The sequence below is a fragment of the Uliginosibacterium sp. TH139 genome (assembly GCF_002855595.1).
Lineage (GTDB): Bacteria > Pseudomonadota > Gammaproteobacteria > Burkholderiales > Rhodocyclaceae > Uliginosibacterium > Uliginosibacterium aquaticum.
In genome coordinates this window covers 567,813-680,118 of sequence record NZ_PKRR01000001.1, presented here as the reverse complement: position 1 = coordinate 680,118, position 112,306 = coordinate 567,813, and the positions used below count along the sequence as shown (strand labels likewise).

Annotated in this window: 108 protein-coding genes, 1 tRNA gene and 2 riboswitches (1 of these 111 running past the window's edge); of the genes, 49 read left to right on the top strand and 60 right to left on the bottom strand. The window is 63.1% G+C overall.

The genetic code is table 11. From position 1 onward, the window contains the following. Positions 1-11: 11 nt before the first annotated feature. From tpx to C0V76_RS03120, 8 genes are all read right to left on the bottom strand, one after another. Positions 12-509: a thiol peroxidase gene (gene tpx, locus C0V76_RS03155; protein WP_101940880.1), complete on the bottom strand. Its 498-nt coding sequence runs from the start codon at positions 507-509 to the stop codon at positions 12-14. Between the two features lie 197 nt (positions 510-706). Next, on the bottom strand, positions 707-2,017 hold the full coding sequence (locus C0V76_RS03150; RefSeq protein ID WP_101941039.1) for a DUF3426 domain-containing protein: 1,311 nt from the start codon (positions 2,015-2,017) through the stop codon (positions 707-709). Then, a complete protein-coding gene (gene prmA / locus C0V76_RS03145; protein WP_101940879.1) occupies positions 2,011-2,904 on the bottom strand; it encodes a 50S ribosomal protein L11 methyltransferase in 894 nt (297 codons plus the stop codon). Before prmA ends, C0V76_RS03150 begins: the two co-directional genes overlap by 7 nt. A 3-nt stretch (positions 2,905-2,907) precedes the next feature. Beyond that, entirely contained in the window at positions 2,908-4,254 is a 1,347-nt protein-coding gene (gene accC / locus C0V76_RS03140; RefSeq protein WP_101940878.1) for an acetyl-CoA carboxylase biotin carboxylase subunit, read from the bottom strand. A 116-nt stretch (positions 4,255-4,370) separates the two neighbouring features. After that, positions 4,371-4,820: an acetyl-CoA carboxylase biotin carboxyl carrier protein gene (gene accB / locus C0V76_RS03135; RefSeq protein ID WP_101940877.1), complete on the bottom strand. Its 450-nt coding sequence runs from the start codon at positions 4,818-4,820 to the stop codon at positions 4,371-4,373. 58 nt (positions 4,821-4,878) lie between these two features. Next, a complete protein-coding gene (gene aroQ / locus C0V76_RS03130; protein ID WP_101940876.1) occupies positions 4,879-5,391 on the bottom strand; it encodes a type II 3-dehydroquinate dehydratase in 513 nt (170 codons plus the stop codon). A gap of 41 nt (positions 5,392-5,432) precedes the next feature. After that, on the bottom strand, positions 5,433-5,987 hold the full coding sequence (locus C0V76_RS03125) for a TlpA disulfide reductase family protein (protein WP_216821634.1): 555 nt from the start codon (positions 5,985-5,987) through the stop codon (positions 5,433-5,435). Beyond that, on the bottom strand, positions 5,984-6,592 hold the full coding sequence (locus tag C0V76_RS03120) for a hypothetical protein (RefSeq protein ID WP_101941037.1): 609 nt from the start codon (positions 6,590-6,592) through the stop codon (positions 5,984-5,986). The genes C0V76_RS03125 and C0V76_RS03120 overlap by 4 nt, the downstream gene beginning before the upstream one ends. 58 nt (positions 6,593-6,650) lie before the next feature. Between C0V76_RS03120 and mpl the strand changes: the two genes are divergently transcribed. Continuing rightward, entirely contained in the window at positions 6,651-8,003 is a 1,353-nt protein-coding gene (mpl, locus tag C0V76_RS03115) for a UDP-N-acetylmuramate:L-alanyl-gamma-D-glutamyl-meso-diaminopimelate ligase (RefSeq protein WP_101940875.1), read from the top strand. Between the two features lies 1 nt (position 8,004). Beyond that, positions 8,005-8,601, top strand: coding sequence for an SCO family protein (locus tag C0V76_RS03110; protein ID WP_101940874.1), 597 nt, complete (start codon positions 8,005-8,007; stop codon positions 8,599-8,601). Positions 8,602-8,651: 50 nt separating this feature from the next. Here C0V76_RS03110 and dctP read toward each other — a convergent pair whose 3' ends face one another. The 3 genes from dctP to C0V76_RS03095 form a co-directional block, all read right to left on the bottom strand. After that, positions 8,652-9,638, bottom strand: a complete 987-nt coding sequence (gene dctP, locus C0V76_RS03105; protein WP_254048177.1) for a TRAP transporter substrate-binding protein DctP — start codon at positions 9,636-9,638, stop codon at positions 8,652-8,654. A 144-nt stretch (positions 9,639-9,782) separates the two neighbouring features. Continuing rightward, a complete protein-coding gene (locus tag C0V76_RS03100; protein WP_101940872.1) occupies positions 9,783-10,118 on the bottom strand; it encodes an AzlD domain-containing protein in 336 nt (111 codons plus the stop codon). Continuing rightward, positions 10,111-10,836, bottom strand: a complete 726-nt coding sequence (locus C0V76_RS03095; protein ID WP_101940871.1) for an AzlC family ABC transporter permease — start codon at positions 10,834-10,836, stop codon at positions 10,111-10,113. Before C0V76_RS03095 ends, C0V76_RS03100 begins: the two co-directional genes overlap by 8 nt. Before the next feature lie 81 nt (positions 10,837-10,917). Here C0V76_RS03095 and C0V76_RS03090 point away from each other — a divergent pair. Both C0V76_RS03090 and fumC read left to right on the top strand, forming a co-directional pair. Then, positions 10,918-10,993 (top strand) — tRNA-Ala (locus tag C0V76_RS03090). A 411-nt stretch (positions 10,994-11,404) separates the two neighbouring features. Then, a complete protein-coding gene (fumC, locus tag C0V76_RS03085) occupies positions 11,405-12,790 on the top strand; it encodes a class II fumarate hydratase (RefSeq protein WP_101940870.1) in 1,386 nt (461 codons plus the stop codon). 33 nt (positions 12,791-12,823) lie between these two features. Here the strand turns inward: fumC and C0V76_RS03080 are convergent, their stop codons facing one another. Continuing rightward, on the bottom strand, positions 12,824-13,819 hold the full coding sequence (locus C0V76_RS03080; protein ID WP_101940869.1) for an alginate lyase family protein: 996 nt from the start codon (positions 13,817-13,819) through the stop codon (positions 12,824-12,826). A 398-nt stretch (positions 13,820-14,217) separates the two neighbouring features. Between C0V76_RS03080 and C0V76_RS03075 the strand changes: the two genes are divergently transcribed. The 3 genes from C0V76_RS03075 to C0V76_RS03065 all read left to right on the top strand — a co-directional run bounded on the left by C0V76_RS03075 (position 14,218) and on the right by C0V76_RS03065 (position 21,335). Further along, on the top strand, positions 14,218-18,900 hold the full coding sequence (locus C0V76_RS03075; RefSeq protein ID WP_101940868.1) for a glutamate synthase-related protein: 4,683 nt from the start codon (positions 14,218-14,220) through the stop codon (positions 18,898-18,900). Between the two features lie 19 nt (positions 18,901-18,919). Continuing rightward, entirely contained in the window at positions 18,920-20,401 is a 1,482-nt protein-coding gene (locus C0V76_RS03070; RefSeq protein WP_101940867.1) for a glutamate synthase subunit beta, read from the top strand. A 64-nt stretch (positions 20,402-20,465) separates the two neighbouring features. Beyond that, the gene (locus C0V76_RS03065; protein ID WP_158239126.1) at positions 20,466-21,335 is read left to right on the top strand and encodes a spermidine synthase; all 870 of its coding nucleotides are present in this window, start codon (positions 20,466-20,468) and stop codon (positions 21,333-21,335) included. Positions 21,336-21,434: 99 nt separating this feature from the next. Here C0V76_RS03065 and C0V76_RS03060 read toward each other — a convergent pair whose 3' ends face one another. Together C0V76_RS03060 and ruvA are read right to left on the bottom strand one after the other, a co-directional pair. Then, positions 21,435-21,800: a DUF3592 domain-containing protein gene (locus C0V76_RS03060; RefSeq protein WP_158239125.1), complete on the bottom strand. Its 366-nt coding sequence runs from the start codon at positions 21,798-21,800 to the stop codon at positions 21,435-21,437. An 8-nt stretch (positions 21,801-21,808) separates the two neighbouring features. Beyond that, on the bottom strand, positions 21,809-22,396 hold the full coding sequence (ruvA, locus tag C0V76_RS03055; RefSeq protein WP_101940864.1) for a Holliday junction branch migration protein RuvA: 588 nt from the start codon (positions 22,394-22,396) through the stop codon (positions 21,809-21,811). Between the two features lie 135 nt (positions 22,397-22,531). Here ruvA and C0V76_RS03050 point away from each other — a divergent pair, with 135 nt between their 5' ends. The 4 genes from C0V76_RS03050 to C0V76_RS03040 are packed head-to-tail and all read left to right on the top strand — an operon-like array spanning position 22,532 to position 27,073. Further along, positions 22,532-23,992 carry a DUF4178 domain-containing protein gene (locus tag C0V76_RS03050; protein ID WP_158239124.1) on the top strand — a complete coding sequence of 487 codons (1,461 nt, stop codon included), beginning with the start codon at positions 22,532-22,534 and terminating at the stop codon, positions 23,990-23,992. Then, the gene (locus C0V76_RS20005) at positions 23,992-24,162 is read left to right on the top strand and encodes a hypothetical protein (protein WP_173893964.1); all 171 of its coding nucleotides are present in this window, start codon (positions 23,992-23,994) and stop codon (positions 24,160-24,162) included. Before C0V76_RS03050 ends, C0V76_RS20005 begins: the two co-directional genes overlap by 1 nt. 52 nt (positions 24,163-24,214) lie before the next feature. Continuing rightward, the gene (locus C0V76_RS03045) at positions 24,215-24,676 is read left to right on the top strand and encodes a DUF4124 domain-containing protein (protein ID WP_101940862.1); all 462 of its coding nucleotides are present in this window, start codon (positions 24,215-24,217) and stop codon (positions 24,674-24,676) included. Positions 24,677-24,730: 54 nt separating this feature from the next. Continuing rightward, on the top strand, positions 24,731-27,073 hold the full coding sequence (locus C0V76_RS03040) for a mechanosensitive ion channel domain-containing protein (protein WP_101940861.1): 2,343 nt from the start codon (positions 24,731-24,733) through the stop codon (positions 27,071-27,073). 5 nt (positions 27,074-27,078) lie between these two features. Here C0V76_RS03040 and C0V76_RS03035 read toward each other — a convergent pair whose 3' ends face one another. Continuing rightward, the gene (locus tag C0V76_RS03035) at positions 27,079-27,711 is read right to left on the bottom strand and encodes an outer membrane beta-barrel protein (RefSeq protein ID WP_101940860.1); all 633 of its coding nucleotides are present in this window, start codon (positions 27,709-27,711) and stop codon (positions 27,079-27,081) included. A gap of 154 nt (positions 27,712-27,865) precedes the next feature. On the opposite strand from C0V76_RS03035, the gene arfB reads away from it, so the two are divergent. Further along, positions 27,866-28,273 carry an alternative ribosome rescue aminoacyl-tRNA hydrolase ArfB gene (gene arfB, locus C0V76_RS03030; protein WP_101940859.1) on the top strand — a complete coding sequence of 136 codons (408 nt, stop codon included), beginning with the start codon at positions 27,866-27,868 and terminating at the stop codon, positions 28,271-28,273. Positions 28,274-28,304: 31 nt separating this feature from the next. Here the strand turns inward: arfB and C0V76_RS03025 are convergent, their stop codons facing one another. Beyond that, positions 28,305-29,645: a U32 family peptidase gene (locus tag C0V76_RS03025; protein ID WP_101940858.1), complete on the bottom strand. Its 1,341-nt coding sequence runs from the start codon at positions 29,643-29,645 to the stop codon at positions 28,305-28,307. A gap of 191 nt (positions 29,646-29,836) precedes the next feature. Here C0V76_RS03025 and C0V76_RS03020 point away from each other — a divergent pair, with 191 nt between their 5' ends. The 3 genes from C0V76_RS03020 (at position 29,837) to C0V76_RS03010 (ending at position 34,711) form a co-directional block, all read left to right on the top strand. Beyond that, the gene (locus tag C0V76_RS03020; protein WP_158239123.1) at positions 29,837-31,840 is read left to right on the top strand and encodes a bacteriohemerythrin; all 2,004 of its coding nucleotides are present in this window, start codon (positions 29,837-29,839) and stop codon (positions 31,838-31,840) included. 206 nt (positions 31,841-32,046) lie between these two features. Then, positions 32,047-33,732 carry a sensor histidine kinase gene (locus tag C0V76_RS03015; RefSeq protein WP_101940856.1) on the top strand — a complete coding sequence of 562 codons (1,686 nt, stop codon included), beginning with the start codon at positions 32,047-32,049 and terminating at the stop codon, positions 33,730-33,732. A gap of 49 nt (positions 33,733-33,781) precedes the next feature. Beyond that, on the top strand, positions 33,782-34,711 hold the full coding sequence (locus C0V76_RS03010) for an ABC transporter substrate-binding protein (RefSeq protein ID WP_143707332.1): 930 nt from the start codon (positions 33,782-33,784) through the stop codon (positions 34,709-34,711). Positions 34,712-34,805: 94 nt separating this feature from the next. On the opposite strand, the gene dksA is transcribed toward C0V76_RS03010, so the two are convergent. Next, entirely contained in the window at positions 34,806-35,228 is a 423-nt protein-coding gene (gene dksA, locus C0V76_RS03005; protein ID WP_216821633.1) for an RNA polymerase-binding protein DksA, read from the bottom strand. Positions 35,229-35,441: 213 nt separating this feature from the next. On the opposite strand from dksA, the gene C0V76_RS03000 reads away from it, so the two are divergent. Both C0V76_RS03000 and cowN read left to right on the top strand, forming a co-directional pair. Continuing rightward, complete coding sequence (locus tag C0V76_RS03000; RefSeq protein WP_101940854.1) at positions 35,442-36,122, top strand: Crp/Fnr family transcriptional regulator; 681 nt, start codon at positions 35,442-35,444, stop codon at positions 36,120-36,122. Between the two features lie 65 nt (positions 36,123-36,187). After that, positions 36,188-36,514, top strand: a complete 327-nt coding sequence (gene cowN, locus C0V76_RS02995) for a N(2)-fixation sustaining protein CowN (RefSeq protein WP_101940853.1) — start codon at positions 36,188-36,190, stop codon at positions 36,512-36,514. A 167-nt stretch (positions 36,515-36,681) separates the two neighbouring features. On the opposite strand, the gene C0V76_RS02990 is transcribed toward cowN, so the two are convergent. From C0V76_RS02990 to C0V76_RS02975, 4 genes are all read right to left on the bottom strand, one after another. Beyond that, complete coding sequence (locus C0V76_RS02990; protein ID WP_101940852.1) at positions 36,682-38,031, bottom strand: KAP family NTPase; 1,350 nt, start codon at positions 38,029-38,031, stop codon at positions 36,682-36,684. A gap of 139 nt (positions 38,032-38,170) precedes the next feature. Further along, positions 38,171-39,178 carry an SPFH domain-containing protein gene (locus C0V76_RS02985; RefSeq protein ID WP_101940851.1) on the bottom strand — a complete coding sequence of 336 codons (1,008 nt, stop codon included), beginning with the start codon at positions 39,176-39,178 and terminating at the stop codon, positions 38,171-38,173. Between the two features lie 31 nt (positions 39,179-39,209). Beyond that, positions 39,210-39,704 carry a GNAT family N-acetyltransferase gene (locus C0V76_RS02980; RefSeq protein WP_101940850.1) on the bottom strand — a complete coding sequence of 165 codons (495 nt, stop codon included), beginning with the start codon at positions 39,702-39,704 and terminating at the stop codon, positions 39,210-39,212. 52 nt (positions 39,705-39,756) lie between these two features. Next, positions 39,757-40,149 carry a DUF350 domain-containing protein gene (locus C0V76_RS02975; RefSeq protein WP_216821632.1) on the bottom strand — a complete coding sequence of 131 codons (393 nt, stop codon included), beginning with the start codon at positions 40,147-40,149 and terminating at the stop codon, positions 39,757-39,759. A gap of 82 nt (positions 40,150-40,231) precedes the next feature. Between C0V76_RS02975 and C0V76_RS02970 the strand changes: the two genes are divergently transcribed. The 4 genes from C0V76_RS02970 to C0V76_RS02955 all read left to right on the top strand — a co-directional run bounded on the left by C0V76_RS02970 (position 40,232) and on the right by C0V76_RS02955 (position 45,054). Next, positions 40,232-41,743 (top strand): polyamine aminopropyltransferase, encoded by a 1,512-nt coding sequence (locus C0V76_RS02970; protein ID WP_101940848.1) that lies wholly within the window; start codon positions 40,232-40,234, stop codon positions 41,741-41,743. Between the two features lie 17 nt (positions 41,744-41,760). Continuing rightward, on the top strand, positions 41,761-43,344 hold the full coding sequence (locus tag C0V76_RS02965) for an FAD-dependent oxidoreductase (RefSeq protein WP_101940847.1): 1,584 nt from the start codon (positions 41,761-41,763) through the stop codon (positions 43,342-43,344). Between the two features lie 63 nt (positions 43,345-43,407). Then, positions 43,408-43,713, top strand: a complete 306-nt coding sequence (locus C0V76_RS02960; protein WP_101940846.1) for a high-potential iron-sulfur protein — start codon at positions 43,408-43,410, stop codon at positions 43,711-43,713. A 159-nt stretch (positions 43,714-43,872) separates the two neighbouring features. Then, complete coding sequence (locus tag C0V76_RS02955; RefSeq protein ID WP_101940845.1) at positions 43,873-45,054, top strand: NnrS family protein; 1,182 nt, start codon at positions 43,873-43,875, stop codon at positions 45,052-45,054. 82 nt (positions 45,055-45,136) lie between these two features. Here the strand turns inward: C0V76_RS02955 and C0V76_RS02950 are convergent, their stop codons facing one another. From C0V76_RS02950 to C0V76_RS02940, 3 genes are all read right to left on the bottom strand, one after another. Further along, positions 45,137-45,856 carry a response regulator transcription factor gene (locus C0V76_RS02950; protein WP_101940844.1) on the bottom strand — a complete coding sequence of 240 codons (720 nt, stop codon included), beginning with the start codon at positions 45,854-45,856 and terminating at the stop codon, positions 45,137-45,139. 75 nt (positions 45,857-45,931) lie between these two features. Further along, positions 45,932-48,148: a CHASE2 domain-containing protein gene (locus C0V76_RS02945; protein ID WP_158239122.1), complete on the bottom strand. Its 2,217-nt coding sequence runs from the start codon at positions 48,146-48,148 to the stop codon at positions 45,932-45,934. Between the two features lie 10 nt (positions 48,149-48,158). Then, entirely contained in the window at positions 48,159-49,754 is a 1,596-nt protein-coding gene (locus C0V76_RS02940; RefSeq protein ID WP_101940842.1) for a FecR domain-containing protein, read from the bottom strand. Positions 49,755-49,868: 114 nt separating this feature from the next. Here C0V76_RS02940 and mscL point away from each other — a divergent pair, with 114 nt between their 5' ends. Further along, positions 49,869-50,297, top strand: coding sequence for a large conductance mechanosensitive channel protein MscL (gene mscL, locus C0V76_RS02935; protein ID WP_101940841.1), 429 nt, complete (start codon positions 49,869-49,871; stop codon positions 50,295-50,297). Positions 50,298-50,354: 57 nt separating this feature from the next. Here the strand turns inward: mscL and C0V76_RS02930 are convergent, their stop codons facing one another. After that, positions 50,355-50,690, bottom strand: a complete 336-nt coding sequence (locus C0V76_RS02930) for a rhodanese-like domain-containing protein (protein ID WP_101940840.1) — start codon at positions 50,688-50,690, stop codon at positions 50,355-50,357. Between the two features lie 86 nt (positions 50,691-50,776). On the opposite strand from C0V76_RS02930, the gene C0V76_RS02925 reads away from it, so the two are divergent. From C0V76_RS02925 to C0V76_RS02910, 4 genes are all read left to right on the top strand, one after another. Beyond that, entirely contained in the window at positions 50,777-51,172 is a 396-nt protein-coding gene (locus C0V76_RS02925; RefSeq protein ID WP_101940839.1) for a DUF134 domain-containing protein, read from the top strand. Next, a complete protein-coding gene (locus tag C0V76_RS20065) occupies positions 51,169-51,669 on the top strand; it encodes a hypothetical protein (protein ID WP_216821631.1) in 501 nt (166 codons plus the stop codon). The genes C0V76_RS02925 and C0V76_RS20065 overlap by 4 nt, the downstream gene beginning before the upstream one ends. Positions 51,670-51,763: 94 nt before the next feature. Then, entirely contained in the window at positions 51,764-52,309 is a 546-nt protein-coding gene (locus C0V76_RS02915) for a DUF2799 domain-containing protein (RefSeq protein ID WP_158239121.1), read from the top strand. A 15-nt stretch (positions 52,310-52,324) separates the two neighbouring features. Continuing rightward, positions 52,325-52,537: a KTSC domain-containing protein gene (locus C0V76_RS02910; protein ID WP_101940837.1), complete on the top strand. Its 213-nt coding sequence runs from the start codon at positions 52,325-52,327 to the stop codon at positions 52,535-52,537. A 9-nt stretch (positions 52,538-52,546) separates the two neighbouring features. Here the strand turns inward: C0V76_RS02910 and C0V76_RS02905 are convergent, their stop codons facing one another. Then, a complete protein-coding gene (locus C0V76_RS02905; protein ID WP_216821630.1) occupies positions 52,547-52,918 on the bottom strand; it encodes a GFA family protein in 372 nt (123 codons plus the stop codon). 342 nt (positions 52,919-53,260) lie between these two features. Between C0V76_RS02905 and C0V76_RS02900 the strand changes: the two genes are divergently transcribed. Continuing rightward, a complete protein-coding gene (locus C0V76_RS02900) occupies positions 53,261-53,548 on the top strand; it encodes a hypothetical protein (RefSeq protein ID WP_101940835.1) in 288 nt (95 codons plus the stop codon). Between the two features lie 64 nt (positions 53,549-53,612). Here C0V76_RS02900 and pgk read toward each other — a convergent pair whose 3' ends face one another. Beyond that, positions 53,613-54,845 carry a phosphoglycerate kinase gene (gene pgk, locus C0V76_RS02895; protein WP_101940834.1) on the bottom strand — a complete coding sequence of 411 codons (1,233 nt, stop codon included), beginning with the start codon at positions 54,843-54,845 and terminating at the stop codon, positions 53,613-53,615. Positions 54,846-55,028: 183 nt separating this feature from the next. After that, a riboswitch (cyclic di-GMP riboswitch) is annotated at positions 55,029-55,111 on the top strand. 215 nt (positions 55,112-55,326) lie between these two features. Here pgk and C0V76_RS02890 point away from each other — a divergent pair. Continuing rightward, entirely contained in the window at positions 55,327-57,486 is a 2,160-nt protein-coding gene (locus C0V76_RS02890) for a S8 family serine peptidase (RefSeq protein WP_158239120.1), read from the top strand. 65 nt (positions 57,487-57,551) lie between these two features. Here C0V76_RS02890 and C0V76_RS02885 read toward each other — a convergent pair whose 3' ends face one another. From C0V76_RS02885 to C0V76_RS02865, 5 genes are all read right to left on the bottom strand, one after another. Further along, positions 57,552-58,826, bottom strand: coding sequence for a dihydroorotase (locus C0V76_RS02885; RefSeq protein ID WP_101940832.1), 1,275 nt, complete (start codon positions 58,824-58,826; stop codon positions 57,552-57,554). A gap of 4 nt (positions 58,827-58,830) precedes the next feature. After that, a complete protein-coding gene (locus C0V76_RS02880) occupies positions 58,831-59,793 on the bottom strand; it encodes an aspartate carbamoyltransferase catalytic subunit (RefSeq protein ID WP_101940831.1) in 963 nt (320 codons plus the stop codon). Then, entirely contained in the window at positions 59,786-60,286 is a 501-nt protein-coding gene (gene pyrR, locus C0V76_RS02875; RefSeq protein ID WP_101940830.1) for a bifunctional pyr operon transcriptional regulator/uracil phosphoribosyltransferase PyrR, read from the bottom strand. Before pyrR ends, C0V76_RS02880 begins: the two co-directional genes overlap by 8 nt. Further along, positions 60,273-60,704 (bottom strand): Holliday junction resolvase RuvX, encoded by a 432-nt coding sequence (gene ruvX, locus C0V76_RS02870; protein WP_101940829.1) that lies wholly within the window; start codon positions 60,702-60,704, stop codon positions 60,273-60,275. The genes pyrR and ruvX overlap by 14 nt, the downstream gene beginning before the upstream one ends. A gap of 79 nt (positions 60,705-60,783) precedes the next feature. Beyond that, positions 60,784-61,347 (bottom strand): YqgE/AlgH family protein, encoded by a 564-nt coding sequence (locus C0V76_RS02865; protein ID WP_101940828.1) that lies wholly within the window; start codon positions 61,345-61,347, stop codon positions 60,784-60,786. A gap of 54 nt (positions 61,348-61,401) precedes the next feature. On the opposite strand from C0V76_RS02865, the gene C0V76_RS02860 reads away from it, so the two are divergent. From C0V76_RS02860 to C0V76_RS02825, 8 genes are all read left to right on the top strand, one after another. After that, a complete protein-coding gene (locus C0V76_RS02860) occupies positions 61,402-62,850 on the top strand; it encodes a deoxyribodipyrimidine photo-lyase (RefSeq protein WP_101940827.1) in 1,449 nt (482 codons plus the stop codon). Positions 62,851-63,021: 171 nt separating this feature from the next. Beyond that, the gene (locus C0V76_RS02855; RefSeq protein ID WP_101940826.1) at positions 63,022-64,491 is read left to right on the top strand and encodes a pectate lyase; all 1,470 of its coding nucleotides are present in this window, start codon (positions 63,022-63,024) and stop codon (positions 64,489-64,491) included. A gap of 145 nt (positions 64,492-64,636) precedes the next feature. Next, on the top strand, positions 64,637-66,772 hold the full coding sequence (locus C0V76_RS02850; protein ID WP_158239119.1) for an AsmA family protein: 2,136 nt from the start codon (positions 64,637-64,639) through the stop codon (positions 66,770-66,772). Further along, positions 66,769-68,001, top strand: a complete 1,233-nt coding sequence (locus C0V76_RS02845) for a multifunctional CCA addition/repair protein (RefSeq protein ID WP_101940824.1) — start codon at positions 66,769-66,771, stop codon at positions 67,999-68,001. Before C0V76_RS02850 ends, C0V76_RS02845 begins: the two co-directional genes overlap by 4 nt. A 67-nt stretch (positions 68,002-68,068) precedes the next feature. Continuing rightward, positions 68,069-70,018, top strand: coding sequence for a transglycosylase domain-containing protein (locus C0V76_RS02840; RefSeq protein ID WP_158239118.1), 1,950 nt, complete (start codon positions 68,069-68,071; stop codon positions 70,016-70,018). Next, the gene (locus tag C0V76_RS02835; protein ID WP_101940822.1) at positions 70,015-70,806 is read left to right on the top strand and encodes an alpha/beta hydrolase; all 792 of its coding nucleotides are present in this window, start codon (positions 70,015-70,017) and stop codon (positions 70,804-70,806) included. The genes C0V76_RS02840 and C0V76_RS02835 overlap by 4 nt, the downstream gene beginning before the upstream one ends. Before the next feature lie 88 nt (positions 70,807-70,894). Next, positions 70,895-71,794 (top strand): aldose 1-epimerase, encoded by a 900-nt coding sequence (locus C0V76_RS02830; RefSeq protein WP_101940821.1) that lies wholly within the window; start codon positions 70,895-70,897, stop codon positions 71,792-71,794. Further along, complete coding sequence (locus C0V76_RS02825) at positions 71,791-72,024, top strand: RNA-binding S4 domain-containing protein (RefSeq protein ID WP_101940820.1); 234 nt, start codon at positions 71,791-71,793, stop codon at positions 72,022-72,024. The genes C0V76_RS02830 and C0V76_RS02825 overlap by 4 nt, the downstream gene beginning before the upstream one ends. Here C0V76_RS02825 and C0V76_RS02820 read toward each other — a convergent pair. Beyond that, entirely contained in the window at positions 72,011-73,588 is a 1,578-nt protein-coding gene (locus C0V76_RS02820) for a hypothetical protein (RefSeq protein ID WP_101940819.1), read from the bottom strand. The two genes, C0V76_RS02825 and C0V76_RS02820, sit on opposite strands and share 14 nt — an antisense overlap. A 169-nt stretch (positions 73,589-73,757) precedes the next feature. Here C0V76_RS02820 and C0V76_RS02815 point away from each other — a divergent pair, with 169 nt between their 5' ends. Then, the gene (locus C0V76_RS02815; protein WP_143707331.1) at positions 73,758-73,988 is read left to right on the top strand and encodes a hypothetical protein; all 231 of its coding nucleotides are present in this window, start codon (positions 73,758-73,760) and stop codon (positions 73,986-73,988) included. An 83-nt stretch (positions 73,989-74,071) separates the two neighbouring features. Here the strand turns inward: C0V76_RS02815 and C0V76_RS02810 are convergent, their stop codons facing one another. From C0V76_RS02810 to C0V76_RS02780, 7 genes are all read right to left on the bottom strand, one after another. Beyond that, positions 74,072-75,526, bottom strand: coding sequence for an MFS transporter (locus tag C0V76_RS02810; protein WP_101940817.1), 1,455 nt, complete (start codon positions 75,524-75,526; stop codon positions 74,072-74,074). A 188-nt stretch (positions 75,527-75,714) separates the two neighbouring features. After that, positions 75,715-77,001: a sulfate adenylyltransferase subunit 1 gene (locus tag C0V76_RS02805; protein WP_101940816.1), complete on the bottom strand. Its 1,287-nt coding sequence runs from the start codon at positions 76,999-77,001 to the stop codon at positions 75,715-75,717. A gap of 1 nt (position 77,002) precedes the next feature. Next, on the bottom strand, positions 77,003-77,938 hold the full coding sequence (gene cysD, locus C0V76_RS02800) for a sulfate adenylyltransferase subunit CysD (RefSeq protein WP_101940815.1): 936 nt from the start codon (positions 77,936-77,938) through the stop codon (positions 77,003-77,005). Between the two features lie 36 nt (positions 77,939-77,974). Beyond that, entirely contained in the window at positions 77,975-78,742 is a 768-nt protein-coding gene (locus tag C0V76_RS02795; RefSeq protein WP_101940814.1) for a phosphoadenylyl-sulfate reductase, read from the bottom strand. A gap of 1 nt (position 78,743) precedes the next feature. Continuing rightward, the gene (locus C0V76_RS02790) at positions 78,744-79,358 is read right to left on the bottom strand and encodes a DUF934 domain-containing protein (RefSeq protein ID WP_101940813.1); all 615 of its coding nucleotides are present in this window, start codon (positions 79,356-79,358) and stop codon (positions 78,744-78,746) included. A gap of 3 nt (positions 79,359-79,361) precedes the next feature. Next, entirely contained in the window at positions 79,362-81,044 is a 1,683-nt protein-coding gene (locus tag C0V76_RS02785) for a nitrite/sulfite reductase (RefSeq protein WP_101940812.1), read from the bottom strand. An 18-nt stretch (positions 81,045-81,062) separates the two neighbouring features. Beyond that, positions 81,063-81,845 (bottom strand): sulfite exporter TauE/SafE family protein, encoded by a 783-nt coding sequence (locus C0V76_RS02780; RefSeq protein WP_101940811.1) that lies wholly within the window; start codon positions 81,843-81,845, stop codon positions 81,063-81,065. Positions 81,846-82,001: 156 nt separating this feature from the next. Here C0V76_RS02780 and C0V76_RS02775 point away from each other — a divergent pair, with 156 nt between their 5' ends. Further along, positions 82,002-82,946: a CysB family HTH-type transcriptional regulator gene (locus C0V76_RS02775; protein ID WP_101940810.1), complete on the top strand. Its 945-nt coding sequence runs from the start codon at positions 82,002-82,004 to the stop codon at positions 82,944-82,946. Here C0V76_RS02775 and C0V76_RS02770 read toward each other — a convergent pair. Genes C0V76_RS02770 through C0V76_RS02750 form a run of 5 tightly spaced genes read right to left on the bottom strand, consistent with a single transcriptional unit; the run spans position 82,912 to position 85,620 of the window. Beyond that, positions 82,912-83,448, bottom strand: coding sequence for a Gx transporter family protein (locus C0V76_RS02770; protein ID WP_101940809.1), 537 nt, complete (start codon positions 83,446-83,448; stop codon positions 82,912-82,914). The genes C0V76_RS02775 and C0V76_RS02770 overlap by 35 nt on opposite strands. A 1-nt stretch (position 83,449) precedes the next feature. Next, a complete protein-coding gene (locus C0V76_RS02765) occupies positions 83,450-83,833 on the bottom strand; it encodes a NusG domain II-containing protein (RefSeq protein WP_101940808.1) in 384 nt (127 codons plus the stop codon). Between the two features lie 3 nt (positions 83,834-83,836). Then, positions 83,837-84,694, bottom strand: coding sequence for an RNase adapter RapZ (gene rapZ / locus C0V76_RS02760; protein ID WP_101940807.1), 858 nt, complete (start codon positions 84,692-84,694; stop codon positions 83,837-83,839). Between the two features lie 42 nt (positions 84,695-84,736). Further along, positions 84,737-84,940 (bottom strand): DUF1289 domain-containing protein, encoded by a 204-nt coding sequence (locus C0V76_RS02755; protein ID WP_101940806.1) that lies wholly within the window; start codon positions 84,938-84,940, stop codon positions 84,737-84,739. A gap of 2 nt (positions 84,941-84,942) precedes the next feature. Next, on the bottom strand, positions 84,943-85,620 hold the full coding sequence (locus C0V76_RS02750) for an SDR family oxidoreductase (protein ID WP_101940805.1): 678 nt from the start codon (positions 85,618-85,620) through the stop codon (positions 84,943-84,945). A 149-nt stretch (positions 85,621-85,769) separates the two neighbouring features. Here C0V76_RS02750 and C0V76_RS02745 point away from each other — a divergent pair, with 149 nt between their 5' ends. Together C0V76_RS02745 and C0V76_RS02740 are read left to right on the top strand one after the other, a co-directional pair. Continuing rightward, the gene (locus C0V76_RS02745) at positions 85,770-86,792 is read left to right on the top strand and encodes an MBL fold metallo-hydrolase (protein WP_101940804.1); all 1,023 of its coding nucleotides are present in this window, start codon (positions 85,770-85,772) and stop codon (positions 86,790-86,792) included. A 30-nt stretch (positions 86,793-86,822) separates the two neighbouring features. Continuing rightward, positions 86,823-88,643 carry an alpha/beta hydrolase gene (locus tag C0V76_RS02740; RefSeq protein WP_101940803.1) on the top strand — a complete coding sequence of 607 codons (1,821 nt, stop codon included), beginning with the start codon at positions 86,823-86,825 and terminating at the stop codon, positions 88,641-88,643. Positions 88,644-88,716: 73 nt separating this feature from the next. Here C0V76_RS02740 and C0V76_RS02735 read toward each other — a convergent pair whose 3' ends face one another. Further along, complete coding sequence (locus C0V76_RS02735) at positions 88,717-89,652, bottom strand: ZIP family metal transporter (RefSeq protein WP_216821628.1); 936 nt, start codon at positions 89,650-89,652, stop codon at positions 88,717-88,719. Between the two features lie 212 nt (positions 89,653-89,864). Between C0V76_RS02735 and C0V76_RS02730 the strand changes: the two genes are divergently transcribed. The 3 genes from C0V76_RS02730 (at position 89,865) to C0V76_RS02720 (ending at position 93,629) form a co-directional block, all read left to right on the top strand. After that, positions 89,865-91,730 (top strand): GDSL-type esterase/lipase family protein, encoded by a 1,866-nt coding sequence (locus tag C0V76_RS02730; protein ID WP_101940801.1) that lies wholly within the window; start codon positions 89,865-89,867, stop codon positions 91,728-91,730. Positions 91,731-91,905: 175 nt separating this feature from the next. Continuing rightward, the gene (locus tag C0V76_RS02725; protein ID WP_101940800.1) at positions 91,906-92,163 is read left to right on the top strand and encodes a TIGR02647 family protein; all 258 of its coding nucleotides are present in this window, start codon (positions 91,906-91,908) and stop codon (positions 92,161-92,163) included. 152 nt (positions 92,164-92,315) lie between these two features. Then, positions 92,316-93,629 (top strand): hypothetical protein, encoded by a 1,314-nt coding sequence (locus tag C0V76_RS02720; RefSeq protein ID WP_254048176.1) that lies wholly within the window; start codon positions 92,316-92,318, stop codon positions 93,627-93,629. A 61-nt stretch (positions 93,630-93,690) separates the two neighbouring features. Here the strand turns inward: C0V76_RS02720 and C0V76_RS02715 are convergent, their stop codons facing one another. Further along, entirely contained in the window at positions 93,691-94,812 is a 1,122-nt protein-coding gene (locus C0V76_RS02715) for a phosphoserine transaminase (protein ID WP_101940798.1), read from the bottom strand. Positions 94,813-94,992: 180 nt separating this feature from the next. Between C0V76_RS02715 and C0V76_RS02710 the strand changes: the two genes are divergently transcribed. Further along, on the top strand, positions 94,993-95,364 hold the full coding sequence (locus C0V76_RS02710) for a DUF2195 family protein (protein WP_101940797.1): 372 nt from the start codon (positions 94,993-94,995) through the stop codon (positions 95,362-95,364). Between the two features lie 59 nt (positions 95,365-95,423). On the opposite strand, the gene C0V76_RS02705 is transcribed toward C0V76_RS02710, so the two are convergent. Further along, a complete protein-coding gene (locus C0V76_RS02705) occupies positions 95,424-96,497 on the bottom strand; it encodes a pectate lyase (RefSeq protein WP_216821627.1) in 1,074 nt (357 codons plus the stop codon). A 262-nt stretch (positions 96,498-96,759) separates the two neighbouring features. Further along, positions 96,760-96,933, top strand: a riboswitch (yybP-ykoY riboswitch). Positions 96,934-96,946: 13 nt separating this feature from the next. Between C0V76_RS02705 and C0V76_RS02700 the strand changes: the two genes are divergently transcribed. Then, the gene (locus tag C0V76_RS02700) at positions 96,947-97,519 is read left to right on the top strand and encodes a TMEM165/GDT1 family protein (RefSeq protein WP_101940796.1); all 573 of its coding nucleotides are present in this window, start codon (positions 96,947-96,949) and stop codon (positions 97,517-97,519) included. Here the strand turns inward: C0V76_RS02700 and C0V76_RS02695 are convergent, their stop codons facing one another. The 9 genes from C0V76_RS02695 to C0V76_RS02660 form a co-directional block, all read right to left on the bottom strand. After that, positions 97,520-98,377: a methylated-DNA--[protein]-cysteine S-methyltransferase gene (locus C0V76_RS02695; RefSeq protein WP_101941034.1), complete on the bottom strand. Its 858-nt coding sequence runs from the start codon at positions 98,375-98,377 to the stop codon at positions 97,520-97,522. Between the two features lie 46 nt (positions 98,378-98,423). Next, positions 98,424-98,930 (bottom strand): hypothetical protein, encoded by a 507-nt coding sequence (locus tag C0V76_RS02690; protein ID WP_101940795.1) that lies wholly within the window; start codon positions 98,928-98,930, stop codon positions 98,424-98,426. Between the two features lie 7 nt (positions 98,931-98,937). After that, positions 98,938-99,777 carry a VOC family protein gene (locus C0V76_RS02685; RefSeq protein WP_101940794.1) on the bottom strand — a complete coding sequence of 280 codons (840 nt, stop codon included), beginning with the start codon at positions 99,775-99,777 and terminating at the stop codon, positions 98,938-98,940. A 92-nt stretch (positions 99,778-99,869) separates the two neighbouring features. Further along, entirely contained in the window at positions 99,870-101,423 is a 1,554-nt protein-coding gene (locus tag C0V76_RS02680; protein ID WP_101940793.1) for an MFS transporter, read from the bottom strand. Position 101,424: 1 nt separating this feature from the next. Then, positions 101,425-101,868 (bottom strand): MarR family winged helix-turn-helix transcriptional regulator, encoded by a 444-nt coding sequence (locus C0V76_RS02675; protein WP_101940792.1) that lies wholly within the window; start codon positions 101,866-101,868, stop codon positions 101,425-101,427. 431 nt (positions 101,869-102,299) lie between these two features. Beyond that, entirely contained in the window at positions 102,300-102,599 is a 300-nt protein-coding gene (locus C0V76_RS20420) for a TraB/GumN family protein (RefSeq protein WP_371459959.1), read from the bottom strand. Further along, positions 102,583-103,083 carry a hypothetical protein gene (locus tag C0V76_RS02665; protein WP_158239117.1) on the bottom strand — a complete coding sequence of 167 codons (501 nt, stop codon included), beginning with the start codon at positions 103,081-103,083 and terminating at the stop codon, positions 102,583-102,585. Before C0V76_RS02665 ends, C0V76_RS20420 begins: the two co-directional genes overlap by 17 nt. 532 nt (positions 103,084-103,615) lie before the next feature. After that, the gene (locus tag C0V76_RS19470) at positions 103,616-104,116 is read right to left on the bottom strand and encodes a hypothetical protein (protein ID WP_143707330.1); all 501 of its coding nucleotides are present in this window, start codon (positions 104,114-104,116) and stop codon (positions 103,616-103,618) included. A 612-nt stretch (positions 104,117-104,728) separates the two neighbouring features. After that, on the bottom strand, positions 104,729-105,298 hold the full coding sequence (locus C0V76_RS02660) for an AAA family ATPase (protein WP_216821626.1): 570 nt from the start codon (positions 105,296-105,298) through the stop codon (positions 104,729-104,731). 402 nt (positions 105,299-105,700) lie between these two features. Between C0V76_RS02660 and C0V76_RS02655 the strand changes: the two genes are divergently transcribed. Together C0V76_RS02655 and C0V76_RS02650 are read left to right on the top strand one after the other, a co-directional pair. After that, positions 105,701-106,642, top strand: coding sequence for an integron integrase (locus C0V76_RS02655; RefSeq protein ID WP_101940789.1), 942 nt, complete (start codon positions 105,701-105,703; stop codon positions 106,640-106,642). 605 nt (positions 106,643-107,247) lie between these two features. Further along, a complete protein-coding gene (locus tag C0V76_RS02650; RefSeq protein WP_173893963.1) occupies positions 107,248-107,523 on the top strand; it encodes a zf-TFIIB domain-containing protein in 276 nt (91 codons plus the stop codon). A gap of 91 nt (positions 107,524-107,614) precedes the next feature. Here C0V76_RS02650 and pyrF read toward each other — a convergent pair whose 3' ends face one another. Next, complete coding sequence (pyrF, locus tag C0V76_RS02645) at positions 107,615-108,430, bottom strand: orotidine-5'-phosphate decarboxylase (protein WP_101941033.1); 816 nt, start codon at positions 108,428-108,430, stop codon at positions 107,615-107,617. Between the two features lie 147 nt (positions 108,431-108,577). Between pyrF and C0V76_RS02640 the strand changes: the two genes are divergently transcribed. Continuing rightward, positions 108,578-109,849 carry an O-acetylhomoserine aminocarboxypropyltransferase/cysteine synthase family protein gene (locus tag C0V76_RS02640; protein ID WP_101940787.1) on the top strand — a complete coding sequence of 424 codons (1,272 nt, stop codon included), beginning with the start codon at positions 108,578-108,580 and terminating at the stop codon, positions 109,847-109,849. A gap of 46 nt (positions 109,850-109,895) precedes the next feature. Here C0V76_RS02640 and C0V76_RS02635 read toward each other — a convergent pair whose 3' ends face one another. Together C0V76_RS02635 and C0V76_RS02630 are read right to left on the bottom strand one after the other, a co-directional pair. After that, on the bottom strand, positions 109,896-111,032 hold the full coding sequence (locus C0V76_RS02635; RefSeq protein ID WP_101940786.1) for a PQQ-dependent sugar dehydrogenase: 1,137 nt from the start codon (positions 111,030-111,032) through the stop codon (positions 109,896-109,898). A gap of 141 nt (positions 111,033-111,173) precedes the next feature. Continuing rightward, positions 111,174-112,034 (bottom strand): DMT family transporter, encoded by an 861-nt coding sequence (locus tag C0V76_RS02630; RefSeq protein ID WP_101940785.1) that lies wholly within the window; start codon positions 112,032-112,034, stop codon positions 111,174-111,176. A gap of 158 nt (positions 112,035-112,192) precedes the next feature. Between C0V76_RS02630 and ilvA the strand changes: the two genes are divergently transcribed. Next, positions 112,193-112,306, top strand: the beginning of a protein-coding gene (ilvA, locus tag C0V76_RS02625; protein WP_101940784.1) for a threonine ammonia-lyase, biosynthetic. The gene runs 1,413 nt beyond the window's last position; 114 of the gene's 1,527 nt are visible here — the first part of the coding sequence; it begins with the start codon at positions 112,193-112,195; the stop codon falls past the right edge of the window.

The following is a 112,306-nucleotide window of genomic DNA, read 5'->3' as shown; positions in this document are numbered from 1 at the left end:
GCAGGGAAAGCTCAGAGCACCGCCAGTGCGGCTTCGTAATCCGGTTCCTGCTTGATTTCCGGCACCAGCTCGGCGTGCAGGACCTTGTTGTCGGCATCCAGCACCACCACAGCGCGGGCGGTGAGGCCGGCGAGCGGGCCGCTGGTGATATCCACGCCGTAAGCGCCCTTGAAGGCGGCATCGCGGAAGGTGGACAGGGTCTTCACGTTGGCAAGGCCTTCAACTTCGCAGAAGCGCTTGGCCGCGAATGGCAGGTCAGCAGAAATCACCAACACCACGGTGTTGGCCAGGCTGGAGGCCTTCTCGTTGAACTTGCGGGTGGAAGCCGCGCAGACACCGGTATCAAGGCTCGGCACGATGTTCAGCACCTTGCGCTGACCGACAAAGCTGGCCAGACCGTATTCAGCCAGATCCGCACCGACCAACTTGAATTCAGCGGCGCCATCGCCCTTCTTGGGGAAAGAACCAGCCACTTCGATCGGGTTGCCACCCAGGGTCACAGTCGTCATCTTGTTTGCTCTCGTCAAATGGGGAATCGCGCGGGTACGCGAAGCCTGAATCCTGAAGGATGATCAGGCACTTGCCAACCCCGCGCAGAACAGGGGAAAGCGTTCTGCAGGAACATGGCGTTTCTGCAGCCGGCACGGAGAAGGATCTTCAGGACAGATACTGCCAACCCGCGCAGGCGTCGCAGGGGCACGCCACGTTACGGATAGAAGACGTAGAGACGATATCCCGAAGCCGGTAACTGCCCCAGATTCAGGGTCAGGTTGGCGGTGACTTCGCTGTGCGACTCGAAGGCCGGCAGGCTGGCATAGGCCGGTGGCAGCCATTCGGCAGGCGCCAGCACACGGCGCGCGATGGCGATGTCGAAGCGATCCGTGATGGTGAGCTCGAGGTGTGGCCAAGCCTGGTTGAAGCCCGCCTTGTTGAGCACCGTAGCATTCAGGCGGAAGCTGGTTTCCTGGGTGCTGTCCGGCGTGAAACTGCTGGATTCGATGACGATCAGATCGTCGCCATCAGCCTTGATCACTTGCGGATAAGGCACGCTGCAGCCGGCCAGCGCGCAGGCCTTTTCGAGCAGCGGACGACTTTCCGGCACCCAACGCGTGAGTTCGCTGCGAAACAGCCAGGCGAACTGCAGGCTGCCCAGCAACAGCAGCAGGGCCAGCCCGCCGGCCCACACCCAATGGCGCTGGCCACGACGACGGTCTTCGACCTGGGCCGGCGGTGTCTTGAGCTGGCGCTGGCGTTCATCAAAAAGGGAAGCCGGGCCATGATCCGGTTCGCCATCCGGGATACCCGGGATGTCGATCGGCTCTTCAAGCATGACTGTCTGGCCAAAGACCATGTCGGCGGACGCATCGTAACGCCCGACCCCGAGTTCCTTGGCAATCTGCGAGACATAGGGCTCGCTGCGCACCTCAGCCACGGGCTCCGGTGGCGCCGCAGCGACATCAGCCTCGTCCAGACCGTCGATATCGAAGTCCAGCCCGCCCGCCATTTCGGCGCGGACCTCGGCCGGCGAAGGGCCGTCGAGCTGGATGTTCATGGTGAAATCGTCACCTACCGCGGGCGCCTCGATAGGCTCGGTCACCTGAGCTACAGGCGCGGCACTGACTGACGGGGTCCGGGGATGCGCCGTTTCAGCCGGAATGGTGATCGAATTGCTGCGCGTAGCCTCAGGCACCAGCGGCTTGGCACGGGAAACCGCGGTTTGCGCAACGGCCGGTGACGCGATGGTCGCAGTTGGCGCCGGGGCCACAGGCCGGGCAGCAGGCGCAGGCGTGACCGGGGCGGCCTGCACGACGACTGGCGCAGCTGGCGGCGTACCCGCAGGGGCGCCGGCGGGTGCTGACGGCGCCGGATCGTTTTCGTCGTCGAGTTCTTCCAGATGGGCCAGCGCCGAGAAAGGCTGCTGGCAGTGGCCACAACGCACCCGCCCGCCACGCACCGAGAGCTGTTCCGGACGAATCCGGAACTGGGTGCTGCAGTGCGGGCAGCGCGTTGTCAGCATGCGCGCTGGCCTTCCAGGCGAATCCAGCCTTCATGCTCGGCGCCCACCGTCAGCGCAATGTACGGAGCATAGGCGTCAATGACCTGCTGCGCCTGGGTGGCGAGCACGCCGGAGAGAGCCAGACGGCCACCGGTCTTCACGCGAGCGGCGATGCCGGGAGCCAGAACACAGAGCGGATTGGTGAGAATGTTGGCCACCACAAGATCGAATTCGCCAGCGATATGCTTGGCACTATTTTGCCACGTTGCATTCGTAACGCCATTCCGTTCGGCGTTGGCATGACTGGCTTCAACGGCATGCGGATCGATGTCGCAACCGGTCACCGTGCCTGCACCGAGCTTGGCCGCAGCAATCCCGAGGATGCCGGAACCACAGCCATAATCGAGCACGGTTGCGCCGGGCGTCACCACATCGCACAGCCACTGCAGACACAAGCGGGTGGTCGGGTGCGAGCCGGTGCCGAAAGCCATGCCCGGATCCATCTCGATGTTGATGGCATTCGCGTCAGGCGACTGGTGCCAGGACGGCACGATCCACAGCCGGTCGGTGATATGGATCGGGTCGAACTGAGCCTGAGTGAGCTGCACCCAGTTCTGCTCGGCCACATCCTCGACCGTGAAGGGTGGCACATCTTCGAGACCGGCTTCGTCGGCCGCTGCAGCCAGTGCCGCCGGCAGATCGACACCGGCATCGAACAGCGCGATCACCACGCTGTGATCCCAGAGTTTCTCGTTAACGCTGCCGGGCTCACCGAACTGCGGTGTTTCGCGCTCGGTACCGGCATCGGCATCCTCGATCGAGACGGACAACGCGCCCGCCTCCATCAGGGCTTCGGACAATGCCTCGGCCTGCTCTGCTGCAGCCTTGAGGGAGACGGAGTGCCACATCGATCAGGTATTCCCGGCGAGTTTCTTTTCCAGGTAGTGGATGCTGGTGCCGCCTTGCACGAAATGGGTATCCATCAGCATTTCCTGGTGCAGCGGGATGTTGGTCTTGATGCCTTCGACCGCCATCTCCGACAGCGCAATGCGCAGGCGGCGAATTGCCTGCTCGCGGGTGTCACCGTAAGCGATGACCTTGCCGATCATCGAATCGTAATGCGGCGGCACGGTGTAGCCGGTGAACACGTGCGAATCGACGCGGATGCCGGGGCCACCCGGCGTGTGCCAGGTGAGGATCTTGCCCGGCGAGGGCGTGAACTTGAACGGGTCTTCCGCGTTGATGCGGCATTCGATGGCATGACCACGCAGGTGCACTTCCTTCTGCGTGTTGCGCAGCTTCTCGCCCGCGGCAACGCGGATCTGCTCCTGCACGATATCAATGCCAGTGATCAGCTCGGTGACCGGGTGTTCCACCTGCACGCGGGTGTTCATCTCGATGAAGAAGAACTCGCCCTTTTCATACAGGAACTCGAAAGTGCCAGCACCACGGTAGTTGATACGCTTGCAGGCGGCCACACAGGCCTCGCCCACCTTGGCGATCAGCTTGCGGTCGATGCCCGGAGCCGGCGCCTCTTCGATCACCTTCTGGTGACGGCGCTGCATGGAACAATCGCGCTCGCCCAGATAGATCGCGTTGCCATGCTGGTCGGCAAGCACCTGGATCTCGATATGGCGCGGGTTCTCGAGGAACTTCTCCATGTACACGGTCGGGTTGCCAAAGGCAGCACCGGCTTCCGAACGCGTCATGGCCACGGAAGAAATCAGCGCGCCTTCGGTATGCACCACGCGCATGCCGCGACCACCACCACCACCAGCAGCCTTGATGATCACCGGGTAACCGATGGCCCGGGCGATCTTGACGATTTCCTTGGGATCATCCGGCAGGGCACCACCCGAACCCGGCACGCAAGGCACGCCAGCTTCGATCATGGACTGCTTGGCAGAAACCTTGTCGCCCATCAGGCGGATGGTTTCCGGCCGCGGGCCGATGAATACGAAGCCAGAGGACTCGACGCGCTCGGCAAAGTCGGCATTCTCGGAGAGGAAACCGTAACCAGGGTGAATCGCCTCGGCATCAGTCACTTCAGCGGCGGCAATGATGCGCGGCACGTTGAGGTAGGACTGGGCGGAAGAGGCCGGGCCGATACACACCGACTCATCGGCCAGCTTCACATACTTGGCCTCGGCATCCGCCTCGGAGTGCACCGCCACGGTGCGGATGCCCATCTCGCGGCAGGCGCGCAGCACGCGCAGCGCAATCTCGCCGCGGTTTGCAATCAGGATCTTGTCGAACATGGTTTTTCTGAGGACTGAATACCGGGGACGGAGAACTGAGTGATGTTGGCGGTCAGCAACGCTAACCGGGATTCAACTCAGTCCCCAGACCTCAGATCCCTGCCCTCTTCCTCCTATTAGCCAATGATGAACAGCGGCTGACCGAATTCGACCGGCTGGCCGTTTTCAACCAGGATGGCCTTGATGACGCCGGCCGCATCGGCCTCGATTTCGTTCATCAGTTTCATGGCTTCAATCAGGCACACGGTCTCGCCCTGGGCCACGTTCTGGCCAACTTCGGCGAAAGGCTTGGCGCCCGGCGAGGAGGAGCGGTAGAAGGTGCCTACCATCGGCGACTTCACGACATGGCCTTCAGGCTGAGCAGCCGCGGCCGGGGCGGCAGCCACCGGAGCGGCAACCGGGGCAGCAGGCGCAGCGGCCGGCATCTGGGTCATGTAACTCATCGGAGCGCTGTTCGCCACATGCTTGGCGATGCGTACCTTTTCCTCGCCCTCGGTCACTTCCAGTTCGGCAATGCCGGACTCTTCCACGAGGTCGATGAGTTTCTTGAGTTTCCTGAGGTCCATGTCTCACTCCAATGGTAAAGATGGCGCAGCAGCAAGGCAGCGCCAGTTGAATCGGGATTCAGCGTGCCAGCAGCTTGTTCAACGCGTAGTCGAGGGCGTACTGGTAACCTTCTGCACCGAGGCCACAGATCACCCCCACAGCAATCGCCGAGAGGTAGGTGTGGTGGCGGAAGGGCTCACGAGCGTGGATGTTCGAAAGATGAACCTCCACGAAGGGAATCGAAACGGCAGCCAGCGCATCGCGCAAAGCCACGCTGGTATGGCCGAAGCCACCCGGGTTGATGATGATGAAGTCCACACCCTCGGTGTAGGCCGCCTGGATGCGATCGATCAGCTCGCCTTCGTGATTGCTCTGGAAGGATTCGAGCAGCGCACCGGAGGCGCGAGCGCGATCTTCCATGGCGCGATGGATGTCAGCCAGGGTAGTACTGCCGTAGACGGCCGGTTCCCGCACACCGAGCATGTTCAGGTTCGGGCCTTGCAGAACCAGAATGCGCGCGGCGTGGGACGAAACGTCAGCCTGTTGGGCCTCGGCAGACTTCTTCGTCTTCTTGGTCGAGCTGTTCTTCATGGCCGCGAGTTTGCCGCACTTCGCTGCACGTTGTCCATCTTTCACTTCAAGTTACGCCCATTCGCTTCCGCATGCGGGGCTACCAGGCGGGCCACTTCGCCTGCCCTGAAAGCCCCCAGTTTCACGGCTTGCAGGCGTCCGCCGGCATCCACCAGCAGCGAAAAAGGCAGGCCGCCAGCAGGGTTACCCAAAGCTGTCAGAATTTCACGTACGCCGCCGTTAGCCACCAGAACCGGATAGGAAACCTGCGTTTCGTGCAAAAAGGCCGCAGCGCTGGCCGGATTCTCCCAGGCCAGGCCCAGCACCTGCACACCGTGACGGGCTTTATCCTGCGCGAAGGCTTCCAGTTGTGGCATTTCCTCGCGGCAAGGCCCACACCAGCTGGCCCAGAAGTTGATCAGCAGCGGCTGTCCGCGCCAGCGGGCCAGCGGCTGGGGCTGTCCGGCCACATCCGGCCACTCACGCGCCAGGAGTTTCTGCAAAGCAGCATCAGCCTGCTCCGGCCCAGCCTGAGTCATCCGCTCACGCAGCAGCCCCCCCAGCAGCGCACTCAACAGAATCGCAGCGAACAGTCCCGCCACGCGCGCCAGCTTCATTTTTGCAGCCCGAGCAGAGCCTCGAATGCGTCCAGGCGTAATTTTTCCTGAATGGCACCGGCATGGTTGCGACGCGGCGTGCGCTCGGCGACGTGATTGTGCACATAGAGCTTGACCGGAACCTCATCGCACTCGAAGACCAGAATCGCCTCCGGCGCGTCGTGGCCAGTGCTGCGCACTTCCTGATGCTCATAGGGCACATCGCGGCCAAGCAGATAGATTTCCACGTCCTTGGCGCTATCGGCATAGACCTCGACCTCGACTTCGGAGAAGGCATCCACCATGCCGTCGATGACCGCCCCCGTCACATACGGGCGAAACGGTGTCAGCAGACGCAGCACCACCAGCGCCGCGGCGCGCATCTGCTGCAGGCGCTCGGCATCATCTTCATCACTGAAGATGGTGCGCCATTCGCGCAGCGCTCCTTCGATCTCGGCATTGCTCGGCAGATCCCGCTCCGGTACGCCCAGCTGGCGTGCAGCCTTGCGTTTGGCGAAGGCGTAATCCTCGATGCCTTCTTCAGCAATCAGGCGCGCGGCCTGGTGGGCGATGCTGCGGCGCAGATCGCCAACGACGGTATCCGGGGTATTCGAGCGGGCAGGCATGCGGGCGGCTCGCGAGAGGTAGAATCGAGGCCATTGTACACAGGCAGGCTCCAGCTCCATGCATATCCACATCCTCGGCATCTGCGGCACCTTCATGGGCGGCATCGCCCTGCTGGCCCGTGCCGCCGGCCATACCGTGACCGGCTGCGACGCCAACGTCTACCCGCCGATGAGCACCCAGCTCGCCGAGCAGGGCATCGCCCTCGTGGAAGGCTATTCGCCGGACCAGCTGGCCATGGCACCAGACCTCTTCGTGGTCGGCAATGCCGTCTCGCGCGGCAATCCGCTGCTTGAAGCCATCCTTGATCGCGGCCTGCCCTACACCTCCGGGCCACAATGGCTGGCGGACAACATTCTGCAGGGCAAGTGGGTGCTCGCTGTGGCCGGCACCCACGGCAAAACCACCACCGCTTCGCTGCTGGCCTGGATCCTCGAAGATGCGGGCCTCAACCCCGGCTTCCTGATCGGTGGCGTGGCCAGTAACTTCGGCATCTCGGCACGCCTGACCGACACGCCCTTCTTCGTGGTCGAGGCCGACGAGTACGACACCGCTTTCTGCGACAAGCGCAGCAAGTTCGTGCACTACCGCCCACGCACGGTGATCCTGAACAACCTCGAATTCGACCACGCCGACATCTTTGCGGACTTGGCCGCCATCGAGACCCAGTTCCATCACCTCGTGCGAACCATCCCGCAACACGGCCGCATCCTCGCCAACGGCAACGAAGATTCGCTGCGCCGGGTACTCGCACGCGGCTGCTGGAGTGAGCTGGAGTATTTCGGTGGCGACGGGATCTGGCAGGTACATGAAGATGACGGCCGCGACCAGGTCGCATTCAGCCTCAGCGGCCGCGAAGCCGCCCAGTGCATCCTGCCGCTGGCCGGCCAGCACAACCGTTTGAATGCGCTCGCCGCGATGGCCGCCGCCCGCCATGTGGGCGTCACACCTGCCACAGCAGCCGACGCGCTGTCGCGCTTTGCCGGCGTGAAGCGACGCCTGGAAGCGCGCGGCAATGCTCGCGGGGTCACCGTGTATGACGACTTCGCCCACCACCCTACGGCAATTGCCACCACGCTTGCCGGACTGCGCAAGCGTGTGGGCAAGCGGCGCATCCTGGCAGTGCTGGAGCCGCGCTCCAACACCATGAAGCTCGGCACCATGAAAGCCCAATTGCCGGTCAGCCTCACCGAGGCCGACAAGGTGTATTGCTTTGCCAAGAACCTCGGCTGGGATGCCGCCGAGGCCCTGACCCCGCTCGGCGACAAGGCACAGAGCTTCGATGAGCTCGCCGCGCTGGTCGCCGCAGTCGCTCAGGAAGCCAGGCACGGCGACCAGATCCTGGTGATGAGTAACGGCGGCTTCGGTGGCGTGCATGAGAAGCTGCTTGATGCACTCAAGGCAGGCGCCTGAAATGCAGCGTCGCACTCTGCTCCACAGCCTGCTGAGCCTGCCGGCCCTGCTAATACTGGGCGCCTGCGAACAGGGCCCGAGCTTCAATACCACCGACGTCACCGGCGCCAGCTACGGCCCGGCGCTGCGCCTGAAGGATCAGCATGGTCAGGCGCGCACCCTCGCCGATTTTCGCGGCAAGGTGGTGGCCATTTTCTTTGGCTACACCAACTGTCCGGACGTGTGCCCGACCAGCCTGATGATGCTCAAGGAAGCCCTGCAACTGATGAGCCCGGCCGAGGCCGAACGCGTTCAGGTGCTCTTCGTGAGCGTGGATCCGGCCCGCGACACACCCGAGCGCTTGGCGATGTACATGAACGCCTTCGACCCACGCTTCCTCGCGTTGACCGGCTCGGAGGCCGAGATCGCCGCCGTGGCCAAAGAGTTCAAGGTGTATTACGAGAAGAAGGGCGATATCGCCAGCGGCCGCTACACCATCGACCACAGCGCCGGCTGCTACCTCTTCGGGCCGGACGGCCGGGCCCGCCTCTTCGCCCGCCACGGTGAAACTGCAGCGCGCGTGGCTGCCGATCTCAAGCTGCTGCTGACGCAAACATGAAAAAGCCCGGCTCGTGGCCGGGCTGAAGCCCCGCGGACAGGCCGCAAGCCTTACTTGGTACGCAGGATACTCAGCACCGTCTCGAGTTCATCACGATCGGTGATGTACTTCGAGTACAGCTTCACTGCGAAACCCTCGATGCCGGACATCGACATACGGGATTTGTCGGTGATCACCGCCCCTTCCTTCTTCGCCTTGGCCAGCGATTGCAGCTCGCTGTCAGCCCACAGCGTCTTCATCTGGGCCGAGGAGCTCGCAGCGGCGCTCGACAAGGCCTGCTGCTGGGCAACACTCAGCCCCTGCCAGGTCTTGCGCGACACCACCAGCACCTCGGGCACCGCTGAGTGTTCGTCGAAACTGTAGTGCTTGGCCAGCTTGTAATGGCCGCTGGAGACATAGGACGGCACATTGTTCTCCGCCGCGTCGATCTCGCCCTTCTGGAAAGCCTCGCCCACCTTGTCATACGGCAGCACCACCGGCGTGCCGCCCAACTGCAGGATCAGATCCTTGTAGACCGGTGAATCCTGTACCCGCACGCGCAAGCCGTTGAAATCAGCAAGGCTGCGGATCGGTTGCTTGGTCGAATAGAAGGAGCGCGTGCCGCTGTCGTAATAGGTCAACACCACGGCGCCCACCTTCTCCGCCTCACTCTGGATGCGCTTGCCGAACTCACCCTCCAGCACGCGCCACATGTGCTCGCGGGAGCGGAACAGATAGGGCAGGCTGACCAGCTTCACCGCCGGCATGTCCTTCGCCAGCATCGCCAGATTGACGCGCGCGATGTCCAGCGTACCGGCTTTGACCTTGTCCCAGGCCTGCGCCTCATTGCCTGCCTGGCCACTGTGCTTGACCTGGACCTGCAACTCCCCCTTGGTCAGCTCGGCCAGCTTGTTGTGCAGCACTTCCTCCGACTGCACGATGACATGCCCCGGCGGATGGATTTCAGCCAGAACCAGATCCTTGGCCGCAACCTGCGCCATCCCCAGACCGGCCAGCAGGCCACATGTCCAGAGCCCTGCAATGCTTCTACGTACCACGTTGCCACTCCCTTGCCGCACACCCCGTCAGGCCCCTCCCGACGATCCCATGTGCACAAAGTGAGCAATCGTGAATTAGTTCACACTTTCGGGCATCAGTGCTTTCCCCTACAAGCCACAAAGAATATCGCCCCCGATCGACACTCAAAGCAAACCGGGCAAGTACGGCAAACACCAAACCAGCAGCAAACCGACAGCAATCGTCGCCAGCACACTGCGCGTCTTCCACGCCACCAGCGCCGCCGCCAGCGCCGCCCACAAGCGGGGATTGGCCGGATCGCTCAGCAACACGCCCTTGCTCACGAAAATCTCGGGCGCAATCAGGGCCGCCAGCACTGCCGGCGGCACGTAGCCCAGCATCAGACGAAAGCGCGGTCCGGGATGAAAACGCCGGCCCCCCAGCAGAAAGGCGGCGCGCGTGGCGAAGGTCAGCAACCCGCCCGCCAGCATGCACAGCCACAACAGCAGATTCTCACTCATGGGATTTGCCTCGCTGCAGTGCCTGCGCCAGCATCCCGGCGAGCATCCCGGCCAGCGCCGCCAGCAGGATCCACAACTTGTAGGGCACGCCCTGAGCCAGCAAGGCCACTGCGCCAGCCACCGCAGCCGCCACACACTCGCTACGCCGGCGCAGCGAAGGCACCAGCAAAGCAATAAAGGTCAGTGCAATCGAGAAGTCCAGCGCCCAGCCGGCCGGAATCGTCGCCCCCAGCAATACCCCTCCCAGGGTGGACAACTGCCAGCCTGCCCACAACGTGAAACCGGTGCCGAACAGAAACCAGTGGCGCACTGCGCTGCGCGGCCCGCTCGTCAAACGCCCTACCGCTGCCATATAGGCCTCGTCAGTCAGCAGATAGGCCAGCAGAAGCTTCCAGCGCAGTGGCAGCTCGGCCAGCAACTGGGCCACGCTGGCGCTGTAAAGCGCATGCCGCAGATTGACCACACCCACCGTGCCGACGATCACCGGGGCCGGCACACCCGCCCCCCACAACTGCGCAAACACCACCTGAGAAGAACCACCGAACACGATCGACGACATCAGCACCACAGCCCAGCCCGGCAAACCGGCCTGCAAGCCCAGCACCCCATACACCAGGCCGAAAGGGAGCACCCCCAGAAGCAGCGGCAACTCAGCCCGCGCCCCCGCCCAACACTCGCCGCGCCAGCTGGCGCCGACAAGATGATCCCAATTCCCCACACCAATCTCCCTGAATTCAAGCGTCGTGCACGCGCACCTTGGCAAGCACACCGGATCATCATTAGAATCCAAGCTGAACGTGGGGGGGTAGCTCAGTTGGGAGAGCGCGTCGTTCGCAATGACGAGGTCGTGAGTTCGATCCTCATCCTCTCCACCACAAACATCCGAAAAAACAAGGCACTGGCTCGCAAGAGTGAGTGCCTTGTTTGCTTTGCACCGGATCATTCCTGCCGGCACTCCGACGCCCTCGAGACTGAACTCCGCAGCCGCTTCAGCAGCTAAAAACAGCTTGCCGCCTTCCGGCCGGGCATCGCGACTGAGGCGGGCGACTTCAAGCTCGGCGCTCACACTGACGAATGGAACGGCAGGCCTGTCGCGATCAGCATGGGCAAGCCAGGCTACGGGGGCTTGCACGGCCAGAGCAGATCATTCACTGACGAGCGCTTCGCCGCCGTACCAGACTCGGCTTTGCAACAGCCCAGCGGGATGACAAGCGCCTGAACAGTACGAGCCAGCTGAACACCAGGGGGCTAGACTGAATCAGCACACCGCCACCGGAGTCTTCGCCATGAGCCCCCACCACCGCCTGGAGCACGATTCTTTCGGCGCCATCGCCGTTCCCGCCGAAGCCTTGTGGGCGGCCCAGACCCAGCGCTCGCTGGAGCATTTCCGCATTTCCACCGAGCGCCTGCCGCTGGCGTTGGTGCACGCGCTGCTGCGCGTCAAACGAGCGTGTGCCCAGGTCAACGGCGAGCTGGGCCTGCTCGACGCGGCGCTGGCTGAGGCGATCGCGCGCGCGGCGGATGAGCTGCTGGCCGGCGCCCATGCAGACGCTTTCCCGCTCTCGGTGTGGCAGACCGGCTCGGGCACCCAGAGCAACATGAACGTCAATGAGGTGCTGGCCAATCGCGCTTCTGAACTACTTGGCGCCGGACGGGGGGAGGCGCGCTGCGTGCATCCGAACGATCACGTCAATCTCGGCCAGTCCTCCAACGACATCTTTCCCACCGCGATGCATGTGGCCGCGGCCGTCGAACTGACCCAGCGGCTGCTACCGGCGCTGGTGACCCTGCGCACGACCCTGGCAGCGAAGGCTCTGGCGTTTGCCGACATTGTAAAGATCGGCCGCACTCATCTGCAAGACGCCACGCCACTCACCCTGGGGCAGGAAATGTCTGGTTGGGTAGCGCAACTGGAGCACGCCGAGCGTGCCATCCGGATGAGCCTGGAGGCCGTGTTCGAGCTGGCAGTGGGCGGCACAGCGGTCGGCACCGGCTTGAACACCCACCCGCGCTTCGGTGCCGAAGTGGCGGCACGCCTCGCCGCGGAGTCCGGCTTACCGTTCTGCTGCGCGGCCAACCGCTTCGCGGCGCTGGCGGCTCATGATGCGCTGGTCAGTGCGCATGGCGCACTCAAGACCCTCGCCGTGGCGCTGATGAAAATCGCCAACGATGTGCGCTGGCTGGCCTCCGGCCCGCGCTGTGGGCTGGGCGAGCTACGCCTGCCGGAGAACGAGCCCGGCAGTTCGATCATGCCGGGCAAGGTCAATCCCACCCAGTGCGAGGCGCTGACCATGGTCTGCTGTCAGGTGCTGGGCAATGACGTAGCTCTGAGTATCGGCGGAGCCTCGGGCAACTTCGAACTGAATGTGTTCAAGCCGCTGATCGCGCACAACTTCCTGCAGAGCGTGCGTCTGCTTGGTGACGCGATGGCGAGTTTCGACACGCATTGCGCGCAGGGCATCGAGCCGGACCGGGCACGCATTGCCGAGCTGCTCGGCCACTCGCTGATGCTGGTGACGGCCCTCAGTCCGCATATCGGCTACGACCGCGCCGCCGCAATCGCCAAACACGCTCATGCCAATGCGTTATCACTGCGGGATGCGGCGCAGGCCCTCGGCTACGTGAGCGCGGCGCAGTTCGATGCCTGGGTGCGGCCCGAGAAAATGCTCTGAGACGCTGTTCACGATCTTACTGCGAGGCCGTGATCAGGGCTGGTTCCGCGCGCTCTGGCGGGTGAGGGCCGGATTGCCCCCCATCTGCGCATTGAAGAAGGGGCCGCGAGCGGCCAGAGCCTGCAGCTTGTCGCGATTGCGCAGGGGCTGGTCGGCGAGCAGCACGCTCCAGCCCAGGTAGCCTTCGGCGGGCAGCTCCTGACGCTTGCCGGTCTGCTCGACGAACCAGGCCGGATCCAGCACGCCGTCGGTGACTTTTTCGGCCAGACGCAGCAGGCGGCCATCACCGCGCGCATACCAGTCCTCATGGCGGCTGTGCGCCAGTTCAGCCATGGCCGCAAGCGGCATCAAGGCGTAATTGTGATAGTGCAGGGCTCGGCCAGCACGAGCCATTTCCATTTCCAGCGTGCCATCGGCGGCGATGTGGGCCAGGGCTTCGTCGTAGATGCTTCGCGCCCGGCCCCACAGAATCGCATCGTCGGTCGCAGCCGCTGTAGCGGCAACAGCTAGGCCGGTCCAGTAAAGATGGTTGTTGCGCTTGTGGCGAGCATCGTCCCAGAAGGCAAGGCTGCGTTCGGCCTGGGCCTTGAGCCAGGGGTCGAGCAAGGCGTGATCGGCAGGCGTCAGCTGACTGCGGACTTTGAAGCTGGCTATGGCAAGGCCGGCGAGGGTCCATTTCTGGATGTAGTTGGCCTGGTTGCCCCGCTCGTTGATCAGTGCACCGAGCAGTGCCCCGCCTTGCGCCCAAGCGCTCAGCCAGTCAATCGTGCAGCGGGCCTGCGCAATATCACCGGTGGCGACGAAAGCATCGGCGCGCTCAAGCACGCGGCGATGAAAATCAGTGATCGGATCAATATTGCGCTTGTACTGGGCGTGCAGCGCCGGATCGATGATGGAGCCAGCGGCATCCGAGTAATAGGAATTGGCACGGATATCCCGCACAGCTGGGGGCGGAGGCGGGCAGGCGGCGCTCGCCCCGGCCGGGGTGATCAGGCTGGCAAGACACAGAAAGGCTAGCAGGCATTTCATGGCGGGTGACGAGTCCTGGTTTTTGCTGAAGAAGCACTGCTGCGGCTGCGCCGGGGCGGAATCGGGACAGATTCAGCGGGTCAGCATCTGCGCGTACATATTCTGCAGCCTGATTGCGCCAGACGTGCTGGATCCATCAGCAATTCATTTCCCACCCTCGCCATGATTGATCTGCCCGCAGCCTTGAAAGCTCCAGACAGCAGGCCCCGCAATGCATCAAACAACTATGTCCCCATTATCTAATGCACCGCAAGTGTGCAAGAATCAAATTACACTCTGACCCCGTTTTATAGTGCTTGAGGGGGGTGGGCGCTCGTCCTATAGTTCAAACCCTTACGGTTGCGGAAGCTACGCCTTTTGGTATAGCGAGCCGCAGATTTTCCGGTTTTATCTGGAGTATGAGCATGCAAGAGCGCCAGGGACTTTACGACCCAGCCAACGAACATGATGCCTGTGGTGTGGGTTTCGTTGCCCACATCAAGGGCAAGAAGACCCATGAGATCGTTCAGGGGGGGCTGCAGATCCTCAAGAACATCGATCACCGCGGTGCCGTGGGTGCGGACCCCTTGATGGGCGACGGCGCCGGCATCCTGATCCAGATTCCGGACCAGCTCTACCGTGAAGAGATGGCCGCTGCCGGCGTAAAGCTGCCACCGGCCGGCGAATACGGCGTGGGCATGGTCTTCCTGCCCAAGGAAGCCGCTTCTCGTCTGGCCTGTGAGCAGGAGCTGGAGCGTGCCGTACGTGCCGAAGGCCAGGTGCTGCTGGGCTGGCGTGATGTGCCGGTCGATAGCGAAATGCCGATGTCGCCGCGCGTGCGTGCCAAGGAACCGGTGATCCGCCAGATCTTCGTCGGTCGCGGCCCGGACGTAATGGTCACCGAAGCGCTGGAACGCAAGCTCTACGTGATCCGCAAGATGGCCAGCCACGCCATTCAGCAACTCAAGCTCAAGCACGGCGCCGAGTACTACGTACCGTCGATGTCCGCCCGCACCGTGATCTACAAGGGCCTGCTGCTGGCCGATCAGGTCGGCGTGTATTACAAGGATCTGGCCGATGCGCGCTGTATCTCCGCGCTGGCGCTGGTGCACCAGCGTTTCTCGACCAACACCTTCCCGGAATGGCCGCTGGCGCACCCCTACCGCATGATTGCCCACAACGGCGAAATCAACACCGTGAAGGGCAACTTCAACTGGCTGCGTGCCCGCGAAGGCGTGATGAAGTCCGCAGTGCTGGCCGACGACCTCAAGAAGCTCTACCCGATCGCCTACGCTGGCCAGTCCGACACCGCCACCTTCGATAACTGCATCGAACTGTTGACGATGTCCGGCTACCCGCTGGCACAGGCCGCGATGATGATGATCCCGGAAGCCTGGGAACAACACACCACGATGGACGAGAACCGTCGCGCCTTCTACGAATACCACGCAGCCATGATGGAGCCGTGGGACGGCCCCGCCGCGATTGCCTTCACCGATGGCCGCCAGATCGGCGCCACGCTCGACCGCAACGGCCTGCGCCCGGCTCGTTACATCGTCACTGATGACGACATCGTGATCATGGCCTCGGAAGCCGGCGTGCTGCCGGTGGCTGAATCGAAGATCGTCAAGAAATGGCGTCTGCAGCCGGGCAAGATGTTCCTGATCGACATGGAAGCCGGCCGCATCATCGATGACAAGGAACTCAAGGACGCGCTGGCCAATGCCAAGCCCTACCGCGAGTGGATCAGCCGCATCCAGGTGAAGCTCGACGAAGTCGACGGCCCGGAGCCGGTGATCGAGTCCAGCACCTCCCTGCTCGATCGTCAGCAAGCCTTCGGCTACACCCAGGAAGACCTCAAGTTCCTGATGGCACCGATGGCCGCCACCGGCGAAGAAGCGATCGGCTCGATGGGCAATGACTCGCCGCTGGCCGTCATGTCCAACAAGCACAAGACGCTCTACAACTACTTCCGTCAGCTCTTCGCGCAGGTGACCAACCCGCCGATCGATCCGATCCGCGAAGCCCTGGTGATGTCGACCGTGTCCTTCATCGGCCCGAAGCCGAACCTGCTGGACCTGAACAACATCAACCCGCCGATGCGCCTCGAAGTCTCCCAGCCGGTGCTGGACTTCAAGGACATGGCCAAGCTGCGTGACATCGGCGCCTACACCGACAACAAGTTCAAGTCCTGCGAACTGGATATCTGCTATCCGGTGGCCTGGGGCAAGGAAGGTGTCGAAGCCCGTCTCGCCTCGCTGTGCGCGCAAGCGGCAGAAGCCGTGCGCTCGGGCTACAACATCCTGATCGTGTCGGACCGCAAGCTTGATGCACAGAACGTGGCCATCCCTGCCCTGCTCGCCACCAGCGCGATCCACCAGCATCTGGTGAAGCAAGGCCTGCGCACCTCGACCGGTCTGGTCGTGGAGACCGGTTCGGCGCGCGAAGTGCACCACTTCGCCCTGCTCGCCGGCTACGGCGCCGAAGCCGTGCATCCGTATCTGGCCATGGAAACCCTGCGCGAAATGGCGCTCGGCATGGCCGACGTGGATGGCGACAAGGCCATCTACAACTTCATCAAGGCAGTCGGCAAGGGCCTGTGCAAGGTCATGTCCAAGATGGGCATCTCGACCTACATGTCCTACTGCGGCGCACAGATCTTCGAAGCCATCGGCCTCAACAAGGATCTGATCGACAAGTACTTCGCCGGCACCCCGTCGAACGTCGAAGGCATCGGCATCTTTGAAGTGGCGGAAGAAGCCATCAAGCTGCACGCTGACGCCTTCAGCGCGGCTCCGGTGCTGGCCGACCAGCTCGACGCAGGCGGCGAATATGCCTTCCGCATTCGCGGCGAAGAGCATATGTGGACCCCGGACGCGATTGCCAAGCTGCAGCACTCCACGCGCACCGGCAACTTCCAGAACTACAAGGAATACGCGCAGATCATCAACGATCAGAGCAAGCGTCACATGACGCTGCGCGGCCTCTTCGAGTTCAAGTTCGATCCGGCCAAGGCGATCCCGCTGGATGAAGTCGAGTCTGCCAAGGACATCGTCAAGCGCTTTGCCACCGGCGCCATGTCGCTCGGCTCGATCTCCACCGAAGCGCACTCCACGCTGGCGATTGCCATGAACCGCATCGGCGGCAAGAGCAATACCGGCGAAGGCGGTGAGGACGACAAGCGTTACCGCAACGAGATGAAGGGCATCTTCATCAAGAAGGGTGAAACGCTGGCCGGCATCGTGGGCAAGAACGTGATCGAGCGCGACATCGTGCTGCAGGAAGGCGACTCCCTGCGCTCGAAGATCAAGCAGGTGGCGTCGGGCCGTTTCGGTGTGACCACTGAATACCTGACCTCGGCTGATCAGATCCAGATCAAGATGGCCCAGGGCGCCAAGCCTGGTGAAGGCGGTCAGCTGCCCGGCGGCAAGGTCTCCGAATACATCGGCAAGCTGCGCTTCTCGGTACCGGGTGTGGGCCTGATCTCGCCGCCCCCGCACCACGACATCTACTCGATCGAGGATTTGGCCCAGCTGATCCACGATCTGAAGAACGTCAATCCGAAGGCAGACATCTCGGTCAAGCTGGTGTCCGAAGTGGGCGTCGGCACCGTGGCTGCAGGCGTTGCCAAGTGCAAGGCCGACCACGTGGTGATCGCCGGTCACGACGGTGGCACGGGCGCTTCGCCCCTGTCCTCGATCAAGTACGCCGGTTCGCCTTGGGAACTTGGTCTCGCCGAAACCCAGCAGACCCTGATGATCAACGGCCTGCGCGACCGTATCGTGGTTCAGGCTGACGGCCAGATGAAGACCGGTCGTGACGTCGTCATCGCCGCCCTGCTGGGCGCTGATGAAATGGGCTTCGCCACCGCACCGCTGGTGGTCGAAGGCTGCATCATGATGCGCAAGTGCCACCTCAACACCTGCCCGGTCGGCGTCGCGACGCAAGACCCGGTGCTGCGCCAGCGCTTCTCCGGCCAGCCCGAGCATGTGGTGAACTACTTCTTCTTCGTTGCTGAAGAAGTGCGCGAGCTGATGGCTCAGCTGGGCATCCGCAAGTTCGAAGACTTGATCGGCCGTGCCGATCTGCTCGACAAGAAGGCTGCGATTTCGCACTGGAAGGCTCAGGGTCTGGACTTCGCCAAGATCTTCCACGTGCCGCAGGTGGATTCGCCGCTGCGTGTGGTGGCCAGCCAGAACCACGGGCTGGAAAAGTCGCTCGACCACAAGCTGATCGAGAAGGCCCGCCCGGCACTGGACAAGGGCGAGCGCGTCTCCTTCATCCAGCCGATCATCAACGTCAACCGTTCGGTCGGCGCGATGCTCTCCGGCGAAGTGGCGCTCAAGTACGGCATCGAAGGTCTGCCGGATGACACCATCCATGTGCAGATGACCGGCACCGCCGGTCAGAGCTTCGGCGCCTTCCTGGCCCACGGCGTGACCCTGGATCTGGTCGGCGAAGGCAACGACTACGTCGGCAAGGGCCTCTGCGGCGGCCGCGTGATCGTGCGCTGCCCGAACGACTTCCGTGGCTTCGGCCCGGAGCACATCATCGTCGGCAACACCGTGCTGTTCGGTGCCATCGCCGGTGAGGCCTACTTCAACGGCGTCGGTGGCGAGCGTTTCGCGGTGCGCAACTCGGGCGCTGCAGCCGTCGTCGAAGGCACGGGTGACCACGGTTGCGAATACATGACCGGCGGCACCGTCGTCGTGCTGGGCGAAACCGGCCGCAACTTTGCCGCTGGCATGTCGGGTGGCGTGGCCTATGTGTATGACCCGGAAGCGCTGTTCGCCAAGCGGGCCAACACCGCGATGGTCGATCTGGAGGCCGTGCTGCCCGCAGCCGAGCAGACAGACAAGATCGATCGCGACGTGTGGCATGCCGTCAAGCGTGGCGGCGTGGGTGAAGCTGATGACGTGATCCTCAAGCGTCTGATCGAGAACCACTTCCGCTACACCGGCAGCCTGCGTGCCAAGGCACTGCTCGAGAACTGGGACGAATCCCGCAAGGCTTTCGTCAAGGTCATGCCGAAGGAATATCGTCGTGCGCTGAAGGAACTGGCCGTCGCTGCACGCGCCAAGACCGAAGCAGCCACCGCCTGAGAATCGGGAAGGAATAGAAATGGGAAAAGTTACCGGCTTTCTTGAATTCGAGCGCCAGGAAGAGGGCTATCCGGCCCCCGAATTGCGCAAGAAGAACTACAAGGAATTTGTCATCGCCCTGAGCGATGAGCAGGCCAAGGTTCAGGGTGCGCGCTGCATGGACTGCGGCATTCCGTTCTGCAACAACGGCTGCCCCGTGAACAACATCATTCCGGACTGGAACGATCTGGTTTACAAGCAGAAGTGGGAAGAAGCGATTGGTGTGCTGCACTCCACCAACAACTTCCCCGAGTTCACCGGCCGCATCTGCCCGGCACCCTGCGAAGCCGCCTGTACCCTGGGCATCAATGTGGCGCCGGTGGGCATCAAGTCCATCGAGCACGCCATCGTCGACAAGGCCTGGGAAAACGGCTGGGTCGTGCCGCAAGTGGCCGCCGAGAAGACCGGCAAGAAGGTCGCCATCGTCGGCGGCGGCCCCGCTGGCCTCGCCGCAGCTCAACAGCTGGCCCGTGCCGGCCATGCCGTGACCGTGTTCGAGAAGAGCTCGCGCGTCGGCGGCCTGCTGCGCTATGGCATTCCTGACTTCAAGCTCGACAAGTCCATCATCGACCGTCGCATGAAGCAGCTGGAAGCCGAGGGTGTGGTCTTCAAGACCGGTGTGTACATCGGTGAGGCCGATCTGCCCAAGGGCATCAACTCTGACGCCAAGGAAAAGATCAGCCAGAAGAAGCTGATGAAGGATTTCGATGCCGTGCTGATCACCGCCGGCTCCGAAGTGCCGCGCGATCTGCCGATCCCCGGCCGCGAGCTGGCTGGCGTGCATTACGCGCTGGAATTCCTGATTCCGCAGAACAAGGAAGTCGCCGGCGACGGCGCCAACCCGATCAGCGTGAAGGGCAAGAACGTGCTGGTCATCGGCGGTGGTGACACCGGCTCCGACTGCGTGGGCACTTCCAACCGCCACGGCGCGGCGAGCATCCTGCAGATCGAGCTGATGCCCAAGCCCCCGGCGCAGGAAAACAAGTCCACCACCTGGCCCTACTGGCCCAATAAGCTGCGCACCTCTTCGTCGCATGACGAAGGCTGCCAGCGCGAGTGGGGCGTGACCACCAAGGAATTCAAGGGTGAGAACGGCAAGCTCAAGTCCGTGGTGCTGGCCAACGTCGAGTGGGCCAAGGACGAGAAGACCGGCCAGATGAAGATGACCGAAGTCGCCGGCTCCGAGCGCGAAATCCCGGTCGAGGCCGTGTTCCTCGCCATGGGCTTCACCAACCCGGTGGCGTCCTTGCTCGAAGGCTTCGGCATCGAGAAGGATGGTCGTGGCAACGCCAAGGCCACCACCGATGGCCTGGGCTGCTACGCCACCAACGTCGCCAAGGTCTTCGCGGCAGGCGACACCCGTCGCGGCCAGTCGCTGGTGGTGTGGGCGATCCGCGAAGGTCGTCAGGCCGCCCGCGAAGTCGACCAGTTCCTGATGGGCTCGACCGTTCTGCCGCGCTGATCAACACCTGCGCTAGCTGCAAAGGCCTCCAGAAATGGAGGCCTTTTTCCTTTCGGGCTACACGATGACTCTCCCACCGGCTGGCTGGCTCAGCCTACCCGCCAATTACCTCAACGAATCCGGTCAGATCTGGCTGCGCGAGCCGGCGGACAAGAACCGCCAGTTGCTGATCCGCCAGCTCATGGACGGCATCTATCCGCATCCCTTCGTGATCGACGATGGCAAGGTGCGGCGCCTGCATTTCAGCCTCAAGCTGGTGCAGAGCGAGATGCGCCTCGATGCACCGGACGAACTGGCGATTGCCTACACCCGGGCGATGCTGGGCTTCCTGCTATTCCAGCCACTGCCCAAGCATGTGCTGATCGTCGGGCTCGGCGGCGGCTCGCTGACCAAGTACTGCTACCGGAATCTGGCGCGCAGCCGGGTCACCACCGTGGAATTGATGGAGGGCGTGATCGCCTGCCGCAACTGGTTCCTGATCCCGCCTGATGACGAACGCCTGAAGATCGTGCAGGCCGATGCCGCGGATTACTTTGCCGGTGAGCCGGACGGGGCCGACGCGATTCTGCTCGACGCCTATGTGGAAGATGGCCTCGCCCCGCAGCTATGCACTCTGGGCTTTTACGAAAAGGTGAGCGCCCATCTCAAGCCACGTGGCGTACTGGTGACGAACATTTCCGGCCATAGCCTGACGGCCGAGACGCACATCGAACTGATCCGCGAGGTATTTGCCGAACGCGTGGTGGTGGTGGATGTGATGGCCGATGGCAACCGCATCGTCTATGCCTTCAAGGACCCAGCCTTCCCGCCTGACTGGCAGCGCCTCGGGCGCAGCGCTCGCGAGCTGGAAGCGAAACATCCACTGGAATTTGCCAAGCTGCTGCGCGACATGGAGCGCAGCGCGCAACGCGCCAAGCGCAAGGGCCGGCGCTGAGAAATATCCGGCGGGGTTTGCCCCCCGGCCCTACGAGCGGAACACCCGCAAAGCTAGGACGGAGTACGCACTCCGCCATCAGAGCTACAGCCGAGACGTTCAGCCCGGCTCCAGCACACTGGAAGCTGGCCGGGTCGGGTCGTAATGGACCTGCAGCTTGCTGCCCGGTGCATAGCGCGCCAGTTGCATCCGCGCTTCGTCTTCGCTGCGCCAGCCTTCCTTTGTGATGCGGATGCGGGTGCCGGTAAAGCGCTGCCCATCCACGACATAGGCATACTCCAGCTCGACGTGATAGCGCACGCTGGTTTCCGGATTGTTGCTGCCGTCATCGGTGCGCTCGATGCGCGCGGCGAGGATCTCGCCCTGCACCGCTGGCCAGGCCTGACTGGCCCGCTGCTGCTGCCAGGCGTACCAGCTGGCCACCGCAATCACCAGCAGTACGAGGCCGATCAGCAGTGCATCCATGGGCTTGCTCATGCCTTGGAGAGCAACTTCAGCGCGGCACGGATGCCGTCGGAGACGCCAATGTCAGCCGGCAGCTGCTTGAGCGCCGCGGCCGCTTCCTTCTCGTTGTAGCCCAGCGCCAGCAGCGCGTGGCCGATGTCGCCCTGAGCGCTGGCCGGGCTACTAAGGCCGGCGGCGGAAACGCCCGGCAGGGTCTTGGCGAGCTTGTCCTTCAGCTCCAGCAGCAAGCGCTCGGCCGTTTTCTTGCCGATGCCCGGAATCTTCACCAGCCGCCCGGTTTCCTGCAGCGCCACGGCGCTCGCCAGATCGCTCACTGACATGCCCGAGAGCACGGCCAGCGCGGTGCGTGCGCCGATGCCGGAGATCTTCAGCAACTGGCGGAAGGTGGCACGCTCCTCTTCGGCGCCAAAGCCGTAGAGGAAGTGGCCATCTTCGCGTACGGCCAGATGGGTCACCAGGGTCACTCGCTCGCCCAGATTAGGCAGGTTGTAGAAAGTGCTCATCGGCACCTCCAGCTCGTAGCCGATGCCATTCACATCCAGCAGGATCTGGGGCGGGTTCTTTTCAAGCAACAGTCCGGAGAGGCGTCCGATCATGGAGGAATTCCGCAAAAGCGTTCACAATCCCGCAGGATAACAAAGCCGGCCATCCTCCACCGCCTCATGTACCAGTGCGCCTGTCCCGCCTGCGGGGCCCAAGTCGAATTCAGGTCTGCCGCCTCGGTGATGGCAGTGTGCGCCTATTGCCGCAGCACCCTGCTGCGCGAGGCCGACGCAGTGCGCTCGATCGGCCGCATGTCCGATATCGTCGAGGACCACACCCGCCTGCAGATCACCAGCTGCGGCCAGTATCAGGGAACGAACTTCAGCGTGGTCGGGCGCATCCAGCTGCGCTATGACGATGGCTTCTGGAACGAGTGGTACCTGCTGTTCGACGATGGCTCGGCCGGCTGGCTGGCGGATGGCTCTGGCCAGTATGTGATCACCCGACCAGGCGGCACACCGGGCAAGGCGCCGGCCTTCGAAACGATCCGCCCTAATGCCACGATCCCCTTCAAGGATGAACGGTATACCGCCACCGATGTGCGCACGGCGCAATGTACCGGCGGCGAGGGCGAGCTGCCTTTCCAGGTGGGTGCCGGCTGGCAGGCGCGGGTGGCGGATTTCCGCAACGGCGACAAATTCCTGACCCTCGATTATTCGGAGAGTGATACCCCGCAGGTTTTCCTCGGCGAAGCCACCAGCCTCGAAGCCCTCAAGTGCCAGTTGCTGCGCGAAGAGGAGCAGGTCGCAAGCAGCGCCGGCAAGCTCAAGGGCAAGGCACGCACGCTCGAATGCCCCGCCTGCGGCAGCGGCATCGACACGGTGCCAGGCCGCGCCGAGCATCTGGTGTGTCCGGCCTGCCACGCCGAAGTGGCACTCTCGGCGGAGAAGGCTGAGGTGCTGGCCTTGCACAAGGAGCTGACGGAGTTCAAAAGCACTCTGCAGCTCGGCGACAAGGCCACTATCGATCGCTCCAAATGGCAGCTGATCGGCCTCATGCGGGTGCGTGAAACCGGCGAAGAGCCCGATCCGCCGTGGACCGAGTACCTGCTCTTCAACGCCAGCAAGGGTTTCCTGTGGCTGGTGGAAAGTCATCAAGGCTGGAGCCGCACCGAGGTGCTCAACGCCCTGCCGGAAATCACCGGGGGCGCCGGCCTGCGCTTTGGCGGCAAGGGCTACACCAAGAAATGGACTTACGGCTCCGAAGTGATCTACGCCGCTGGCGCCTTCAATTGGCGCGTAAAGATCGGCGATCAGAGCCGTGTGACCGACTACTACGGCCCGGATGGCATCCTCTGCGAGGAAGTGACGGCACAGGAGGTCACCTGGTCGCGCAGCCGCGAGGTGGATGCCGCGCAGGTCGCGCGCTGGTTCGGCAAACCGGCGGACAGCCTGCCGACGCCGAGTGTGGAAGAGCCTCCGTCGGAACTGAAGAGTTACGCGCTGGGGGCCAGCCTGATCCTGCTGAGCCTGAACTTCGACCAGATCGTGAGCTTCAGTCCGATGGTCTGGATCGTTAGTGCACTCGCGCTGATGCTGCTGTGGCTGCCGACCTGGGTCACCAGCGGCACGGCGGGCAGCAGCGATTCCGGCAGTGGTGACTGGGATACGGATAGTTCAGACAGCGACTCTGGCGGAGGCGACGACTGATGCACCGCATCGTCTATTTCCTGTATGCCACCATCGTGGTGCTCGCCACCACCGGCATCAATTCACACGTCGACAACATATCCAGTGGCAGCTATCGCTCCTGGGGCAGCTCTTCGGGCTACAGCTCCGGCGGCGGCAGTGGCTGGAGCGGTGGCAGCAGCCACAAATAGCGCCCGCCTGTGCGGACATCTTTCGCGGCAGGCAACGGCCGCAACAGGGCCAATGATGCTCATCTCTACGCGTTTCCTCCAAGCCACCCGACTGCTCCTCCTGCTATCCGGCTGCATGCTGCCCACATTCAGCCAGGCTCAGGTCTACAAGTGGGTGGACGCCCAGGGCAAGACCCACTACTCGGAGCGCAAGGAAGGCAGCGAGGGCAACAAGCTCACCGAGCTCAAGCTGACACCTGCGGCCTCCACCTCGCAGCCGGCCCGCAACTGGGAAGAGGAAGAAGCCCAACTCCGTCGCCGTCAGCTTGAAAAACAGTACGCCACACCGCCGGCTTCGCGCACACCTGATCGGCCGAAATCACTCTCGAACGGCACCGAAGATGGTTCCGACGCCTCACGCTGCAGGCTGGCACGCGACATCCTGAGCGGTGCCGTGCGGCACGCCAACGGCAAACCACTCGACCAGTACGACCGCGAGGTGGCCGAGAACGACGTGCGCCGCTTCTGTCATTAGGGCGCGGCACCTTGGGCTACACTGGCACTCGTATCCCGCTGGAATCTTCTGCGCATGAAACGTCTTGCCCTGCTGGCCTCCTCCCTGTTGTGCTGTGGCCTGCTGAGTGCCCCGACCGGCGCCCAGAGCTTGCTCAAACTGCTGCCTCACGCGGCAGCGCCCCAGTCCGCACCAATCAGCCAGGCTGAGGACACGGCCAGCCGGATCAGCCGTCTGCGCGAAAAGCAGGCTGCCCTGCTCAAGATCCTGCAGCGCCTCGAAGCGCCAGACGGCCTCGCCAGCGGCGCACCGAGCGATGCCACGGCGGCCGAGCTCGACGAACGCCACTTGCGCATCGCCTTCTCCGTCAGCCTGATCGACCGCCAGCTGGCCGACCTCGCCCGCCTTGCCAAAGTGCGCGCCAGCCGCGCTGCGCTGGACAAGGAAATCCATGCCTGGAGCGGCCTCAGCGAAACGCCGCCCTACCCGATCCGCCTCCTCGATCGTTTCCGCGCCGAACGCGACAACGCCCAGCAATCCCTCACCGCGCTGCGCGCCCGCGAAACCCTGGTGAAGACTTTCAGCGAGCGCACCAGCCGCGAAGTGAAAGAATCCGAAGCGCGAATCCGCAAGCTCACCGAAAGCGCCGAACGCCGCTTCGGTCTCGGCGCCAGCCCCGGGCATCAGGGCTGGGCCCGGGAGCTCAGTCAGATCCAGCTCCAGACAGCCCAGATCGCGGCAGCCACATTGCAGACCATCGGGGAACTGCAGGAGGCCGAGTTGGGCGTCGCCCAGGATCAGCTCCAGTTTGCCCGCCGCAAACTCGAGCTAGCCTCCGCCGACTACCGCTTCAGTGCAGAGGAATTCGCCACCATCAACAACGAGCTGGATGCCGACTTCAGCCGCATCGAGCAACGGCGGACGGCCCTGGCCCAGCAGCAGCTTCAGCGCAGCAACAATGCCGAACAGGCCCAGGCCAGACTTGAGCAGCTCCGCAATCGGGGCGATACCAGCCCACAGCTCACCGAAGCAGCGCGCAGCCTGGAACTCGCCAACGCCCGCGTCGAAGCCAGCACCTATGGCGGCGAATTCCTGCGCGGCATGGCGGACGCCCAGCGCCTCCACCGCCGGCTCTGGAATGCCCGTTACCAGGGTCTGCACCGCGACGAAACCAGTGATCGCCTGGAAGCTGGCGAAGCACTCGAAACGGTGCGCCCCTTCATCAGCATGTGGCGCCGGGGCCTGGAGCAACAGCGCACCGTGCTGGACTTGCGCCTGCAGCGCCTCGACGCCCTGCTTGCCGACACCAGCGATCCGCTCGCCCAGAAGCACCTCATCGCCCTGCGTAACGCAGCCGAGGAAGCCCTGCCCTTGCAGCGCAGCGCCTATTCCCTGCTTGAGAGCATGGAAGCCTTGCTGGTGTACACCGACGAAGAACTCGGCACGGCCCGCAAGGAGCTGAGCGCCTCAGAACGCCTCGATGAGTGGCAGCTGCGCCTCACCCAATGGGCGCAAGCGGCCTGGAACTACGAACTGATGACAGTCGAAGATGTCATCGAAGTAGATGGCAACAAGATCACCGGCAAACGCTCGATCACCATCGGCAAGGTGCTGGCGGCGCTGCTCGCCTTCGTGGCCGGGATCATTGGTTGCCTGCTCTTCGCGCGCCAGATCTGCCGCCTGCTCGTCTCGCGGCTCGGCTGGAGCGACTCAAACGCGCGCATCCTGCGGCGCTGGCTGCTGACGGTGGAATTCATGGTACTGGGCATCATCGTGCTGGCCTGGGCACGCATCCCGCTCACGGTCTTCGCCTTTCTCGGCGGCGCCATCGCCATCGGTGCCGGTTTCGCCATGCAGACCCTGCTCAAGAACCTCATGAGTGGCGTAATGATCCTTGGCGAGCGCCCCTTCCGCCCTGGCGACATCATCGAGATCGGTGGTATCAGCGGCACCGTGATGGACATCGGCATCCGCGCCTCCACCCTTCGCGACGCCAACGGCATCGAAACCATCGTGCCGAATGCCAGCTTCATCGAGCAGAACCTCACCAACTGGACTTACAGCTCACCGCGTGTGCGTTTCACGGTACGGGTCGGCGTGGCTTATGGCGCACCGGTCAAACGCGTGATCGAACTGCTCGACGAGGCCGCCCAGCGCCACGGCCTGATCCTCAAGGACCCCGCGCCGGAAGTGATCTTCGAGGATTTCGGGGCTGATGCGCAGGTCTTCGCGCTGCACTACTGGCTGGAGATGGGGCCCAATGTCACCTCACGGGTGGTGGCCAGCGATCTGCGCCGGATGATCGAGCACACCTTCTCCGAGCAGGGCATCGTCATCGCCTATCCGCAGCGCGACGTGCATCTGGACGCCAGCCAGCCCCTGCCGGTGACCCTCGTCAGCCCGGTCCGGGAAAGCTGAGCGTCTCAGAACGGCACCGAGAGCCCCAGCAGCAGCTCCCCCTGGCCCAGGCTCTGGCCGCTGATCGAGACCACGCAGCCCCCCGAGCAGAACAGGCTGCCGCTGCTGTCGATGAGGCTGGCGTAATAACGCCCTTCGAGGCGCAGCGCAAGATTGCGTGCAAACAACCACTGGTAGCCAAAGCCCAGGTTCATCGAGGGCAGCACCTCCTCGCCATAGCCGGGGCCATCGAGCTGCAGCACGGCCACGCCGAGGCCGCCCACAGCGTAAGGCCCCTGACCGATCGGGCCATCGAAGAAATAGGTGCCCCCCAGATGCAGATAGGTCGCCGTGAAGGGCAGGCGCGTGGTGCCCAGCGTGTTCGTCTTGGGCGCTGCAACCTGGGAAAAATCAACATGCGAACTCTGCCGTGACAGGAAGACCTGCAACTGCCGCTGCGGGTCCAGGCCCACATCAACGGCCAGCGATACAGCGGGCGAGTTCTGCAGCTTGAGGCTGTTGCCGGTATCCACTTCCGTGAAGCTGCCCCCCACACGGTAGCCGCCATACACCGTCAGCGCATTGCGCTCACCCAACTCTTCGGCAGACACCGCCAGGCTGGCCATCGCGGCCAGCAGACAAACCACTACGCGCTTCATGTGAGCCTCCCCGGATGAGTGTGGGCAGATCTTAGCCCACAGCGCGCACGCCTCGCAGCAGACTCAAGGCCCGGCCGGATCAGCGCATTGGCCTTGCAGACTGTGCCCGCAGACGTATGCTTGGGCTCCATCCCCGGCCCGAGAAGCTATCCGCATGCCCGCTCCCCCGGATTACCTGCGTCCCGAAGAAGTCGAATTCACAGCCATCCGCGCCCAGGGCGCAGGCGGGCAGAACGTGAACAAGGTTTCGACTGCGGTGCATCTGCGCTTTGACATCGCCGCCTCCTCCCTGCCGGAATGGCTGCGTGAGCGCCTGCTGCAACGGGGCGATCAGCGCATCAGCAAGGAGGGCGTGCTGATCATCAAGGCGCAACAGTTCCGCAGCCTGGAGCAGAACCGCGAAGACGCGCTGCGCCGCCTGCAGGAGATCATTGCCAGCGCGGCCATCACCCACAAAACTCGCCGGCCGACCCGCCCCACGTGCGGCTCAATCAAGCGGCGACTGGAGGGCAAGGCCCGCCGCGCCTCAGTGAAGGCCGGACGGGGCAAGGTCGAGAGCTGAACGTGCGCCGGCGCCGCGCCGCCGCGTCCGCTCAGGCGCAGCCCTCACACGCCCCCGAGCCGCAGCCCTCGTCAAGCGATGCCGCCGGGATCTCGTTATTCACAAAGCGGGTCAGGAAGGCGCCCACGCTGTCTGCCGGCAAGGGGATCCACACCCGGTGGCCGCTGCCAGGCGCGATCGGCGTGGCGCTGCCATCGGCCTGCTCCATGCGCTCGAGTTCCAGCACGCGGTTGCCTTGTGCCTGCACCAGCTCCAGCCGGTCCCCCACGGCGAAGCGGTTTTTCACCACCACTTCGGCCAAGCCGCGTGCCGCGTCGTACTGCACCACGTCTCCCACATACAGGCTGCGTGAGGATTCCGAACTGCCGCGCGCATAGTTCTGATAGGCCGAAGCCTCCTGGTGGCGGTCGAAAAAGCCGCCGGTATAACCCCGGTTGGCCAGCCCGTCGAGCGAGTCGATCAGGGCCGGGTCAAGTGGCTGCCCCGCCACCGCGGCATCAATCGCAGCGCGATAGGCCTGGGCCACGCGGGCCACGTAATACGGGCTCTTGGTGCGGCCCTCGATCTTCAGCGAATCGACGCCGATCTCCACCAGCCGCTGCACATGCTCGATCGCGCGCAAATCTTTTGAGTTCAGGATGTAGGTGCCGTGCTCATCCTCTTCGATCACGTTGTAGCTGCCGGAACGGCGCTCGCGCTCCTCGATCAGGAACACGTCACCACTGGCGTCGGCACGCCCCTGATGCACCTTGAAATCCCAGCGGCAGGAATTGGTACAGCTGCCCTGGTTCGGATCGCGGTGGTTGAAGTAGCCCGAGAGCAGGCAGCGCCCCGAATAGGCGATGCACAAGGCGCCATGCACGAAGACTTCGAGCTCGGTGTCCGGGCAGGCCTGGCGAATGTCGGCCACCTCGTCGAGCGACAGCTCGCGCGACAGGATCACGCGGGAGACACCATTCCGCGCCCAGAACTTCACCGCCGCCGCGTTCACCGTGTTGGATTGCACCGAGAGGTGGATCGCCTGCTCCGGCCACTCTTCACGCACCATCATCATCAGGCCGGGGTCGGACATGATCAGCGCATCCGGTTTGAGCGCGATCACCGGTGCCATGTCGCGGAGATAGGTCTTGAGCTTGGCGCCGTGCGGGTAGATGTTGGAGACGAGGTAGAACTGGCCGCCGGCCGCATGTACCCGGTCGATGCCGGACTTCAATACCGCCAGGTCACCGAAATCATTGTTGCGCACGCGCAGCGAATAGCGTGGCTGGCCGGCATAGATCGCATTGGCACCATAGGCCAGGGCGGTATCGAGCATGGCCAATGAGCCGGCCGGGGCCAGCAGCTCGGGGCGACGGAGCAAAGTGGAGGACATTTTTCTGGTTTTCCGGGGTTTCTGCGGGGGTGCGCCATTATAGGGAGTCGGGCGGGGAGATTCGGGAGTCGATAGCCCGCACCCGCGCCTCCGGCAATGCCCTCACGGCGATCAAAATTAAAGCTTTCCCACAACAAACCGTTGATTTTCATGGGGATGCCTTCACCATCCCCTGCAAGGAGATCTGCACCGTGGGTGATGTCACCGAAATGAAGGACATCTTCAGCTGGTCTGCCCGCTTCGAAACCGGGCTGCACGAGGTTGACCAGCAACATGCCCGTCTCGTCCAGCTCATCAACGAACTCGCACGTATCTCAGCCGGCCGCTCGGACCCGACCCGCCTGCTGGGCCTGCTCGACGAGCTGCAGGATTACACCGGCTACCACTTCCGCACCGAGGAAGACCTCATGGCGAAATACGCGCTGGAGCCGGAAGCCACTGCGGCGCACATCCACGCCCATGAATCGCTGCGCGAGCAAGTCCGCATCGTCCGCGAAGTGGCCGAAACGGCCGGCTTGCAGGCCGGCGTGGCGATTGGCCGGCTGCTGCCCTTCCTCACCAAGTGGCTGATCTTCCATGTGCTCGGCACCGACATGCGCATGGCTCAGGAAGTGCTCGCCCGCCAGCGTGGCGAATCCGCCGAAACCGCCCACCAGCTCTCGATCGCGGGCCAGACCGAGTCGCTCGTGATCGTGCTCGACGCACTCAACGATCTGAACGACAACCTCACCCGGCGCAGCAGCGAACTGACCGAGGCCTATCAGCGTCTGCGCATCTCGGAGGCGCGCTATGCCATGGCCCAGCGCGCCGCACGCATCGGCAGCTGGGAGCTGGACCTCGACCAGCTGGAGATGAACTGGTCCGATGAAGTTGAGCCGCTCTTCGGTTTCCGCCTGCGCGATCTCAGCAATCGCTACGAAGCCTTCATGGCCTGCGTACATCCGGATGACCGTGAGCGCATCAGCAGCCACCTCGAAGCCGTACGCAGCGGCACCAGCCTCTACGAACTGGAGCACCGCGTGGTGTGGCCGGATGGCTCGGTGCACTGGCTGGCCAATACCGCTGAATGCGTACGCGGCGAGCCCGGCGAAGCACTGCGCCTGGTGGGCATCGTGCGCGACATCACCGAAGAGCGGGCGGCCCAGCAACAGCTGCGCGACACCAATCAGCAGCTCACCCTCTCACTCGGCGCGCTGGAGCGCCATGCGGCGGATCTCACCCGTCTCAACGAACTCAACGAAAGCCTGCAGAGCTGCCTGAACTCGAGCGAAGCCTTTGAAGTGGTCGAACACGTGCTGGCCCGCCTCAAGATCGGTAGCGGCGGCGCACTGTCCGTGCTGGATGCCGGCAACAGCGAACTGCGCACCGTAGCGCGCTGGGGCGATGGCGGTCACATTGCCGCCCACTTTGCATGCACCAGTTGCTGGGGCATGCGCCGTGGTCAGCGTCACGCCGTACGCCTCGCCGACGAAGGCCCACTGTGCAAGCATTTCGAAGGCAGCCCTCCGGGCGCCACCCTGTGTCTGCCGCTACGCGTACTCGGCGACACCCTCGGCCTGCTCAGCATGCATGCCCCCGCCGAATGCAGCGAAACCGAATGGGCGCGCATCAATCATCTCGCCAGCATGGTGGCCGAAACCCTCAAGCTCGCCCTCTCCAACGTACGCCTGCGTGAAGCCCTGCATGAGCAGGCCACGCGCGATCCGCTCACCGGCCTGCTCAATCGCCGCTACCTGGATGAAGCCCTGCCGCGCGAACTCGCCCGCGCCGCCCGGGAGCACCGCAAGCTGGCCGTGGTGATGCTCGATCTGGACCACTTCAAGCAGGTCAATGACAGTTGGGGCCACGAAGCCGGCGATGCGGTGCTGGCCCAGCTCGCCATCACCTTGCGCGGCCATCTGCGCAGCTCCGATCTGGCCTGTCGTTTCGGCGGCGAGGAGTTCGTCGTCGTAATGCCCGGCGCCAGCCTCGAAGAAGCCCGTGAGCGCATGGAAGTGGTCGCGCGCTCGGTCCGTGAAACCCCGATCCATCTGGCCCACGCCACCCTTCCACCGGTGCGCTTCTCCGCCGGCCTCGCCGAAGCTTTCAAACATGGCTCGACCGCCGAAGAACTCCTGCGCGCGGCGGATATCGCGCTCTACGCCGCCAAGGAAGCCGGCCGCGATTGCCTGCGCGAAGCGCTCCCACCGGAATGAGAGCAGGCTTGCAAGACCCACCCAGCCAGCCCTCAAGCCGGGCCCATTCCGGCCTCGGCCCATCCCTGCGAAAGGGCTGCGATCAAGGCTCACACGGGTCTTGCGAGGAAGGCCACCTACGGGAAACCTGAATGGCTGCCCCCCGCAGATGACACTAAGCTGCACGAGCGGGCTTCCCCCGCTTCCGGACCGCTACGCCTACGTGGATGACAAACGCCTCACCCCCTTTCCAGCCCTCCACAGAACAGGCGCCCCCCGGCGCAGCGCCCGGCCGCGCCGGCTGGCTCGAGCGCCTCTTCGGCCTGCGCATGCTGATCATGCTGGCGGTGGCTTTCGGCCTCGCCGTGCCCGGCTGGCTGGTGGCGCTGCAAGAAGCCAAGGCCATCGAGAAAGAAAACATGCTGCAGTTGCAGACCGATCTGCAGCAACTCACCGAGCTGGGGGCTGAGAGCCTGCGCGAAGCCCTTTGGCAGATCTATCCGGAGCTGGGCGAGCCGATCATCCAGGCCATCTTCCGCGATCCGCGCGTCAAGCTCATGCGAGTCCAGGATTCGCGCGGCAGCAAACCCTTCTTCGAGCACCAGCGCCCACTCGAGGTCGGCGAAGCGGTCATCAGCCTCAAGCGCGAAGTACTCTATCAGGGCCGCCCGGTCGGCAGCCTCGAGCTTTCCCTCTCCACCCTGCAGGCCAGCCAGCGTGCTGAAGCGGCCCAGCGCGGCATTCTGCTGCGCACTGCTCTCAGCCTGGCCAGCTCGCTACTGCTGGCTTTCATCGTCCTCCAGTGGCGTCTGGTGCGCCCAATCGAATATCTCAAGCGCGCCTCCGGCCGCCTCGCCCGCCAGGCACTGGACGAACCGATCCACCTGCAACGCAGCGACGAGCTGGGCCAGCTCGCCCAGAGCATGGAAGCCACCCGGGTCGCGCTAGCCCGCGCTTTCTCCGAACTCACCGCCAGCCAGCAGGCCTTGCGCGAACACGCCGGCGGACTGGAGCTGCGCGTGGCCGAACGCACCCGCGAGCTGGAAGAGAGCAACCTTCACCTGTCCGAAGTGATCAACAATCTGTCGCGCGCCCAGAGCGAGCTGATCGAAGCCGACCGCCTCGCCTCGCTGGGGCGCATGGTGGCCGGTATCGCCCACGAGCTGAACACCCCGCTTGGCTCCAGCCTGACCATGGTCAGCACCCTGCTCGATCACCATCGCAGCCTCAGCCGGGCTGTGGGGCAGGCGGCGCTGCGCCGCAGCCAGCTCGACGAGTTTCTCGCCACGCTCGGCGAAGGCCTGCACATCGCCGAACGCAACGTGAATCGCGCCGTGGAAATGGTCGACAAGTTCCGCCAGGTCGCCGTGGACCAGACCAGCGAGCAGCGCCGACGCTTCGATCTGGCCGTTTTCATGGCCGAACTGCAGCTAACCCTGAGCCCGAACTTCAAGCGCAGCGCCTATACGGTGCATGTTGCCATCCCGCCAGACCTGATCTTCGACAGCTACCCCGGCCCGCTCGGCCAGGTCATCAGCAATCTGGAACTGAACGCCCTGGTGCACGGCTTCGATGGCCGCAGCAGCGGCAACATCTGGCTTAGCGCCGCGCTGGTCGACGACGGCATGGTGCGGATCAGCGTGCGTGACGACGGCGTTGGCATGAGCGCCACGGTGCGCGAACACATCTTCGACCCCTTCTTCACCACCCGCCTCGGGCGGGGGGGCTCCGGCCTCGGTCTCGCCATCGTCTACAACATCGTCACCGGCATGCTCGGCGGGCGGATCAGCGTCAACAGCCAGCCCGAGCAGGGGGCCGAGTTTGTGCTGGAGCTTCCCCTGCACGCCCCCACCGGCGACGCCCCGACACGCAGCGAGGCGCTCCCGCCCCTCAGCCAGACATCAGATTGCTGAGGGCAGACACGGATCTATGCTGGACAAAAAGCACGCTCAGGAGGCCGCCATGCGAAGCATGAAAACACTGATCTGCGGGCTCGGCCTGAGCCTGCTGCTGGGCAGCCAGCCCGCACAGGCCGAGGATGTGCTGATCCGCAATCGCCCCACCATGGGCGTTGGGCAGCGCCTCGAATATACCGATCGGGTCCTGGCCGAAGCCATGCGCCGCACCCGTCACAAATACGGCCCTTACCGCATCGAGTGGATCGGCGGCACTCTCGCCCGCGAACGCATGCTCCTCGAAATGCTCAGCGGCGAACAATTCAACACCACCGTGATCGCCAGCCAGCCCAGCTGGGAAGAGCAGTTGCTGCCGATCTGGATTCCGGTGGACATGGGCCTCTCCAACTACCGCATCTCGCTCACCCACCGTAATGCCCAGGCACGCATCGCCGCCGTGCGCAAGCTGGCCGACCTCAAGGCCCTGCCGGTAGGCGTAGGCGCTGCCTGGTCCTCGCGCAAGATCATGGAAGCCAACGGCTTCAACCTGGTTACCGGCGAAAGCTTCGACCCACTGCTGAAGATGCTGATGGCCGGGCGTTTCGACTACTTCCCACGTGGCATGAACGAAGTCTTCGTCGAATTCGATGCGCGCAGCGCCGACAATCCAGATCTGGCGATCGAGAACAGCATGCTCATCGAGTTCCCGCTGCCCACCTACATCTTCGTCTCGCCGAAAACACCGCGCCTGCATCAGCGCCTGCGGGAAGGCATGGAAATGATGGTGGCCGACGGCAGCCTCCAGAGAATGCTGATCGAATACCACGAGGAAATGATCCGGCGCACCAACTTCTGCCAGCGCCGCGTATTCCGCATCGAGAACCCATTGCTCACACCGGGCACCCCCTTGCAGCGCAAGGAAGTCTGGTTCAACCCCTGGGATCCAAAGTCCGGCCTGTGCGCCAAACCAGCCGCCGCCAGACGGCCCGGAAAATAGGGGTGCCAGGGCGCATTCCGGCGCCAAGCGCCGGTGCGATTTCAGCCACACGCCGGGCTGCGGCCCGGCCTCCTCAGAGGCTGTGAGCTGAAGCTCAGCCGCCCTTCATCTTGCGGCGGATTTCGTGACGCTCCTGCGCCTCCACGCTGTAAGTCGCGGTCGGGCGGGCCAGCAGACGCGGTATGCCAATCGGCTCGCCACTCTCCTCACACCAGCCGTATTCACCCTTGTCGATCCGCTCGATGGCCTCATCGATCTTGTGCAGCATCTTGCGTTCGCGGTCGCGCACGCGCAGCTCCAGGGTGTGATCTTCTTCCTGCGAAGCGCGGTCAGCCGGGTCAGGCGTCGCCACGAAATCCTGCAGGTGCTCGGTGGTTTCATGCGCCGAGCTCAACAACAAATCACGTTCAGCCACCAGGCGGGCGCGAAAAAAGGCCAGCTGGGCCGGCGACATGTATTCATCCGCCGGTGCGGCAAGCAATTGCGCTTCGGTCATCTGGGGGCTGGCAGGATTCATGGAGGTTTCCGGGTTGCAGCGCGGAACGGATGCCCCGCGCTTCGCGACACCCTACACGCCCGCTGCAGCAAAGTCCCGCTTGTTTTTCGCCGCCAATCTGCGCCCTGCTGGCGGCGTGGTGCGGGCACAACAGGGGTTTGTGCGGATGGCGGCGACCGCAAGGCATATTCCTTGCGAGGCTGAAAGCCTTGTTCCAGCCCGCTTCTCGCCCCCATGTCCGCGCCTCCACCCAGGTCAGCTGCCCCTGCCCGCCCCGGCCTGCCACCGGAACTGCTGGCACGCTTCAGCAGCCAGCAGTTGCCACCGGGCTACCTGCTCAGCACGCCCGGCTCGCCGAAGGACCGCATCCTGCTGCTGCGCGAAGGCCGCATCCGCGTCTTCGTGGCCAGCGAAGACAAGGAGCTAACCCTCGCCTACCTCAGCGCCGGCGAACTCTTCAGCACCCACACCCGCGCCTATCTGCGCTGCGATAGCGCCTGCTGCGTACTCTCCATGCCCACCGCCGACTTTGCCCGCAGCATGGCCCATCAGCCGGGCATGCTGGCCCTGGTGATGCCGGTGCTGGGGCGCATTCTCGACAACAGCATCGCCCTCATCGAAGACCTTGCCTTCCGCGATGTGGCCGGCCGCCTCGCACGCTTCCTGCTCGTCTCGGCCCGCCAGCAAGGCGTCGCCACCGCCCCCGGGATGCGCTTCGGGCTGGACCTCTCGGCCGGCGAAATCGCCCTGCTGCTGGGCTGCACGCGCCAAACCGTGTCCAGCCTGTTCAAGCGCCTCGAACGCGAAGCCATCCTCACCCGGCCGGCCCGCCGCCAGTTCATCGTGCTGCAACCCGAGGCCCTGCTGCGCTGGCAGGAAGGGGAGGAAGAGCGCAGCGGCGGAACTGTCGGCTAGCCGACAATGCCGCAGCGCGCGGCTGGCTAGGATGAGGCCTTCCTCATCTCCTGCCTGTGATCACCATGAGCTGCCCCTGCCAGAACCCTCCCGCTGCCGAAACCGGCAAGAAGGAAACCAAGCCCGAACGCTATGTCAGCTTTGTCGGCCTCGATTGCGACGCCAAAGCCGCCGAACTGATGCGCCATATCCGGCGCTACATCGACGACCCCGCGCACAGCAACGCCTTCTGGGAGTATTTCAAGAAGAAAGCCGAAGGCGGCAGCGGCCCGCGCCCGGACGACCTGTTCCTGGTCCACAGCAATCTGAACCAGATCCGCGAACTCTTCGAAGACAAGGCCGACCCCGAAGCCCTCGCCCTGCTCGACCGCATCGAACAGGAATGCTGCTGAGGCAGAAACGGAGCGGGTCAGCTTGCAGGGCAAATCCTGCGCGGCGCGGAATCCGGGCTACTCGCTGGCGTAGCTGGCGTAGGGCGGAGTGCCAACTCCGCCACTCCGATCAACGCATGCGGTGCGGTGTTCACCGCACCCTACGAGTCCTCCGTACGCGGTCGGGTTTAGCTTCGAACATCGACAAGCATTAATGCCCTGATCACATCGGCTACGACGTCTGTTGGTTTGTGTCTATCCCAGTAGGTCACGATGTTAAATATGCTTTCGATGCGCTCATCCCACTCTTTTTTATCGTTCTCGTTGAAATCGAAAAATAGCTCCGAAGAATTAAAACCTATCATGGCTGCTAGTAAGTCAGAGGCGGAAGGGGATTTTATGTTCTGGTAAAACATTGGAGACCCGATAACTTTTGTAATCTCTGAACCTGTAATTCGCCCCTGAGTCACTGAATAGGCCAAGTCAGGCCTAAAGCAAAATAAAAATACACCTAAAAATCGAAGATAACGATAGCCAATAATCAAGTCATCGGGAAAGCCGCGACCTTCTGTCAATGACTGATAGATGTTCAAATGCCGAACAAGCGACTCGACATCTCGCAGAGACAGGTCGTTAGACGAGATGAGTTTTGCAGCAAGTCCATCGCGCCATGAACTCCGGGGAACTTCTTTCGGAAGCTTTGATTTATCAAGTAAGTCGTCGAAGTGGTGCTGCGATGCAAGCGATATCCGACGATCACTCCTATTGGAGTCAGGTGAAAGCTTGAAGGTAAAACGTAAAAACTTTTCCAGATAACGCTGCGCATCAACCGCACCACCATAACAGTGATTGATAGAGGCTTTCAGTTGAGCTGTATTGGTTACTAAAACAAACTGCACGCCGCGTACATCGAAAACGTGCTTGATGTTTTCCAGCATGGACACCGCGAAGTCAGGCCGGCATCGATCTAGCTCGTCGACAAACAAAACGATTGGCTTTTCTGAAGCCAGCTCTTCCAATGCACTTTTAAGCGTCCGCAGGCTTTCTTCGGCCTTAACGTGATCTGCCAGCAAAGCTTGCACGGACTGGTTAATAGCCTCGTCACCTGCCGCCTTCAGGTCTTTATCAAAATCATCGGCAATATCAGCGGCATCCTGCTTGAGGACCCAGGACACTCCGGCCTTTAGTGCCGTCTTTATTCCAAAACGCACCACCGGCAGGGCCTTCTGAATCAAGCTGGGGCGATCTGCTTCCGGCATCAGGCTCAGAATCGCCGCGAACAATGTCATCAAAGGTTGGTCAGCGTGATCGGCCCGAAAAGCATCAACATAAACAGCTCGAAATGAGGCTTCCGTTTCGTTAGCGAGATGGATGAGCTTCTGACAGAACTCACTCTTCCCCGTCCCCCAGCCGCCATCAATTACCAACGGCGAAACGTCTGCTTCAGAGGTCAGCAAGCGGATCACCTTTTCTGCAATCGGGCGGCGCTGAAAATCGTCACGATTGTCGAAAGTCAGAGGGGAACTCTGGTCGGCCATGCACTAAATTCCTTTTCCGTTGATTGTTACCACTATCAGGAAGCAGGCCACCTTATTCAAAGTCACGTATCAGATAGGCGTACGCGACCAAGGCGTTAAACGGTGCGCAAGCCTGAGGCTTGCACACCCTACCAAGCCCTCACTCCATCAGCTTCTTCAGCACTTCCGCCTTCGCCGAATCGTAATCCGCCTGCGTGATCAGGTTCTGGTCGAGCATGGCCTTGAGCTTGGCGAGCTTGGCCGTGGGGTCTTCAGGCGCGGCAGCGGCAGGTTGAGCCACGCCAGCCATGGTCTGGGCCATGGTGCCCGCCATCATCTGGCCCATGCCGAGGCCCACGCCGACTCCGGCGCCCATGCCGGCGAGGCCGCCTTCGTTCTGCGCGGCGAGCGGGATGGCGTTGGCCATCTGGTACTGGGTGAACTTGCTCATGTCGCCCATCATGCCCATCGAGATGCGGGTATCGATGGCCTTCTGGAGCTCTTCAGGCAGGGAGACGTTTTCGACGGCGAAGTTGTCCAGCGCGAGGCCGTATTGGTCGAACACCGGCAGCATGCTTTCCTTGAGCTTGTCGGAGAGCAGCATCTGGTTGGCGGCCATGTCGAGGAAGGGTAGTTCGCTCGATCCGAACAGGCCGGTCATGTTGGCGACGACGAGGTTGCGCAGTTGCTGCTCGACGTCTTCCACCGTATAAATCTCGCGCGTACCGGAAAGCTCGGTGAAGAACTTTTTCGGATCGGCGAGCTTGTAGGAGTAGATGCCGAAGGCGCGCAGGCGCACCATGCCGAAATCCTTGTCGCGGATCGTGACCGGCTGCTGGGTGCCCCACTTGCGGCCGATCTGCAGGCGCGTGGAGAAGAAGTAGACATCGCTCTTGAAGGGGGATTCGAAGAGCTTGTCCCAGTTCTGCAGGTAGGTGAGCACCGGCAGGGTCTGGGTGGTGAGCTTGTAGAGGCCGGGGCCGAACACGTCGGCGATCTTGCCTTCATTCACGAACACAGCCATCTGCGATTCGCGCACGGTGAGCGCGGCGCCGTACTGGATTTCGAAATCCTGCATCGGGTAGCGCCAGGCGAGCACGCCGTCGCCGTCTTCGTTCCATTGCAGGACGTCGATGAACTGCTTCTTGATGAAATCGGTGAGGCCCATGGTGTTCTCCTGTGAGTCGCGTTTCGGGTCGTCATTCCCGCGCGGGCGGGCGTGACGGATTCAAGTCGTGCTGCGCGGGTGCCGCAGCGTAGTACGCCTGTTTGGTGTGCGCATCGAAACCGGCGGATTCATAGAAGGCCCGGGTGGCGGCATCCTGCCGGCTGGTCATCAGCATCACCTTGTAGCAACGAGCCTGCCAGGCCAACACCTTGGCGTGTTCAAGCAGGGCTTTGGCGTAGCCCTTGCGGCGCTGACTGGCGGTGGTAACGACGTTTTCGATCAGCGCATAGGGCCGCCCGCCACGCGTGAGGTTGGGCGTGATGGCGAGCGTGCAGCTCACGACCAGCGCCTCATCCACGAAACCGCCCAGCAGCTGCAGGCCGGTGGCCGCGCGCATCTGCTGCCAGATGGCTTCGACGTCATGGCGCGTGGGCAGCGGCGCGTCGGCCGGGTGCAGCTCGGCGTAGAGGCCCAGCAGGGCGTCGAGGTCGTGGTCGGCGAGGGGACGCAGGATCAGCGGGCTCATTTCAACGGACGCCAAGGAGGCGCAACGCAGCCAGAACCATTTTTTTCGACGGCTAGGACAAACAGGCGCCGCTGATGAGGCCGATGGACAGCGCCACCGCGCCGATCAGGGCGCCCATCGCGACGTTGTTGTCTTCGAGCGCGCGCTTCATTTCGGGTAGGGCGCGCTGCAGCAGCAGGAAGGCGACGAGCTGGATCAGCATAGCGGCAGCGGACCAGGCGAGGAACAGCAGGTAGTCCGGCAGGTGCAGCAGGCCGGAAGCCACGGTGAGCGAGAAGCCGATCAGGGTGCCGCCGAAGGACAGCGCCGGGGCTACACAGCCTTTGCGGATCAGGCTGATTTCGCAGTAAGGCGTGAGACGCAGATAGACCCACACGAAAGCGCCCACCAGCGCGAAGCCGGTGAAGAGATGCAACACATAGTTGCCGAGGGCCTGGATGAACATGTGCATTTCTCCGGCGGGGGTCTGGTTTCCCGCATAATTCCAGCCGGATATTGCCACCAAAACTGCGTTCCCCGCCATCCCGATGCCCCATCGCCTGCTGATCCTGTCGGTCTTCATCGTTGCCTCCTGCGGCCTTGCCTACGAACTGGTCGCCGCCGCGCTGGCGAGCTATCTGCTGGGCGATTCGGTGCTGCAGTTCTCGTCGATCATCGGCACCTATCTGTTTGCGATGGGCGTGGGCTCGCATCTGTCGAAATACATCAAGGATGAAGACCTGCTCGCGCGCTTCATCGATATCGAGCTGCTGGTGGGCCTGATCGGCGGCGTGTCGGCCACCCTGCTGTTCGTGATCTTCGCCTGGGTGGCCGCGCCCTTCCGCGTGGTGCTCTATGCGCTGGTCTTCGCGCTGGGCGTGCTGGTGGGCATGGAGATCCCGCTGGTGATGCGGGTGCTGAATGCACGCAAGGCGGAGTTCGCCGAGATCGTGAGCCGGGTGCTGACCTTTGATTACATGGGCGCACTGGTCGTTTCCCTGCTCTTCCCGATCGTGCTGGCGCCGCAACTGGGGCTAGCGCGCACCGCTTTTCTCTTCGGCATCGCCAATGCCGGCGTGGCGCTGGTGGCGGCACAGGCCTTCCGCGCCGAGTTGCGCCAGGCCACGGCGCTGCGCCTGCGCGCCAGCATCGTGCTGCTGGCGCTGATCGCCGGCTTCGTGGCAGCGGAAGCCGTGACGCGCTGGAGCGAGCGCGGCATCTACGGCGACCAGATCGTGCATGCCCAAACCACGCCCTACCAGCGCCTGATCGTGACGCAATGGAAGGACGACCTGCGCCTCTACATCAACGGCAACCTGCAGTTCTCCAGCCGCGACGAACACCGTTACCACGAGGCGCTGGTGCATCCGGCACTGGGCGCCCTGCCCGGCGCCCGGCGCGTGCTGGTACTGGGCGGCGGTGATGGCCTCGCAGTGCGCGAGCTGCTCAAGTATCCGGGGCTGGAAGCGATCACCCTGGTCGACCTCGATCCAGCCATGACCAAGCTGTTCTCCACCTCAGCTACGCTCACCGCGCTGAACCAGAATTCGCTAACCAATCCGCGCGTGCAGGTGATCAATGCCGATGCCGGCCAGTGGCTGGAAAGCGCGCCCGGCAACTTTGATGCCATCATCATCGACCTGCCGGACCCCTCCAGCTACGGCCTCGGCAAGCTCTATTCCGAGCCTTTCTACCGCCTGGTCAGCCGACACCTGAGCGACAGGGGCCTGCTGGTGGTGCAATCCACCTCGCCGTATTTCGCGCCGCACGCCTTCTGGTGTGTGGTGACCACGCTGGACGAAGCCGGCTTCCACACCTATCCGTATCAGGCCCATGTGCCGTCCTTCGGCGTGTGGGGCTTCGTGCTCGCCGACCGCCACGGTCGCTATCAGCCGCCCACGGCCTACAGCGTGCCGCTGCGCTGGCTGGACGCGGAGCAGACGGCGAGCATGTTCCGCTTCCCGGCCGACATCCCGCGCCCGGTCGTGGAGGCCAATCACCTCAACAACCAGGCACTGGTGCGCTACTTCGAGGAAGACTGGCGGCGGGTGATCCGCTGATCGCCGGAGCCCGAGCCATGCAGCGCCGCCACTTCCTGAAACTCGCCGCAGCCGCCAGCCTCACCGGCTGCGAGCTGCGCCTGCCCTGGCAAGGGCCGCCGGTGACGGTGCTGCGCCCCGGCATGGCCGCCGGCCACGCCTTGCGAGATGGCTTGCCAGCGCCCGATCCGGCGCGCGAACGCGAGGTGGAGGTGGCGATCCTCGGCAGCGGCGTGGCCGGGCTGTTCGCGGGCTGGCGCCTGGCACAGCAGGGTTATCGCAATTTCTGCGTGCTGGCCGGCCCGGAGCCGCAGGGCAATGCCGCCGGCAGCACACTCGGCGGCATCCCCTGTCCGCGTGGCGCGCATTACCTGCCGCTGCCCTCGCTCGAATCCACGCATGTGCGCGAATTGCTGGCGGCCTTCGGCGTGCTGCGTGGCAATCCGTCTTCCGCCCGCCCCGAGTTCGATGAAAACGTGCTGGTGCATGCGCCGGAGGAGCGCCTGTTCATCCACGGAGCGTGGCAGGAAGGTTTATTGCCACAGCATGGCCTGAGCGCCGAAGCGCTGGCGCAGATCGCGCACTTCACGGCACGCATGCAGGCCCTGCGCGAGGCGCGCGGAGCGGATGGGCGCCGCGCCTTCGTGATGCCGCTGGCCCTATCCTCACAAGACCCGGCCTGGCGCGCACTGGCCAAGGAAACATTCGCCAGCTGGCTCACGCGCGAGGGTTTTACCGCCGAGCCGCTGCGCTGGTACGTGAACTACTGCTGCCGCGACGACTATGGCGCGGGCATTGAACAGGTGTCGGCCTGGGCTGGCATCCACTACTTCGCCAGCCGGGGTGGCCATGCCGCCAACGGCGAGGACGGCGCGGTGCTGACCTGGCCGGACGGCCTCGCCACCCTGACCCGCCAGATGGGCGCCGCCATTGGCGCCGAGCGCCTGCTGCCGGGCATGGCCCTGCGTGTGACGCCGCACGGGGCGGGTGTCGAGGTGCTGTGCCTGAACGGGGCGGAAGCCTTCCGCCTGCGTGCCAAGCGCGTAGTGCTGGCGATGCCGCTGCATGTGGCGGCGCGTGTGCTGGATCTGGCCGAGTTCGGCTTCGACAAGGCACGCGATCTGCCGCAGAGCGCGTCCTGGCTGGTCAGCAATTTCCTGCTCGACGGTTTTCCGCGCGAGGTCAGCGAAGATCATCCGCTGGCCTGGGACAACCTGCGTTACGGTGGCGACACCCTGGGCTGGGTGGTGGCCACGCACCAGTGGATTCGCGCTGCCCGCCCGGCACAGACCGTGTTCAGCGCCTACCACGCTCTGCCGCCCGCCACGGGCCGGCTGTGGCTGCAGAACGCGCCGCAGGACGAATTGCTGGAGCTCGCCGGGCGTGATCTGCGCGCAACTTACGGGCGCGACTTCGAGCGGCGCATCCAGCAGGTGGAGCTCACGCTGCGCGGCCATGCCATGGCCATTCCGGCGCCGGGCTTCCTGCAGCGCCCTGGCATAGCGGCCCTGCGCGCGGCGGACCAGCGCATCCTGTTTGCGCATGCCGATCTCTCGGGTCTGTCAGTCTTCGAAGAAGCGGCTTGGTGGGGCGAGCAGGCCGCGCACAAAATTCTGACTTGACGCAGCAAAGAGTAGCCACGATGCTTTGAGGGCTGTTTTCTTTTTCCCCTAGGAGAGTTCCACATGGATAGCCGCCGCCGTTCCATCCTGTTCGCCGCCCCCGCTGTTGCCCTGGGCCTCTTGGCCTCGCGTGAAGCTGCCGCCCAGGCCAAGGTCACCGAAGACGATCCCACCGCCAAGGCGCTGGGCTACAAGGCTGATGGCAGCAAGGTCGATGCCGCCAAGTTCAAGACCTGGGCCAAGACCAACACCTGTGCCAACTGTAATTTCTACAAGTCTGCCAATGCCAACGAAGGCTCCTGTGTCGCGCTGGGCAACAAGCTGGTTTCGGCCAAGGGCTGGTGCTCGGCCTGGATCAAGAAGGCCTGATCCTCTTCTGCTCCGGACTGAACGGCCCGCCACATGCGGGCCGTTTGCATTTCCGCCCCTCCAGTCCGGTCCTCATTCCGGCTACTTGACGCGCGATAAGGCAGACTGGCGGCACGCTTGCCGACAATGCCAGCATCCCCAGAAGAAACCGGAGCCGCCATGGCCGTCATCCCCCTCACCGAACCCCGCCGCAAGCCCGCCGCCCCGCCGCGCGGCTGTGCCGTTTTTGCGCTGGGCTTTCGCCCCTTCTACCTGCTCGCGGCGATCCTCGCCGTACTCTTCGTACCGCTGTGGGTGCTGCAGCTGGCCGGCGTGGGTGGCCTCAATCCGGCCCTGCCAGTGCTGCTGTGGCACGGCCACGAGATGGTGTTCGGCTTCGCCTGCGCGGTGATCGTGGGCTTCCTGTTTACCGCCGGCAAGAACTGGACCGGTCTGGCCACGCCCACCGGCTGGCCGCTGGGCGCCCTGGCCGGCTTGTGGCTGGCCGGGCGCATCGCCCTGCTGCTGGCGCCCCCGATGGCCGCCGCCGTGATCGATCTGGCCTTCCTGCCATTGGCGGGCATCGCCCTGGCGCGCGTACTGATCCGCGCCGGCAGCCGGCGCAATTACTTTGCCTTGCTGATCCTCGCCGCGCTGACCCTCGCCAATGCCCTCAGCCACGCCGGTGCACACGGCTGGCTGGCAGTTTCGCCCCTGCTCGGCCTGCATCTGGCGATTGCCCTGATCGCCACGCTGTGCACCGTGATCGCCGGGCGCATCGTGCCGAGCTTCACCGCCAATGCGCTCAAGACGGTGCCCTGGAAGCATGCCTGGGCGGACCGCATCGCGATTACTGCCACCGTCGCCAGCCTGCTGGCCTGGGCCGTATCCGCCCCGGCCGCGGTGCTGACGCCGCTGGCGCTCATCGCCGCCTTGGCCCAGGCGGTGCGTTGCTGGGGCTGGCGCCCGGGCCCGACCTTGCGCGTGCCGCTGCTGTGGAGTCTGCATCTGGCGCATGGCTGGCTGATCGTAGCCTTGCTGCTGCTGGCTGCCGGCCAGCTTACGGCCGCAGTACACGTGCTGACCGTAGGCCTGATCGCTGGCCTGATCCTGGGCATGATCACGCGCACCGCGCTGGGCCATACCGGCCGCCTGCTCAAGGCCGGCCGCCTCGAAACCAGCTGCTACGTGCTGCTCCAGCTGGCCCTGCTGGCACGCGTGTTGCCGGCGCTGCTGTGGCCGGCCGCTTACATGCCGGGCCTGCATCTGTCGGCCACCCTGTGGGCGGCATGTTTCGCACTGTATCTGTGGAAGTACGCGCCGATGCTGTGGCATCCGCGGGTGGACGGGCAGGAGGGCTGAAGTCATCAGGCTCTGGCTCGGCTTCAGCCACCAGGGCCCGGCAGGAGGTACGGCGCGCGGCTGAAACCGCTGCGACGGGTATTCAGGCAGCGACCTGCGGTGTTGCCTCGATCTCGCCGGCTTCAACGCGCTCAAGGCGATAGCCGAAGTTGTAGGTCGGCACCAGGCGGTAGCCATTCTCGGGGCGCAGTTGCAGCTTGCCGCGCACGCGTGAGACATGGGTATCCACCGTGCGGGTCGCCAGATCCGGATTGCGCCCCCACACGGCTTCGAGCAGATGGCCGCGCGAGAGCAGGCGGCCAAGATTGCGGAACAGGAACAGGGCCAGATCGAACTCCTTTTCGGTGAGCTCGACTTCCACCCCCTGCAGGCGGATCCGCTTCTGGGCGGTATCGATGGTGTAGGGCGAGAGCTCCAGCACTTCACCGGCCACTCGCGGTTTGCTCCGCCGCAGCACAGCTTCGATGCGCGACATCAGCACGCGCTGGCTGATCGGCTTGACCATGAAGTCATCCGCCCCGGCAGACAGGCCGGTCACGATGTCATCCTCGGTGTCACGGGCGGTGATGAAGATCGCAGGGGTGTTGTCATGGCGTTCTTCGCGCAGCCAGCGCAGGAATTCCTCACCGGAGATGTCCGGCATCATCCAGTCGAGCAGGTAGAGGTCCACGCTTTCGCGGCTACAGAAGCGCTGCAGTTCGCGGGTCAGCGCAAATTCATGCACGTCATGGCCGGCACCGCGCAACAGCGAGGCAACCAGGGTGGATTGAGTAAGGTTGTCTTCCAATACGACGATGCGCATGGCGTGCTCCAGACGTGAAATTTTGTTTCTTCGTCTGTGCTTTCACGGCATGAAGCTCTCCGAACTTGAGTGCCCTCAGGGCAGATCCTGATGGGTCTGCGGCAATTCGAGGATGAAGCGGCAGCCGCCGTCGGCCGGGAACTCGGCGCTCACCCGGCCACCATGGCGGGTGGCCACGGTACGCACCATCAGCAGGCCGAGGCCAGAGCCGGGCAGGCCGCGCCGCACTGCATCCGGCAGGCGGGCGAAACGCTCGAAGAGGCGGCCACGCTGCGCCTCGGGGATGCCCGGGCCATGGTCGCGCACGGCCAGCAGCCAATGGGCGCCCTCTGCCCGCAGACTGATCTCCACCGTGCGCTCGGGGCCGCCGTACTTGATGGCATTCGAGAGCAGGTTGGCGACTGCCCGATAGAGCAGCTCATGATGGCCGCGAACCAAGGCTTCGGCATCACCGCCGGCATCCACCTGGAACGTCACCCGCGCCGCGCGCGCCTGGCTCCAGCACAGCTCGCAGGCATCCACGATCACGGTCTGCAGGTCTGTCAGCTCGAAGCTTCCCTCGCTCACGGCTTCAGCCCGGCTCAAGCGGAAGAGCTCGTCAATGAGGTTCAGCGCGCGTTCAGAGATACCTCGGATCGCAGGCAGCGGCTCGAAATTGTCCGGCGGCGTGTCGATCAGGCTGAGGATCGAGGCCAGCGGCGCGCGCAGATCGTGGGTCACGAAACGCAGGGTGTCTTCCCGGGCCTGGCGAGCTTCTTCGACATGACTCAGATCGGCCAGGCCCAGCACCCAGCCCTCTCCCAGAGCGGCCAGACGCAGCAGCAAGGGGCGACCAGCGCCGCTCTGCAGCTCGGCTTCCAGCGGCTCGGCTGGACGGGCTGGCAAGCCCGCCTGCGGCTGCAAGCTGGCAGGCCAGCGCAACTGACGCAGAGCCATCGTCAGGTCTGCCCCGGCGGGCAGGTCGAGCAGGCTGTACGCGGCGGGATTGGCCAGCCGCAGGCTGCCATCGCCATGCAAGGCGATCACGCCGACCGGCAGATGGGCAATCACCGCCTCGACCAGGGCATGCGCCTCGCGCCCCAGCGCTGCCGCCGAGCGCAGCAGGGTCAGGCGCTGCTGGAAGGGATCCGGACCGCTTTCGGGAGGCAGCAGGCTGTCGCGCTGCAAGGCCTGCAGCTCGCCATCCATATAGCGCTGCGTGGCTTCGAGGCGCCGCCAGCTCCACAGGGGGTAGGCCAGCAGGCAGATCAGCAGGGCCGCTCCCGGTGCCAGCCAGAAGCCCAGATGGCGCAGACCCAGCCAGCTCGCAAGCAGCACGCCAAGCAGCATCGCCAGTGTCCATAACAAACCGCTGCGCGCGCTGCTGCGGCGCAAGCCCAGCATCAGGCCCAGGCTCACGCACAATGCAAAAGCGGCGTTGAGCCAGGGCGGCATCAGCGCAATGCCACTGCCCGCGCGCAGCGCAGCGAGCACATTGGCATGCACCTCCACGCCGGGCATCGGGCGGCTGAAGCCCGAGCCAGGCACCGGCACGGAATCGGTAAGGCCCGGTGCAGTGGCGCCAACCAGCACCAGCTTGTCGCGCAGGCGCTCCGCCGGCACCCGCCCGGCGATCACGTCGGCATAGGAAACTCGCGCAAAGCTGCCGGGTGGCCCGGCAAAGGGGATCCGCAACCAGCCACTGCGGCGCCAGCCCGGGCCCGGATTGAGCGGCGCCGGTTGCGCCTCGCCACGCGCCAGACGATCAAGCGCCAAGGCCAGCTGGGGATGCGCGGCCCGCTGCCAGCCTTCCTGCAGATACACGCTGCGCGCCAGGCCATCCGGATCGAATTCCATCTGGATATGGCCGAGGGCCGCTGCTGCCGCGCGTAAGGCCGGGGCCGGCAGGTTTTCGCCGACGATGAGTTCGTCTTGCTCAAGCTGGAGAACCGGCAGCACCACCCGGGCATGGCGGCGCAAGGCTGCGGCAAGCTGCACATCCTCGGCAGCGGCCTCGCTGAAGATGATGTCCAGCGCCACTGCCGTGGCGCCTGCCGCGCTCAGCCGGTCGACGAGCGTCGCATGCAGGCTGCGCGGCCAAGGCCAGCGCCCAAGCTCGGCAAGGCTGGCGTCATCGATGGCGACGATCACGATCTGCTGATCTGCCGGATGCTCAGCACGGCTCAGGGCGATGTCATGCAATTGCAGATCGAAGCGCCACAACCAGCCCTGCAGCGCGCATGCCAGGGCCAGCAGCGCCAGCACGCCGCTGACCAGCGCCCATTCAAGCCGGATGCGCTGTGCCGGCTGCACGCTCAATCACTCACAGGGCCAACAGGAGCAGCACGGGCACGCCGAGCAGCCACCAGGGCCGGTAAGCCTCGATCTCAAACTGCTGCGGGCTGCTCCACTGGCCGACAAAACCATCCGGATCGGTGGCCCGCACACGGACGAACCATTGCCCGGGTTCGGGCTTGGGCAGGACCAGACGCGCCTCCTGCGTCTCGCGGCGGGTATGGATCTGGCTAAAAGCCAGATCCTGGGCCATCTCGACTTCAAAGCACTGACCCGGCTCGGCCGGCCAGGCCAGCACCAGCTCCTCGTCACTGATGGCTGGTGCGGCAGGTGGATCCTGTAGGGCCTTGAGGGTGAAGGACACCACATCGCTCCACGGGCCGCGATCGCCATCCGCCCGCACCGAGCCCAGGCGCCATTGATACTCGCCGGGCGGCAGCGCCACATTGATGCTGCTGCCGCTCAGATCCTCACGTGCATACACCGGTGTTTCGAAACCGGCCGGGCCGGCGACCTGCAGGCGGTAGCGTGCCGCCTCCGGATTGCGCGTCCAGCTGAATTCGACACGCTCTGCCTGGATGATGTTGCCGGAACGCTCACCACTCACGAAGGGTGGCTCAGGCCGCGCCTTAAGGCGGAAAGCGGTTTCGCTGTGCTGCCCCTCCAGTCCGCTGGCGCTCACGGCGCGCAGACGTAAACGGTAATCGCCATCGGGCAGATCGGCCAAGCGCGCCTCGCCTCCGCTCACCAGTTGCTCTGCCGCTGGCAAAGCAAAACCAGCCGGGCCCGCCACGATCACGCGGTGCGCTGCGGCCCCCGCCGTTTCAGGCAGCGGAATGCGCAGCAGGGGGCGCTCAAAGAGCGCTGGAATGGCGGCCGTAGCGGGCGCCGGCAAGAGGGTTTCGGTGTGCACGCCGCGCGCATCCACCACCGCACCTTCTCCGGCCTCAATACGCTGCTGCTGATTGGCCGCCACCGCACCCTCGGTAACTTCCACACGCGCTGCCGTGCCATCGTAGCCAGCACGGAATTCGGTGCCGCGCACACCGATCACGGCCGTTGGAGTGCGGATTTCGTAGCGTGCCGCCGGACCACGTTGCGGCTGCACCTTGGTTTCGATGCGCCCGCGGCTCACCTCCAGCCTGCTCTGCTGCACCTCGGTGCCGCGCAAGCGCTGCAAGAGCTCGATGCGGGTGCGGCTGTCCGGCTGCACGATGCAGCGCGAGCCATCCGGCAGCACCAGCACGGCATAGGCGCCGGGTCCGGTGCTGATCACTTCATTCACGGCCAACTGGGCGCCTGCCACCAACAGCCCCTTGCTGCCACGCACCTCGCCCAGCACCGATTCGACGCGCGCCTGCTGCGGCTCACTGCGCAGCAGGGCGTAAGGGATGCGCAGGGTGCTGCCCGGCTTCAGGCGCTGCGGGTCGGCAATGCCATTGAGCTCCTGCAGGCGTGGCCACTGCGCCGGGCGGGCGAGCAGGCGCTGGCTGATATTGATCAGGGTGTCGTGTTCGGCAATCTGCAGCTCAAGCGTCTCGCCGGCGGGGGCCGCCAGCGCCGACAGAGGCAGGAAACTGGCGGCCAGCAGCAGGCGGCGCAGGAATGTGTGGCGAAGTGTCATCGGGAAGCTCGGCAAACGGGGCGGGAATTGCACGCGAGGGGGCGGCTCGGGCACACTCGGAGTATGCCACTGGGCACAAATAGCAACTGATAAACACTTCACAGGGAGCAGGAAATGAGCTTTTTCAGCGAATTCAGAGAGTTCGCCCTCAAGGGGAACGTGGTCGATCTGGCGGTCGGTGTGATCATCGGCGGGGCCTTCGGCAAGATCGTCGATTCGATGGTGGGCGATGTGTTCATGCCGATCGTGGGCGCTGTGGTCGGCAAGATCGATTTCTCGAATCTGTTTCTCGTGCTGGGCACCGTACCGGCGGGTGTGGAGAACAATCTCGCCGCGCTGAAGAAGGCCGGTATTCCGGTGCTGGCCTACGGCAACTTCATCACCATCGCGATCAACTTCGCGATCCTGGCCTTCGTGATCTTCATCATGATCAAGCAGATCAACCGCCTCAAGCGCGAAGCGCCCGCCGCCCCGGCCGAAGCGCCCGCCACGCCGGAAGACGTGCTGCTGCTGCGCGAGATCCGTGACGCGCTGAAAAAGTAAGCACCGCGCACCGCGCTTCATCAGGGCGGCCGCTGGCCGCCCTTTTTCATTCCCGCCTCAGCAGGCCTTGTTGCCCTGGGCCGCGCACAGCCTGGCGCGGGCCGCCTCCATCGAGCCCAGATCGATGAGCTTGCGATAACCCAGGCTAGCGAGGGTTTGCGCGGCGAGGGCGGAGCGCCGCCCAGAGCGGCAGTAGAGCTGCACTTCGTCGTCCTTGCTGACGCCCGCCATGCCAATGCGCTGGCCGATCAGCTGATGATCAATGTTCAGCGCCCCCTCCAGATGGCCCGCGGCATATTCCTCCGGCGTACGCACATCGATCAGCACCGTTTTCGCACTGGCCAGCCCACCAGTCAGAACCAGCAGGGCCACAAGGCACAGCTTCTTCAGCATTTCGGTCTCCTTAGAGTCTGATCCACATCAACGCCGAGATTCTCGCCGCCAAACAATAATTGGCTTTTGCCAATAATCAAGCTTCGATGGCTCGCCCCCCCAAGCAGCGCTGCATCCGATGTGCGCCGGTTTCAGACTACTTCAAGCCACGCGGCGTGCCCTTGCACGCGCTGGACGAAATCGCTCTGGAGCTCGACGAGCTGGAGGCCTTGCGCCTGGCGGACCTGGACGGCCATTACCAGACCGAGGTCGCGCTGCGCATGGGCGTCTCGCGCCAGACCATCGGCAACATCCTCGCCCGCGCCCGTCACAAGATTGCCGATGCCCTGCTCAACGGCAAGGCCCTGCGAATCTCATCCACACAGCAGGGCGAGGCTCAACGCCCTCCTCACCCGCCCACGGGAGAGGATCTGGTGGAGAGGGCCGCAATCACGGGGCCGTCTCCTGTCGATTTAACCCAAGTACTGAAGGCAATGCCATGAAACTCTGCATCCCCGTCGCCAGCCCGGAAGGGCTCTCCAGCGCCCTGCACGCCGACTTCGGCGCCGCCCAGCATCTCGTGATCGTGGATGGCGAAGCCGTTCATGTGCTCGACCGGGCTCAGCCCGAATCGATCAGCGAGGAGCTGGTCAGTGGCATCCAGGGCATCCTGTGCAGTGAAATCCATCCGCGCCTGCTCTTCGAGCTGCAGCGCAACGGTATCCAGGTGTATGGCTGCGAAGCGGCCACCGCGGCCGAAGCTCTCGCCCAGTTCCAGGCTGGTGAGCTGGAAGCCGCACCACCCTTCGATCCGCATGCCGAACAAGCGGGCGGAGGCTGTGGCGGTCACGCTCACGGAGACGATCACGAATGCTGCGGTGGCAAAGGCCATGACAACCCCGACCATGAGTGCTGCGGTGGCAAGGGGCACGCACATGAAGGGGGTGGCTGCGGCGGCCATGGCGGCAACAAGAGTGGGGGCTGCGGCTGCGGGCACTGAGCGACGGGCCGAGGCTGGGCGACCTGTGGACGCCCTGTCAGCCCCAGCGAAGGCTGAAGCGTTACACTTGCGCTGCCTTCATCGGAACGCCTCCATGCCCCGCCTGCATCCCGCCGCCCTGCCCCTGCTCTTCGTCTGCCTCCTTGCCGGCTGCTCCACGCTGAGCGAAGACGAGTGCCGGCAGGGAGACTGGGAACGCGTCGGCTATCGTGACGGCCAGAACGGCCAGGCGCCCGAGCGCATCTCTACGCACCGCAAATCCTGCAGCGTGTACCGCCTGGAGCCGGACGAGACGGCTTGGCGTCTTGGGCGCGAGCGCGGCCTGAATTTCTACTGCACGCCGGCCAACGGCCTCTCCGCCGGCCGACGTGGAGAGCGCTATGCCGGGGTATGCCCGGAGCGCACCGAAGCAGCTTTCCTGCGCGGTTTTGAAGCCGGGCGTGAGATTCACCTCGCCCGCGAGCACATCGACTATCTGGAGCAGGAACAGCGCAGCATCGAAGTTCGCATGCCAGGCGCTCGCAACGAAGAAGAGTTGCGCCAGTATTCAAATCAGCTGACCCGGCTACGCCTGGAACGCGAGCTCGCCGGGCGCGAACTGCGCCTGTCCGAGCAGCGTGCCGAGCGCCTGCGCTGGTAAGTCACGGGAGAGGTCATGAGCATCAGTCGCAAACCGATCAACCGTGGCGGCATCAAATCCGCCGGCTATGATCGCGCCAGCCGCGTGCTTGAGATTGAATTCTCAAGCGGCAAGGTGCTCCAGCACACCAATGTGGGCGACGAGATCGCCCAGCGCTTCCTCGCCAGCAGCTCACCGATGGGCTACTACCAGGACAAGATCGAGGAAGAGTACCCGACCCGACGCTAAGCCCCCCGATCAGGCGTGTTCCGGAACCTTCTGCTGCGGATGCCCCGGCTCGTATTCATACTTGGGCAGGATCGGGTTCATGCTGTCCCAGCACTGAGCGCTGTGGGTCCACAGATCTGCAGCGGGACGGAACAGGGTCGGATCGTCCAGGCTGCCCGCCTTGAGGGCGATGTAACCGGGCAATGCCGCGCTTGACATGAACAAGGGCGAACCGCACTCCGCGCAGAAACCTCGCCGCACCGTGTTGCCGCTATCCGCCACCGACACGAAATACTTCGGCACGCCCTGCCTCAGGCAGAAGTGATCGGCCTGCACCACCACCAGCGGCGCAAAAGCCCCGCCACTGCTGCGCTGACAATCCCGACAATGACAGTTGAGCATCACAACCGGCTTCGCCTCGCATTCATAACGAATTGCTCCGCAAGCACAACCTCCTGTCAGTACGACAGTCATGATCGCCTCCCGAGGATGCCTGGATGATTTGACTATAGGCCGCTGCGCATGGCGATCCTGCCAGCCTGCCCCTAGGCGCGCCAGATGCAACAAAATGTTTCGAAGCGCTAGCGCCCGCCCCGCCGGAAGCGCTCTCCAGCAAGGCCGCAGGGGCTTGGGGCCACTCGGACGACGCTTACATTTGCTTGCAAGCACGCGTCAGCCGGTGCGGCAGGGCTTCGTTAATCTGCACAGACGGCAGGCCGCCGCCTTCAGACTCAGGAGATCATCATGCAAGCCCGTTCCCTGCTCATCCCACTCGCCCTGCTGCTCAGCACAGCCAGCAGCTTTGCAGCCAGCACTCCGCGCACCCCCGAAATCCGCCAGGACCGTCGCGAAGTCCGCTCCGACAAACAGGCCGTGCATGCCGATCACCGCGAGTTGCGCCACGAGCGCCGCAGCGGAGATCTGAGTGGCGTACGGGCCGAACGGCATGATCTGCACACGGATCGCCGCGACCTGCATCAGGACAAGCGCGATTTGCGTCGTGATCGCCGCGCTGCCGGTGCGCCGGGCTAAGCCCAACACGCATGAAAAAGGCCGACCCGTGGGTCGGCCTTTCTGTATCCGGAAACAGCCAGGATTACTTTTCCGACAGCGCTTCCACGCCAGGCAGAGCCTTGCCTTCGAGGAATTCCAACGAAGCGCCGCCACCGGTGGAGACGTGCGAGACCTGATCTTCCAGGCCAGCCTTCTCAACCGCTGCCACGGAGTCGCCACCACCGACGATGGTGATCGCGCCCTTGGCAGTGGCTTCGGTCAGCGCGTTGGCCACGGCGTAGGTGCCGACAGCGGAAGCGTCGATTTCGAACACGCCCATCGGGCCGTTCCACAGCACGGTCTTCGCGCCACGAATGATGTCTGCATACAGCGCAGCGCTCTTCGAGCCGATGTCCACGCCTTCCTGATCCGAAGGAATCGCGGTGGAGGCGACTTCAACCAGACCATCCAGCGTACGGGCGCCGAAGTCCAGACGCTTGGTGACCATGGTGTCGATCGGCAGCACCAGCTTGTCGCCAGCCTTGGCCATCAGGCTCTTGGCGAGTTCGACCTTGTCGTTTTCGCACAGCGAGTTACCGACTTCATAGCCTTGGGCCTTGAGGAAGGTGAAGGCCATGCCGCCACCGATCAGCAGCTTGTCGACCTTGGGCAGCAGGGCTTCGATCACGTCGATCTTGCCGGAGATCTTGGAGCCGCCGATGATCGCCACGAGCGGACGCACCGGCTTGTTCACGGCTTCGCCAAGGAAATCGAGTTCTTTCTTCAGCAGCAGGCCGGAAGCGCGCGGCAGGTTGATGCCGACCACCGAGCTGTGGGCGCGGTGAGCGGTGCCGAAAGCGTCCAGCACGAACACGTCGCCGTTGCGCGAGAGTGCTGAGCGGAAGGCTTCAACAGCTTCCGGCGTGGCCTTGGTGACGTTGCCTTCCTTGTCCTTGACCTTGCCTTCTTCTTCGAGGTGGTAGCGCACGTTTTCGAGCAGCACCACTTCGCCCGCGGCGAGCTTGCTGGTCACGGCTTCGACTTCAGCACCGACGCAGTCCGACAGGAACTTCACCGGCTTGCCCAGCAGCTTTTCCAGACGCTCAGCAACCGGGGCCAGCGTGCACTTGGCGACAACCTTGCCATCCGGGCGGCCGAGGTGTGACATCAGGACGACGGAAGCGCCCTTGTCCAGCGCGTACTTGATGGTCGGGATGGCGGCGCGGATGCGCTTGTCGCTCTCGACGACGCCGTTATTCACCGGCACGTTGAAGTCCACGCGCATCAGTACGCGCTTGCCGGCCAGGTCCAGATCTTCGATGAACAGCTTGGTCATGTATTTGTCCTTGGTTTGTAAGGATTTTCAGGGGAATCAGTTCGGCATTCTACAAACAAACCCAGCGAAAGGCAGCGGAACAGGGATTGCTTTGGACCTCCTCCTGCAAGAACCTGCGTTTTGTCAAATTCTGTGGGTCGGGTTGTTACCTGAGCACCCGTGATTTACCTTGATTAGAGCTAAGTCCGACAAAGGCACACCCGTCGAAAGACGGGGTCGCAAAGTTTCCGGTCTAAGGGGCAACCTACGACAGCGGGACCGCCAGAACACAGCCCATCACAGGGCTGCGCCCTGCCGTTCATGCTTGCTCCCTCCGGATTGATCAGTCATTCAGGAGACCTGCATGAGTGCGCCGCAAAACAAAAGTCACCAACCCCGCCGTAACGGTGTCCTCCTGCTGACACTGATTCTTCCGGCAGGCCTTGCTCAAGCGGCAACCTATGCACCCTGGCTCAGGCAGATTGGCGTAAATGATGCAATCATGTCGGCCGCCAACTGGGGAACCGGACAGCTGCTCGGCGTGGTCGACACCGGAATCAATCCAACCCACCCTTCGTTTGCCACAGGGCAGGTTTCACAGACCCTGAGCACCTGCGCCGCTGTCAGCTTTCGCTGCAGCAACGGATTCCGTGATGACAACAGCCATGGCACGGCAGTCGCAGCCATCGCGGCCGGCAACAAACCCTTCGCCTGGAACGCAAGCTATGGCGGCTACACCACGACCGCAGGGAGCGTGATCAGCGTCGCCCCCAACGCCAACATCGTTGCAAAAAAAGTGCTGAATGCCTCCGGGTCTGGCTACAGCACTGACGTGGCCAACGGGGTGCGCAAGGCTGCCGATGCCGGCGCGAGCGTAATCAATGTCTCAATCACTTACGGCAACACGGCCGACATGGTTGCCGCCATCAACTATGCGGCTTCCAAAGGCGCATTCATCGTCTGGGCGGGTGGCAACAGCAATGTCGCACTACTGAATGGTGCCAATACCAACGGGCTGACCGCCCAAGCCATCAGCCGACTGGTATTCGTGGGCTCGGTGAGCCCGACCAATGCAAAGTCCTCATTCAGCAATACCCCCGGCAGCGGCAAGCTGGTCAATACCAATGGCCAGACAACGGGCTATTCGCTGCGTTGGCTGGTCGCACCGGGGGAGTCCATTCTCGCCCCCTACACGACAGCCGGTACCGGTACCTGGTCTTACTGGTCCGGCACCTCAATGGCGGCCCCTGTCGTCAGCGGTTCGTTGCTGCTGCTGCAATCGGCCTGGCCGATCCTGAAAACTCGCGGCACCAGTATCGACCTGCTGCTCGCCACGGCCACTGACCTGGGACCTGCAGGCGCTGACAGCACCTATGGCGTCGGGCTTGTAAATCTGGGCCGCGCATTTCAACCCTATGGAACCCTCAGCGTGACCCGTGCCAATGGCAGCACCATCGCCCTGAGTAGCCTCACCGGCAGCATGATCAGCAGCGGCGCGCTGGGCAGCATGGCCTCAGTGCAGTCAAAACTCGCCAGCTACACCGCACTGGATACCTATCTGCGCAACTTCACGGTCAACCTCTCTGGCCTGATCAAATCCCCCGCCGCCAAAGCCAGCCTCAATGCGCTGCCTACGAACGTCAACAAGGGCCCTCGTGCAATCAAACTCGCGGACGGGCGCGAACTCGCCTACTGGCAGGGCCCCGGTGACAGCCCCAGAGACCACCTGGGTGAATTCGGCTTCAACGAGGAACTGGCCTCGCAACGTCAGCAAGGCTTTGCCATGTTCACCGACGCCGGCGGCACCAGCATCGCGATGGGCTACGGCTATCCGGCACAGTACGCCTTCACGCGCGCCATGACCGGCGATGAAAACCTGGCCTGGCTCTCACATGACAGCGCACTCCCCGACCTGATGAACCTCAGCCAGGGCGGCGCACTCGTTGCGGCTGGCCTGCCATTAAGTCAGTCGCTGCGCTTTGCTGCCAGCTGGAGCAACACGGCGGCAACCGAAGCAGGCCGCAACGGGAACTGGTCGCCCTCCTGGGCGACCCCCGAAGCACAAGGCATACAGTTGGGCATGAATTACCAGCTCACCCAGATGTTCAGCACCGGAGTGAAGATCGGCGCACTGACCGAGCAGCATGGTCTGCTCGGCAGCACGTATGACACACACTCCGCAATGAGCCTGGGCCGCAACAACAGCATGAGCTACGCGGCCACGCTGGGCATGCGCTTAAGTGCAAATCATCACCTACTCTTCGAAGGCGGCTTCGCACGCACCTCGGCGGCGCAGGCCGATGGCCTCTTTGCCGGAACTAGCCGCATCCGCTCAACGTTCTGGAGCGCGAGCTACCAGCAAACCAAACTGCTAGCGTCACGTGACCGCCTGACCCTGAGCCTGCGTCAGCCCTTGCGCGTCAGCCAGGGAAACATCAACGTGACGAGCACCATGATCGCGGAAGACGGCGAGGCATACCTCGTGCATGAATCAGCCAGCCTGCGGCCAGATGGCAGGGAGCTGGAGCAGCGCATCACCTACGCCTTGCCTACTGGCAAACTCAGCGACATGACACTGCAAGCCAGCTACCGAAAAGATGCTAACAACATCCAGGGGGATAACGATGCCTCGGTCGGCATGATCTGGAGCACCCGTTTCTGAAATCCCGGGGCACCAAAACAAAACGCCCGGCAGATTGCCGGGCGTTTTCATAAATCAAGCACGCATCAACCAAACATTACCCGGCCTTCAACCAGCGTGTGCTTCACCACGCCTGGCAGCGGCATGCCGAGGAAAGGCGTGTTCTTGCCCTGGCTCCTGAGCGCCTCGCGGGTGAGCACCTGATCGGCTTCAGCATCGAAGATCACCACGTCGGCACGCGCACCCACCCCGAGGTGGCCGCCCTTGGTGATGCCCATGATGCTGGCGGCGCTGGCGGTGACGCGGGCCAGCGCGTCGGGCAGGGACACCTTATCTTCCTGCGCCCACTTGATCACCAGCGGCAGCAAGGTTTCGAGGCCGGTCATGCCCGGCTCGGCTTCGGCGAACGGCATCTGCTTGCCATCGTCATCCACCGGGGTATGGTCTGAACACACGGCGTTGATCTTGCCGCTGGCGAGGCCGGCGCGCAGCGCCGTGCGGTCGCGCTGGCTGCGCAGCGGTGGCACCACGTAGCACTGCGGGTTGAAGTAGCCAATGTCGATGTCGCACAGGTGCAGGTGGTGGGCGGCCACGTCGCAGGTCACGTCCAGCCCGCCAGCGCGTGCGCGCTCAATACATTCCAATGCGGCAGCCGAGGAAATACGCGTGATGTGCAGCTTCACGCCGGTCATGCGCGCAAGGCTCAGGTAGGTTTCCAGCGCCACGGTCTCGGCTTCCACCGGAATGCCGGTGAGGCCCATGCGCGAGGCCACTTCGCCATCGTGCGCCACACCGCCCTTGCCCAGATAGGGGTCAATCGGCTGCAGCCAGACGCGGAAGCCGAAGGTGGCGGCGTACTGCATGGCGCGCAGCAGCACGTTGGTGTCCAGCACCGGCGTATTCACCTGCGAGAAGGCCACGCAACCGGCTTCGACCAGCTCGGCCATCTCGGTGATGCGTTTGCCTTCGAGCTTGGCGGTGAGCGCACCGACCGGATACACGTGGGCACAGTGCAACTTCTTGGCGCGGAAACACAGCATTTCCACGAGGCCCGGCTCGTCCAGCACCGGATCAGTGTCAGGCGGGCAGGCGAGGCTGGTGATGCCACCGGCCATCGCGGCCTGCATTTCGCTCTCCAGCGTGGCGCGGTATTCGAAGCCCGGCTCGCGCAGACGGGCCGACAGATCCACCAAGCCGGGAGCGACGATCAGCCCCTTGGCGTCGATCACCTTCTCGGCCACAAAGCCGGCCGGAGCGCTGCCGAGGGCAACGATCTTGCCGCTCTCGATGAACACATCCTGCTGAGCGTCGATCTGGTTGGCCGGGTCGATCACGCGGCCGTTTGCAATCTGGATTTTCATGTTCTCAGTTCCCCGCTGCCAGCATGCTCATCACCGCCATCCGCACCGCGATGCCGAAGGTCACCTGCGGCAGGATCACTGCGTTGGCGCCGTCGGCTACGGCCGAGTCAATCTCCACGCCGCGGTTCATCGGGCCCGGGTGCAGCACAATGGCATCCTTGGCGGCGAGCGCCAGCTTCTCTTCGGTGAGGCCGTAAAACTTGAAGTATTCGCCGCTGGAAGGCAGCAGCGCGCCGCTCATGCGCTCGTTCTGCAAGCGCAGCATCATCACCACATCCACGCCTTTCAAACCCTCTTCCATATCGTGGAAGACGCGCACGCCCATGCGTTCCACGTCGGTCGGCAGCAGCGTCTTCGGCGCGATCACGCGCACTTCCGGCACGCCCAGCGTAGTGAGCGCGGCGATCTCGGAACGCGCCACGCGCGAGTGCAGCACATCGCCGACGATGGCCACCGTCAGCTTGGTGAAGTCCTGCTTGTAGTGGCGGATGGTGTACATATCCAGCAGCCCCTGCGTGGGGTGCGCATGGCGCCCGTCGCCGGCATTGACCACGCTGATGTGGTCGCGGCCGGTGTTGCGCAGGTGCTGGGCGAGCAAGTAGGGCGCGCCGCTTGAGGCATGGCGCATCACGAACATGTCGGCGCCCATCGCACAGAGGTTGTCCACCGTGTCGAGCAGGGTTTCGCCCTTGCTGGTGGAGCTGGTCGACACGTTCAAATTGATCACGTCGGCCGACAGACGCTTGGCGGCGATTTCGAAGGTGGTGCGGGTGCGCGTGCTGTTCTCGAAGAACACGTTGAACACGCTCTTGCCACGCAAGAGCGGCAGCTTCTTCACTTCGCGCTCGGCCACTTCGGTGAAGGGCGCGGCGATGTCGAGAATTTCGGTGAGAATGGCCTTGGGCAGGCCGTCGAGGGTCAGCAGATGGCGCAGGCGGCCATCCTTGGTAAGCTGAGGATTAAGCACTTTTCACCTCCAGGGAAAGATTGCCGGCCACATCGCGCTTCAGATCCAGTTTGCTGCCTGCGGGCAGGCGCTCCGGCAGATGCCAGGCGCACCAGGTCGGGCCGATCGGCAGTTGGCGCTCGCCACGATCGACCAGCACAGCCAGATCCACGCAGGCCGGGCGGCCGTAGTCAAAGAGTTCATTGAGCGCGGCGCGCGTGGTGCGACCGGTGTAGAGCACGTCATCCACCAGAATGATGTGACGCTCGCTCACGTCGAACGGGATCCCGGATTTCTGCGGGTGCGGATGCAGGCCGCGCGAGCCGTAGTCGTCGCGATAGAAAGACACATCGATGCTGCCCAGCGGTTCGGCAATGCCCAGCAACTGGTGCAGGCGCTCAGCCACCCACACGCCGCCGGAGTGGATACCAACCAGTGCAGTATCAGGCCGCAGTTGCGGGCGGATCAGGGTGGCGAGTTGCTCGCAGAGCACATTGGCGTCAGGCAGGTTCATCGTGATTGTCCGTGTCCAGAAAACTTTGCAGGATGCGCTGGGCGGCCAGCGCATCGAGATGTTGTTTACGTTCGCGCCAGCTGCGGCTGACTTCGCGCAACATTTCTTCAGCTTCCGCGGATGACAGGCGCTCATCCACCAGCGCTACCGGCAGGCCGAAGCGGCCATTCAACTGGTTGGCAAAGCGCTTGCAGCGCGCCGTCATCTCGGTGGCCGTGCCATCGAGTGCGCTGGGCAAGCCGACCACCAGCTTCACTGGGCGCCATTCCTTGATGAGCTTCTCAATCTCCCCGAAACGCAGATCATTGGCCTCACCGTGGATGGTCGTGAGCGGTTGGGCCAGGCGGGTTTCGGTTTCGCCGGTAGCCACGCCGATGCGGGCCGTACCAAAGTCGAAGCCGAGCAGGGTACCCATCATAGAGATGCCCGCAACACAAGCGTTCTACACTCCCCTCGCCCCTTGAGGGAGAGGGGGCGGGAAAGAGGGAAGACGCACTTCACGCGTGCCCCGCCACATCCGAGAGATTCGCGAAGTCGATGCCCAATAGATGAACGGCGGCGTCCAGGCGTTCCTCAGCCGGCCGCTCGAAGATGATGCGCGGATCGGCCGCCACCGTGAGCCAGGAGTTCTGCGCCAGCTCTTCCTCGAGCTGGCCGGCCCCCCAGCCGGCATAGCCGAGCGTGATCAGCAATTCTTGCGGTTCGCCGCGTTCAGCCAGCGCCTGCAGGATGTCCTTGGAACTGGTCAGGGCGATCTCGGGCGTCACCTTGAGGCTGGACTGCCAGTCGCCATGCGGGCGATGCAGCACGAAGCCACGATCGGTCTGCACCGGGCCGCCGAAGTAGATCGATTCATCGCCGCGCTCGGCATGCTGAAGGGGGATCTCGATCCGCTCCATCAATTCCTTGATGTCCAGATCGAGCGGGCGATTGACTACCACGCCCAGCGCGCCGTCCTCATTGTGTTCGGCCAGATAGACCAGTGCCTTGGCAAAAGGGCCATCGGCCAGCCCGGGCATGGCGATGAGGAAATGATGGGTAAGGTTCACGTTTTGCACCATTCCATTTTAACCTGTTTGCCCGCGCCCTGTTCCGGCCCGCAATCACCTGAAGCCATGTCCCGCGACCCTGCCGCCCTCGTCTGGTTCCGCCGCGATCTGCGCGATTTCGATCACGCTGCGCTCTCCCATGCCTTGCAGGCTCACGCCAAGGTGTTCTGCGCCTTCGTGTTCGACACCGACATCCTCGACGCGCTACCTTCCCGGCAGGATAGACGGGTGAGCTTCATCCATGCCAGCCTCGCCGAGCTGGATGCCCGTTTGCGCGAAAAGGGCGGCGGCCTGATCGTGCGTCATGGCCGCGCAGAGGAAGAAATTCCGCGCCTCGCGAACGAATTGAAAGTGGTGGCGGTTTTCGCCAACCATGACTACGAGCCGGCCGCGATCGCCCGCGATACCCGCGTGGCAAACAGCCTGAAGGACAGCGGCATTGTCTTCCGCTCCTTCAAGGATCAGGTGATCTTCGAGCGACGTGAGATCCTGACCCAGTCCGGCAAGCCCTTCGGCGTATTCACGCCCTACAAGAATGCCTGGTTGCGCAGTGTGCAGCCGCGCGATCTGGGAGCCTGGCCGGTTGCCGATTTCGCCGGTCATCTTGCCTCGCCGCCGGAAGGCAGCCACCTGCCGGCGCTGAGTGCACTCGGATTCGAGACCTGCGATTTGCGCGTCACTCCCGGCATGCGTGGCGGCGAAGCCTTGTGGGAGGAATTCACCGGGCGCATCAACCAGTACCACGCGGTGCGCGACTTCCCCGCTGTAAAGGGGGTTTCCTACCTGTCCACCCACCTGCGCTTTGGCACCGTATCGATCCGCGCACTGGCCGGCAATGCCCACGCGCGCAGTGGCGCCGGCGCCGAAAGCTGGTTGTCGGAACTAATCTGGCGCGAGTTCTACCAGCAGTTGCTGTTCAACCATCCCCACGTGGTCGAGCATGCCTACAAACCGGAGTTCGACGCGCTGCACTGGGAACAAGGCCCGGCTGCCGATGCCCTGTTCGATGCCTGGTGCGAAGGCCGCACCGGCTACCCGCTGGTTGATGCTGCGCAGCGCCAGCTGCTCGCCAGCGGCTTCATGCACAACCGCCTGCGCATGGTCAGCGCCAGCTTCCTCACCAAGGACCTGGGCATTCACTGGCTGCGGGGCGAGCGCTTTTTCGCGCAGTGGCTGCTCGACTACGATCTGGCCGCCAACAACGGTGGCTGGCAATGGGCCGCCTCCACCGGCTGCGATGCCCAGCCCTGGTTCCGCATATTCAACCCGATCACCCAGTCGGAGAAGTTCGATCCGCAAGGCAAGTTCATCCGCCGCTATGTGCCGGAGCTCGCAGCTGTGCCGGACAAACTCATCCACGCCCCGTGGAAGCTCAAACCCGCGGAGCAGCGCGCCATCGGCTGCGTGATCGGCCGCCACTATCCGGCCCCGATCGTCGATCACGCCACCGCGCGTGAGCACACCCTGGCGCGTTTCAAGGCCATCCGGTCTAAGCACGAAACCGACGCGGAATAGCCGCCCATACGCCATCGAACGGTCGCCCGGCGCGCACCCGCTACCGCTCGTCGGGTCGTGACAAATTTCACGTTTTTGCCAAAAATTGTCAGATTAACATCCAGACACCTTGTCGGAATTTTTCCTACATTTCCCATCCTGATAACAAGCCGGCAAGGAACTGGAGGAATCATGCAGCAGCTCTCTCATGGCTTGAAAGCCACTCTTCTGACATCCATCCTGAGCGTCGCGCTCACCGCCTGTGGCGGTGGTGGTGGTGGCGGGTCATCCAGCGAAACCAACAGCGCTACCAGCAGCAGCCCAAGTCAAACTTCGGCCAGCTCCGCGGCCAATAGCACAGCCGCCGCCTCGTCGAGCAAAACCTCGTCGTCAGTCTCCAGCACGAACGCCTCGGCCACTTCGAGTTCGGTCACCTCATCCACAGCGGCTTCCAGCGCCGCGACCAGCAGCACAGCCGCTACCTCATCGAGCAAGGCCTCGTCGTCGGTCTCCAGCACAGCCGCATCCAGCGCAGCAGCCGCTTCAAGCGTTGCCGGCGGCGCCGCCGCGACGACTTCCGGTGGTTTCTCCACTGCCACAGGCGGCAACGTTGCCAGCGCGCGCAAATTCACTGCAGCCAGCCACACTGAAATCAACACCATCATTGCCAACGCGCGTTTCAACGATGCGGGTAAAGAAGTCAGTACTGGAGCATATCCGCTGCACATCACCTACACCGGCAATGAAGACACACTGATAGCCCAGATCGTCGCGGACTCCACCATTGACGCCAATCACGATTGCCCGGCGCCGCACTGGAACGATGCCTACCGCTATGTCGAGGTGAAGAACTACACCGCAGGCATCACCATCGAGGGCGCCAACGGCTCCTCGGCCAACTTCGGCATCGTGATCAACGGTGGTTCGAACAACGTCATCGTGCGCAACATGAAGATCGGCGCACTCGGCGGAGCCAAAAACGATGCCGATATGTTCCGCATCGACGGCGGTTCCAACGTGTGGATCGACCACAACGAGATGTTCGCCGTAAACAACGAATGCAACGGCTCGCCCGACGGCGATCTGACCTTCGAGTCGGCCATCGACATCAAGAAGGCCTCGCACAACATCACCGTGTCGTACAACTACATCCACGACAGCAAGAAAGTCGGCCTGGATGGCTCCTCCTCGTCCGACATCGATGGCGGCCGCGAGATCAGCTACCACCACAACTACTACAAGAACGTGAACGCCCGCTTGCCGCTGCAACGCGGTGGCTGGATCCACGTGTACAACAACCTGTACGACGGTATCACCGACTCAGGCATCAACACCCGCCAGGCCGGCTACGCGCTGATCGAAAGCAACTACTTCCAGAACGCCAAGAATCCGGTGGTGTGCTTCTATGACAGCGGCAGCAACTGCGGTTTCTGGGATCTTCGCAACAACAACATCACCAGCACGGCTGACTTCGCCACCTACAACATCACCTGGTCGACACCCTCCAGCGGTGACAAGAGTGCTTCCAACTGGACCACCACTGGCGCCTTCCCGATCACCCTTCCCTACACCTACACGCCGCACACACCGGCCTGCGTGAAGGCCAACCTGCCCAGCGTCGCGGGCGTGGGCAAGGCATACGCCACGCTCAGCTGCAACTGATCCCGCTGCACAGTCAAAGCTTGCGGGCCGCCCTCGGGCGGCCCTTTTTGTCTCCGGCGAACTCACCTCACACAGCCGACCTGCGTCAGGAAAGCGCTCCTGCGGCTGGAGTATGATTGCCGCTCCCTGCTCCGGAAGCACTGGTTTGAAGATCCGTCTGGCAATCCTCCTGCGCGTGCTTGGCTTCACCCTCGGCGGCATCATGGCTGTAGTGGCGGCACTGGCCATGTGGGTGTGGATCAGCTTCGATGCTGAGCACACAGCTCAAGCGCTCACGCGCCACTTCAAGGATGTGCACCAGCGCGGCCTGCTCATGAGCCAGCCGCCGCAACTCTCCATCTGGCCGCGCCCGGCGCTGCTGCTCAAGCGTGCCTCGCTGACCGAGGCCGGCCGCTCCGAGGCCTTTGCCAGCGTGACCCAGTTGCGCCTGGAGCTGGCTACCCTGCCGCTGCTGCAGGGCATCTTCGAACTGCGGGGCGTGCGGGTCACCGGCCTGAGTGTCCGCCTGCAACGCAACCGCAAGGGCGAATGGAACTTTACCGACCTGATCGATCCGCCCGCCTCGGCAGGCCTGCCGGAATGGCAGCTCAGGCTTGAGCGCCTGCGCCTGGACGAAGCGCGCTTTGCTATCGAACGGCAGGGCAGCAACGAACGTATCCTGCTGCGTGGCCTGCAGCTTGACGCCAGCCTGCCCGCTGGCGAGATGGCCGGCAAGCTCAGCTGGCAAGGCGAGCTCAGCGAAGCGGCCAGCACCAGCGAGCTGAAGTTCCGCGGAGATGCGCGCCTTAAGCTGCAGGACGGGCTCTCCTCCGGCAGCCTCGACGAATTGCACACCTACTTCGATGGCAACAGTCATGGCCTGCAGGGTGCCACCTTGCAGCTCGACGCCCAGCGCCTGCTATGGGCACGCTACGGCCGCGAAGGCAGCCTGGCCGATCTGCAGGCCCGCCTGCGCGGTGCTGCCGGGGCTCAGGCACTGGATTTCAACGCCAGCGCGCCCGACCTAGGCTGGCTGGACGAAACTCTGCAGGGCCGCGACTTCCAGTCCACGCTGGCCCTGCGCACGGTGGACGGGCAGAGCGAATTGCGGCTGAACCTGCCGGAGATGCAGGCCACCGCCCCACGCGGCTTCCACACCGCTCAGGCACGCTTCGACTGGAAGCAGCAGTACGGCAAAACGCTGGGCAGCGAAGGCCAGCTCAAGCTGGATCTCTACGCCGAACCGCTCAGCGGCCTGCTGCGTGCCGAGCGGGTTGCCGGCGAAATCGGCCTGCAACACCCACGTCTGCACACCCCGGCCGCACGCGCACGCCTCGACGGCAGCTTCAGCCTGCAAGCCGGCAACAGCGAGCTCACCTTGCAGGCCTTGCTCGGCGAGGACGCGCTGCAACTCAAGGCCCGCCTGCAGCAACTGTGGCCACTGAGCGGGCGCTTCGAGCTCGGTGCCACCCGCCTTGATGTCGATCGCCTGCTCGCGGAAGCCCGCCCCGGCAACAGCCTGCCACCACTCACCCTGCCCGCGCTGGACCAGCACAGCCTTGGCGGCAGCTTGAAACTCGCCCACCTGCGCATCGGTGGCGTGGAGATTGCCAGCCTACAAAGCCCGCTGCTGATCGACAAGGGCCAGCTCAATGCCGACGGCTTCCTGGCCCGGATTCATGGCGGCGAAGTCTCCGGCAAGCTGCTGCTCGAGCCGGCCAGCAGCAGGGTCAGCCTGCAAGGCGACTTCACTGCGCTGCCACTCTCGGACATCACCCGCGAGAGCAGCCTGCCCCTGCCGCTGGGCGGCCAAGCCAGCGGCTCCTACCGCCTCGGCTGGCTGCAGCAAGCCAACCAGGCCCCGCTCGCCACACTCAGCGGCGCCATCCGCTGGAACCTCACTGACGCCACCCTGCAAGGCGTGGACCTCGAGCGCAGTCTGCAGGAGCTGGGCCCCGCCATCAGCGCCGGGCGCATGTCCGCCCGCAGCCCGGCCGCGGATGAACGCAGCGAACTGGGTAGCGCCAACAGCCGCTTCGTGTTTGAGCAAGGCAAGCTCGCGGTCGAACGCATCGAAACGCGCAGCAAATGGCTCAAGCTTGGCGGTAGCGGCCAAGCCGACCTGCCGCGCGGCGAAATGGATTTCAGCCTGCAAGCCGAACTCCTGCCAGCCGCACCACGCGAGCTCACCGCCCTGCGTGGCAAGCCGATTCCGCTACGCCTCAAAGGTCCACTGCTGCACCCGGATCTGCGCTACGAACCGGGCACTGCCAGGCCCACTGCTTCACCCGCCAAAAAATGACCCAGGAATTCAGCAGCTACATCGTCGGCGGCGCCGTGCGCGACCGCCTCCTCGGCCTGCCGGTGCAGGACCGCGACTGGGTCGTGGTCGGTGCCACCCCCGAAGCCCTCGTCGCCGCAGGCTACAAGCCGGTCGGCAAGGACTTCCCGGTCTTCCTTCATCCGCACACGCACGAGGAATATGCCCTGGCCCGCACCGAGCGCAAGACGGCGCCCGGCTACAAGGGCTTCGTCTTCCACACCGATGCCGATGTCACGCTCGAAGAAGACCTGATCCGGCGCGATCTCACCATCAACGCCATCGCCCAGGCCGCTGACGGCTCGCTGATCGATCCCTATGGCGGCCAGCGCGATCTCGCAGCACGCGTCTTCCGCCATGTCAGCCCGGCCTTCGCCGAAGATCCCGTACGCATATTGCGAGTGGCGCGCTTTGCCGCGCGCTTGCCGGACTTCACACTGGCGCCAGAAACCCTCGCCCTGATGCGCGAGATGGTGGCGGCCGGCGAAGTCGATCATCTGGTCTCCGAGCGCGTATGGCAGGAGCTCTCGCGCGGCCTGATGTATCAGCACCCGGCGCGCATGCTCGAAGTGCTGCGCGAATGTGGCGCCCTGGCTCGCCTGCTGCCGGAACTCGATGCCCTCTTCGGCGTGCCCCAGCCCGAGCAATACCATCCCGAAATCGATACCGGCCGCCACTTGCTGCTGGTGATCGACCAGGCTGCGGCACGCAACATGAGCCTGCCAGTGCGCTGGGCGGCACTGCTGCACGATCTCGGCAAGGGCGGCACCCCGCGCGAGAACTGGCCGCACCACTACGGCCACGAAGCGCTCGGCCTACCGCTGGTTGAAGCCGTCTGCGCACGCCTCAAGGTGCCGGTGGACTGCCGCGAACTGGCGCTACTGGCCGCCCGCGAGCACGGCAACATCCACAAAATCGGCGAGATGCGTGCCGACACCCTCACCAAACTGCTGGAGCGCAGCGATGCGCTCCGCCGCCCGGAGCGCTTCGAGGGCTTGCTCGAAGTCGCTGCCTGCGACTTTCACGGCCGCACCGGCTTCGAACAACAGGCTGACCCGCATACCGCCCCGTGGCGAACCCTGCTCGCCGCCTTCCGCGGCGTGAATGCCGGCGCGATTGCAGCAGCGCTTGCCGACAAGCGCCAGATCCCGCAGCGCGTGCATGAAGCGCGCGTAGCTGCCGTCGCCGCGGCGCTCGCTGGCCTGCGCTGAGCGGGCAAGACGAGTGCCAGGCCCGCGACGCATGGCGCACAATAGCGCCTCGCCTCCCGCTGCTGCCATGAAGCCGTTCCGCTGCCTGCTCCTCCTTGTCCTGCTCAGCCCGCTCGCCGCCCTCGCCGAAGGCTTTGCCTTGCCGGCCTTCGAACAGGTGCGCGCCAGCCATCTCAGTTCCGACGCTCTGCTGCTGGACCGCACAGGGCTGCCACTGGCCGATCTGCGCCTCGACACGCGCGTGCGCCGGCTCGACTGGGTACCGCTGGCCCAGCTCTCACCGGCCATGCGCGACGCGCTGCTGACCGCTGAAGACCGCCGCTTTTTCGCCCACAGCGGCGTGGACTGGGTGGCCTTCGCCGGAGCCGCCTGGCAGAACCTGTGGGGCGGCGGCAAGCGCGGCGCTTCAACCCTGACCATGCAGCTCGCCGGCCTGCTCGACCCGGCCCTGCGCATGCCGGCCAATCGCCGCAGCGTGGCGCAGAAATGGGATCAGAGCCGCGCCGCGCTGGAGCTTGAATCGAAGTGGAACAAGCAACAGATCCTCGAGGCCTACCTGAACCTCGCGCCTTTCCGGGGAGATCTGCAGGGCATCTCCGCCGCCAGCGAGCTGATCTTCAAGCTGCCGGCGAGCCGCCTCGGCCCGAGCGAAGCGAGCCTGCTCACAGCCCTGTTGCGCGGCCCGAACGCCGCCCCGCCACTGGTGGCCAAGCGTGCCTGCCGGCTTGCCGCCAGCCTCGGTCGCAACAACCAGTGCGGCGAGATCACCCGCCTCGCCCAGAGCCAGCTCGACACCCCGCGCAACATGCCGCGCTACCGCCTCGCCCCGCACCTGGCGCGCCGCGTGCTGCAGCAAGGCGGCCAGCGCAGCACCAGCCTGCTCGATGGCCACCTTCAGGCACGCCTGCTGGCCGCCTTCACACCCCAGGATGATCCCGCCAGCGCAGTGCTGGTACTGGACAACAGCAGCGGCGAAGTGCTGGCCTGGATCGGTGCTCTGGACCCGCTCGGCGCCGATGGCGTCGTCCGCCCGCGCCTGGCACCGGACTGGTGGTGGCCCTACGCCACGGCGCTGGGCATCGAGCAGCGCCAATGGACGGCCGCCAGCCCGCTGCCGCTGGGCGCCGTGATCTTTGACCCACGTGACGCACGCGCCGCCACCCCCAGCTGGATGAGCCTGCGCTTCGCCTTGCGCGATCACCAGCCTGCCGCACTGATCGGCCTGCACGCCCGCCAGGAGCGCGAGGCCTGGCTTGAGCGCCTGCGCCTGCTCGGCTTCGAGCCTGACGGCGACACCCCGGCCGCGCCCAGCCTGCTCCAGCTTGCCAGCGCCTGGCGAGCCTTCGCGGCAAACGGCCAATGGCAGGCCGCACGCTGGCTGCCCACGCAGGAAAGCAACCCACGGCGAGCCTGGCGCGCCGACACCGCCTTCGTCCTCAGCGACCTGCTCGCCAGCCCCGGCCCGGCCGGCTGGGCCAGCCTGTGGCAAAGCCACGCCAGCGAAGACGGCAGCCGCCTGCTGATTGGCCACAGCGAGCGCTACACCCTGGCGCTGGCCACCACCGGCAACGATCCGCTGGGGCTGTGGCAACGTCTGCAGCTGGCGGCGGCCGGCGACTCTCGGCCGCCGCCAGCGCCGCCCGGCCTCGTTACCCAGAACGTGTATTTCGAACCCGCCCTGGAAACCCCTCGCAGTGAGTACTTCCTGCGCGGCAGTGAAATCGAAACCGTCACGGTGCTGGCAGACGGCCGGCGTGGCCGCATAATCTTCCCGGCGGCCGGTCTCAACCATGTGTTGGACGAAACCGGCCGGCCGCGCGAGCGCTGGATCCTGCAGGCCGAGAGCAGTACCGCCCTGCGCTGGCTGCTCGATGGCCACCCGCTCGGCGAAGGCCAGCGCCTGCTGTGGAATGTTCAGCCGGGCCAGCACCGCCTGGCGATCAGCGATGGGCGCGGTGAAATCCTTCACGCCATCGAATTCGAAGTTCACCCAGCCCCCGAGAGTCAGGAACGATGAACAGCTCGCTCGAAGTCTTCCACACCGCCCCCCAAGGGCAGCCACGCCCGCATCCGCTGCTCTTCGTGCACGGCGCCTATGCCGGCGCCTGGCTGTGGCAGCGCCACTACATGCCCTGGTTTGCCGGCCTCGGCTGGGATTGCCACGCCTTCTCCTTCTCCGGCCACGGCGCCAGCCCGGGGCAGGATCGCCTGAACAGTTTTTCGATTGCCGATTACGTTGCCGATCTGGCCGGCGTGATCCGCGCCATGCCGGTCGCCCCTATCGTGATCGCTCACTCCATGGGTGGGCTGGTACTGCAGAAATACCTTGAAAGTGCCGACCTGCCGGGCGCCGTGCTGCTCTGCTCGGTACCACCGCAAGGCCTGCTCGGCGCCACCCTGAACCTGATCTTCTCGCGCCCGAATGTACTCTTCGATCTGAATCGCATCATCGGCGGCGGTGAGCCGCAGCTCGACAGCGTGCGTGAGGCCCTCTTTCACCAACCAGTCAGCCGGGCGCTGCTCAACGAGTGCTTCATGCACATGCAACCCGAATCGATGCGCGCCGTGTGGGACATGAGCGGTTTCGACCTGCCCCGCCCGGCACGCATGCGCCGCCCGCCGATGCTGATCCTCGGTGCAGCGGAAGATGCCCTGATCCCGCCCTCACAGGTCGAGCAAACTGGCCGCGCGCTGGGTCTGCCGGTCGAATTCATCGCCAATGCCGGCCACGCCCTGATGCTCGAGCCGCACTGGCAGCCGGGCGCCGAGCGCATCGCGGCCTGGCTCACCGCAGAGGGCTTCTGAAACACGGCAGGAGGTCACGGAGAGGAGGGCCCGGAGCACCATGCGCTACCGTATAATATTGTCAGGCAACTTATGAACTAGTCTTACCATGCCCGGCTCGCTGATCACCCTCGAAAACGACCACCAACGCCTTGGCCTCTTGCCCTCACTCGGCGGCAGCGCCGCCTTCTGGGATGTACGACGGGATGAGCGGAATTCGCCCTGGTGCCCGATCTGGCGCCCTTATGCCCCCTCCGGCTCACGCCGCATCATTGCCAATTTCCCGCTCGTCCCGTGGTCCAACCGCCTTCCTGGCGGCGGCTTCGAGCTCAACGGCCGCTTCTATCCAGTGCACAACCCGCTGCCCGAGAACCCCATGCCCTCCCACGGCACCGGCTGGCGCCAGCGCTGGCTGGTGACCCGCATCTCGGCCAGTGAGATAGAGATGAGCATGGAGACCCGCCAGGCCGAGGATGCACCGTTTCACTACCAGGCCCGCCAGCGTTACCAGCTCGATGCTGCGCAGATGCGCATGCGCCTGGAAGTTACTCACCTGGGCGAGGAGCCCTTGCCCTATGGCCTCGGCTTTCATCCCTACATCCTGCGCGCACCGGGCCTGCGCCTGCGCTTCGGTGCCGCCGGTTACTGGCCAGCCAGTGACGGCCTGCCGCATGAGCACGCCGAGGCCTTGCCAGCGGAGTGGAACTTCAATCAGCTGCGCGAAATCGGCTCCGGCCTGATCGACCACAACTTCCACGGCTGCGACGGGCGCATGACAATGGAACGACCGGACATCGATCTGCGCCTGGACTGGCAGACCACCCAGCCAGCCGGGCTGGACACCGCCATCCTGTATCGCCCGACCCACGACGAGTGGTTCTGCTACGAGCCGGTTACCCACATCACCGCCGCCCACGGCCGGGCCGGCATGCCGGGCTTGCGTTTGCTTGGCCAAGGCGAGAGCATGGCGCTCGAAGTCGTCCAGACCCTCTCCAGGATCCAGCCATGAACGTGCAGCATTTCGAACTCGACCGCGAGTTCATCACCCTCGACAACCTGCTCAAATTCCTCGCCATCGCCTCTTCGGGCGGCGCTGCCAAAGTCATGGTGGCCGAAGGGCTGGTGAAGGTGAATGGCGAGATCGAGCAACGCAAGACGCGCAAGCTGCGCGCTGGCGACGTGGTGCGCGTGCACGGCGGTGAAGAGATTCACATCACTGGCGGAGTCAGCCCGCAATAGCGCCCTTCAGGCGTACATCGAGGGCCTCGCCCACGGCCCCGGCCGACTCGCCGAAGCTGCCGGAAAATGTCTCTGCGGGATCGCCGCCGGCCTTGCTGGCGCGCACCCATTTACCAAGCGTGGCGGCGCCCTTGTCCGCCACCAGCTGATCAACCGCTGCCGCCGCGTAGTGTACGACGACACTCGCGCCATATTTCCCCTGCGCCTTGCGATAGCTTTCCGCCGTCTGCAATTCGCCCAGACTCGGCAGGCCCTTGCCGGCCAGGCGCAGGTTGTCGCTACGCAGCCTGTGGCTCTCGGCCAGGCTGCGCAAGGCCAGCGCATCGAGTGCCGCACTGGCGATGTAATCACGCAAGCCGTTGCCCAGCCAATGCAGCTGCCCCTTATTGCTGCCCACGACCTGCAGATAACGCCCAGTCACCGTGGAGGCGGTGATCGCCGCGAGGCGCTCGGGCGTGTCGAGACGGCCCAGATCGAAGAACACCACACTGTCCTGCCACAGCGAACTGGAGCCGCGTGCCAGCTTGTCCGCTTCCTCCTGGCTACGCCCCAGCTCGCGCGCAATCGCCGCGCTCATGGCAGCCCGATCCGGCAGCAGGAAGACTCTCAGGGTGATCGGCAGCGCGCTGCCCAGCCGCTCGCGCAGCAAGCCTTGCGCCTGCCCGAAAGCTGCTTCGACGAGCGCTTGTGAGGCTTCCGGAATATCTCCCTCGGCAACCATCTCGAGCGCCTTGCCTCCCTTCATCGCCTGTTGATACCACCCCTCGAAACCGGCATAGAACTCCCGTTGGGCAAGGCCGAAGTGCTCGCGAAAGCAGGTGCTCTCGAGCGAAAAACTGTCCATGCATTGCATGTAGGCAACCAGTGCCGGGAAGATGCCCTCCCCCTTCTTTTCAGCCAGCGCCATCATCATCAGATCGGCCATCTCGTAGGGCAGGCGCTTCTGGTCCATCAGACGAGTCCAGGCATCAAAGCTCAGCCCATCCATCTCGCCGGGAGCCACCGGATCGCTCGCCCCGCGCAGGCGGTTGACGCGATCGAGGCGCCACTTCTCCAGGCTCTGACTACCCAGGCGCTTGGCCACCAGCGCCCCCATCCAGTCCGCCATGCCTTCCTTGATCCAGCGATTGGCGCGCTCCATGCCGCCGAACTGCCCGACGAGCTGGCCCTGCAACATGTGAGTCAGCTCATGCGCCATGGTGAAACGTGCATTGGCCAACCCGGCCGGATTGGTCAGCTTCAGGAAGACGGTGTTCTTGCCCGGTGTCGCCAGCCCGCTGGTGAGCCGCCCTACCTGCTCAGCCTTGTCCGCCGAATAACCGCGCTCCGCGCGCAGGGACTCGATGTAGCAGGCCTCGCTGGGGCACAGATTCACGAAGGTCGGCTTGTCCAGCGTCACCCCGAAATGCTCGGCGGCAATCCCGTTGAAAGCATCGATGCTGCGCTGCACTTCGGCCGCCAGCTTGGCATCCGTACCGGCCGCAACATGAAGGATGATGCCCGCCTGCGCAGGCAGCCACACCACCAGGCTCAACAAGGCGACCAGCAACTCCAGGGCAGGCATCGCAGCACTCCTCCACGCAAACATGGCACGCATCCTAGCCGAAGCGGTGGCGGCGAGGTTTGCACGAACGCGTCGGAAGCCAGCCGAATGCGGTTGTGCTGCGCGGGCACAACCCTTAGAGTGAGATGGGTATTCCTGCGCGGCAAACGAAACCCAAACTGGGGGAAATATGAGACAAACCGCACCTTGGCCCGACTTCGACGGCAACCCGATCATGGAGGGCGACCGCATGGTGCATCCCTCCGGCGAATGCGGCATCGTCGTGCTGCGCAGTGATGCGCCAGACGACAGCGCTCGCTGGCGTGTCGATTACAGCGGTGGCATCTCGCGCAGCCTGTCAGCCGAAGTCAGTCGCGACGGTCGTTGCGTCGTGATCGACGAGACCGGCAAGACCTTCTGAGCGGCGGGCCGCAAACGACCAAGCCATGAAAAACGGGCCTCCCGCGTGAGCGAGAGGCCCGCTTGCAGCGTGTCGGCCGCCGCTCAGGCGACGATCGGCCGGTACTTGGGCACCAGCAGCTTCATGACGCCCCAGCCGATCAGGTAGGCCACCGCACACACCGAAAAGATCACGAAATAACCCGCCCTGATCCCTTCGAAGCCCAGCAGCTTCCATTGGTTCGTAGCTGCAAAATCAAACAGCACGCCCGAGCCCTTGTTGATCAGGTAGGAACCCACGCCACCAGCCATGCCACCTATGCCCGTCACCGTGGCAATCGCCGTGCGCGGGAACATGTCGCCAACGGTCGAGAAGATGTTCGCGGACCAGGCCTGGTGCGCTGCACCAGCAATCCCGATGATGATCACCGGGAACCAGTAGGAGTAATGCCCCAGCGGCTGGGCCAGGAGCGCCAGCAGGGGGAAGAAGGCGAAGATCAGCATCGCCCGCATGCGCCCGGCGTAAGGATCCATGCCTTTTTTCGTCACGAAATAGGACGGCAGCCAGCCCCCGATGATGGACAGCAAGGTGATCGCGTAGAGCACGAATAGCAGCAGTTGTGCCATCAGCGAATCCGAGCTCAGGCCGTACACATCGCTGAGGTAGGCCGGCGTCCAGAACAGGTAGAACCACCACACGCCATCGGTCATGAATTTGCCGAAGATGAAGGCCCAGGTTTGCTTGTACTGGAAGCACTCGGCAAACGAGATCTTGCGTTCGATGCGCTCAACATTGTTATTGGCGAGGGTTTCAGCGGTCTTGTCCTGACTGATGTACGCCAGCTCGGCGGCATTCACCCGTGGATGCTGATGCGGCTTCTTGTACATGAACACCCAGAACCCCATCCACACGAAGCCCAGGGCACCGATCAGCACGAAAGACATTTCCCAGCCGTAGTGGCGGGCAATCACCGGAATGGTGACCGGTGCCAGCAGTGCTCCGACGGTCGCGCCGGCGTTGAAAATGCTGGTGGCAAAGGCCCGGTCCTTCTTGGGGAAGAATTCGGCCGTAGCCTTGATGGCCGCCGGAAAGTTACCCGCCTCGCCCAGCGCCAGCACGAAACGCGCAAAGACGAACAGACTGGTACTGACGGTAACGATCAGCCCGGCATCCCCCACCGCAGCGATGGCTTCCTTGGCCCCTTCAAAACCGACCAGCCACTCGCCCGCCACCACACCTGAAGTCGCAATGCCACAGAAGGCATGCAACACCGCCCCCAACGACCAGATTCCGATCGCCCACAGAAAGCCCTTCTTGGTATCCATCCAGTCAACAAAGCGGCCAGCAAACAACATGCTGAACGCGTAGAAGATGGAGAACAGCGCCGTGATGTTGCCGTAGTCGCTATTGGTCCAGTGAAACTCAGGTGCAATGAAATCTTTCCAGGTCAGCGACAGTACCTGTCGGTCCAGGTAATTGACCGTGGTCGCAAAGAACAGCAAGGAGCAGATAGCCCAGCGGTATTGCGACATTTTTCCATCGGGATGTTTTCCTGCCATGTTCATGCTCCTGCTGCAACGGTAACCAGATCCGGAAAGTGCATTCAAAACCTAGGGAAAACCCTAGTTTCGGAGCGAAGTATGGCTCAGAGGATATGTCCGGAACTCGCGCGTGCTCAAATCCGGCGCAAAAAAACAGGCCTGCACCTTGCGGTGGAGGCCTGTTTTCCTGGCAGGAGCTGACTGGATCAGAGGATCATGCCGGCGCCAACGGTATTGTTGTTGCTCTCATCGATCACGATGAAAGCCCCGGTGCCACGATTCACGCTGTAGGCATCGGAGAACAAGGGCTGAGCCAGCTTGAAGCCAACCTTGGCGATATCGTTCATGGCAAGCTGCGTGGCTTCCACATGCTCTTGCGAGTTCACATCCACCTTGAAGGCCACACCGGTGAGCTTGGCCTTGGTGGTGCGCGTGGTGTGGCGGATCAGGTACGTGCGGGCCGGCGACAGCGGGGTCTCGGAGAGCCAGCACAACATGGCTTCGATTTCCTTCTTCTGCTCCGGCACTTCACCGCTCTTGACCAGCATGTCGCCACGCGAGATGTCGATTTCATCTTCGAGCAGGATGGTGACGGACTGTTCGGTCTGGCCTTCAACGATATCCACGCCGCCGATCTGCACCGCCTTCACGCGGCTCTCGCGGCCATTCGGCAGGGCGGTGAGCAGGTCGCCGACCTTCACCGAGCCGGACTCGATGCGTCCCTGAAAACCACGGTAGTCATGCAGCTCGGGGTTGGCGGAATCCTGCGGGCGGCATACGAACTGCACCGGGAAGCGGAAGGCTTCGGCGTGGCCTTGATGTGCGGAAGGCGCGGCTTCGAGCAATTCGAGAAGGGTCGGACCCTGATACCAGCTCATGGTCTCCGAGCGATCGACGAGGTTGTCGCCATTCAGCGCCGACATCGGGATGAACTGGATGTCGCGGCCGTCGTTGAAGAGGCCCATCTTGGCGATGAAGGCTTTGTAGTCGGCCACGATGGCGTCGAACTTGGCCTGGTCGTGATCGATCAGGTCCATCTTGTTCACCGCTACCACGACGTGGGGGATGTTCACCAGATGCGCGAGGTAGCTATGACGACGGGTTTGCGTCAGCACACCCTTGCGCGCGTCGATCAGGATGATGGCCAGATCGGCGGTGGAGGCAGCGGTCACCATGTTGCGGGTGTACTGCTCGTGGCCCGGCGCGTCGGCAATGATGTACTTGCGCGTACCGGTGGAGAAGTAGCGGTAGGCCACGTCGATGGTGATGCCCTGCTCGCGCTCGGCCTGCAGGCCGTCGGTGAGCAGCGACAGGTCGACCGCTTCCATGCCGCGCTTGGCCGAGGTCTTCTCGATGGCGTTGAGCGTGTCGGCGAGGATGGTCTTGGTGTCATACAGCAGGCGCCCGATCAGGGTGCTCTTGCCGTCGTCCACGCTGCCGCAGGTCATGAAACGCAGCAGGCCGTTGTCGGTAATGTTTTCGTGTGCAGACATCTCAGAAATACCCTTCCTTCTTCCGCTGCTCCATGGAGGCTTCGGAAGTCTGATCATCGAGGCGCGTGGCGCCGCGTTCAGTAATCGTGGTGGTGGCGGTTTCGATCACGATCTTCTCGACCGTGTCGGCATCCGACAGGACCGGCGCGGTGCAGGGGATATCGCCGACGGTGCGGAAACGCACAGTCTGGTTGATCACTTCCTCGCCGGCCTTCGGCACGTTAAGGATCTCGCCGTTGGCGAGCTGCACGTTCACCGGCATCATCGCGCCGCCGCGCATCACCACATCGCGCTGGTGCGAGAAGTAGATCGAGGGCAGTTCGAGTTTCTCGCGCTCGATGTATTGCCACACGTCCATCTCGGTCCAGTTGCTGATCGGGAAGGCGCGGATGTTTTCGCCACGGTGCACGCGGGCGTTGTACAGACTCCACAGCTCCGGGCGCTGGTTCTTCGGATCCCAGGACCCGAACTCATCGCGGAAGCTCATCACGCGCTCTTTGGCGCGGGCCTTCTCTTCATCGCGGCGGGCGCCACCGATACAGGCATCGAACTCGAATTCGGCGATGGCTTCAAGCAGGGTCACGGCCTGATGCTTGTTGCGCGATTCGTCCGCGCTCTTGAGCACCACGGTGCCGCGCTTCATCGAATCTTCGACCGAGCGCACGATCAGACGTTCGCCCAGCTCGGCCGCGCGCTTATCGCGAAAGTCGACCACTTCCTTGTAGTTATGGCCGGTATCAATGTGCATCAGCGGGAATGGGAACTTGCCCGGGCGGAATGCCTTTTCAGCCACCCGCAGCATGCAGATGGAATCCTTGCCGCCGGAGAACAGCAGCACCGGGCGTTCGCACTGGCCGGCCACTTCACGCATGATGTGGATGGCCTCGGCTTCGAGCCAGTCGAGGTGAGAGAGGGTTTGTTTGCTCAGAGTCGTCATGGTTGGATCTTCAGCGTAGCCGCAGGGCCATTGAAATCATTTCTTGTGGAGGCCGCATTCCTTGTTGGCGGGGTCCTCCCACCACCAGCGGCCGGCACGTACATCCTCGCCCACCGCAATCGCGCGGGTACAGGGCGCGCAGCCGATGCTGGGATAGAACTGGTCGTGCAGGGCGTTGTAAGGCAGGCCATGAATCCGGATATAGGCCCACACCTCCTGCTCGCTCCAGTCGGAGAGCGGATTGTACTTCTCCAGCCCGTTGGCATCATCGAACTGGCGCACCGGCAACTCGGTGCGGGTCGCGCTCTGGGCGGCGCGCATGCCGGTCACCCAGGCTTTTTTGCCGGCCAGCGCTCGCTTGAGCGGCTCCACCTTGCGGATCGCACAGCACGCTTTGCGCAGCTCCACCGATTCGTAAAAGGCGTTCATGCCCTGGCTGCGCACATAGGTCTCGACCGCCGTGGCATCCGGAAAATACACCTTCAGCTTGGTGTCATAACGCTTCTCGACCTCGCCCATCAGCGTATAGGTCTCGGCCGGCAGGCGGCCGGTATCGAGCGAAAAGATCTCGATCGGCAGCTTCTCGGCCAGGATCAGGTCAGTCAGCACCATGTCCTCGGCGCCAAAGCTGTTCGCGAAGGTCACCTGACCCAACTGAGCAGCATGCTCTTCAGCAATCGCGTGCAGCAGTTCGAGCGCATTGGCGCGCTTCACCGCGATGTTGGCGCGCACGACCTCGTCGATAACCGGATTCGTGGCCGGATTGGCTGCACGCGGCTTGAGGAAGGAAACGGTTTCCGCCATATCAGCCCCGGGCGTAGCGGCGCCACACGGGCTGCTCGATCACGGTCGCACCCTGATAGGGCTCGGAGAAATCCTTCAGGGAAGCCAGTGCATCTTCGGCCGAACGATCAGCGCGAATGTCATAGGCATCATAGCCACAGCGCTTGAGGAAGAAGAGCTGATCGCGCAGCACATCGCCAAAGGCGCGCAGTTCATTCTTGAAGCCGAAGCGCGATCGCAGCAGAGCGCCGGTGGAATAGGCGCGGCCATCAGCGAAACGCTCGATGAACACGGCAATCACCGGGAACACGTTCAGATCCGCCTGATCTTCAGCCAGGGTCTCGACCAGTTCATGGGTTTCCAGCCACACGCCGATTTCACCGACGGCCACCCGCGCGGCGAACTCGGCCTTGCGCGCCAGCCACACGGACAGCGGCAGCAATACCTTGCCCGCAGGCACTTCGGTGCCGGCAATCTGCTCGGCGGTGGCGCTTTCGGCGCCGGTGAGCTTGAACAGCACGACCTTGCCGGCCTGCTTCTTCACTTCGGTTTCCACGACGGGCAGACGCACGATCTGCCAGGCGTCGTCGGTCACGATGCTGGCCACACCAGCTTGCAATTTGATCAGATTGCTCATGGCTCAGGCCTCCACTTTCTGCTTGCCCGGCTGGCGGTCGGCATACACCCGCTCCTTGAAGGGCGTGTGACCGAGGCGGCGCACGGTGTCGATGAAACGCTCATCCACGCTGCGGTTTTCGAGATACACCTCGATCAGGCGCTTAACCACTCCGGCGACCTCATCGGCCGCAAAAGACGGGCCGATCACGGCGCCGAGGCTGGCGTCGTTGCCCTGCTTGCCGCCGATAGAAACCTGATACCACTCGGAATCGCCTTTATCCACGCCCAGCACGCCGATATGGCCGACGTGGTGATGGCCGCAGGAGTTCATGCAACCGGAAATGTTGAGCTCCAGCTCGCCGATGTCGTGCTGATAATCCAGATCGTCGAAGAGCTGCTGGATCGAGGCGGCAATCGGAATGCTTTTGGCATTGGCAAGATCGCAGAAATCACCACCGGGGCAGCAGATGATGTCGGTGATCAGGCCGATGTTGGGTGTCGCCAGACCTGCGGCCCTGGCCTCCTGCCACAGCGCATACAGATCACCCAGCTTGACGTCGGAGAGCACGATGTTCTGCTCGTGTGTGGTGCGCAGCTCGCCATAGCTGTACTTGTCAGCGAGGTCCGCTACCACTTCGAGTTGCTTGTCGCTGATATCGCCCGGAGCAATGCCGCTGGGTTTGAGCGACAGGGTCACGGCACGATAGCCGGCCACCTTATGGGCATGCACATTGCGCTTCAGCCAGTTGGCGAAGGCCTTCTCCTCAGCCGCCTTGGCATCGATGCCCGCATCACGGTCAGTCAAAGTCTCATAGGCCGGCGCAGTGAAGAACCTCGCCACGCGATCGAATTCAGCCTGGGTGATGGTGTTCGGGCCATCCTTGTGGTGCGCCCACTCAGCCTCGACCTGCCGCTTGAATTCTTCAATGCCCAAGGCTTTCACCAGAATCTTGATGCGTGCCTTGTAGATGTTGTCACGGCGACCGTGGCGGTTATAGACCCGGATGATGGCATCCGCATAGGTCAGCAGATGTTGCCAGGGCAGTGCGGCCTCGATGACTTCGCCAAGAATCGGGGTGCGGCCCAGACCGCCCCCCACCCACACCTTGATCAGCAATTCGCCCGCGCCATCACGATAGAACTCCAGACCGATGTCATGCATCTGCACCACGGCGCGGTCATTGCTGGAGCCACTCACGGCGAACTTGAACTTGCGCGGCAGCAGTGCGAATTCCGGATGGAAAGTGCTCCACTGCCGAATGATTTCGGCCAGCGGGCGCGGATCCACCACTTCATCCGGCGCGATGCCGGCGAACTGATCGGTGGTCACGTTGCGGATGCAGTTGCCGGAGGTCTGGATGGCGTGCATCTCCACCGTAGCCAGTTCGGCAAGGATATCTGGCACATTCTTCAGCTCAGGCCAGTTGTACTGGAAATTCTGACGCGTGGAGACGTGGGCGTAGCCCTTGTCCCAGGTGCGGGCAATGTGCGCGAGCTTGCGGATCTGCGTCGAATTGAGCAGACCATACGGCACCGCCACACGCAGCATCGGGGCATAACGCTGGATATAGAGGCCGTTCTGCAGGCGCAGCGGCTTGAATTCGTCTTCTGACAGCTCGCCGGCGAGGTAGCGGCGGGTCTGGTCGCGGAATTGCGCCACGCGCTCATCCACGATCCGCTGGTCATATTCGTCGTACTTGTACATTCGAGTCTCTCTGATGAATCAATGTGCCGCAATCAGCTTGGAGCCGATCAGCACCAGCATGCAGGCCAGGATGGGGCGCAATACTTTTTCGGGAACCTTGGCGGAAATCTGGCTGCCCACCCAGATACCGGGGAGGGAGCCGAGCAGCAGGCTGCCCAGCAAGAACCAGTCGACGCTGCCCAGCAGCCAGTGACCAATCCCGGCCACAAGGGTCAGGGGTACGGCATGGGCGATATCCGAGCCCACGATGCGATGCGCGGGGAGTGAAGGATACAGGAAGAAGAGTGCCGTTACGCCCAGAGCCCCTGCTCCCACCGAGGAGATCGAGACCAGGACACCCAGCACCGCACCAGTCAGCACAGTGAGCCAGAAAGTACGGCGCGGGTTAGGCTGGGCCGGTGCGTGGCGCTGGGCAAAAGCCTGCAGCTTCTTGCGAAAGATCAGCGCACCTGCCGTCAGTACCAGCGCAATGCCCAGGAACAAGGAGATCAGCTTGCTGGCGCCGCCGATGCCGCCCGGAAAGAACTGATGGACCAGCAGCAGGGTCAGCGCCGCCCCCGGAATCGAGCCGTAGGCCAGCGCCCGGGTAATAGCCCAGTCTACGGTGCCTTTGAGGCTGTGGGCCACCGTGCCGCCGGCCTTGGTCACGGCCGCGTAGAGCAGATCGGTACCGACAGCAACAGAGGGCGACACGCCAAAGAGCAGGACCAGTAGCGGTGTCATCAGGGAACCGCCGCCAACACCGGTCAATCCGACAATGGCTCCTACCGCAAAACCGGCGAGGGGATACATCAAGTCCATGAAATGCTTTCTTGTGTGCTCAGGGGCTGGCAATGCGCAAGCCTGTCCTTGTGAAAGCGGATCTTAGAGGCTGAGATATCTCAAACACCCGGGTTCTTTTCTGGATGCTTAGAACTTTTGGTGATATAGATCCTTAAAATTCTTGGGAACGCCGCCATGAACCTCCAGCAACTGCGCTACGTCCTCGAAGTCGCCCGTCACAATCTGTCGGTCTCTGAAGCGGCCGAGGCACTGTTCACCTCGCAGCCCGGCGTCTCCAAGCAGATCCGCCTGCTCGAAGACGAACTGGGTATCGAGATCTTCGTGCGCCACGGCAAACGCCTCACCGCCATCACCGAACCGGGCCTGCAGGTGATGGCCGTGGCCGAACGCCTGCTACGTGAGGCCGACAACCTGCGCCAGGTCGGACAGGACTTCCGCAACGAAGACGCCGGGCGCCTGGTGATCGCCACCACCCACACCCAGGCCCGCTACGCCCTGCCTCGTGTCGTAGCCGATTTCATGCGCCGCTATCCGAAGGTGCAACTGCATATCCATCAGGGCAACCCGCGCCAGATCTGCGAGCAGGTGCTCGCAGGCGAGGCGGATATCGCCATTGCCACGGAAGCCGCCAGCGATCTGCCGGATCTGGTGTTGCTGCCCTGCAAGCAATGGAACCGCAGCGTGATCGCACGCAAGGGGCACCCGATCCTGAAGGAAAGCCCACTCACTCTGGAAGCCGCCAGCCGCTTCCCGATCATCACCTACGACTCAGCCTTTGCCGGGCGCGGCCTGATCAACAAAGCCTTCCTGGCCCGTGCGCTGAAGCCCAACATCATCCTCACCGCCATCGATTCGGATGTGATCAAGACCTATGTGAACATGGACCTGGGCATCGGCATCATCGCCAGCATGGCCTTCGATCCGCTGGTAGATCGCGAACTGGCGGCCATGGATGCCTCTCACCTGTTCGAATCCTCCACTACCCGCATCGGCCTGCCGAAGAATGCCTGGCTGCGCGGCTACGCCTATGCCTTCATCGAGATGTTCGCGCCACAGTTGCAGCGCAACGTGGTGGATGCCGCGCTCAGAGGCGGTTCGGCGGCAGATCCGGGTTTGTAGGCTCGACCAGCAGGCGTGCCGTGATCAGGCCATTGATCGCGCCGAATACCGTGGCAGTGGCCGAAAACACCGGCCACAAGCCCCACAAGCCCTCATGCGGCACCAGCCAGACGCGCGCCAACAGCATCTGCCCGGCAATATGCGCAAACGCCGCGACCAGCGACAGACTCACCGCACCGAACCAGCGCCGTGGCAGCCACTGCGCCAGCCCCAACGCTGCCAGGCTCAACAGGCTGCCGGCCAGACTCAGGAAGAAGCCAGGCGCGAACAACTGACCCAGCAGCAGGCTTGCTGCAAACACCCTCAGCAGCGCTACCCAGGCCGCCTCGCGCCAGCCGTGCCGCATCAGCACCAACAGCACCACGATGTTCGCCAGGCCCGGCTTCACTCCTGGCAAGGGCGTGGGAATGGCCGCCTCCGCCACGCTCAGGGCGATGGCCGCAGCCGCGTAGCGCGCCACGCGATAGTCGGAAGCATCGGGTTGGAAGGTGATCTGTGCCATTTCAGTAACTCAGGGAATCGTAGGACTCGCTACGCCCCTGCAGTTGCAGGCTCACTTCGTTCGGCGCGCAGATGGCCGCCGCCCCGGAACGCGTCAGCCAGCCCTGCTTGACGCAATACTGGCGTGGCCCCGGATCCGAAACCACGCGCGCCCGGCCTGGCTGTACCTCGATCAAGGTTTTGCCCAGCGGCCCCATGACTTCAATGCCCCCGGGCCGATCCAACGGCAGGCTGGCCACGGTCTTGCCCCCGGCCCGTACCACTGCGAGGCTCGGGCGATCCGGCCCCCACAGCTGCAGTGCGGCCAGCACGGTAGCCGCTACGGCGACCAGCACGGTCAGGTAATCCCCGGGGCGCAGCAAGGCCAGCCAGGCACGGACAGCCATCCCTCAGGTCTTCTTCAGACCAGCATCCAGCGAGCGATGGCGCACGATCACGCGCGCCTGCTGGGCAAACTCACGCGCTAGCCACTCCGCCAGATACACCGAACGATGCTGACCGCCAGTGCAGCCGATCGCCACGGTGAAATAGCTGCGGCCGTCATGGCAGAAGCTGGGCAGCCAGTCAGCGATGAACTTGCGAATGTCCTGCGCCATGCGACGCGCGTCATCCGAAGCTTCGAGGAAGGCAATCACCGGCTGATCCAGCCCGGTCAGCGGACGCAGGGCTGGATCGTAGTAAGGATTGGGCAGACAGCGCACATCGAAGACGAAGTCCGCATCCACTGGCAGGCCATGCTTGAAGCCGAAGGACTGGAACAACAGAGTCGGCCCGACCGTTGGAGCAGACTCGATCAGCTCGCGAATCCAGGCCCGCAGCACGTTCGGATGCAGGGCGCTGGTATCGATACGTTGGCCAAGTTCGGCCACATGCGCCAGCAGCTCGCGTTCGCGATCAATGGCTTCCTTCAGCGTGGTCTGGTCTTCAGCCAGCGGGTGACGCCTGCGCGATTCGGAGTAACGCGCGATCAGGGCTTCATCACGCGCGTCAAGAAAAATGAAGCGCAGGTCGGGGACCATTCCACGCACATGGGCAATCACCTCGGGCAAGGCTTCGATGGAAGCACCTGCGCGCACATCCACCGCGACGCCGACACGTTGATAACCCTCGGCCTGCAATTGCGCGATAAGTTGCGGCAACAGGGTGGCGGGCAGGTTATCGACGCAGTAATAACCGGTGTCTTCGAGCAGCTTGAGGGCGATACTCTTGCCGGAGCCCGAAAGGCCGCTGATCAGGGTGAGTTGCATGCGGGGACCTGCTGGATGAGTCTGCGCAGAGGATAGCGAATTTCAGCGCCGCAAGGCTTGATGTATGGTCTGGTACGCGACTCGGCGTTCAGCGCAGCGCGCCAGGATCTGCTCCCGCTCGGCCGCATCGGCAGCATGCCAGCCAGTGATTTCATCCAGCGTGCGGAAGCAGCCGACGCAGGTATCGGTGCGGCCATCCAGGCAGCACTCGCGCACACAGGGTGAGGCCGGCAACTCAGCAGCCATGGTTACCAGCTCAGGTTGCGGCCGGTGTAATCAAGGAAGCAGCCGTTGTCGTCCGCACCGGCATCGGCAATCACCTGACGCAAGCCTTCCACCGATTCGCTCACACCGACCAGCGCATTCGGCCCACCCATCTCGGTACGTACCCAGCCCGGATGCAGCGCGATCACCGTTGCGCCCTGCGGCCCGTACTCGTTGGCCGCCGCCTTGACCACCATGTTCGAGGCCGCCTTGGAGCAGCGATAAGCCAGTGCGTCCGCACCGCTGGTCTCGTAGATCGACCCCATTTTTGACGACAACACCGCAATCACACCCTTGGCCTGTGCCACGCTGGGAGCCAGCACCTGAATCAGGCGCATCGGCCCGAGCACGTTGGTATGCATCACTTCATCGAAAGCCGCATCGCCGGGTGCGGCAAAACTGCCGGTGTCCGGGCCGAACACGCCGGCATTGCAGATCAACAGATCCAGTGGCTCATCGTCCAGATGCCAGCCCAGCGCGGCGACCGACTCCGGGTCCGTCACATCCAGCGCCTGCACATCCACATCTGCCGGCAGCCAGCCACGCGCCTGCTCGGGCGAGCGGCAACAGGCGATCACCCGCCAGCCCTCGGCCGCGTACTGCACGGCAAACTCCAGGCCGATGCCACGGCTGGCACCGGCAATCAGCACGGTCTTGCTCATTTCGCAGGTTCCTGTCAGCTAGAGGCATGTGCCCCTGTCATGTTCCGCCTCATTATGGGCGCTCATGTGCGGGAAGGGTAGACTCGGGCGCCCGACGTCTTGCCGCCACAGTTTGTGCGGCGCACAATCCAGCACAAGAGCCCGCCATCATGAGCCGCCTCATCGAATATCCATTCACCCTCGCCCCGGAAGCGCCGGCCCTGCTTGAAGTGGCAGCAGGTGTGCGCTGGCTGCGCATGGCCCTGCCATGGAGCCTCAATCACATCAATCTGTGGCTGCTCGACGACGGGGAAGGCGTGGCGCTGGTCGATACCGGCCTGGGCGATCCGCCCTCGCGCGGCTTATGGACAGCGGTGCTGGAACAACTCGGTCGCCCCCTCACGAAGATCATCGCCACCCACTACCATCCGGATCACCTAGGCAACGCCGAATGGCTCTCAGCCGCGACCGGAGCGCCGATCTGGATTTCGATGGCGGAATACCTGCTGGCCCATGCCCTGCACGCCCAGACCAGCGGCTTCGACATGGCCAGTCAGCACGCCCACTTCCAGCGCCACGGCCTGGACGCAGACCGGCTCGCGAAGATGAACGCGCGCGGCAACATCTACCGGCGTGGCGTGCCCACCCTGCCCAGTCGCTACCGCCGCCTGATCGACGGCGATGTGCTTGAAATCGGTGGCCGCGGCTGGCACGCCATTGCCGGCTACGGCCATTCGCCCGAGCACATCGCGCTGCACTGCGCCGAAGCCGGTCTGCTGATCTCAGGCGACATGCTGCTGCCGCGCATCTCCACCAACATCAGCGTCCCGGCCGCGATGCCCGAGGAAGACTCGGTCGGTCGCTTCCTAAGCTCGCTCGAACGCTTCCGCCCACTGCCTGCCGACACGCTGGTACTCCCTGCTCATGGCCTGCCCTTCCGGGGCATACCTGCCCGAGTGGACCAGCTCGTCGCGCACCACGCCGAACGCGATGCCACTATGCTCGCAGCGATGCGGAAATGCCGCAGTGCAGCAGAGTTGTTGCCGGTACTTTTCCCGCGCGAACTCGACCCCCACCAACTCATGTTTGCCCTGGGCGAAGCCATCGCCCACCTGAACCATCTGTGCCGGCAAGGCCGCGCCCAGCGCATTGAAGAAGCAGAGGGCCTGATCCGTTATCAGGCTCTGGATTGAAACCCCCGCTTGCTCTTTCAGGAGTTCACCATGGCAGCCCCCCAGACCGAAACGCCCAAAGCCGAACTGCCGGACCCGCAGGAAGTTGCTCGAACCTACGCTGAAGTGGCTCAACGCGCCTCCAAGCTGCTCACCGAGCACATGCAGCGCGAGAGCAAGCGCGGCATCCAGCCGCCCTCGGATGAGCTGGGCGTGGCGCAGGCCTTCCTGGACATGATGAACAAGCTGCTGGCCGACCCCTACCGCCTGGCCACGGCGCAGATGAATCTGGTGTGGGATTACTTCTCGCTGTGGCAACACTCCATGCAGCGCCTGTGGGGCCTCTCGCCAACGCCGGTGGCGGCGCCCGACAAATCCGACAAGCGTTTCAAGCATGAAGACTGGCAGGACCATTTCCTGTTCGACTTCATCAAGCAAAGCTACCTGATCACTGCCCGCCACATTCACGACACCGTATCCAGCGTCGACGGGCTGGACGAAGAGAGCCAGCAGAAGGTGAACTTCTACACGCGCCAGTACATCGACGCACTGGCCCCCTCCAACTTCGCCTTCACCAACCCGGAAGTCTTTCAGGAAACCATGCGCTCGCATGGCCAGAATCTCATCAAGGGCTTCAACAACCTCTTACGTGATGTAGAAGAAGGGGACGGCAAACTGCGCATCCGCATGACCGACACCAGCGCTTTCGAACTCGGCAAAAACGTCGCCACCACGCCGGGCAAAGTCGTGTTCCAGAACGACATGATGCAGCTCTTGCAGTACACCCCCAGCACCGCCAAGGTGAATACCCGCCCGCTGCTGATCGTGCCGCCCTGGATCAACAAGTACTACGTGCTCGACCTGCGCGACAAGAACTCCTTCATCAAGTGGGCCGTGGATCAGGGCAATACCGTGTTCGTGATCAGCTGGGTAAATCCGGATGCCCGCCATGCTGAAAAGAGTTTCGACAGCTATCTCTCCGAAGGCGTGCTGGCCGCCCTCGACGCCGTGATCGAGCAGACTGGCGTAAAAGAGGTGAATGCCGCCGGCTACTGCCTGGGCGGCACCCTGCTGGCCAGCACCCTGGCCTACATGGCCGCCAAGAAAGACAAGCGCATCGCCTCGGCGACCTTCTTCACCACCTTGCTGGACTTCTCCCAGCCGGGCGAGCTGGGCGTATTCATCGACGAGCCGCAGGTGCAAGGCCTCGAAAAGAAAATGGCCGCGCGCGGCTATCTCGAAGGCAGCGAAATGGCTACCACCTTCAACATGCTGCGTGCCAATGACCTGATCTGGTCCTTCGTGGTGAACAACTACCTGATGGGCAAGGACCCCTTCCCCTTCGACCTGCTCTACTGGAACTCGGATTCCACACGCCTGCCGGCCAAGATGCACAGCTTCTACCTGCGCAAGATGTATCTCGAGAATGCCCTCAGCGAGCCGGGTGGCATCGAGCTGTGTGGCGTGAAGATCGATCTCTCCAAAATCAACGTGCCCTGCTACTTCATCTCCACCATCGAAGACCACATCGCGCCCTGGAAGAGCACCTATCTCGGTGCGCTGCGCCTGGGCAAGACACCGCGCTTCGTGCTCGGTGGCTCCGGCCATATTGCCGGCATCGTCAACCCGCCGGTTGCCAACAAGTACGGCTTCTGGGTGCGTGAAGACGGCAAGCTGCCGGACAACAGCGAGGACTGGCTGAAGGATGCCAGCCACCAGGCCGGCTCGTGGTGGACCGACTGGCAGGCCTGGGCACAGGCACAGGATCCGGGCCAGGTTGCCGCCCGTGATCCCGCCACGGGCAAACTACCGGTGCTCGAAGATGCACCGGGTAGCTATGTGAAAGCGCGCCTGGACAAGGCACCGCGCTAAACGACGACCCCGTGTGCAAAGGGGCGCATGCCGCAAGGCTGCGCCCCCTTTCTTTGGTTTCGCCAGCCCGGCCTCAGCCCAGAGCAGTATCCAGCACCATCATAAGAACAAAACCCGCCATCAGGCCCAGTGTGGCCGGCGTCTGATGGCCATTGCGGTGGGTTTCCGGAATTACTTCGTGTGACACCACGAAGATCATCGCCCCGGCCGCCAGTCCCAGGCCCACGGGATAAGCCAAGGCAAAGCCCCCGGCCAGACCGAGCCCCAGCACGGCTCCCAGCGGCTCCATCAGACCGGACAGCATGGCCAGCAGCACGGCACGAAGATTGCCGACCCCCGCAGCCCTGAGCGCCATCACCACCGCCAGCCCTTCCGGAATATCCTGAATCGCAATCGCCGTCGCCAGCGGCAAGCCGACCGATACATCGCCACGTGCGAAGCCCACGCCCATTGCCATGCCTTCGGGCAGGTTGTGCAACGTGATCGCCAGCACGAAGAGCCACACCCGGTTCAAGCGTTCCGCGCCCGGCCCGCAATCACCGCAGCTCTCATGCGTGTGCGGCGTGAACTGGTCCAAACCCAGCATCAGCAAAACCCCAAGCCCCAGCCCCCCCGCGACCACCAACGCCCCTAATACGCCACTCCCGGTAAGCGTTTCGGCGGCAGCGATGCCCGGCAGGATCAAGGAGAAGGAGCTCGCGGCCAGCATCATCCCGGCAGCAAAACCGAGCATGCAGTCTTCCGCTTTCTGCCCCACATTACGCAGCACCAGGCCACTCGCAGCCCCCAGTGCGGTCGTGGCAAACCCCGCCAGACCGGCCAGCATGCCCTGCCGCACCCCGGGCGCCGCCACACCGGCAAACAGGCTGACAACACTCTGCACCAGCAACAGCAAGACCAGCCCCCCCGCCAGCAACAAACCCGCCGCGGTAAAAGGGTGTTTGCGCGCGTGATCCAGCCAGCTGGCACGAAAAGAGGAATTGGCAAGGGCGGTGGCGGCGGTATTCATGGCAGGCATCGAGCAAGCGGGAGAGCGTCGATTGTCGCGCCAAATGCAACTAGCCGGTGCTATTAACACGATTGCCAGCCAGCAACTGCCCACTAAGTCGCACGACTCAAAAAAACCGCAATCCCGATCAAGAAAAATCAGAATCACGTCTCTAGTGTGACCGGTAACCGGCGACTTTTCAGTCGCACGGTATCAATAATACGGAGACAAAAATGAAGAAATTCCCAGCCTTGGCAGCTTCCTTGCTGCTCAGCCTGACGCTCACTGCCTGCGGCGGTGGCGGCAGTTCAGGCGACACCGCTACCAGCAGCACAGCCAGCTCAACCAGATCCTCCGCTGCAGCCTCGAGTGGCAGCTCTCTCGCCGCCAGCTCAGCGGCGACCAGCTCCAGTTCGCTTGGCGACTCCAGCAGTTCGGCCACCTCCAGCACAGCCTCAAGCAGCGCTACGACCGGCGGCGTAACCATCCACATGCTGGGTGACTCGACGATGACGATCTATACCGAAGATCGTCGGCCGCAGATGGGCTGGGGCGAAAAGCTGCCCATGTTCTTCAATAGCAGCGTGACCGTAAAGAACTGGGCTCTGGGCGGGCGCAGCTCGCGCAGCTTCTATAACGAAGCAACCCGTTGGCCGGCAATCCTGCCCGTCATCAATGCCGGCGATTACGTAATCATCCAGTTCGCTCACAACGACCAGAAATACGGTTCGGACTACGCCGTCTATGGCACTTACGCCTTCTGCAGCGACGGCAGCGGCGACGGTGAAGCCTGCACGGGTGCAGTTGACGCACTGGATAGCAGCGCTCAGAAGAACGAGCACTCCTATTACCAGTACCTCAAGCAATATGTGTCTGAAATCAAGGCCAAGGGGGCCTACCCCATCCTGATGTCGCCCATCGTGCGCAAGTATTTCAGCGGTAGCTCAATCACGGCCGAAGGCCAGCACAATGTCGCCATCAAGGGCACCGAAACCTATGTCCGCGGTGACTACCCCGCAGCCATGAAAGCCGTGGCCACCAAGTACGGCGTGCCCTTTGTCGACCTGACCGCAGAAACCAAGACCATCGTAGAGAGCTATGGTGATACCGCTGCAACCGCCAACCTCTACATCGCCGCCGACAGCACGCACCCGCAGGTTCTCTTCGCCACGCTGATCGCCAAAAAAGCTGTCGAAGGCATGAAGAGCCTGAACATCCTGAAGCCTTACATGGTGGATGTCAGCTCGCTGGTGGCCAGCCCCAGCTCACTCGCCTGGAGCACCCGCTACGTTAATGTGGCGTCGACCAAGTCGATCACGCTCTCGGCTTTTGATCTGGCACCTGCCGCCGGAACCGTCACCGCCACATCGCCCTCCAGCGCCTTCGAGCTTTCACTCGACCAGACGACCTGGAGTAACGCGGTCACGGTGAACTACACCAACGCCGCCTTTACCAAGACGCTCTATGTGCGCTTTACGCCGACCGCGGTGCAGGACTACAGCGGCAATATCAGCTTCTCCCAGGCAGGGAGTTCGCTCGGAACCGTGGCGGTAAGCGGCAGCGGTGTAGCCGCAGGTGCGGGCGTTGACTCCTACGCCACCTGGTTTACGGCGGGGACCTCAGTGACAGCCGTGACAGATGGCCTGGTGACCGCTTCCGATGTGCTGGCCAGCGACCTGACCGCCACAACCTCGAAAGTCATCGCGGTAGATGGACAGGACACAACGGTTGCCCGCTACTCGGTGAACACCTGGGCAAGTCGGGACGAAGGCAAGTATCTGGAGTTCGCGGTCACCCCCAGCGGGGCCTTCAGCGTCTCGGCGATTTCGGCCTATCTCACCACCAGCGGTGGCTCCACCGTTGTTGCCGACATGGACTATTCCACCGACAAAGTGAGCTGGACCAAGCTCAACTCGACAACCCTGGCGTTCAGCAAGGACACCATGACAAAGCTTGAGTACAGCACCACGATTCAGGTCGCTGCAACTGGCACGCTCTACCTGCGCATTTACCCCTGGAACACCTCTGGCTCTGCCACCACCACCGGTAAATCGCTCGGCTTGTACGGCGTGAAAATCTTCGGCAAAGTTTCCCAATAAATACAACACCGACCAGCAGGCCGGGCCTTGGTGCCCGGCCTTTTTCATGATGGGCCATTGCGGTTTTCCCGAGCGGGTGCAAACCGCCTGAGCTAACTCAAGCAGGGCTTGTCCGAACTGCCCATGAGCCCCATCGAAAGCCTAAGATGCGCATACATCACCCGAGGAGAGGCTCATGCCCGTCACCCCCGAATTGCTCGATGAACTCAACACCCTGCTGCGCTTTGATCTCGATACCAATCAGCAAGGCATCAAGATTCACCATGATGCACCTGCAGCCATCGCCGCCTCCGCCCAGCGCCTGCATGACAAGGGCCTGATCACCCAGATCGACGGCGGCTATCTGACTCCGCTCGGCCGTCATGCCGCCGAACACGCCCAGACCCTGATCTCCATCCTCACCACCTCGCCCGGGCTCGGCAACACGCCCTGAGCACCGTTGCCCGGGTCCGGCCATGCCGGACTGCGGGTAAGTTCCGCTCCTTACGTCGGCCGTGCACTTCCACCGCGCCGGCCCGCAGCGCCCGCGCACGCGCCCGCTTGCAACAATCCTCCCTGACAAGAAGATGGCATCAGGGAGAAAACATGCTCAGAAATTTGCTTACGCTCACGCTGTCGCTGGGCCTGCTCGCCGCATGCGGCGGCGGCGGTGGCAGCAACGCAGGTCAGGCAGCCGGGAGTTCCACCACCAGTTCGGGGCAGAGCAGCGCAGCCGCGAGCAGCGCCGCCAGTGCCAGCTCGATGGCAGCCTCTGTTGCCAGCAGCAAAACCTCCAGCACGGCCACCCAAAGCAATGCAAGCTCCTCGGCTGCAGCAAGTTCGCTTGCTGCCTGCAGCGGCAGTTTTATGGGACACAGCAAGCTGCTGATCGGCGCACAGATGGAAGACGCTACCGCGGCGGCGGCCCCCTTCGATGTGCGCTACCGCTATCTGGCCGGCGGCATCCGCGATGCAGGCTCATGCACCGCCAGTTGCGACGGCAGTTGTGGCAGTTGGTGGGGGTGCTGGCAAGACACCAGCAAGGCACCTGGCCAGTACATTCTGAGCCATATCCAGACTACCGGCAGCGCGACCTGGCAAGGCAAGGCCCGTGCGCAGATTCCGGCCATCACTTATTACGAACTCCTGCATGGCGCGAAGACCAGCGAAGGCGCTGCGGAAGTGGCTGCCATCAACGACGCAGCCTTCCTTGCCCGCTATCTCGACGACTGGCGCTTCCTGTTGCAGACGATCGGTGGCAACCAGGCCCTGCTGCATATCGAGCCGGATTTCTGGGGTTTCGTCCGCCAGAGCAATGCTAGTCCGCAACTGGTGCCGGCCAAGGTCAGCAGCGCCAATCCGACCGATTGCGGCTCACAGGCCAACACCGCCACCGGTCTGGCCAAATGCATGATCGCCATGGTGCGCAAGTACGCCCCGAACGCCAAGGTCGGCCTGCACGCCTCACCCTGGCTCAGTGCTACAAGTGGCGACGGCATCGCCACCGGCAACTTCATGGTGGCGCTCGGCGCCGGCGATGGCGATTTCGTCGTCACCGATCCATCGGATCGCGACGCGGGCTACTACGAAAGCATTGGCCAGAACCGCTGGTGGACCGACACCAGCGCAGCCGCCTATCTGGCCTGGAGCAAAGCCGTCTCCGATACCGTGGGCAAACCCAGCGTCATGTGGCAGATCCCGCTGGGGAATGCGGCACAAACCAATACGACCAACCACTGGAAGGACAATCGTGTTGACTACCTGTTCAGCCACCTGACCGAGGTCCGCAACGCCAAGGTCGTCGCCCTGCTCTTCGGTGCCGGCGACAGCAACCAGACCACGCCGGAAAGCGACGGCGGCAACCTGATCAGCCAGACCACCAGCTATTGGCAAGCGGGTGGCACGCCGCTGTGCCAGTAAGCACGCGCTGAAAACAAAACGCCCGGACAAGTCCGGGCGTTTTTCATTCGACAGGCGGAAATTACGCAGCCTTGGTGACTTCCGCGTAGGCCCATTCCAGCCAGGGCAGCACGGCTTCCAGATCGGCGGTTTCCACCGTAGCGCCGCACCAGAAGCGCAGGCCGCTCGGGGCGTCCTTGTAAGCGCCGATGTCATACGCAACGCCTTCCTTGTCGAGCAGCTTCACCAGGGCCTTGACCTGATCCGGCGTGGCGTCGAGCGAGAAGCAGACGGAGGTGTTGGAGCGGCTGACTTCATCCTTGGCGAGGAAGTGGATCCACGGGGTCTTGGCGACGAAGCGCTCGAACACGGCAAGATTGTCGTTGCTGCGCTTGATCAGTGCTGGCACGCCGCCGATGGAATCGACCCATGCGAGGGCGTCCAGATAGTCTTCGTTGGCGATCATCGACGGAGTGTTGATGGTGGCGCCTTCGAAGATTTCGGTCATCAGCTCGCCGCCCTTGGCGATGCGGAAGATCTTCGGCAGCGGCCAGCTCGGCTTGTAGTCCTTCAGACGCGCAACCGCGCGCGGCGACAGGATCAGCATGCCGTGGGCACCTTCACCGCCGAGCACCTTCTGCCAGGAGTAGGTGACCACATCGAGTTTGTCCCACGGCATTTCCATGGCGAACACGGCGGAGGTGGCGTCACACAGGGTCAGGCCTTCGCGGTTAGCGGGAATCCAGTCGCCATTCGGCACTTTCACGCCGGAGGTAGTGCCGTTCCAGGTGAACACGATGTCGTTCTTCGGGTCCCACTGGCCGAGGTCCGGCAGCTCGCCGTAGGCGGCGCTGAAGTTGCGCACGTCCTTGAGCTTGAGCTGCTTGACGATGTCGGTCACCCAACCTTCGCCGAAGGATTCCCAGGCAAAGGTGTCCACCGGGCGGGCACCGAGCAGGTTCCACATGGCCAGCTCGAACGCACCCGTGTCAGACGCCGGCAGGATGCCTACGTGGTAGTCCGCCGGGATGCCCAGCAGGCGCTTGGTTTCGGTGATGGCCTTGGCCAGACGGGCCTTGCCCAGGGAGCTGCGGTGCGAGCGGCCGAGAATGTCCTTCGGCAGATTGGCCAACGAGTAGCCAGGACGCTTGGCGCAGGGGCCCGAAGAGAAGTTCGGCGAGTTCGGTTTGATGGTGGGTTTCACGGCAGACTCCAGTGAAGAAGGAAAATTCTGAGTCCGCCATTGTAGTCCGGCGGGCGCGGGAGGGGAAACCGCTAGCCGGCTACGATTTTTCTTGCCCCCTCTTCCGACATCCGGCCGCTTAACAAGCTGGCCTGCCCCTAAACTGGCCTGTCACGCAATCCATCTACCAGTGACCTAGGGATGCCCATGCCGGCACGTTCGTTGATCAAGACAGTCACGCTGGCCCTGCTGCTGCCTGGAATGGCAATGGCCGCGCCGCAACTGAGGCTGCATAACGCGCTGGCCAAGTGTGTGAGCATCGAGATGACGCCGCCGCAATCAAGACACCAGCAGCTGATACTGGAGGCGGATTTCCGGATCAAGCAAGCAACAGCGGCCTGTGGCTGCACCTCGATGCGAGTCGCCTGGCACAGCGAGCTTGCGGGCGAAACCCTGAGCCAAGAGCGCTTTAGTCTTTCAGGCAACACGCACAAGCGGCTGGTGCTGGGTGCAACCGACCGCACACAGGGCCTGCGCGAACTGAACCTGCATTTCAGCTGCGCAGCGGAATAAGCACGAAATGAAAACGGGAGGCCGAAGCCTCCCGCAGAGCTTTACTCAGGCTTGCCGGATCAGAAGCTCGTCACGTCCGACGGGCTGACATCACAGTAAGCAGTGTTGAAAAACTCGCCGTACTTCTCGGTCGAGCCATTGCCCTTTTCGATGCCCTTCCACTCCTCGCAGATCCGCGGCTTGGAGGTGATGGCCGAGGTCCACACCAGGCCCTTGACCTTCAGGTTACGAATCGTGGCCTTGTCGCCATAGTTACGGTTCAGGCCCACTACGGTGCTGCTGATCGTGCCATTGATGGTTACGTTGTTGATCTGCACATAGCGCGGACCGCCGTTGCTGGTGCAGTCGCCGCAGGAACGCCACAACTTGCCAACCGCGCCATAGGTGTTGAAGTTCTCGATCACAAAGGTGCTGTTCTTCGAGTTGTGCTGGAAGGTCTTGTCCTGCGCAGCATTGGCCGAGCCACCTGAGATCGTGAAGGTACCGCCCTCAGATTTGTTGGTCGCAGCATCCTCACACACGTCTTCCCACACCACATTCTCAGCTCGGCAATTGCCAGATACGCAGTGAATGCCATCGGCCGCATTGGCGTTGATGCGCACATTCTTGATGGTGGCATTCTTCAGCGTGAACAGCGGTTGCTGAGATTCGCTGCCGCCATTGCAGGAAGTCCCGACAGTGATGCCGCCGCAATCGACGGTAGCATTTTCGATGGTGCTGCCAGGCGCGCATGTATTGGTGGCAACACTGGATGCGGCGCTGCTAGCCGCCGAGCTGGCCTTGCTCGATGACGCAGCGCTGGAAGCCGTCGCACTGCTCGAAGCAGCAGCACTCGAAGCAACGCTGGATGCGCTGGAGGCACTCGAAGTGCCGGAAGGCACCGAACACTCATTGGTACCGCCAGCCACCTTGGTGCCTGTGCCGAAGGTGACTTCACCACACACGAAACTGCCCGAGAGCGTCTTGTAGGTGAATTTGTCCGCACGGCCATAAGCCACGCTCGTATTGGCCGGCACACTGCAGGTTTTACCTTCGCTGCAGATCGTGACATAACCAGCGGGGCGGTTGGCCGCCTGGGCCGCACCAATGCTTGCCAGAGCCGTCAAGCCCAGCATGAAGTACTTGATTGTCATTGCTTGTCTCCTGAGATTTATTGTCTGGCGCTCATGCGCCATTTCTTGTACTGCACCGGGGGGATGACACCCCTTCCGGTGCATTCAGGCTAGATCAGGCCTTAAAAAACGCAAACTGCGCTCGTCAGAAAGATCAAGTTTTGTGCGCTGCAAGATCAGCATGAAAGTCACGCTCAGCGAGTTTTTCAAGCTGCTAATCAGCGTGCGTTTTGCGCAGAAATCGCGCCGGCGCCGCCTTGTCGCCAGAAAATCCCGTAGAATCCGCCCCGTCATCGGGGAGTAGCCACCCGCAGCAAGCGGGCCCAGCGTCAACAGACTTGGTCGCAAGACCATGGCGCTGGGAGCCAAGCCAGGTTCGGCGAGACCTTTGACTGTTGCGGTGTCGATGCAGGTCGACGGGTCGCGGCAGTCATTGTGTTCGTCCGTCGGCCTGCCTCGTAATGACTCACATGGAAGCCTTCCTCGTCTCCACGGGCATCGTCGCCCTCGCCGAAATGGGCGACAAAACGCAGCTGCTCGCCCTCGTGCTCGCCGCACGCCTCAAGAAGCCCCTGCCGATCTGCCTGGGCATCCTTGCCGCCACTCTGGTCAATCACGCCTGCGCAGCGGCTGTCGGGCAATGGATCACCCTGCATCTCGGCGCGGATGCCATGCGCTGGATCCTCGGCGTGTCCTTCCTCGTCATGGGCGCCTGGATGCTGATCCCTGACAAGCTGGATGACGACGATGCCCCCAAGCCGGCGCGCTTCGGCGCCTTCCTGACCACCACCATCGCCTTCTTCATCGTCGAAATGGGCGACAAGACCCAAATCGCCACAGTCGCGCTGGCCGCCAAGTATTCCGCACTGGCCTGGGTGGTGGCCGGCACGACCGTCGGCATGATGCTGGCCAATGCGCCAGTGGTGTATTTCGGCGACAAGCTGACGAAGATTGTGCCGATCAAGGTCGTGCACATCGTCTGCGCGCTGATTTTCGCTGCACTGGGCATGGCCGCCCTGCTGAATCTGGGCGAAATGCTCTGATCAGAGCCAATTCTGTGCGGCTTCGAGCGCAATCAAGGCCTGCTTGCGCTCGATGCCCCAGCGATAGTCACTGAAATCTCCACTCTCACGAATCACCCGGTGGCAGGGGATCAGCGCGGCAATGGTATTGGCGCCAATCGCACTGCCAACAGCGCGGGCGGCCTGTGGCTTGCCCAGAGCACGGGCGATCTGACCATAACTGGCCAGATCGCCCGGCGGAATACGCAACAAGGCCTGCCAGACCTGAATCTGGAAATTGCTGCCACGCAGCAGCAGATGCAGGGGCGCCGAGCCCGGCAACCGCTGGAAGGCTGCATTCAGCGTGCGCTGGGCCGCATCCGGTTTATGGCACAGACGGGCTCTGGGCCATTCCTCACGCAAGACAGCCAGGGCAGCCTCTTCCGCCAGAAATTCGAGGCGGCAGATGCCCCGTGGGGTCAGGGCCACGAAAGCTTGGCCAAGGGGCGTAAGGCCGCTGCCATAGAGAATGTCCAGCCCGGCCCCGCCTTGCGCCACCTCACCGGGCGTAACGGCCTCGCAGGTCACCATCAGGTCATGCAGACGACCAGGGCCGGACAATCCGCTGGCGAGACTGGCCTCCAGGACCGAGGCGGAAGCCCGCAGGCGCCGACGCGCCTCCTGCTTGCTCAGGAACTGCAGGAAGCGCTTGGGGCTCACGCCCGCCCAGGCACTGAACAGGCGCTGCAGATGAAAGCTGGACAAGCCCAGCGCATCCGCCAGCACAGCCAGATCGGGCTGCTCGCGGGCATGTTCGCGCAGGAAGCGAATGGCCTGCGCGATGGTGGCGTAAGCCTCGCTCTGAGTGGCCGCAGAATGAATGGGGAGATCGGATGGCATGCGCGAAGTGTCGCAGCCGGTAGCGCCGGCCGCCACCCGATTCTTGCTAGAGCCCCGGCGGGCGCTGCATTTCCTCGAACACGGTGGCCGAGGTGTCGACGATGAAAGGCGTCTCCGGCAGGTTCTGATAGAACCATTCGGCGATCACCAGCTCACCTTGGCCGCGCTCGAAGGGGCCGATGTGGGCCAGGTCGCCGTTCATGAGCTTGCAGTCGAAGTAGCGCAGACGATCCTCGCCCATCAGACGGATCGAGTGGATCTTCTCCAGCGCGATGCGATCCACGCGCATCGGCCGGCTGGCCGGATTGCGGAAATACAGGAAGCCGTCGAGTACTTCGATGATGGCCACGCCCACCAGCGGCCCACGCGTGAAACGGCGCACCAGCTGATAGGCAAGGATGGCCACGATCAGACCACCCACGACTTGTTTGCCAGTGCCATCCAGATTGCCGCCTAAAAGAACGAAGGCCAGACACACCACGCCGACTGCGACACTCACCCACAGGGTGCGCTCGGCCTGCTTGACCGAGCGCTCATGCAACTTTTTGCTCATGGAATCCTTATTTTGCGAGCGGCTCGGTGCGGCCAACCAGATGCAGCACATTACCTTCTGGGTCGCGGAAGAAGAACAACTGCACGCCATTCTCCAGCGCCTTGTAGTCTTCCAGCACTTCGACGCCACGGCCCTTCAGGCGGCCAGCGCCCTCGGCCACATCCGCCGCATTCATGCGCAGCGCGATGTGACGGATACCCTGAGCGCGATAGTGCTCGGTGCCGATCTCACGCTCGGCCTGAATGAACTCGATGATCGAGCTGCCATCGGCTGCCAATACAAAGGCCGTGCCATGACCATCGTCGCGCACGATCAGCTGGAACTTGAGCGCGTCGATATACCAGGCGCGCAGCGCCTCCGGATCCCTGGCGATGATGCAGGTGTGCTCGATGCCCTGGATCAGCACGTTCTTCGGTGCGTCGGCAAGGCGTGGCGGCATCGCCAGCGAGAGGCGGTTGGGGCGCGAGATCAGGTGCAGGATGTTGCCGTCCGGATCACGGAAGTGATAAGTCGCCAGACCTTCCGGGAACTGGTGTGGCGTTTTGCCAATGGTTTCCACGCCGCTTTCGCCCAGGCGATGCACCGCCTCACCAAAATCATGCGCATCCACCGCCAGCGCGATGTGGCGCAAGCCGCTGTCCTTGACCTGGGGCTTGCCGGCACACAGCGAAGGCTCCTGGCTCGGCACCAGCTCGATCATCGAGCCGTTGGCCATGAGCAGGAAATACACACCTGCGCCGTTATCCAAGATGCACTTCATGTCGAGATTCTTCACATACCAGTCACGCAGGCGCGTGGTGTCGGCAGAAAAAACCGCAACGTGTTCGATGCCCTGATAGATCGCCATGGAATTGCCTCGGGAAACGGGTGGGTGGCAGCAGCCTGGCAAACCGCGCCCGGCTGTCCGTGAAATGCTTCGGAAGCTTGCTGCGCGCAATCCTAGCTTTTTTTCGCGATCTCGTAACGCGGCAAGCGCAAACTGATTGCAATGCTCAGCGCGGCCATGATCGCGCAGAGCACGAAGCCAAGGTGGATTCCGCCCACCAGTGCGTGACGCGCCTGCTCGATCAGCGCCGCTGCATCAAAGCCCAGCCTGCCCGCCAGCTCGGCCAACGCCTGCTGATCAGCCGCCCGGATCAGAATCTGTGGCGTATCCATCAGGCTCTCCAGTGCCGCTGACTCCAGCTTCAGGGCTGCCACCGCCCCTCCTGCATCGTGCGCGTAGCGGGCATTGACCATCACGCCAGCGATGCCCACGCCGAGCATGCTGCCGATCATCCGGGTGGTCTGGATCAGCGCCGAGCCCACGCCCAGATCACGCTTGCCCGCCACGGCCATCATCTGCAGGGTCAGGTTGGGCAGTTGGAAGCCCAGGCTGAAGCCGCACAGGGCAAATTGCAGCAGGATCTGCCAGTTCGGCGCGCCCGGCCCGAGCAGACTCAGGCACAGGCAGCTGACCAGCGTGCCGATCTGGCCCCAGGCAATCACCCGCTCGGCGCGCGCCACGCGCGGCAGAATGCGGCCATTCACGATGCTGCCGAGCGTGATGCACACCAGCAGCGGCGTCATCAGATAACCGGCCTGTTTGGGTGAGAAGCCAAAACCGCCTTGCAGCAGCAGCGGCGAGTAGAACACCAGCACGAACATCGACAACCCGGTCAGCAAGCCCAGGGCCATCAGTTTCAGCGCATCACGATTGGCGAAGAGGCGCGGCGGAATGATCGGCGAAGCGGAATGGTGCTGATGCCACACGAAGAGCGCCCCGCAAAAGATGGCGCCCAACATCAAGGCCGGGCCACGCCAGTCGGCAAAGCCATGGGTCTGGATCGCTTCCGAGCCGAGCAACAGGGTCGTCACACTCACCGCCAGCAGCAGGGCACCGAGCCAGTCGATGCTGCGGTCGCCCTCCTCGTGATGCACGATGTGGGGCAGATAGCGCCACACCATAGGCAGCGCCAGCACGGCCACCGGCAGATTGATGGTGAACACCGAACGCCAGCCGAAATGCTCAGTGAGCCAGCCACCCAGGGTCGGCCCGAGCGCCGAGGCCACGCCGAAACTGGCCGACAGCAGCACCTGCCAGCGCACGCGCTGGGCGCGGTCCGGGAACAGATCCGGTACGCAGGCAAAAGCCACGCCCACCAGCATGCCACCGCCGATGCCCTGCAGACCGCGCGCCAGCATCAGCTGCGTCATGCTGCCGGCGAAGCCGCAGGCTGCCGAAGTGACCGTAAAAGTGATGATCGCCGCCAGCACGAAAGGCTTGCGGCCATACAGATCGCCGAGCCGCCCGGCAATCGGAATCGTGATTGCGCTGCCCAGTAGATAGGCCGAGGCGATCCACGGATAGAGATCGTAGCCCTGCAGCTCGGCCACGATGCGCGGCATCGCGGTGCCGACCACGGTCGAATCCAGCGCAATCAGGATGATCACCAGACAGATGCCCAGCATTGCGGCCAGCGAGGCACGGAAAGAGCGGGGTGCATGTTCCATTTCAGAGCTCCTCGCTGCGGACTCGCAGCCCTTGCACTAGGGACTCCAGCGCGGCTCCGATCAAGCCATGCTGATCATCCGGAATGCCGGCAAACAAGCCCTCGGTCCGCGCGGTAAGCAGCGCATCGAACTTGCGCGCCTCGGCCAGTCCGGTCTTAGTCAGGTGCAGTTGCAGGCAACGCCGGTCCTCTGGCAAGGGCTCGCGCGTGACCAGCCCTTCCTCCACAAAGCGATCCACGATGCGGCTGATCCAGCTCTTGTCCAGCCCGGCCACGCGCCCAAACTCCCCCTGCGTCAGCGGCCCGCTGCGCAGCAGAAGCATCAGCAAGCGATGGTGCTGTGAATAGCCCAGCGCGTGCGTGTGGCGGCGCTGGTCGAGAAGATAGAGACGGATGAGTTCTCGCAGCTGCTGAGCGAGAACCTGCTTTGGATCGAGGGAGTGCATGGGGAGATTCTTTGGTTGCTATACGCAACAGTCTAGCAAGATGGTTGCTAATAACAACCGTCTTAACCTTCCATTAAGAGTCACCTCCACTGCGCGAACGCCTCGTAATGTTGGTAAAAATAAAGTCTGTAACAGTAAAAACTAGTCTGTAACAAGATACGGGCGAGAACGGAATTACGAGACGTGTCAGTAGAGACGAGGAGGGTTAAAGCGAACTCTGCCAATTATGTTGGGCCGCTCTTAACCGACAAATCTGGCTGAGTGACCTAGCGTCTCTACATTTTTCAACGACCACTTCCGACCCACTGCGGACGGTCGGGAAAGTGAAAGGCGGGCGTTCAGGTGTACGGAGTGCAAACTCCGCCACCACGGATCACCGCATGCGGTGGAGTTTCACTCCACCCTGCTACTGCGCCGTACGAGGTACTTGCTTAATTGAACCCGCACTCACTATCTTTGAAGCCCTCACCATGAAGAAGGCTGATTAAACCCTGTGGCCCAAGCATGTGTAGCGCCCCAACAAGAACGAGAACGTTCCCACTGGGAATGTAACTAAGTATTGCTTCTAACATATTTGAATTCCGCGCGGGCAGCGCAAAGGCTTCATAAAGTCCAGATCGCCTAGAGAAATCATACGTATCGCGAAGACAATCAATTGTTTTGCAACGCGAGGCGCTTACACCTAAATCAGCATATTTCTCAATACATAAGGGATCACGGGAGCACGTCAAAGTTCTCTATAGCCCTTGAATAATCTTGCTGTGGCACCCCTTCAAGCGCATCCAAATACCGGAATAGCTCCTCAAGCTGAGCTGTTTTTACCCCCAACTCCTGGGCTTTCTTATCGATCTGTCGTCCTAAGCCAATATCGTTCGGTGAAACACTTGTCTGCGGTTTTGTAAGCCCGAGATCAATCACGCTCTTCGCATACACCCGCTCCACCAAAGCTCCGCTTGCCGCCACCCCTGCCACTTTCGTCGCATCCACTTTAAAATACTCTGAAAGCTCTATGACAAGCGATTCAGACAACACCTCTCGGAGCAATCGTGGGGAACGTTTGCGCATTGCCGTTAGCTCCTCTGGGCGAGGAGTGACGCGCCCCTCCAAAAGTACAACATCAATACCCGCCAGAACACCAGGAGGTAAAGTCGGGGGGGATTCTGGTTTGTGTGTTTCACCTGCAATGCGGATCTCGCGATTGCTGGCATCTCGCAAGCAGGCATAAATCTCCGAACTGCCATAACACACAGAAGAAATAACCTGCAAAAAAAAACAAACCAGGCAAAAATAAATATTTCATTGCGCGTGAATCCATTTCAGAGAAATCGGCCTGTCACCAAACAATGAATATCCCCGGGTTTGGTAGAGGCCGGGCGACGGCATTGTGCGTTACTGCAGCACTTCAAGCGGCGGGGTTGAACGGCTGAATTGGCCGAGTTGCACGCGCAGGCTGTCTGGCTGGTTTCAAAGTGAAGCGGTCACCTGAATGCCCGCTCTGCGGAAGGCGCAACAGGCTGCTCCTGGCCGACTTGCGCCTGATTGTACCCACTCATTATCTATCCCGCATCAACCAGACCGCCAGCGGCTGCTTTCCCATTCCACGTCTGGATCAACCCGACCCGGAGCGGACGATCAGACTATTTGAAAGCGGACGTTTGAACGTTTGACGTGAGGGGCCGCCGTAGCGGCGAAGCCGCGAAGGGAACCCACAAGCGCAGCTTGTGGGCGGTCCCTCTCGACGGAGTGGTTAGGCGGATTTTTCATGGTCTCCATCGTGCAGGGGGAGTAGGCTTTCCCAAAGAATGGAAATCAATGCGATCAACAGCGCTATATCTCCAAGCAGAAAAATTGAGGCGCCAAACATGGCTGCACCTAATGGATTTGCTCCTCCACCCACGGCGGCCGAAAACATGCCGATAGCTAGGAAAAAGAGGCTGTAGCCAGCGAACGATAGCCAGGCCGCCGTTTTGCCAACTCTTATACGGCGACTAACGGCTTGCGGCCAAGACAATACAAAGGCCACAAAAACTGTTAAAAAGAAAAAAACAATCGTAGGTGCCCCCGGATTCTTTGTTGCCAACGCGAACCCTTGAGAAGCTAAAGCGGCAAGACAAAGACTTACGGATATTGAACGGAATAACCGATTATCAGTTATGAAATCGAAGGTTGATAGCGCCGGCCTCTGCGATTCAAACGACGACAATGTTAATCCGCACTTGGCGCATAACGCAGCTGTGCCGAAATTCATCGTATTACAATCTTGGCATCTCCAGTCTTTAACCACCATTTTTGCCTAACGTTTGACATGAGGGGCGGACAAGGGCGTAGCCCTTGGACGTCCCTCTCGATGGAAGGGTTAGGCGCCATGGTGCTTGCAATCACCGAGGTACTATCCCCAAGGAATAAGGCGCTCTTGATCGCCCTCAATCTCTAGAAACACGTTTGAATGGGGGCTGACCTCGGGGAACTCGTGCTCTGGATCACAGCGAACAGTGCAGCGCAGTTCCCTGGCGAGATATCTCCCCAGGGCGGGGCATGAAGGCCATGCGTTGCTTCCTCTCACCCAGACACTGAGGAAGCTGTCTTTGCGCGGCTGCAGGACGACTGAAACGCTCGCTGACTCGTAGATCTCCAGTTGAACTTCAGACGGACTTGTGGAAGCCGCCAAAGGGCCTAGATTTTTGGACAGCAGTGAGATGACTGCACCTGTGTCCCCTGTCTTTGCATAGACCTCGATATCTAGCGGCTCGTTTTTCATGGCGCCTAACGTGGAAGTGAGGGGCAGCCGGAGCTGCGAAGCAGCGTAGGGCATCACAAGCGCAGCTTGTGGCTGTCCCTCTCGACTGTAGTGTTGGGCGTCTTAGCGATCAAGGAGGACACGCAAAGTTCTTTCGGGGTTAGACAGAAAATCGTGTGTAACTTGATAGTGCTCTGTGTCCTTGTATTCGACTCTAACAACACCATCCGCAGTGCAGGCGTAAATCCATGAGTCTGGATATGCCATAAGAATTTGCGAGTGTGTGGCAATAACGAACTGCGACTTATCCAGGACTAGGTCATGAAGGCGGGACAAAATTGCTAGTTGTCGCTGCGGCGATAACGCTGCCTCTGGTTCATCAAGCACAAAGAAGCTTTGGCCGCCAAAGCGATTCATCATTAACGCTAGGAATGACTCGCCATGTGATTGCTCGTGAAGTGACTTTCCCCCGAAGTAACTGATAACGGGTGGCCCCATTACATACTCTGCGTTATCTAGGTTTTCGATCTCCGTGGCTACGTTAAAAAAGCTTTCGGCGCGGAGAAAAAATCCGTCCTTCGGCTTCTTTACTCCTCGCGCAACGCGCAGATATTCATGAAGTTCGGAGTGTGATCTGCGAGTATCGAAACGAAAATTCTTTGACCCGCTTTCTGCATTGAAGCCGAGTGACAATGCGATAGCTTCGAGTAGCGTTGATTTTCAGGACCCATTTTCGCCCACAAAAAAAGTGACTTTAGGATGTAGCTCAAGAACATCCAATGATCGTATTGCCGGCAGGGAAAATGGATAGCGCTCGAACGACTCGACTTCGTCTCTTTTCAATGTGATGCGGCTAACGAATTGTGACGAAATCATGACGCCCAACTGGTAGTAGACGGACCCATCGGTCCGTCTACGGTTAATAGTACGGACACGATAGATCCGCATTAAATATATGATTCCATTGAAACATACCTTCAGCCTGTCCGTCTACGCGTGCCAATAGTGCGGACGCGCTGGCTTGCGATACTCTATGGATTTCATCAGAAGGAGTGACAGCTATGGGGTCCCGATAGCCCCGCCCCCAAACGCCTTATTCAGGTCTTCAGCGAGGTGTGCAGGCGCCGACACTTCAGCCCTAGAACCGAAGAGGCGTATTGGTATTGGACGCGCCATTTCATTTTCTTTCACGGCAAGCGCCATCCTCGAGAACTCGGTAGCCGCGAGGTAGCTATGTTCTTGAACCACCTGGCGGCGGATCGTCGTGTGGCTGCAGCCACGCAGACCCAGGCGTTGAATGCCTTGGTATTCCTCTACAAGGAAGTACTGGAGCGTCCCCTGACCCAAATCGAGGGGCTGCAACGTGTACAAGCACGCAAGCGCTTTCCGGTTGTTCTTTCTCAGGCAGAGGTGACTTTGGTATTGAACAGGATGACCGGCGTAACGGGGCTGATGGCACGCTTAATCTACGGAACGGGATTGCGTGTCAATGAGTGCTGTACCTTACGCGTCAAGGATGTGGATTTTGATGCGGGTGCAATCCATGTCCGTGCGGCGAAAGGGAGTAAGGATCGGACATCAATGCTGCCCGAACGATTGCGAGACCTCATGAAAGATCAGTTGATGCGAGTGACAAAGTTGCACACCGACGATCGCCTGCGCGGTGGCGGCCTTGCTCCCCTTCCGAACGCACTCGAGAAAAAATATCCGAGCGCGGCAAGCTCCTTAGCGTGGCAGTTTGTGTTCCCTTCAGCGGTGATGCGACCTTGGGGAAAAAGCGGACAGCAGGTACGCTGGTTTGCTTCTCCCTCTACCATTCAGCGCAGCTTCAAAACCGCTTTGAACGATGCCGGCATCCATAAGCATGCAAGCGTGCATACGCTGCGGCATTCGTTTGCAACCCATCTGTTGGCTAGTGGTACGGACGTCCGGACCATTCAACTGTTGCTGGGTCACAACAATCTGCAGACCACCATGATCTATACCCATGTACTTCAGGAAACGCGCTTTGTGAAGAGCCCGCTCGACACACTTTGAGGCGCCGGCAACCATTGTCGGCGTGCTAGAACCACCGGGCTTCGCTGTAGGAATGGCTGCTTCGCGTCACGTGGCAGTCATTCTGTTTATCAACAACAAAGACCGCTTTAGCCGAGTTGAACTCACTCGCCACGTGTCCTGAACAACCGCTTCACTAAAGTAACTGCCGTTGAGTTGTCGAGATAGCAATTTTTTGTAGTCCGATAGATGCTCCGCTGAGCGACCACCGGGAATTGTGCTTTAGCAAGACTCCACAGCCACCAGCTTAATGCATAGTCCGCCCAAGTCGTCTCTAAGCAGACCTTTGCAGTATTTTCCCTGGTGTCAAATTTGACCAAACAGCTATTGGCATGGGCGTTTCGGTAGCCCTGATCACAGGGTGTTACAGACTTTATTTTCCAGCGAGGAAACTCAATACAAAATATTGGCTGTTGTTACAGCTTGGTCCCTTTTTTTAGGCAGGCCGAGAACCCCATGATTACGTAGTTGTGTGTTACAGGCTTTAATTTTCCCAACAGTAAGACGGCCGAAACATGCCGCGCACTGAACCGGCGGCAGCCCCAGCAGTCCAATCAACCACTTTGCAGCCACACACGGAGAAACTCGTGCAATGCCCCGTCTGTACCGACAAAACCCTGATCATGAGCGAGCGCCAAGGTATAGAAATCGACTATTGCCCTGGCTGCCGTGGGATCTGGCTAGATCGTGGCGAGCTGGACAAGATCATTGAGCGCAATGCCGCCGAGCAGGCGCCCGCCGGCGCTTCACGCCCCGTCGCGCCAGCCTCTGCACCACCTCCTCAGCACACACCGCGCCCACAGCACGACGAGCACTACCGCCACAAGCGCAAGAAGAGCTTCTTCGAGGAGCTGTTCGACTGAGAACCCTCTTTCTTGCCCATCCGGTGCAAACAAAACGGGCCGCAATGCGGCCCGTTTTCACGTCTGATGCTGCCGCATGAAGCGGCACGGCTCAGCGGTACTGGTTGATGTCGTCGCGGGTGGCGATGGCGACTTTGCGGGCCTGCTCGGCGAAGTCTTCACCCTTGCCGGCGTAGAGGATGGCGCGCGAGGAGTTGATCATCAGGCCGAGGCCGGCGGCGGTCTTGCCTGCATTCACTGTGGCCTGCACGTCGCCGCCCTGTGCGCCGACGCCGGGCACCAGCAGAGGCATGTCGCCGATGATGGCGCGCACGTCAGCGAGCTCCTGCGGGAAGGTGGCGCCAACGACCAGCGCGGCCTGGCCGTGCTTGTTCCACTTCTCGGCAACCAGCCCGGCAACGTGTTGGTACAGCCTCTTGCCGCCATCGACCGTGAGGTTCTGCAGGTCGGAGCCGCCGGGGTTGGAGGTGCGGCAGAGCACGATGAGGCCGCAATCCGGGTACTCGAGGTAGGGCTCGACCGAGTCGAAGCCCATGTAGGGATTCACGGTGAGCGCGTCGGCCTGATAGCGCACGAAAGCTTCACGGGCGTACTGGGCCGCCGTGGCGCCGATGTCGCCGCGCTTGGCGTCGAGGATGACGGGAATGTCCGGGTACTCGGCGTGGATGTAGTCGATCAGTGCTTCAAGCTGGGCTTCGGCGGATTCGCCGGCGAAGTAGGCGATCTGCGGCTTGAAGGAGCAGGCGACGTCGGCGGTGGCATCGACGATGGCTTTGCAGAACTCGTAGATCGCGTCCGGCTTGCCTTGCAGATGGGCGGGAAACTTGGCGAGATCCGGGTCCAGACCCACGCACAGCAGGGAGTTGTTCTTTTGCCAGGCGGCGGCGAGGTCGTCGATGAAGGCCATGGTGAGTCCAGCAGAGAGGGGATGACGCGATTTTACCGCAGCAGGCTGCGGGTTATTGCCCACAGGCATAAGGACATTCAAAACAGGGGCTTTCCAGTACCGGCCTCACCGCGCAGAATCCACCTCCTTCATCACGGAGGAATATTCATGCGCTTCGATACGCTGGCCATCCATTCCGGTTACAGCCCGGACCCCACCACCAAGGCAGTGGCGGTACCGATCTACCAGACCACCAGCTATGCCTTCGACGATACCCAGCACGGCGCCGATCTCTTCGACCTGAAGGTCAAGGGCAACATCTACACGCGCATCATGAACCCCACCACCGACGTGCTGGAGCAGCGCGTGGCGGCGCTGGAAGGCGGCATTGGCGCGCTGGCGCTGGCCTCGGGGCAGGCGGCGATCACCTACGCAATCCTCACGATTGCTGAGGCGGGCGACAACATCATCGCTACCAGCGCGCTTTACGGCGGCACCTACAACCTCTTCGCCCACACTCTGCCGCAGTACGGCATCACGGTGAAATTCGTCGATGCGTCTGATCCGCAGGGCGCTGCCGCGCTGATCGACGAGCGCACCAAGGCGATCTACTGCGAATCCATCGGAAACCCGCTTGGCAACGTGGTGGATTTCGCCGCCTTCGCCGAAGTGGCGCATGCCGGTGGCGTGCCGCTGATCGTGGACAACACCGTGCCGTCGCCCTACCTGACTCGCCCGATCGAGCACGGCGCGGACATCGTGGTGCATTCGCTGACCAAGTACATGGGCGGCCATGGCACCAGCATCGGCGGCATCATCGTCGACTCGGGCAAGTTTCCGTGGGCCGAGCACAAGGCGCGCTTCAAGCGCCTGAACGAGCCGGAAGTGAGCTACCACGGCGTGGTCTACACCGAGGCGCTGGGCCCGGCGGCCTTCATCGGCCGTGCCCGCACGGTGCCACTACGCAACATGGGCGCCTGCATCTCGCCCTTCAACGCCTTCCTGATCCTGCAAGGGCTGGAAACACTGGCGCTGCGCATGGACCGCCATGTGGAGAACGCGACCAAGGTGGCCGAATTCCTGCGCACGCATCCCAAGGCTGCATGGGTCAATTACGCCGGACTGGCCGATCACCCCTCGAAGCCGCTGGTCGACAAGTACTTCGGCGGCAAGGCTTCGGGTCTGCTGACCTTCGGCGTGAAGGGCGGCCGCGAAGGCGGCGCGCGCTTCCAGGATGCGCTGAAGCTCATCACGCGACTGGTGAATATCGGCGATGCGAAATCGCTCGCCTGCCACCCGGCCAGCACCACGCACCGCCAGCTCTCGGCCGAGGAGTTGAAGAAGGCCGGCGTGTCGGAAGACATGGTGCGCCTGTCGATCGGCATTGAGCATATCGACGACCTGATCGCCGATCTGGATCAGGCCCTGGCGGCGGTCTGAACGCATCTCACGCAGATCAAAAGAGCCGGCCACGTGCCGGCTCTTTTCATTGCAGGCTCAGCCGCAGGATCTGGCCCTCGGACTCGTCGGTGATGAGATAAAGCCAGCCATCCGGCCCCACGCGGATATCGCGTACCCGTTTGCCGACCGGGATGCGCTCGGCACCGCTGATGCGCGTGCCATCCAGCGTCAGGCGGTGCACCGCCTGATCCTTCAGCGCAGCCACGAACAGGTTGCCGCGCCAGCCCGGGACTTTGTCGCCACTGTAGAAACTCATATTGCCCGGCGCGATGGAAGGATCCCAATAGCATTGCGGCTGGGCCATGCCGGGCTTCGCCTGACCCTCGCCGATCTTGAGCCCGGTGTAGTGGGTGCCGTAGCTGATCACCGGCCAGCCGTAGTTTGTGCCGGCAGCAAGCAGATTGATCTCGTCGCCACCTCGCGCACCATGTTCGACCAGCCACAAACGATCACTCCCGGGCTGGCGGGCGAAGCCCTGCGGATTACGATAGCCCAGCGACCAGATTTCCGGCAACCAGCCGGCCTTGCCCGCGAAGGGATTGTCGGCCGGCACGCTGCCATCCGGATTCAGGCGGATCACCTTGCCGAGGCTTTGTTGCGGGTCTTGAGCCGGCTCGAATTTCTGCCGCTCGCCCAGCGCAGCGTAGAGCTTGCCGTCGGCACCCAACGCGAAACGCACGCCGAAGTGGCCGTTACCGGAAACCTTGGGCGTCTGCCGGTAGATCACGCGCAGCTCGCGCAAGGCCAAGCCCGCCTCATCCAGCCGGGCGCGCGCAATGGCGGTGCCGGCGCCCCCCTCGCCCGCTTCGGCGTAGCCCAGATAGACGAGACGGTTGTGCGCAAAGTCCGGATCCAGCGCCACATCCAGCAGGCCGCCCTGGCCACGCGCCACTACCGCCGGCACCCCGGCCAACGGAGCCGAAAGCTGGCCCTGCGATGTCACGATACGCAGCCGCCCGGGGCGTTCGCTGACCAGCATGCGGCCATCGGGCAGGAAGACCAGCGCCCAGGGGTTCTCCAGCCCGCGTGCCACTTCCGTGAGCTGGATGCGCCCCGGGCTCGGCACCGCTGCCACGGCATCACAGCGCGGAGCTTCAGTGGCCAGGGCAGTCAGGGCGTTCAGGCTGGCAAGACCCGCGCTCAGGTATCGGACTATCCGCATCGTCGTACTCGCTCTTGTCAGGGTCAGGCTTCGACTGAATTGTAAAAGGCGGGTTCCCCCTTCAGAGAGTCGCAGCTACAGGATCTGTGGCCACTTCTGGCGGGACTGCCGCGAGCGCTCCAGGCCCGGGTTGCGCCAGGTCTACTCCCTTGCCGCCGCCCCCACCGTCCCCGCACACGCCGCCATGACGGCGGCGATGGCCAGCCACTGCAGGCCGGTCAGGCGCTCGCCCAGGATCACGAAACCCGCCAGCGCGCCGATAGCCGGCTCCAGGCTCACCAGGGTGCCGAAGGCGCGCGTCGTCAGGCCGCGCAGCGCGATCATCTCCAGCGAGTAAGGCAGCGCGCTCGACAGCAGCGCCACGCCCAGCCCCCACAGCGCCACGCTTGGGCTGAACCATTGTGGGCCCGCACTCCAGGCCCCGAAAGGCACCACCAGCACGGCCGCCGTGAGCATGCCCAGCGACACCGACAAGCCGGCGTGCAGGTGCGACACGCGTTTGCCGGCCAGGATGTAGAGCGCCCAGAACACGGCCGCCAGCACTGCAAAGCCCACCCCCACCGGATCCAGCCGCGCGCCGTGCGCAAAAGGGTTCAGCAACAGCACAATGCCCAGCGCCGCCAGCAGCACCCACACAAAGTGCCCGGCGCGCTGGGCCGAGAGCAGCGCCACCGCCAGCGGGCCGGTGAGCTCTATCGCCACGCACACGCCCAATGGCAAGCTGCGCAAGGCGAGATAGAAGGACAGGTTCATTGCCCCCAGCGCTGCGCCGTACTGCAGAACCCGCCCCAGCTCGGCACGCGCCGGCCAGTGCCGCCAGGGCCGCCACAACAAGGCCAGCAGCAAGGCCGAACCCGTCAGGCGCCAGGCCGTGGTTCCCGCAGCACCAATCAGTGGGAACAAGTGCTTGGCGAAGGACGAACCGATGCATAGCGCAGCCATGCTGCCCAGCAAGGCGAGCACAGACAGCAGCAGACTGGGGCGGGAAGCAGAGGGGTGCATGCGGCGCGAGAGGGAGAAGGCTCAGCCGCCAGGCTTGTCCTGCGGGCAGGCTGGAAACGGGGCGGGAGCCGCATGCTAGCAAAAGGGTCTGCTGTGCGCATGTGCTCGGCACGCCAAGTCGCCATAATGGAGCCTGCATTCCCTGCTGGCTCCGCGACATGCCCTCCGAACACCTGCCCGACGATTACCTGGTGCGCATCCTCGATGCGCGCGTCTATGAAGCCGCCAGCGAAACCCCGCTCGACTTCGCCCCCAAGCTCTCGGCCGGCCTC

Coding starts and splice junctions, on each gene's coding strand:
- tpx (WP_101940880.1), bottom strand. CDS start 509: ATGACGACTGTGACCCTGGGTGGCAACCCGATCGAAGTGGCTGGTTCT.
- C0V76_RS03150 (WP_101941039.1), bottom strand. CDS start 2,017: ATGCTGACAACGCGCTGCCCGCACTGCAGCACCCAGTTCCGGATTCGT.
- prmA (WP_101940879.1), bottom strand. CDS start 2,904: ATGTGGCACTCCGTCTCCCTCAAGGCTGCAGCAGAGCAGGCCGAGGCA.
- accC (WP_101940878.1), bottom strand. CDS start 4,254: ATGTTCGACAAGATCCTGATTGCAAACCGCGGCGAGATTGCGCTGCGC.
- accB (WP_101940877.1), bottom strand. CDS start 4,820: ATGGACCTCAGGAAACTCAAGAAACTCATCGACCTCGTGGAAGAGTCC.
- aroQ (WP_101940876.1), bottom strand. CDS start 5,391: ATGAAGAACAGCTCGACCAAGAAGACGAAGAAGTCTGCCGAGGCCCAA.
- C0V76_RS03125 (WP_216821634.1), bottom strand. CDS start 5,987: ATGAAGCTGGCGCGCGTGGCGGGACTGTTCGCTGCGATTCTGTTGAGT.
- C0V76_RS03120 (WP_101941037.1), bottom strand. CDS start 6,592: ATGCCTGCCCGCTCGAATACCCCGGATACCGTCGTTGGCGATCTGCGC.
- mpl (WP_101940875.1), top strand. CDS start 6,651: ATGCATATCCACATCCTCGGCATCTGCGGCACCTTCATGGGCGGCATC.
- C0V76_RS03110 (WP_101940874.1), top strand. CDS start 8,005: ATGCAGCGTCGCACTCTGCTCCACAGCCTGCTGAGCCTGCCGGCCCTG.
- C0V76_RS03100 (WP_101940872.1), bottom strand. CDS start 10,118: ATGAGTGAGAATCTGCTGTTGTGGCTGTGCATGCTGGCGGGCGGGTTG.
- fumC (WP_101940870.1), top strand. CDS start 11,405: ATGAGCCCCCACCACCGCCTGGAGCACGATTCTTTCGGCGCCATCGCC.
- C0V76_RS03080 (WP_101940869.1), bottom strand. CDS start 13,819: ATGAAATGCCTGCTAGCCTTTCTGTGTCTTGCCAGCCTGATCACCCCG.
- C0V76_RS03075 (WP_101940868.1), top strand. CDS start 14,218: ATGAGCATGCAAGAGCGCCAGGGACTTTACGACCCAGCCAACGAACAT.
- C0V76_RS03070 (WP_101940867.1), top strand. CDS start 18,920: ATGGGAAAAGTTACCGGCTTTCTTGAATTCGAGCGCCAGGAAGAGGGC.
- C0V76_RS03065 (WP_158239126.1), top strand. CDS start 20,466: ATGACTCTCCCACCGGCTGGCTGGCTCAGCCTACCCGCCAATTACCTC.
- C0V76_RS03060 (WP_158239125.1), bottom strand. CDS start 21,800: ATGGATGCACTGCTGATCGGCCTCGTACTGCTGGTGATTGCGGTGGCC.
- ruvA (WP_101940864.1), bottom strand. CDS start 22,396: ATGATCGGACGCCTCTCCGGACTGTTGCTTGAAAAGAACCCGCCCCAG.
- C0V76_RS20005 (WP_173893964.1), top strand. CDS start 23,992: ATGCACCGCATCGTCTATTTCCTGTATGCCACCATCGTGGTGCTCGCC.
- C0V76_RS03045 (WP_101940862.1), top strand. CDS start 24,215: ATGATGCTCATCTCTACGCGTTTCCTCCAAGCCACCCGACTGCTCCTC.
- C0V76_RS03040 (WP_101940861.1), top strand. CDS start 24,731: ATGAAACGTCTTGCCCTGCTGGCCTCCTCCCTGTTGTGCTGTGGCCTG.
- C0V76_RS03035 (WP_101940860.1), bottom strand. CDS start 27,711: ATGAAGCGCGTAGTGGTTTGTCTGCTGGCCGCGATGGCCAGCCTGGCG.
- arfB (WP_101940859.1), top strand. CDS start 27,866: ATGCCCGCTCCCCCGGATTACCTGCGTCCCGAAGAAGTCGAATTCACA.
- C0V76_RS03025 (WP_101940858.1), bottom strand. CDS start 29,645: ATGTCCTCCACTTTGCTCCGTCGCCCCGAGCTGCTGGCCCCGGCCGGC.
- C0V76_RS03015 (WP_101940856.1), top strand. CDS start 32,047: ATGACAAACGCCTCACCCCCTTTCCAGCCCTCCACAGAACAGGCGCCC.
- C0V76_RS03010 (WP_143707332.1), top strand. CDS start 33,782: ATGCGAAGCATGAAAACACTGATCTGCGGGCTCGGCCTGAGCCTGCTG.
- dksA (WP_216821633.1), bottom strand. CDS start 35,228: ATGAATCCTGCCAGCCCCCAGATGACCGAAGCGCAATTGCTTGCCGCA.
- C0V76_RS03000 (WP_101940854.1), top strand. CDS start 35,442: ATGTCCGCGCCTCCACCCAGGTCAGCTGCCCCTGCCCGCCCCGGCCTG.
- cowN (WP_101940853.1), top strand. CDS start 36,188: ATGAGCTGCCCCTGCCAGAACCCTCCCGCTGCCGAAACCGGCAAGAAG.
- C0V76_RS02990 (WP_101940852.1), bottom strand. CDS start 38,031: ATGGCCGACCAGAGTTCCCCTCTGACTTTCGACAATCGTGACGATTTT.
- C0V76_RS02985 (WP_101940851.1), bottom strand. CDS start 39,178: ATGGGCCTCACCGATTTCATCAAGAAGCAGTTCATCGACGTCCTGCAA.
- C0V76_RS02980 (WP_101940850.1), bottom strand. CDS start 39,704: ATGAGCCCGCTGATCCTGCGTCCCCTCGCCGACCACGACCTCGACGCC.
- C0V76_RS02975 (WP_216821632.1), bottom strand. CDS start 40,149: ATGTTCATCCAGGCCCTCGGCAACTATGTGTTGCATCTCTTCACCGGC.
- C0V76_RS02970 (WP_101940848.1), top strand. CDS start 40,232: ATGCCCCATCGCCTGCTGATCCTGTCGGTCTTCATCGTTGCCTCCTGC.
- C0V76_RS02965 (WP_101940847.1), top strand. CDS start 41,761: ATGCAGCGCCGCCACTTCCTGAAACTCGCCGCAGCCGCCAGCCTCACC.
- C0V76_RS02960 (WP_101940846.1), top strand. CDS start 43,408: ATGGATAGCCGCCGCCGTTCCATCCTGTTCGCCGCCCCCGCTGTTGCC.
- C0V76_RS02955 (WP_101940845.1), top strand. CDS start 43,873: ATGGCCGTCATCCCCCTCACCGAACCCCGCCGCAAGCCCGCCGCCCCG.
- C0V76_RS02950 (WP_101940844.1), bottom strand. CDS start 45,856: ATGCGCATCGTCGTATTGGAAGACAACCTTACTCAATCCACCCTGGTT.
- C0V76_RS02940 (WP_101940842.1), bottom strand. CDS start 49,754: ATGACACTTCGCCACACATTCCTGCGCCGCCTGCTGCTGGCCGCCAGT.
- mscL (WP_101940841.1), top strand. CDS start 49,869: ATGAGCTTTTTCAGCGAATTCAGAGAGTTCGCCCTCAAGGGGAACGTG.
- C0V76_RS02930 (WP_101940840.1), bottom strand. CDS start 50,690: ATGCTGAAGAAGCTGTGCCTTGTGGCCCTGCTGGTTCTGACTGGTGGG.
- C0V76_RS02925 (WP_101940839.1), top strand. CDS start 50,777: ATGGCTCGCCCCCCCAAGCAGCGCTGCATCCGATGTGCGCCGGTTTCA.
- C0V76_RS20065 (WP_216821631.1), top strand. CDS start 51,169: ATGAAACTCTGCATCCCCGTCGCCAGCCCGGAAGGGCTCTCCAGCGCC.
- C0V76_RS02915 (WP_158239121.1), top strand. CDS start 51,764: ATGCCCCGCCTGCATCCCGCCGCCCTGCCCCTGCTCTTCGTCTGCCTC.
- C0V76_RS02910 (WP_101940837.1), top strand. CDS start 52,325: ATGAGCATCAGTCGCAAACCGATCAACCGTGGCGGCATCAAATCCGCC.
- C0V76_RS02905 (WP_216821630.1), bottom strand. CDS start 52,918: ATGCTCAACTGTCATTGTCGGGATTGTCAGCGCAGCAGTGGCGGGGCT.
- C0V76_RS02900 (WP_101940835.1), top strand. CDS start 53,261: ATGCAAGCCCGTTCCCTGCTCATCCCACTCGCCCTGCTGCTCAGCACA.
- pgk (WP_101940834.1), bottom strand. CDS start 54,845: ATGACCAAGCTGTTCATCGAAGATCTGGACCTGGCCGGCAAGCGCGTA.
- C0V76_RS02890 (WP_158239120.1), top strand. CDS start 55,327: ATGTCGGCCGCCAACTGGGGAACCGGACAGCTGCTCGGCGTGGTCGAC.
- C0V76_RS02885 (WP_101940832.1), bottom strand. CDS start 58,826: ATGAAAATCCAGATTGCAAACGGCCGCGTGATCGACCCGGCCAACCAG.
- pyrR (WP_101940830.1), bottom strand. CDS start 60,286: ATGAACCTGCCTGACGCCAATGTGCTCTGCGAGCAACTCGCCACCCTG.
- ruvX (WP_101940829.1), bottom strand. CDS start 60,704: ATGATGGGTACCCTGCTCGGCTTCGACTTTGGTACGGCCCGCATCGGC.
- C0V76_RS02865 (WP_101940828.1), bottom strand. CDS start 61,347: ATGGTGCAAAACGTGAACCTTACCCATCATTTCCTCATCGCCATGCCC.
- C0V76_RS02860 (WP_101940827.1), top strand. CDS start 61,402: ATGTCCCGCGACCCTGCCGCCCTCGTCTGGTTCCGCCGCGATCTGCGC.
- C0V76_RS02855 (WP_101940826.1), top strand. CDS start 63,022: ATGCAGCAGCTCTCTCATGGCTTGAAAGCCACTCTTCTGACATCCATC.
- C0V76_RS02845 (WP_101940824.1), top strand. CDS start 66,769: ATGACCCAGGAATTCAGCAGCTACATCGTCGGCGGCGCCGTGCGCGAC.
- C0V76_RS02840 (WP_158239118.1), top strand. CDS start 68,069: ATGAAGCCGTTCCGCTGCCTGCTCCTCCTTGTCCTGCTCAGCCCGCTC.
- C0V76_RS02835 (WP_101940822.1), top strand. CDS start 70,015: ATGAACAGCTCGCTCGAAGTCTTCCACACCGCCCCCCAAGGGCAGCCA.
- C0V76_RS02830 (WP_101940821.1), top strand. CDS start 70,895: ATGCCCGGCTCGCTGATCACCCTCGAAAACGACCACCAACGCCTTGGC.
- C0V76_RS02825 (WP_101940820.1), top strand. CDS start 71,791: ATGAACGTGCAGCATTTCGAACTCGACCGCGAGTTCATCACCCTCGAC.
- C0V76_RS02820 (WP_101940819.1), bottom strand. CDS start 73,588: ATGCCTGCCCTGGAGTTGCTGGTCGCCTTGTTGAGCCTGGTGGTGTGG.
- C0V76_RS02815 (WP_143707331.1), top strand. CDS start 73,758: ATGAGACAAACCGCACCTTGGCCCGACTTCGACGGCAACCCGATCATG.
- C0V76_RS02810 (WP_101940817.1), bottom strand. CDS start 75,526: ATGGCAGGAAAACATCCCGATGGAAAAATGTCGCAATACCGCTGGGCT.
- C0V76_RS02805 (WP_101940816.1), bottom strand. CDS start 77,001: ATGTCTGCACACGAAAACATTACCGACAACGGCCTGCTGCGTTTCATG.
- cysD (WP_101940815.1), bottom strand. CDS start 77,938: ATGACGACTCTGAGCAAACAAACCCTCTCTCACCTCGACTGGCTCGAA.
- C0V76_RS02795 (WP_101940814.1), bottom strand. CDS start 78,742: ATGGCGGAAACCGTTTCCTTCCTCAAGCCGCGTGCAGCCAATCCGGCC.
- C0V76_RS02790 (WP_101940813.1), bottom strand. CDS start 79,358: ATGAGCAATCTGATCAAATTGCAAGCTGGTGTGGCCAGCATCGTGACC.
- C0V76_RS02785 (WP_101940812.1), bottom strand. CDS start 81,044: ATGTACAAGTACGACGAATATGACCAGCGGATCGTGGATGAGCGCGTG.
- C0V76_RS02780 (WP_101940811.1), bottom strand. CDS start 81,845: ATGGACTTGATGTATCCCCTCGCCGGTTTTGCGGTAGGAGCCATTGTC.
- C0V76_RS02775 (WP_101940810.1), top strand. CDS start 82,002: ATGAACCTCCAGCAACTGCGCTACGTCCTCGAAGTCGCCCGTCACAAT.
- C0V76_RS02770 (WP_101940809.1), bottom strand. CDS start 83,448: ATGGCACAGATCACCTTCCAACCCGATGCTTCCGACTATCGCGTGGCG.
- C0V76_RS02765 (WP_101940808.1), bottom strand. CDS start 83,833: ATGGCTGTCCGTGCCTGGCTGGCCTTGCTGCGCCCCGGGGATTACCTG.
- rapZ (WP_101940807.1), bottom strand. CDS start 84,694: ATGCAACTCACCCTGATCAGCGGCCTTTCGGGCTCCGGCAAGAGTATC.
- C0V76_RS02755 (WP_101940806.1), bottom strand. CDS start 84,940: ATGGCTGCTGAGTTGCCGGCCTCACCCTGTGTGCGCGAGTGCTGCCTG.
- C0V76_RS02750 (WP_101940805.1), bottom strand. CDS start 85,620: ATGAGCAAGACCGTGCTGATTGCCGGTGCCAGCCGTGGCATCGGCCTG.
- C0V76_RS02745 (WP_101940804.1), top strand. CDS start 85,770: ATGAGCCGCCTCATCGAATATCCATTCACCCTCGCCCCGGAAGCGCCG.
- C0V76_RS02740 (WP_101940803.1), top strand. CDS start 86,823: ATGGCAGCCCCCCAGACCGAAACGCCCAAAGCCGAACTGCCGGACCCG.
- C0V76_RS02735 (WP_216821628.1), bottom strand. CDS start 89,652: ATGAATACCGCCGCCACCGCCCTTGCCAATTCCTCTTTTCGTGCCAGC.
- C0V76_RS02730 (WP_101940801.1), top strand. CDS start 89,865: ATGAAGAAATTCCCAGCCTTGGCAGCTTCCTTGCTGCTCAGCCTGACG.
- C0V76_RS02725 (WP_101940800.1), top strand. CDS start 91,906: ATGCCCGTCACCCCCGAATTGCTCGATGAACTCAACACCCTGCTGCGC.
- C0V76_RS02720 (WP_254048176.1), top strand. CDS start 92,316: ATGCTCAGAAATTTGCTTACGCTCACGCTGTCGCTGGGCCTGCTCGCC.
- C0V76_RS02710 (WP_101940797.1), top strand. CDS start 94,993: ATGCCCATGCCGGCACGTTCGTTGATCAAGACAGTCACGCTGGCCCTG.
- C0V76_RS02705 (WP_216821627.1), bottom strand. CDS start 96,497: ATGACAATCAAGTACTTCATGCTGGGCTTGACGGCTCTGGCAAGCATT.
- C0V76_RS02700 (WP_101940796.1), top strand. CDS start 96,947: ATGGAAGCCTTCCTCGTCTCCACGGGCATCGTCGCCCTCGCCGAAATG.
- C0V76_RS02695 (WP_101941034.1), bottom strand. CDS start 98,377: ATGCCATCCGATCTCCCCATTCATTCTGCGGCCACTCAGAGCGAGGCT.
- C0V76_RS02690 (WP_101940795.1), bottom strand. CDS start 98,930: ATGAGCAAAAAGTTGCATGAGCGCTCGGTCAAGCAGGCCGAGCGCACC.
- C0V76_RS02685 (WP_101940794.1), bottom strand. CDS start 99,777: ATGGCGATCTATCAGGGCATCGAACACGTTGCGGTTTTTTCTGCCGAC.
- C0V76_RS02680 (WP_101940793.1), bottom strand. CDS start 101,423: ATGGAACATGCACCCCGCTCTTTCCGTGCCTCGCTGGCCGCAATGCTG.
- C0V76_RS02675 (WP_101940792.1), bottom strand. CDS start 101,868: ATGCACTCCCTCGATCCAAAGCAGGTTCTCGCTCAGCAGCTGCGAGAA.
- C0V76_RS19470 (WP_143707330.1), bottom strand. CDS start 104,116: ATGAATTTCGGCACAGCTGCGTTATGCGCCAAGTGCGGATTAACATTG.
- pyrF (WP_101941033.1), bottom strand. CDS start 108,430: ATGGCCTTCATCGACGACCTCGCCGCCGCCTGGCAAAAGAACAACTCC.
- C0V76_RS02640 (WP_101940787.1), top strand. CDS start 108,578: ATGCGCTTCGATACGCTGGCCATCCATTCCGGTTACAGCCCGGACCCC.
- C0V76_RS02635 (WP_101940786.1), bottom strand. CDS start 111,032: ATGCGGATAGTCCGATACCTGAGCGCGGGTCTTGCCAGCCTGAACGCC.
- C0V76_RS02630 (WP_101940785.1), bottom strand. CDS start 112,034: ATGCACCCCTCTGCTTCCCGCCCCAGTCTGCTGCTGTCTGTGCTCGCC.